The organism is Qipengyuania sp. JC766 (assembly GCF_040717445.1).
GTDB lineage: Bacteria > Pseudomonadota > Alphaproteobacteria > Sphingomonadales > Sphingomonadaceae > JC766.
On the sequence record NZ_JBFEFL010000001.1, the window covers coordinates 2465414 to 2574144 of the forward strand.

Sequence of the window (108731 nt, forward strand, 5' to 3'; positions counted from 1 at the left end):
GATCCGGTCGATCGGGCGCGCATGCTTCTGGGGATCGGCAAGAATGCGTCGCCGGCCGATATCCGCGCAGCCCACAGGCGCCGCGTGACCCAGATCCATCCCGACCGTGGCGGATCCGCCCAGGATGTGCATGAAGCCGACGCCGCGCGCGATCTCCTGCTCGCGCAAACCAAGGAACGCCTGCCATGAGCCACGATTTCGATCCCACCGTCCTTCGCGAATACGACATTCGCGGCATCATCGGAGAGACGCTCGGCCCCGACGATGCGCGCGCGATCGGACGCAGTTTCGCGACGCTGCTGCGGCGTGCCGGCGGGTCGAAAGTCGCGGTGGGATATGATGGCCGGGTCAGTTCGCCCATCCTGGAACACGCGCTGGTCGAAGGGCTGACGGCAAGCGGCTGCGATGTCCTGCGCATCGGAATGGGGCCCACGCCCCTCCTCTATTTCGCGGAAGCTTCGCGAGAGGCCGTGCATGGCGGCATCATGATTACCGGCAGCCACAACCCGGCCAACTACAACGGCTTCAAGATGGTCTTCCAGGGACGCCCGTTCTTCGGTGCGGATATCCAGGAGATCGGCAAGCTGTCGGCGGACGGGGACTGGGACGACGGAACCGGCACGGTCAGCGAGGCCGATGTCAGCGAGGAATACCTGGACGCCCTCGTCGCCCCGCTATCCGAAATCGAGGAGGCGAACCTTGCCGGCCTGCGGGTCGGCTGGGATGCCGGCAACGGTGCGGCCGGTCCGATGCTGGCCCGCCTGACGGATCGCCTGCCGGGCGAGCACCACCTGCTCTACACCGATGTCGATGGTGCCTTTCCCAATCACCATCCCGATCCCACGGTCGAGGCAAATCTCGAGGACCTGCGCACCCTCGTGGCGGAGAAGAGGCTCGATTTCGGCATAGCCTTCGACGGCGATGGCGACCGGATCGGCGCTATCGACGGGGAAGGGCGGATCATCTGGGGCGACCAGCTCCTGATGATCTATGCCGAGGACCTGTTGAAGACTCGCCCGGGCGCGACCATCATCGCGGACGTGAAGGCCAGCCGCGCCCTGTTCGATCACGTGGCTGACCACGGCGGGAAGCCGGTCATGTGGAAGACCGGCCATTCCCTGATCAAGGCGAAGATGAAGGAAACCGGATCGCCGCTGGCGGGCGAAATGAGCGGCCACGTGTTCTTCGCAGACACCTATTACGGTTTCGACGATGCCCTTTACGCCGGTATCCGCCTGATGGCTGCGAGCGCCCGCCTGGGCCGCTCAGTCACCGAATTGCGCGGCGGGATGAAGGACATGGTCAACACGCCCGAAATGCGCTTCCGAGTGGACGAGAGCCGGAAGTTCGCCGCTATCGCGGAAGTCAGCGACCGACTGGCCGGTACCGACGCGGACGTCGATGCGACCGACGGTGTGCGGGTCACGAACGACGACGGCTGGTGGCTGTTGCGCGCTTCCAACACGCAGGACGTCCTCGTTGCCCGCGCGGAAAGCGATACCGAAGCCGGTCTCCAACGCCTGATGTCGCAGATCGACGAGCAACTGGCACTTTCCGGACTGGAGCGCGGGCCACAAGCAGGGCATTAAGCGGCATTCGACACGGGGATTGGGTCATGATTCGTTTGCTTCTCACCACGGGTGCCGCTGCATCGCTGTTCGCCTTCGTGCCGGCATCGGCGCAGGAGGAGGGGCAACCCCTTCCCGAGCTTCGGATCCCAGCTCCTGTCCCGATGCAGGTCCAGAACGAGGCGCCAGAAGCGGACTCCGAGGCCGCTGACGATTTCGAACCCTATGACGACGAATTCGACATGTCGGAAATGGACGACGAGCTCGTCGGCGAAATGGCAGGCCTCGCCATGCTCGGTGCGCTGTTCGATGCGCCCGAACTGACGGCCGAGCAGGAAGCGCGCCTGCCGGCGGCCATGCAGGCGGTCCAAACCGCGTTTCCGGACGGCGTGTACAAGCAACTGCTCGACACCATGATGGGTAGCGAAGGCATGTTCGGCGGCTTGCTGGGCGAGGTGGTTGGCAGCGCAATGTCCCCCGGCGATCTGGCCGATGCGCTTGGCCGGGACGAACTTGCTATGGAGAGCCTGTCGCAGGAGGAGCGCATCCGGCTAACCGAACTGCTCGACCCTGATTACGAGGAGCGGACGCAGAAGACGATGGACTCCGTCTTCGATACGATCGGCGATGCGATGTCGTCGATGGAGCCGGCCCTGCGCGAAGGGTATGCCAAGGCCTACGCGACACGGTTCACGCAGGAGCAGCTGACCGAGATCAACGCCTTTCTCGCGACCGATACCGGTGCCTATTTCGCGTCGCAGTCGATCCTGATGTCTGCCGATCCGCACGTGATGCAGGCCACGATGCAGGCCCTTCCGACGATGATGGGCGCCTTGCCGGAGTTGATGATCGGTTTGGAAGGCGCCGTGGCGGACTTGCCGGAGCAGAAAACCTACGACGCGCTTACGGTAACGGAACGCGCGGAAATCGCCGAAATGCTCGGGATCGAGCTTTCGCAACTCGAAGCGGACATGCGGCGCGCCGAGAACCCGCCTGCTATAAGCACCATGTCTCTCGACGAAGACGAGGAAGAGCTCGTAGACGAGGACGATATCTGAGCATCCCGATTTCGTTCCTGTTCCGTCGCCACGAACCGGTCAGGCAGGCGCTCCTGCCATGACCGGGACCATACGGGTCCCGCACGAGATCGAGGCCTGGTTCGCAGGCCGCGACTGGCGTATCCGTTCGCACCAGCATGACATGTTCGCGGCCGCCCGATCCGGCCGGCATGCACTTCTCGTGGCGGATACGGGGGCCGGGAAAACGCTGGCGGGTTTCCTGCCTACGCTGGCCGACTTCTGCCCCTCCGTGACGGGAGAGGTCGGACCGCCGGAAGGCCTGCACACGCTCTATGTCTCCCCATTGAAGGCGCTCGCGCACGATGTGCAGCGCAACCTTGTCGCACCTGTCGAGGAGATGGGCCTCCCGATCCGAATCGAGACACGCAGTGGCGATACGCCTTCCGACCGGAAGCGGCGACAGCGGGAAAAGCCGCCGCATATCCTCCTGACGACGCCTGAGTCGCTGTCGCTGCTCCTGTCCTATCCGGAAAGCTTCGACCTGTTCGCGTCGCTCAAGCGCATCGTGATCGACGAGGTGCATGCCTTCGCCACCGGCAAGCGGGGCGACCTTCTGGCGCTGGCTCTGTCACGGCTTCAGGCGCTTGCGCCCGCCATGCAGCGCGCGGCGCTGTCCGCCACCGTGGCCGATCCGGATGGCTACCGGGACTGGCTTGCACCCGACGGAGATGTCGACCGGGTGACGCTGGTGATCGGGGAGAAGGGCGCCGACCCGCAGGTCGATATCCTGTTACCGGACGAGGAACGCGTGCCGTGGGGCGGCCATGCGGCGACGTGGGCGATTCCGCAATTGATCGACCTAATCCGCGCGAACCGAACCACGCTGGTCTTCACCAACACCCGTTTCCTGGCGGAGTACATCTTCCAGCACATCTGGGATGCCAATGAGGAGAACCTGCCGATCGGCATCCACCACGGATCGCTCAGCAAGGAAGCGCGCCGCAAGGTGGAAGGTGCGATGGCGCGTGGCGAGCTGAGGGCGCTCGTCGCGACCGCCAGCCTCGACCTCGGCGTCGACTGGGGCGATGTCGATTGCGTGGTCCAGATGGGAGCTCCCAAGGGATCGAGCCGCCTGCTCCAGCGGATCGGCCGGGCGAACCACCGGCTGGACCTGCCCAGCAGGGCTGTGCTGGTCCCCGGCAACAGGTTCGAGTTTCTGGAGGCCACTGCGGCGCGGGACGCCGTGGAAGAGGGCCAGCGGGATGGCGAGGACTTCCGGGCAGGTGGGCTGGACGTGCTCGCCCAGCACGTGATGGCGTGCGCATGTGCGGCGCCGTTCGACGAGGAAGCCCTGCTGAGGGAAATCCGGTCCTGCACCAGCTATGCCTGGGTCGACGAGGCCGTTTGGGACCGTGTGCTGAACTTCGTCGCCACCGGGGGCTACGCGCTGCGCGCCTACGACAAGTTCCGGCGCATCGTACGGGACCGCCTGGGCGTATGGCGCCTGGCCCATCCCGAACATGCCGCGAGGCACCGGCTGAATGCCGGCATCATCATGGACGGCGAAATGCTGACCGTGCGGTTCCGCAACGGTCGGCAGCTTGGCAGGGTCGAGGAACGCTTCGCTGCGCAGCTTTCGCCCGCCGATACCTTCGCCTTTGCCGGGACGAGCCTCGAGGTCGAGCAGGTCAAGGACATGGAAGTAATCGTGCGCGCATCGACGAAGAGCGCGATGATCCCGTCCTATGGCGGCGCGCGACTGCCATTGACGACCCATCTGGCGGACCGGGTCCGCGCCATGCTGCAGGATCGGCCCGGATGGGCGCGCTTTCCCGACGACGTTCGCGAATGGCTGGAAATGCAGGACTGGCGCAGTCGGCTGCCCGGACCGGACGAGCTGCTGGTGGAAAGTTTCCCCCACGGCGGGCGGGAATACACGGTGTACTACACTTTCGAAGGATGGAACGCGAACCAGAGTCTGGGCATGCTCATCACCCGCCGCATGGAGGACAGGGGGCTGCTTCCGGGCGGCTTCGTGGCGAACGATTACTCGCTGGCCGTATGGGGGCTGCGGCCGGTGACCGATCCGGCACCGCTCCTGTCACCCGATATCCTGACGGAGGAATTCGTGGACTGGGTACAGGACTCCCAATTGCTGCGCCGCGCATTTCGCGAAGTGGCCGTGATCGGCGGGCTGGTGGAGCGCCAGCATCCAGGGAAGCGCAAGACCGGCAAGCAGGTGACCTTTTCGACCGACCTGATCTACGACGTGCTGCGAAAGCACGAGCCGGACCACCTGCTGCTGGAAGCGGCCTGGGCGGATGCACGGGCGCGCATGACGGATGTCGGCCGGCTCGGGGACCTCTTGGACAGGTCCGCGGACCAACTGATCCACGTGGAGCTAGACCGGGTCAGTCCGCTCGCCGTGCCGGTCATGGTCATGATCGGGCGGGAAAGCGTGCCGCAGGGCGCGGTCGACGACGAGTTGCTGCTGGAAGCGGAAAGCCTCGCCGATGCCGCGATGCGATCGGAAACGCTGGACTAGATCGGACGGCCGAACTCCCGGTACTTCTCGTTGCCCACGAAGCCGAACTTCGTGACCCCACTCGCCCTGATGGTCTTCATCGTACGGACTGAGATGTCATAGCTGGCGAGTGCCATCGGTTCGAACTGGAGCTCGGGTTCCACATCGAGTTGCGTGCTCGCTCTCAGAAGCGTGCTCAGCTGCGTGCCACCGACCGGCGTGCCGTTCCACAGGATGCGATCGCTCTCGTCGATCACGATCTTGTTTTTCAGAGGATCGAGTGTGGGACGCGGGCAATCGGCACAATCCTGCGGCAGCTCTACGTCGACCGAGTGAGTGGCGACCGGAATGGTGATGATGAACATTATGAGGAGAACCAGCAGGACGTCGATGAGGGGCGTCGTGTTCATTTCGCCCATGGGAGTGTCGAACTTGGCCATGATATCCTCCTGCAGTTTATGTCATGGTACTACATAACACGATCATTACGGCTTTTTGGAGGCGGGAGATGACCGCCTGACTGATGGCGCTGCAGGACATATGATCGGTTCCCGAGATGAGCATACGAAAAGGGCGGGAATTTCTTCCCGCCCTTCGAGTGTTCCTGATTGGAAGCCGCGTCCTATTCGGACTTGCCGAAGGTCCGGTACTTCTCGTTGCCGACGAACCCGAACTTGGTCACGCCCGACGCCTTGATGATGTTGAGCGTACGGATCGAGAGATCGTAACTCGCGAGTGCTTCAGGCTCGTACTGAAGCTCGGGCTCCGGATCCATCTGCGTCGTGATCTGCAGGTTGCGGACCAGTTCGCCTTCCGAGATCGGGTTGCCGTTCCAGAGGATTTCGCCCGACTGCAACAGGATGATCTTGTTGCGATCCGGTTCGATCTGGTCCGGCGGCGGAGGGGTGTTGTCCGGTTGCGGCAGGTCGATGTTCACCGCGTGCGTAGCCACCGGGATGGTGATGATGAACATGATGAGGAGCACGAGCAGCACGTCGATAAGCGGCGTGGTGTTCATTTCCATCATCGGTTCGCCGTCGTCGCTACCGCCTGACATTGCCATGGGTTGGTCTCCTGAAAGTTCTCGTGTTCCGCCCGATCAGCCTGGATCGACCGGATTGGAAATGAAGCCGACGGTGGGATAACCGGCGCGCTGGATGGTGTAGATCGTGCCGGCGATACACCGCCACGGAGCGTTGACGTCGCCGCGGATGTGAACCTGCGGGATCATTTCTGGGTTCTGAAGCAGCGCTTCGGCGCCGCCCGCCCTCTGCACGAGACCGTCGAGACGATCGAACGAGCTCTGGTACAGTTCCTCGGACGTCACCGGAGTGGTGTTGTTGTAATAGATCCGGCATTCGCCATCGCGAGAGGCGCCCTGGTAGCCCTCCTGACCCGCGCTGAGCCCCTGGCTGTCGCTCGTCGAAACGGTCAGCAGGAGATTCTCGACCTTGTCTTCCGACTCGATGGTTTCGAGGATCGGGATCTCGAGCTTGTCGATCGTCTGGATTGCGACGGGAACGGCGATGAGGAAGATGATCAGGAGCACCAGCATGACGTCCACGAGGGGCGTCGTGTTGATGTCTGACATCGGGGCTCCTTCTTCCCCTCCGAGTGCAACTGCCATGTCTTACTTTCCTAACCTGATTGGCGCCTGAAGTTTATCCGCCTTTGAAGGCCGGGAGGTGCGCATCCTGTCGCACCTCCCGGTATCTCAGCCGGATGTTCAGGGCTTCTTCGGGGTGGTCGTGGTCGTGGTCGTCGCCGTGGGGCTCTTGACGGTACCCGCAGCAGTCGTGCCGGCCGGCTTAGCCGTGGCGGGGGCGGTCTTGGCAGCCTTCGAAGCCTGTTGGGTCGACGCACCGGTCATGAGGGCCGGCTTCACTTCACCGTTCGAGCTCATATAGGCGAGCAGGTCGGTCGAGAAACCGCTCAGACGCGCCGCGATCTTGCGGTTGCGGCTCTGCAGCCAGTTGTAGGCCATGACGGCCGGAACCGCGACGAGCAGACCGATGGCGGTCATGATCAGGGCTTCACCGACCGGGCCGGCGACCTTGTCGATCGAGGCCGAACCGGCGAGGCCGATGTTGATCAGGGCGCGGTAGATACCGATCACCGTACCGAGCAGACCGATGAACGGCGCGGTCGCACCGGTGGTCGCGAGGAACGGCAGGCCGCCGGCGAGCTTCGTGTTGATCGAGGCTTCCGAGCGGGCAAGCGAACCGTGAAGGTAATCGTGCGATTCGGTCTTGTCGGTCATCTTGCGGTGCTCGGCGTCGGCCTTGAGGCCATCGTCGACGAGCTGGCGCCATGCGCTGTTCTGGTCGAGCTTCTTCGCGCCTTCCGGGAGCGAATTGGCGCGCCAGAAGCTGGTCTGCACATCCTTGTACTGGTTCAGGATCTTGTTCTGTTCGAGCAGCTTCGTGATCAGGATGTAGAACGAACCGACGGACATGATGACGAGCACGGCCAGAATCGACCACGCGATCGGGCCGCCCTGTTCCATGGCTTCCCAGAATCCGAATTCATTCACCACCTCGGTGTCCGCTCCTGCGGCAGTAAGCATTTCGATAATCATTGCGAGTTTCCTCTCAGGATAAAGGTCGGTTCAAGAGTTCAATCAAACAAACGTCTGACGGATGGTTACTGCGGGATTTGCCACTGAACGGTACCAGAAAAGGTTCCGTCGGTCCTGTTCCCGCTGCTGTCGGTAGCGGCATTGAACCGGGCACGGCTCTGCACCAAAGAGCAAGTCGCGTCTTTGAGGGTAGACGGAGCGCTACCGCCGGTGACCGAACATGAGGTCACACGTCCATTCGATCCCACATTGACGCGGAAGCTCACGGTCCCCTCATAATCGCGATTGATCCAGCTCGAGCGATAATCGCTGTCGCGCACCCAGCCGCCATTGCTGGGGGTCGGAGGCTTCGGCGGCGCGGCCGGCGGCGGCGGCGGCGGGCAGGTCGCACTGACCGGCACCGTCTGGCCGTTCGGGCACGTCTTGGTAGCCGGCGGCGGCGGCGGACAGGCCTGTCCGATCGGGACGACACGACCGTTCAAGCAAGTCTTGGACGTCGGCTCGTCACGCGGATTCGGATCGAAATTCGAGAAATCCGGCGGATCGGGCGTGAAATCACGCGGCGGCGGTGCTTCCGACAGGCGGTTCGGCTGCGGCGGGATGACCACCGGCTGCTCGACACTCTGCGGCTCGTCCGGCGGAGGCGGGGGAGGGGTTTCCTCCGGTTCCGGCTCTTCCGGTTCTTCTTCGATATCGACCGTGGTCACGGTCTCCTGCACCTTTTCGAATGCGCTCTGTGCCAGGCCGGTAACCAGCAAGAAGCCGATACCCACGTGGATCAATCCGACGATGATCAACGCGATAATCCTGTTGGAGCTCATCTCCTGGTCAGCATAGGCCATTCGGTTGCATCACTCCGTTATCAGCGTCGCGTTCACTGCGACGTAGCTACCCAAATGCAAGGTGCGAAACCCTGCGAAGTTCCCATCCCCTCCATCACGAACATTGCGCAAACGGAAGGGAGAACGCAACGTTCAAAGTTGCGCCCGGGCCATCGTCCCCACGACAGGCCCGGATTCCGCGGATCATTAGCCACCCGATTTCTATCCCGCAATCGCTTTTCCGGTTAACGTCGGATTCACGGCCGGGCAGGTGAACTGCGCCGGAGGCGATTCGCCATAATTTTTCACCGAGCTGGGAAAACCCATGAATTTCAGACGGATGTTCTTTGTCCCTGCCTGTCTTGCCATTGTCGTCGGCTGTTCGACATTGCCGCTCGGTGAGGCGTCGGGACAGGAAATCCCCATGATGCCCCAGCCGACCTATGCCGATCTGGCAGGTCTGGTGGACGAGACCGAACTGGTGGTCCGGGCTGAGATTCGCGACCAGATCCGCCTCGCTCCGGAACGCGCGCCGGACGTGGCTCCGGGGATGGCGCGCCTATATATAGAAGCGCGCACGGGAGCCCTCCTCTCCGGATCGGTGCCGGTTGGCGAAACCCTGCGCTACCTTGTCGATGTACCGCTGAGGTCCGATGGCAAGGTGCCCAAGCTGAAGAAGCAGCAGGTCCTCCTCTTCGCCCGCCCCGTGCCCGGTCGCACGGACGAGCTGCAACTCGTAGAGCGTGACGCGCAGCTGGCATGGACGCCCGAACTGGAAAGCCGGCTCCGTCCGATCCTGGCCGACTTCATCGCGCCCGATGCCCCGCCGGTCATCACCGGCGTGAGCGAGGGGATGTCGATCGAAGGCAATCTTGCCGGAGAGACCGAAACGCAATTCTTCCTTTCGACAGAGCGAGGCGAACCGGTATCCCTTACCATCCTTCGGCGTCCCTCCGCACAGCCGCAATGGGGCGTTTCCTGGTCCGAACTCGTGGTCCAGTCCGACAGCGCGCCAGCACCGCGGACGGTGGGCTGGTATCGTCTGGCCTGCTCGCTTCCGCGAACCTTGCCGCAGGGGATCATGCTGACGGACGATGCCGCCGCCCGGCTGAGGGCGGAACGCGATTACGCTTTCGTGCTGGAACAGCTGGGATCCTGCGAGCGCAACCGGACCTAGGGGCCGTAGAAGACTTTCTGGTTCCCATCGGTCGGTGTTCGGCGCTACCGGCGCCGGCATGTCGACCGAGAAAACGCCACTGCGCATCGCCATAGCCGGGCTGGGAACCGTCGGGACCGGCGTCATCCGGCTGATCGATTCGAACAGCGACCTGCTTGCCGAACGGGCGGGCCGGGCGATCGAGATCGTCGCCGTCAGTGCGCGAGAGCGCCATCGGGAACGCGGCGTCGCCATCGACCGGTTCGCCTGGGAAGACGACATGACCGCGATGGCACGGCGCGACGACGTCGATGTCGTGGTCGAACTGGTCGGCGGTTCGGACGGGCCGGCACTCACGCTGGCGCGCGATACACTTTCGGCCGGCAAGGGGCTGGTGACGGCCAACAAGGCGATGATCGCCCATCACGGGCTCGAACTCTCGCGCCTTGCGGAAAGCAAGGGCGCCCCGCTCGCTTTCGAAGCGGCTGTCGCGGGCGGCATCCCGATCCTCAAGGGCCTTCGCGAAGGCGCCGTGGCCAACCGGCTGACGCGTCTTTACGGCGTCCTGAACGGGACTGCCAATTTCATCCTGTCGAGCATGGAAGAAAAGGGTGCCGACTTCGCCGTAGCTTTGGAGGAGGCCCAGCGCCTCGGCTACGCCGAAGCGGATCCGGGCTTCGACATCGACGGCACCGATGCCGCGCACAAGCTGTCCATTCTCGCCGCGCTCGCCTTCGGGTCGGAGCTCGACTACGCGTCCGTCGCCACGCACGGAATAGATAGGGTGCGTGCGGCCGATATCGTGCAGGCGGACGCGCTCGGCTATGTCATCCGGCTCGTCGCAATGGCCGATATGGACGGTTCACGTGGCGACGGTGCTTCGCTCATGCAGGAAGTCCGCCCCTGCCTCGTCCCACGCGGGCATCCGCTCTCCCATGTGACGGGCGCGACCAACGCCGTGGTGGCCGAGGGCAATTTCGTCGGGCGGCTGCTGTTCCAGGGTGCGGGTGCCGGAGACGGCCCGACGGCCAGTGCGGTCGTCGCCGACCTCGTGGATATTGCGAGGGGGACCGCCGGGCACGCCTTCTCGATTACGGCGGACGCCCTGTCCCCGTCGCCTGCCGCCGATCGCGGCGCGCGCACGGGTCGCAATTACATCCGGTTCGCGGTCAAGGACCGGACCGGCGTGCTTGCGGAAATCACGGCCGCAATGCGCGATTCCGGCGTGTCGATAGAGAGCCTGATCCAGAAGGGCCGCTCCGACAATGGCGGAGAAGTGCTGGTCGCCATGGTAACGCATGATGGCGAATGGCGCTGCGTCGAGCAAGCGGTCGAAATCCTCAACAGGTCCGAGGATCACACCGCCGAACCCCTCGTCATGCCGATCCTGGGAGCCTAACCCTCCGGCTCCGGATCGCGCGCCACAGGATTATCGACCGGCTCGGATTGCGGGGTGGGCGCATTCGGATCGTCCAGCGGTACGAGTCCGTGTCCTACGCGGTCCGCGTCCGATCCCGGCGGTGTATCGGGCAGTGACGCGAAATCGATGATGTAGGCAGGCGGCTTCGGACAGGGCGGGATGAAGCAGCCGCGCGCAACGACCGGACCGGGATATTTCGGCTCCAGATCGGGCGCGCGCGGCAGGCCGTCATCGGTGTTGATACCCAGTTCGGTATCGGACGCGATGCGATACTTTTCCGGATCGTCCGGCCTCCTCGCGCACACGACGATCGTACCGTCCTCGCCGGGATCGCATCGTGGCGCGGGCTTGGGGGGAGGAGGGCCGTAGGCCTCGCGCGCCGCGTCCAGAACCTCCTGCGTATTAGAATCGGGCTCTGCGGGCTCGGATTGCGCAAAGGCCGGGCTGCCCGCGCACAGCGAGGCCAGCATTGCCGCCACGGCCATTCTCGACATTGCCATGAGGCCCCCCTAAGCGACTTGCGCGAAGCCCCGAGACAACCGGTAAAGGATTGAACGCCCCATGAATGCCCATGACGCAGCGACCGAAAGCCAGCTCGATAGGGTCCTCGTCCTCGAACTCGTGCGAGTCACGGAGGCTGCGGCCGTCGCGGCGGCCGACTGGATCGGACGCGGCGACGAAAAGGCGGCCGATGCCGCCGCGGTCGAGGCCATGCGGCGCGCGTTCGACAAGCTGTACATGGACGGCACGGTGGTGATCGGCGAGGGCGAGCGGGACGAAGCGCCCATGCTCTATATCGGCGAGAAGGTCGGCGGTGCTCCCGGCAAGGGCCCGCGCATCGACATCGCGCTCGATCCGCTGGAAGGTACCACTATCACCGCCAAGGCCGGGCCCAACGCTCTCGCCGTCCTCGCCGCCGCGGAAGAAGGCTGCCTTCTCAACGCGCCCGATACCTACATGGACAAGCTGGCCATCGGTCCCGGTTATCCGGAAGGCATCATCAGCCTCGAGAAGAGCGCGACCGAGAACGTGACGGCCCTGGCCGAGGCCAAGGGCGTGGCTCCGAACCTCATCAATGTGTGCGTCCTGGACCGGCCGCGGCACTCGGACATCATCGCGGAACTGCGATCGCTGGGATGCGGGGTCACCTTGATCGGGGACGGAGACGTGGCAGGCGTCATCGCGACGACCGATCCTGACACCACGATCGACATGTATATGGGCCAGGGCGGCGCACCGGAAGGCGTGCTGGCTGCGGCGGCGCTGCGATGCGTGGGCGGACAGTTCAACGGCCGGCTGGTCTTCCGGAACGAGGATGAAAAGGCGCGGGCGCGCAAATGGGGTATCGAGGATCTCGACAGGATCTACCTGCTCGAAGATCTCGCGAAGGGGGATTGCATCTTCGCGGCGACCGGCGTCACGTCCGGGTCTCTGCTGGACGGCGTGAAGATGCTGCCGGGCGGGGTCATGACCACCGACAGCGTCGTGATGCGCGCCAGCAGCGGCACGGTCCGCTGGATCCGGGGCGAGCACCGGATCGGGTGAAATAGCGGGACGCGTCACTGTTGCATTCGCATGACAAAGGCTAAGCCCCGCGCGAACCGATTCGTGCTTCAGCCGGGGAAAACGATCTTCATGAAACTGATGGCCGCCAACTCCAATCTCCCGCTGGCCCGGGCGATTGCAGCCTATCTCGAAATGCCGCTGTGCGATGTCAGCGTGCGCCGGTTCGCGGACGAGGAAATCTTCGTAGAAATCCACGAGAACGTGCGGGGCGAGGATGCTTTCGTCCTCCAGTCCACCAGCTTCCCGGCGAACGACAACCTCATGGAGCTGCTGATCTGCGTCGATGCGCTCAAGCGCGCCTCGGCCCGGCGGATCACCGCCGTGGTGCCGTATTTCGGCTATGCCCGGCAGGACCGGAAACCCGGGCCGCGGACGCCGATCAGTGCCAAGCTGGTCGCCAATCTGATCACCGAAGCCGGTGCCGATCGCGTGCTGGCCGTCGATCTGCACGCCGGGCAGATCCAGGGATTCTTCGATATCCCGACGGACAATCTTTACGCGGCGCCCGTCATGGCGGCCGATATCCAGGCCCGCTACGGCGATCAGCAACTGATGGTCGTCAGCCCCGACGTGGGCGGCGTGGTGCGCGCGCGGGCGCTGGCCAAGCGGCTCGACAATGCCCCGCTCGCCATCGTCGACAAGCGGCGCGATCGTCCGGGCGAATCCGAAGTGATGAACATCATTGGCGAGGTGAAGGGTCGCCACTGCATTCTGATCGACGATATCGTCGACTCGGGCGGTACGCTCTGCAATGCGGCTTCGGCCCTGCTGGAAGCCGGTGCGAGCTCTGTCGCCGCGTATATCACGCACGGTGTCCTGTCGGGCGGCGCGGTCGCAAGGGTCGACGGCTCCGAACTGACCGAACTCGTCATCACCGACACGATCCGGCCGCTCGACGCAGTGCTGGACAGCGAGAAAATCCGCATTCTCACGATCGCACCGCTGATCGGCGAGGCGGTTCGCCGCATCGCGGACGAAAGCAGCGTGAGCTCGCTGTTCGACTAGGTCCGCCTATGGCTGGCGCAGCTGAGCGCCGGTCTTCCGGCGACCCCAGGGCGGGGCATCGTCCGGCCCCAAACGCTCCAGCTCTTCCAGCCGCCGCGATTGCCGATGTTCCAGGTTCATCGTCATGATCGGCGGCTTCGCCGCGGCGAAACGCTTCGGCGTCTGGCGGAAAAAGGCGGTGAATTCCCTGATGAGGTGGGACTGGTCGGAATAGCGGGCGATGACCTCTTCCGCTTCCTGCTCGTCCGCCACCCCGCATAGCTGCGCCCCCAGATCGAGCGCGCGGGCCCTGCGCAAAACCTGCTTCGGGGTAAGCCCGAAGTCACGCTTGATGCGCCGCTCAAGTTGCCGCACCCCGATGCCGTGGCTTTCCGCAAAGCCGGAAATAGACATGTTCGGATCGGTAAAGGCGCCAAGGTCGAAAGCCGTCGTGACAGCGTCGGGATGCCGCGGTTGCCTTCGTTCGATGAGATCGGTGAGAATGCCTTCGATGATCTCGAACGCGCGGTCCGGTCTCATCTCGGCATCTTTCAGTTCGTGGAACTCTTCCAGTTCAAGGCCCATCGCCCTGACCGATTCGATCCGGTCGACGATCGTGTCCGCGTGAAGCCCCGTCAGGCAATGCAGGGCACCGGCTCGCACGCTCACGCCGAGGACGAGTATCGGACCCGTCGATTTGCATGGCATGGCCTGGGACTGGGGCCCGACAAGGTAAATCCTGTTGGCAAACTGGACTTCGCCGTCTTTCGTGGCGAGGCTCCACTGCGCGCCCGTGAACAGGCGCAGCGTGGCCGTGTCGTTGCAGAAGCTGCAATCGAGCGCGCTCTTGCCGTGCCATGCCACGTTGGTCGCATGAATCCTGCTGAACCAGGGGCGCAGTTCCGGTTTGAGCTGCCTGTGATAGGAAAGCGGGATCCCGTCGGGCGTCGAACCGGTGTTGAGTTGCGCTTCGCCTGTTGCCGTGCTTTCGAACCGCACGTCGTCTTCCCCTATGCAGCTGGTCATTTCTCGGATGGCCATCGAACTGCAGTCGATCTTTGTTAGGAATACCTTTGAGCAGAAAGAAGTTTCCCGCAAGTCCCGTTGGAAAGGGCGGCGTCGACCGTGACATCGAGCTGGCCGAGCGCCTTGCCGATGCGGCCGGTGCGATCATCAGGCCGGCCTTTCGTGCCGACTGGAAAGACGAGCGCAAGATTGACGCGTCGCCCGTAACGGACATCGACCGTGCCGCGGAAGCGGCCATGCGCGCGATCATCGAAACGGACCGTCCCGATGACGGCATCATCGGGGAGGAATACGGGACGCTGAACGAGAATGCCGGGCGGCAATGGGTGCTTGACCCGATCGACGGGACGATCAGTTTCATGGCCGGCCGCCCGATCTTCGGGACGCTTGTCGCGCTGATGCAGGACGGCTGGCCGGTGCTGGGCATCATCGACCAGCCGATCGCGGGCGAGCGCTGGGTCGGGGCAATCGGGCGTCCGACGACCTTCAACGGGCAGCCTGCAAAGGCGCGCAGTTGCGCGGCGCTGGACTCCGCCGTTCTCGCGACCAGCAGCCCGCATTATTTCGGCGCGTCCGAGGCGGAAGGCTACATGGCTCTCGCATCGGCGGTCGGCGGCAATGCCAAGCAGGCGATGATCATCTATGGCGGGGATTGCTACAATTACGGCCTGCTCGCCTCGGGTCATCTCGACATCGTGTGCGAGGCGGGTCTGTCGCTCTATGACTACGCGGCGCTCGTACCGGTTGTGGAAGGGGCCGGCGGGACGATGAGCGACTGGCAGGGCAATCCGCTCGACGCGCAAAGCGACGGCACGGTCATCGCTCTCGGAGATCCCGCCAGGCTGGAAGACGTGCTGGAGGCGATGGGTTAGGTCATGCCGAAAGAAGCAACGATACGCACGATTGTCATCACGGGTGGAGGCGCCGGCATCGGGCGTGCCAGCGCGCATTACTTCCTGGAGAGGAACTGGCGCGTCTGCGTGCTCGACAAGGACGAGGATGCGCTTGCCGAGATGAGGCAAGCCCATGCGCGCTCCGAATTGCTATGCCTTGGCTGCGATGTCGGTCGGGAGGATGACGTCGGGGAAGCCTTTGCCCAGATCGCCGACTGGCTCGGCGACGGCCCGCTCGACTGCCTCGTCAACAATGCCGGAATTGCCGATCCCTATTGCGGACCGCTGGAGGACCTCCATCTCGGCGACTGGCAGCGGTGGATCGATGCAAGCCTGACGGCCGCATTCCTGTGCAGTCGTTCCGCCATCCCATTGCTGCGGCGGGCAGACCGGACGAGCATTGTGAATATCTCCTCCACCCGCGCGATCATGAGCGAGGAGAACACCTTCGCCTATTCCGCCGCCAAGGGTGGGCTCGACGGCTTGACGCATGCGATGGCCGTCTCGCTCGGGCCGCAGATCCGGGTAAACGCCGTGCTCCCCGGCTGGATAGAGACCGGCCCCTGGCAGAAGGAAGCAGACCGCACCGACGGAGCGCACCGACCGGTGGACCGGGACCAGCATCCGGCAGGGCGGGTCGGCCGCCCCGAGGATATCGCGCAGACGATCGAGTTCTGCATCGAGTCCGGCTTCGTGACGGGTCAGCAGATCGTCGTCGACGGCGGGATGACGCGAAAGATGATTTATGCCGGCTGAGCAGCGCCTTTCCGGCAGGATCGCGCTGGTTACCGGCGCCTCGCGCGGCCTCGGGTTCGAGATCGCGAAGCGGCTGGTGACGGAAGGTGCCCAGGTCTGGATGAATGGCCGCGACGCAGACGGACTGCGGCGGGCGGCGGACGATATCGGGGCGGGCGCCCTGCCGATCGCCTTCGACATCTGCGATGATAAGGCCACGGCGGGGGCGTTCGACACAATCGCCAGCGAGACCGGTCTCGACATTCTCGTCAACAATGTCGGCAACAGGGATCGCCGGAATATCGCAGAGCTGCGCCGGCCGGACTTCGAGGCCCTGCTGCGCAGCAATCTGGTCGCCCCGTTCGATCTTGCGCGCAGGGCGGCGCCCTTGATGGAAGCGCGCAAGTACGGGCGCGTGATCAACATCACTTCGATCGCCGCGGAAATCGCCCGCGGGGACGTGCTATACACGGCGGGCAAGGGCGGACTTGCCGCGATGACCCGCGCTTTGGCGGCGGAGCTTGGCCCGCGCGGGATCACGGTCAACGCCGTCGCGCCGGGCTATTTCGCGACCGAAGCCAATTCGGAAATGGTCGAGGACGAGACCGTCACCGCGCATCTGGAGCGCCGCACCTCGCTCGGGCGCTGGGGCAGGCCGGACGAGATCGCGGGCGCGGTGGCCTTTCTCGCCTCGCCTGATGCCTCCTATGTGACGGGCCAGTCGATCGCCGTCGATGGCGGCTATCTGAGCCACTTCTGAGCGCGCAACGCGCTTGCATTCTAGCGCCAAACCGCTATGTGGCGCGGCTTCACCGACACATGAATCGGAGACCGGCCTGGCGACAAGGGCTGCCAGGGCTGGTCCTATGTGTCTCTGACCAAGGAGATGAAAATGCCCAAGCTGAAGACCAAGAGCGGTGTGAAGAAACGCTTCAAGATCACCGCCAATGGCAAGGTCAAGCACGGTGTTGCCGGCAAGCGCCACCGCCTGATCAGCCACAATGCGAAGTATATCCGCCAGAACCGCGGTACCGACGTGCTGGCCGAAGCCGACACGAAGGTCATCAAGAAGAAATGGGCCCCGTACGGGCTCGACTGATTCACCGCGCTAAAGGAGATATACCATGCCACGCATCAAGCGCGGGACGACCACCCGCACCAAGCACAAGCGGCTTCTGGAACAGGCGAAGGGCTATCGCGGCCGTCGCAAGAACACCATTCGCATCGCGCGTCAGGCCGTCGAAAAGGCGGGCCAGTACGCCTATCGCGACCGCAAGATCAAGAAGCGCAATTTCCGCGCTCTCTGGATCCAGCGCATTAACGCGGCCGTGCGCGCCGAAGGCCTGACCTATTCGCAGTTCATGCACGGCGTTAAGCTCGCCGGCATCGAACTCGACCGCAAGGTCATGGCCGACCTCGCCATGAACGAGGAAGCCGCGTTCAAGTCGATCATCTCGCAGGCCAAGGACGCGCTTCCGGCCTGATCCCGAGACCGTTTCGAAAAGAGGAAGCGCCATCCCGCCCGGGTTGGCGCTTTTTCTTTGCCCGCCATTCGTCTAGCGAGCCTCCCGATATGAGCACCGAACAGGAAACCAAAGTCACCGACACGCTGGAGCGGCTGCACCGCGCCGATAGCGTCGAGGATGTCGAAGCCATCCGGGTAGAGGCGCTGGGCAAGCAGGGCTGGCTCAACCAGCTGATGAAGACGCTCGGCAAGATGAGCCCGGACGAGCGCCAGACCGAGGGGCCGCGCCTGCAGGGGATGCGGGGGCGGGTGGCCGAGGCGATCGAGGATCGCAAGGCGGTGCTGGAAGCGGCGGCGCTGGAAGCGCAGCTGGCGCGCGAGACGGTGGACCTGACGCTGCCCGCGCCCGAGACGCCGCGCGGCACGGTCCACCCGGTCAGCCAGGTCATGGACGAACTGTCTGAAATCTTTGCGGATCTCGGCTTCTCCGTCGCCACGGGGCCGGAGATCGAGGACGACTGGCATAACTTCACTGCGCTCAACATGGCCGAGACCCACCCGGCCCGCGCGATGCACGATACCTTCTATTTCCCCGACACGCGCCCCATGGCGAGTGTACACGCGGATGCGGAAGAAGCGCTCGATGGTACGCCGGACGCAGGCCTGAACGCCGGTGCGGCGCGTATGCTGCTGCGTACCCACACCTCCCCGGTCCAGATCCGCGGGATGAAGGAGCAGGGCGCGCCCATCCGGATCATCGCGCCGGGCCGCGTGTATCGCAGCGACAGCGACGCAACGCACACGCCGATGTTCCACCAGATCGAAGGGCTGGTGATCGACGAGGGGATCCATCTCGGCCATCTCAAGTGGACGCTGGAAACCTTCCTCAAGGCGTTCTTCGAGACCGACGACATCGTCCTGCGCCTGCGCCCCAGCTACTTCCCCTTCACCGAGCCGAGCGTGGAAGTCGATGTCGGCTATTCGCGCGACGGTGCGCGCCGGGTCGTGGGCGGCAATGGCGATGCGCCTGGCCATGAATGGATGGAGTTGCTGGGCAGCGGGATGGTCAATCGCCGCGTGCTCGAATTCGCCGGCGTCGATCCGGACCGCTATTCGGGCTTCGCGTGGGGCCTGGGTGTCGACCGTCTCGCCATGCTCAAATACGGGATGGACGATCTGCGCGCCTTCTTCGACGGCGACTATCGCTGGGCGGGCCATTACGGCTTTTCCCCCTTCGACCAGCCGACCCTTTCCGCCGGTGTGGGAGCGCGCGCATGAAGTTCTCGCTCGAATGGCTGACCTATTTCCTCGAGACCGACGCCTCGGTCGAGGAGATCGCCGACGCGCTGAACCGCATCGGCCACGAGGTCGAGGGGATCGACGATCCGGCGGACAGGCTGGAAGGCTTCCGCGTGGCCGAAGTGCTGACCGCGAAGCCGCATCCCGATGCGGACAAGCTGCAGGTGCTGACGGTCGATACGGGGGAAGGCGATCCGCTGACCGTGGTGTGCGGCGCGCCCAATGCGCGCGCCGGCATGAAGGGCGTGCTGGGTCTGCCTGGCGCGGTCGTGCCCGCCAACGGCATGGAGCTTCGCAAGAGCGCCATCCGTGGCGTCGAATCGAACGGCATGATGTGCTCCGTGCGCGAGCTGGAGCTTGGCGACGAGCATGACGGCATCATCGAATTGCCGGACGATGCGCCGGTCGGGCAGAGCTTTGCGCAATATCACGATGCCTCGCCCGTGTTCGACGTGGCGATCACGCCCAACCGGCCGGACTGCATGGGCGTGGCCGGCATCGCGCGCGATCTCGCGGCGGCGGGTCTCGGCACGTTCAAGCCGGTCGAGGTGGAAGCGATCGCGGGCGATTTTGCCTGTCCGGTCGAGATCCGCACGGACGATCCGGAAGGATGCCCCGCCTTCTACGGCCGCGTCATGCGCGGCGTGGACAATACCGGGCCTACGCCCGACTGGATGAAACGCCGGCTGGTCGCCGCAGGCCAGCGGCCGATCTCCCCCGTGGTAGACATCACCAACTACCTGATGCTCGCCTTCGGGCGCCCGGCCCACGCCTACGACCTTGCAAAGCTGAGCGGCCCGGTGGTCGCCCGCCGTGCAAAGGACGGCGAAAAGGTAGAGGCGCTGAACGAGAAGACCTACACGCTCGACCCTACCATGACAGTCATCGCGGACGACAACGGCGTGCACGACATTGCCGGGATCATGGGCGGCGAACATTCGTCCGTCACCGAGGGCACGACCGACCTCCTCCTTGAGATCGCCTATTTCGATCCCGAGCGGATCGGCGTGACCGGCCGGAAGCTGGGCCTCGCCTCCGATGCGCGTACGCGGTTCGAACGCGGTGTCGATCCGGCTTTCCTCGACGATGGCCTCGCCATCCTGACCTCGCTCATCCAGCGCATCTGCGGCGGTGAGGCGAGCGAAGTGGTGCGCGCCGGATCGCCGCCGGCGGAGCCGATGGTGCTGTCCTTCGACCCGGCCCTCACTGCGCGGCTGGGCGGCGTGGAGATTGCCGAGGACCGCCAGCGTGCGATCCTGCAATCGCTCGACTTCGAGGTTGCGGACGACTGGACCGTCACGGTCCCGCTGCGGCGCCACGACGTCGAAGGCCCGGCCGACCTGGTCGAGGAAGTCGTTCGCATCCACGGGCTGGACAAGGTGGAAAGCGTTGCCCTGCCGCGTGTGGAAGGGGTGGCGCGTCCCACCGCCACGCCGTTGCAGATGATGGAGCGCAAGGTCCGCCGCGCTGCTGCGGCACGCGGGCTCAACGAAGCGGTGACCTGGTCCTTCCTGCCGGTGGCCGATGCCGAACATTTCGCCGACGGCGCGCAGCTATGGGTGCTCGACAACCCGATCAGCGAGGACATGAAGGCGATGCGGCCATCGCTGCTGCCGGGCCTGATCGGCGCGGCGAAGCGCAATGCCGACCGCGGCGCCCCGGGGGCGCGGCTGTTCGAAGTGGGGCGGCGCTATTTCCGCGGGGCCGACGGAGCCAGCGACGAGAAGCCGACGCTCGGCGTGGTCCTCTCGGGCGAGAAGACGCCGCGCGGCTGGCAGGCGGGCAAGGCGGCGGCCTTCGATGCCTTCGACGCCAAGGCAGAAGCGATGGCCCTGCTGGATGCGGCCGGTGCGCCGGTCGCGAACCTGATGGTATTCGGGGAGGCGGGCGACCAGTTCCATCCCGGCCAGTCCGCGACGCTGCGGCTGGGCCCGAAGAACGTGCTCGCCCGGTTCGGGGCACTGCATCCCGCGACGCTGAAGGCCTTCGACATGGACGGGCCGGTGGTTGCGGCGGAAATCTATCTCGACGCGATCCCGATGAAGAAGGGCGCTTCGGGCTTCGCCCGCGCCGCATACGCGCCGCCGGCCCTCCAGGCCGTCAAGCGCGATTTCGCCTTCCTCGTCCCCGAAGGACTGGCCGCGGGCGAGCTGCTGAAGGCCGTGCGCGGTGCGGACAAGAAGGCGATCGTGGACGTGCGCGTGTTCGACGTCTTCGCCGGGCAGGGCGTTCCGGAGGGCCGCAAGTCGGTGGCACTGGAAGTCACGCTCCAGCCGGGCGAGAAGAGCTTCACCGACGAGGAAATCAAGGCCGTGAGCGAGCGCATCGTCGCGGCCGCGGGCAAGCTGGATGCGGAGTTGCGCGGATGAAGACGGCTTTTGTGACGGGCGCCACCGCCGGGATCGGCGAGGCCACGGTCCGCACACTGGTGCAGGCCGGTTGGCGCTGCGTCGCCACCGGGCGTCGCAAGGAACGGTTGGACGCGCTGGTCGATGAGCTCGGGACGGACAAGGTCCATCCCGCGCAATTCGACGTGCGCGACGAAGCGGCAATGGATGCCGCGATCGACGCTTTGCCCGATGAGTTCGCGCAGGTGGACCTGCTGGTCAACAATGCCGGGCTGGCGCAGGGGCTGAACCCCGCGCAGGAAGCGGATCTTGCCGACTGGCAGACGATGATCGACACCAATGTGACCGCGATGGTGAAGATCACCCGCAAGCTGCTGCCGAAGCTGATCGAGCGCAAGGGCGCGATCATCGCCATCGGATCGGTCGCGGGCAGCTACGTCTATCCGGGCGGCAACGTCTATGCCGGGTCCAAGGCGTTCGCCAATCACTTCACGCTGGCCCTGCGCGCGGACCTGCACGGCACCGGCGTGCGCGTGACCAGCATCGAGCCGGGCATGGTGGAAACCGAATTCACGCTGGTGCGCACGGGCAGCCAGGAAAAGTCCGATGAGCTCTATCGCGGGTCCGACCCGATGACCGGGCAGGACATCGCCGACACGATCCGCTGGATCGCCGAACTGCCGCCGCATCTCAACGTCAACCGGCTGGAATTGATGCCCGTCAGCCAGGACTTCGCCGGCTTCCGCGTGGCGCGCGCGGCCGACTGATTTTCTCCGTCGCGCGGCCCGGAAGGCCCGCATGACGGAAAGCCAACAGAGAACCGATGACTTCCAACCGCCGCACATTCGCGATCATTTCGCACCCCGACGCGGGCAAGACCACGCTGACCGAAAAGCTGCTGCTGACCGGCGGCGCGATCCATCTTGCGGGCGAGGTGAAGGCGCGCGGGCAGGCGCGGCGGGCGCGCAGCGACTGGATGAAGATCGAGCAGCAGCGCGGCATCTCGGTCACGTCCAGCGTGATGACCTTCGAGCGGGACGGTATCACCTTCAACCTGCTCGACACGCCGGGGCACGAGGATTTCTCCGAGGATACCTATCGCACGCTGACCGCGGTCGACAGCGCGGTGATGGTGATCGACGCGGCCAAGGGGATCGAGCCGCAGACCCGCAAGCTGTTCGAGGTGTGCCGCCTGCGCAGCGTGCCGATCATCACCTTCGTCAACAAGGTGGACCGCGAAGGGCGCCCGGTCTTCGAACTGCTGGACGAGATTGCGGACATGCTGGCGCTGGACGTCAGCCCGCAGATGTTCCCGGTGGGCATGGGCGGCCAGTTCGAAGGTGTGCTTGATTTCGCCAGCGGCGCGGTGGCGCGTCCGGAAGGGCCGAGCAAGGAATTCCAGGGCCGGCGCGATGCCGATCCGGAACTGCCGCAGGAAGTGGCCGACAATGCCGAGCTGGCGCAGATCGGCTATCCCGAATTCGACCTCGACGCTTTCCGTAACGGCGACCTGACGCCGGTCTATTTCGGCAGCGCGCTCAAGAATTTCGGCGTGACCGAACTGATCGAGGCGATCGCCCGGCACGCCCCGCCGCCGCGCGCGCAACCCGCCGACGCGGGCGAGGTCAGCCCGGAACGGGACGAGGTGACCGGCTTCATCTTCAAGGTGCAGGCCAACATGGACCCCAACCACCGCGACCGCATCGCCTTCATGCGGCAGGTGTCGGGCACCTTCAAACGGGGGATGAAGCTGACGCCGAGCGGGCTGGGCAAGCCGATCGCGGTGCATTCGCCGATCCTGTTCTTCGCGCAGGACCGGGAGATCGCCGATACGGCGGTGGCGGGCGACATCATCGGCATCCCCAACCACGGCACGCTGCGGGTGGGCGACACGCTGAGCGAGAAGAACGAGATCCGCTTCACCGGCCTGCCCAATTTCGCGCCGGAAATCCTGCGCCGGGTCCAGCTGAAGGATCCGACCAAGACCAAGCAGCTGCGCAAGGCGCTGGACGACCTGAGCGAGGAAGGCGTGATCCAGGTCTTCTATCCTGAGATCGGCGCGCAGTGGATCGTGGGCGTGGTCGGCCAGCTGCAGCTCGAAGTGCTGATCGCGCGGCTGTCGGCCGAATACAAGGTGGAAGCGGCGCTGGAAGCCGCGCCATTCGCGACCGCGCGCTGGGTCACCGGCGAGCAGGCGGCGCTGGATGAATTCGAAAGCTTCAACCGCGCGAACCTCGCCAAGGACCGCGACGGCGATCTCGTGTTCATGGCGAAGAGCCCGTGGGACGTGGGTTACCAGGAGGAAAAGAACCCGAAGCTCAAATTCTCCGCCACCAAAGAACGGTAAGCGGCCCCTCCCGGCTGCCTAAATTTTAGGCACTGCTTGCCCGCTGGGCAGGCGCACATTGCGCAAAAACGCTCGCAGACTTTCCAAAGCTTTCAAAAACGGCGCCTTTCACGAACTGGCACGCAAATTGCTGCGTCTGCGAATGCCGCGGCGGGCGCGGCGAGCAATTCGTGGGGGACCGATGAAGTTCATCATCGCCATTATCAAGCCGTTCAAGCTCGACGAGGTGCGCGAAGCGCTCGGCGGGATCGGGGTTTCGGGGCTGACGGCCTCGGAAGTGAAAGGCTTCGGCAGGCAGAAGGGCCAGACCGAGATTTATCGCGGGGCCGAATATTCGACCAACATGCTGCCCAAGGTGAAGCTGGAGATCGCGGTGGCCGACGGCCTCGCGGAGCAGGTCGTCGAGACCATCAAGGCGACGGCCAGCACCGAAAGCATCGGCGACGGAAAGATCTTCGTCCTCGACCTGGTCGAATCCGTTCGCATCCGCACCGGCGAGACCGGGGAGACCGCGCTGTGATCCGCGCGCTCTACAGGAGGGAATCCATGACATTTCGCACTATCGCGGGCGCGGCGGCTATCGCCTGCGGCTCGCTTTTCGCCACCGCGGCCATGGCCGCCGCCCCGGCAGCGCCTGCCGTACCCAATCCCGGGAACAATGCCTGGATGATGACGGCCACCGTCCTCGTCATGCTAATGATCCTGCCGGGCCTCGCGCTGTTCTACGGCGGCCTGACCCGCTCCAAGAACATGCTTTCCACCATGACCCAGATCGGCGCGACCGCCGCTCTGGCGATGATCATCTGGGTGATGTGGGGCTTCAGCCTCGCCTTCGGGGACACCGCCTACGAAGGGCCGCTCGGCCTGTTCATCAGCGGCGGCAGCCTGTTCCTCGCAGGGACCGACGCGTCCAGCACGGCCGCGACCTTCACCGACGAGGTCATCAGCAAGTACGTCTTCATCAGCTTCCAGATGACCTTCGCCGCGATCACCGCCGCGCTGATCCTGGGTGCGACGGCGGAGCGCCTGAAATTCGGCGCCCTTATGCTGTTCGTGCCGATCTGGCTGACGATCGTCTACTTTCCCATTGCGCACATGGTCTGGGCTACGGGCGGCCTGCTGTTCGAAGACGGTGCGCTCGACTTTGCGGGCGGCACGGTGGTCCATATCAACGCCGGCGTGTCCGGCCTGGTGCTCGCCTACCTCCTCGGCAAGCGCCGTGGCTGGCCGGCCGAACCGATGATGCCGCACAGCCTGACGCTGACCATGGTCGGCACGGGCCTGCTGTGGGTGGGCTGGTTCGGCTTCAACGCCGGCTCCGCGCTCGAAGCCGACGGATCGGCGGGCCTCGCCATGATCAACACCTTCGTCGCGACGGCTGCCGGTGCGCTGACCTGGATGGTGATCGAGCGGATGGCAGGCCACAAGGGATCGGCGCTCGGCTTCTGCTCGGGCGTGATCGCAGGCCTCGTCGCCGTAACGCCCGCTGCGGGCAACAGCGGCCCGTTCGGCGCAATCCTGCTCGGCATCGTGTCGGCCGCGGTCTGCTACGTCTTCGTCGCCAAGGTGAAGATGAAGTTCGGCTACGACGATTCGCTCGATGCCTTCGGTATCCACGGCATCGGCGGCATCGTCGGCGCGATCGGGACGGCAGTGGTCTACCAGCCCTTCCTGGGTGGCCCGGGCGACGGGTCGACCGCGCTGGGCGCGCAGCTCTGGGTGCAGATATTCAGCGTGCTGGTCACGATTGCATGGGCCGGAATCGGGACGCTCATCGCCGGGTTCATCGTCAAGGCGACGGTCGGCCTGCGGGTGGACGAGGAAACCGAGGTCGAAGGCCTCGACATCCGCGAACACGGAGAGCGCGCCTACAACTGATCGAAGAGGTTCGGTGGGGCCGGGGCATCCTCTCCCGTCCCGGCTCCGCCGCACGACCGACGTTCCTCCTGCGAACGCTGCCTTTCCCGGCCGGGGCGCCCTGCGCTCCGGCCGCTTTTTTTGTGTCAGCCAAGAGGGCGTTTCTGTCTCCAGATGGCTCCGATCACCAGCGCGGCACCGACAATGTAGGCGAAGTTCTCGATCGGCGTTTGGCCCGAGTTAAACAGCTGGGCGCAAACGGATCCAACGACGACGCATAACGCGCCGAAAACGGCCTGCCCTTCCTGCAATTGCCGGAACAAGACATGTCGAAAAATTGCGAATGTCAGAATAGCAGAAAGGGCGCCGGTGGTGACGAGAATGAAGATTGGAATTGGCGATATGTCATTCATGATCGCTCCGCCGCCAAAACAAAATCGGCGCAGCGCTCGCCGATCATGATGCTCGGCGCATTAGTGTTGCCGCTGACGAGACGCGGCATGACCGAAGCGTCGGCGATCCACAGCCTTTCGACCCCGCGAGCCTTCAGCGTCGGATCGACGACCGAGTCCGCGTCCGAGCCCATGCGGCACGTACCGACCGGGTGATAGACGGTGTCCGCGCGGTTGCGGATCAGCTCGTCCAGCGCCGCGTCGTCATCGAGTTCGATGGGATAGCGATCCTGCGGTTCGTAATCGGACAGGGGCGGCGCGGACGCGATCCGGTGGCTGAGGCGAACCCCGGCACGCAGGACGGCCAGGTCGCGCTCATCGCTCAGGAAGGCGGGATCGATTCGCGGCGGATCCGCCGCGTCCGGAGAGTCGAGGCCCACGCTGCCGCGGCTTTCCGGGCGCAGGACGCAGACATGGAGGGAAAAGCCGTGGCCCTTCACCTTCTGCCGCCCGTGATCCTCCAGCATGGCGGGCACAAAATGCCACTGCACGTCGGGTGCCGGCGCATCGGGCATGACGGTCCAGAACCCGCCCGCCTCGGCATAGGGCGTGGTCATGATGCCGGTGCGCTTGCGACGATGTTCGACCATCGCGCGCAGCATCCGCGCGGTACCTTCCAGGCTGTCACCGATCGGAACGGTCGATTCGGTCTGCCAGCTGGAAACGTAATCGACATGGTCCTGCAGGTTCTGGCCGACTGAAGGACTGTCGACCTGAACCCTGATTCCGTGCTCCCGAAGCTGCGCCGCCGGTCCGATGCCGGACAGCATCAGGATCTGGGGGGAGTTGAAGGCACCCGCGGACAGGATCACGCCGCGCCGCGCGGTCAGCGTCTCGCGCCGTCGACCCTTGCGCACGACCACGCCGGTGACGCGGCCGTTTTCGACCAGCAGCCGGTCGACCAGCGTCCTGGTGCGGATGTCGACGTTGAACTGGTCGCGTACCGGCTCGACATAGGCGCGCGAGGCTGACCAGCGCTCGCCATTGCGCTGGGTCACCTGGTAGATGCCGAATCCCGCCTGCGTGTCGTCGTTGAAATCGTGGTTGCGCGGCAATTGCAGCGCGGCGGCGCTTTCGACGAAGGCGTCGCTGGTCGGATTGGTGTAGCGCTGGTCGGACACGAACAGCGGCCCGCCTGCACCGTGATAGTCCGACGCGCCGCGCTCGTTCGCTTCTGCCTTACGGAACCAGGGCAGCACGTCCTCGTAGGACCAGCCCTCGCAACCGAGCGCGGCCCAGTTGTCGTAGTCCCATGCATTGCCGCGGATATAGATCATCGCGTTGATGGCGGACGAACCGCCCAGACCCCGTCCGCGCGGCTGGTACCCGCGCCGGCCGTTGAGGCCTTCCTGCGGCACGGTTTTATACCGATAGTTCTGGCTGCCGCGCAGGAACGGCATGAAGCCGGGGGTGCGCACGCGCATGTCGTTGTTGCGCCCGCCCGCCTCGATCAGGCAGACCTTGCGCGATCCGTCCACCGCCAGCCGGCCGAAGACCGCGCTGCCGCCACTGCCACCGCCGATCACGATATAATCGTATTGCGTCATCGAATATTCTCTCCCTTGAGGGGAGAGGGTTACGCAGCCTCCCGCGTGCCCGCAATCGGGTTTTCTTCTGCAATCGGTCTGCCGGACGGTTCGGGCGCCGGCTCAGGGGCCGTTTCCGAAGCGCGACGGGCCAGCCAGCGCTCGCGGATCATGTCGGACGTTTCGCGGCTGCCGTCATGGGTCCAGCCGGGCTCGCGCAACAGGTAGGACAGCTTGTGTTTCCACGGCGCGCGCCAGATGTCCTGCAGCATCCCGGCCCATTCGTGGAACACGCTCCAGACCAGATTGAAAGTGCCGAGCTGTTTGACGATGCCATAACGGATGGGCTCGTCGCGCCCTTCCGGCTCGAACGTGCCGAACAGCCGGTCCCATACGATGAAGACGCCGGCATAGTTGCGGTCCAGGTAGCGGGGATTGGTCGCATGGTGGACGCGGTGGTGGCTGGGCGTGTTCATCATCGCTTCGAACCAACGCGGCATCCGGTCGATCGCCTCGGTGTGGATCCAGAACTGGTAGATCAGGTTGAACCCGCCGCAGATGGCGATCATCACCGGATGGAACCCCAGCAGCACCAGCGGCAGGGTAAAGACGAAACCCAGTGTCAGGAACCCGGTCCAGCTTTGCCGAAGCGCGGTGCTGAGATTGTAATGCTGGCTCGAATGATGGTTCACGTGGCTGGCCCAGAACCAGCGGACGCGGTGGCCGAAGCGATGCGACCAGTAATAGGCGAGATCGTCCAGCACAAAGCAGAGCGGCCAGGCCCACCAGACCGTCCACCACTGTTCGCCGAAGTCGAACACCCTGAACTGGTAGAGCCACAGGAACAGGCCGAAACCGAGCAGGCCGACCAGCGCCCCGACGACCGTGCTGCCGAGACCGATACCGAGCGAGGTCAGCGTGTCGCGCGGCTCGTAAGCCTCCGGACGGCGCATGCGCGACCAGAGCATTTCCGCCAGCACCAGCAGTACGAATGCCGGAATGGCGTAGGTCACGGGATCGAAATCGGGCATTGCCGGCTCAATCTACGCCATTGGGCGCAATCAGCCAAGCGGGCGCCGCTTCTGCCAGTTGCAGCCGGACCGCGCCGTATCGGCGGTCTCCGCTGTCGACCGACAAGGTGCCGTCCGCGGACACGCGGATCTGGTCGTGACGGATCGTGCGCGCGGCATACCGGGCGCCGTGGACCTTGATGACGGCCAGCCGCCCGTCGCGTGCGCGGACGAGTGCGGAAAGCCCGTCGCGCGCGAGCACGCCCTCTGCCGGGTCGAACCCGTCATCGGCCTCGCGAGCCAGAACCTTTGCTTCCTCGACCCCGCCGATCCGCGTCTCCCCGCCCAGCCGCAGCCACCAGGCGATGCCGAACAGGGCGAAGATCGCCAGGAGCGAGAGGCCGAGTTGCCACGCCATTGCCATGGCACCGGGGTGCCACTGACGGCGAGGCTCGTCCAGCGGCAAGCGCTGCGCAGGGCGGGCAAGGCCGCGGTGGCCCGGCATCGTCCGCGAAGCATACGAAAATGTCATAATTTTGCGCCATCGAGTCACCTGAGGTTAAATTATTCGCGCAACCCGGTTTTGTGCGCTATGGTTTGATCCAGATGGGGGGCGTGCATTTACGCGTGTCTCGCTGTTTTCCCGGCCTGCCGCCTTCCGCCCGCGGCATCCGGGATCGCGAATCGGGCGGAGAATACGAAGGCAATTTTTCAGGTATGGGTTACGATAGAGGCCGGAAGGGCCGCGGACGGGACAAGCGCGACAATATCGGCGGTGACGATTACGATCCGTTCGGTGGTCCGGGCAATTTCGGAAACGAAGGCGGCGGCTACGGCGGTGGCGGTGGCTACGGCGGCGGCGGCGATCGCTGGGGCGGCGGAAACGACCGGGGCGGCTTCGGCGGCGGCGATCGTGGCGGCTTCGGTGGCGGCGGTCCACGTGGCGGCGGTGGCGGTGGCGGGGGTTTCAACCGCATGCCCGCACAGGTCGTCGGCACCGGCAAGGGCGCCGTGAAATTCTTCAACGGCCAGAAGGGCTTCGGCTTCATCCAGCAGGAAGGCGGAGGCGAAGACGTGTTCGTCCATATCAGCGCCGTCGAACGCGCCGGGCTCGAGGGCCTGGCCGAAGGACAGGAGCTCGAATTCAACCTGGTGGATCGCGGCGGCAAGGTGTCCGCGCAGGACCTGCAGATCGTGGGTGACGTCATCCCGGTCGAATCGCGTGGCGGTGGCGATCGGGGCGGTGACCGCGGTGGCGATCGCGGCGGCCCGCCGCAGCGCGAACTGACGGGCGAAAAGGCCGTCGGCACAGTCAAGTTCTTCAACGCGATGAAGGGCTTCGGCTTCCTCGTGCGCGACGACGGACAGCCCGATGCGTTCGTGCACATCAGCGCGGTCGAACGGTCCGGTCTTTCGGCGATTAACGAAGGCGAACGCTACGAGTTCGACCTCGAGGTGGACCGGCGGGGCAAGTATTCCGCGGTGAACCTCGTTCCCTCGTCGGAATAGACATTCCCCGGGCGCATACCCCGTTTGACCGGGGCGGCGCACAGGCATAGATGAAACGGCACATGGCGGCTCCGATGGAGTCGCCATTTGTCTTTCGTTTGGTGAAGATCTGGAGCGTTCATGGCCATCACCCCCCTCATGCCGACCTATCCGCGGTGCGGCGTCCGTCCCGTTCGCGGGGACCACTGTCACCTGATCGACGAGGACGGGACCCGTTATCTCGACTTTGCCAGCGGTATCGCGGTGAACCTGCTGGGCCATAGTCATGAAGGGTTGATCGGTGCGATCCAGCGGCAGGCCGGCACGCTGATGCACGTCTCCAACCTCTATGGCAGCCCGCAAGGCGAATCGCTGGCGCAACGCCTCGTGGACCTGACCTTCGCGGACACGGTCTTCTTCACCAATTCCGGTGCCGAGGCGGTGGAATGCGCGATCAAGACCGCACGTGCCTATCACCAGCACGAAGACGGTGATGCGAACCGGACGGAGCTGATTACCTTCACCAACGCCTTCCACGGACGGACGATGGCGACCATCAGCGCCTCCAACCAGCAGAAGATGCACAAGGGCTTCATGCCGCTGCTGGGCGGTTTCCAGTATTGCGAATTCGACGATCTGGAAGCGGCGCGCAAGCTCGTCGGTCCCAGGACGGCGGGCTTCCTGGTCGAGCCGATCCAGGGCGAAGGCGGTATCCGCCCGGCCAGCCAGGCGTTCATGACCGGCCTTCGCCAGCTGGCGGACGAACACGACCTGATGTTGGTCCTGGACGAGGTCCAGTGCGGCGTCGCGCGCACCGGCACGCTCTACGCCTACGAACAGTACGGGATCGAGCCTGACGTCTTGGCCAGCGCGAAGGGCATCGGCGGCGGTTTCCCGCTCGGCGCCTGCCTCGCCACCGAAAAGGCGGCGCGTGGCATGGGACTGGGCACTCACGGCTCCACCTATGGCGGCAACCCGCTGGCCATGGCGGCTGGCGAAGCGGTCCTGGATGCGGTGGCGAACGAGGAATTCCTCGCCGAAGTCCGCTCCAAGGGCGAACGCATCCGCACGCGGCTGGAACAATTCATCGGCAACTATCCCGACCTGTTCGATTTCGTCCGTGGCAGTGGGCTGATGATCGGCATCCGGATGAAGGTGGAGAGCCGGCCGTTCTTCGTGCACCTGCGCGACAACCACCAGCTGCTGACCGTGGCTGCGGGCGACCAGACGTTGCGCGTCCTGCCGCCGCTGGTCATCGGGGATGCGGAGATCGACGAGTTTTTCGACAAGCTGTCCGCCGGCGCCGCGAGCTTCAAGGTGCCGGAACCGGCCTGATGCCGCACTTCCTCGACCTGTCCGATGCGGGGGGCGACGCGATCGCGGCCATGATTTCGGACGCGCAGGACCGCAAGGCCGCGCGTGCCGGATGGCCGAAGGGGAAACCGGATGCGGATGCGCCGCTAACAGGTCACGTTCTGGGGATGGTGTTCGAGAAGAGCTCCACCCGCACCAGGGTCAGCTTCGACATGGCCATGCGGCAACTTGGCGGTAGCGCGCTCGTGCTCGATGCAGGCACGACCCAGCTCGGCCGGGGCGAAAGCATTGCCGACACGGCTCGCGTCCTCAGCCGCATGGTCGATGCGATCATGATCCGGACGGACGACCACGCGAAGATCGAGGAAATGGCGCACCACGCCAGCGTGCCGGTGATCAACGGTCTGACCGACCGGTCGCACCCGTGCCAGATCGTCGCCGATCTCCTGACGATGATCGAACGGGGCAAGGCGCTGCCGGGGCTTGAACTCGCATGGTTCGGAGACGGCAACAATGTCCTCCATTCGCTGCTGGAAGCGGCCGCCCTGATGAAATTCAACGTGCGCGTCGCCACGCCGGCAGGGTTCGAACCCGATAGCGAATTCGTGGATATGGCACGCGCGGCGGGCTCCAATGTCCTCCTGACGCAGGATGCCGTGGAAGCGGCCGAAGGCGCGGACATCGTCGTTACCGATACGTGGGTCTCGATGGGGCAGGCGAATGTCGAGAACAAGCTCGGCGCGATGCAGCCCTACCGGGTGGACGACGCACTGATGGCAAAGGCCGGACAGGACGCCGTCTTTCTCCATTGCCTGCCTGCCCATATCGGGGATGAAGTGACCGAGAGCGTTTTTGAAAGCGCGAATTCCGCCGTTTTCGACGAAGCCGAGAACCGACTTCATGCGCAGAAGTCCATCCTGCTCTGGTGCTTCGGCAAGCTGGCAGCCCGAACCGGGGCGTGACCGACGGGTAGCGCGCCGCAAGGCTGCACCCCATATCGGGTGCATGACCGAAACACAGCCGACGCCCCCTGCCGTCGAAACCTATTCCGACCGGACGCTTACTTTCACCATTCCCGCGCGCCACGCCCGGGGACGGGCCGTGCGTCTCGACACCGTGCTGAGCGACATTCTCGGACCGCACGACTACCCGCCTGCCATCGCGCACCTGCTGGCAGAGGCCGTCGTGCTGGCCGCGCTGATGGGCAGCCTGGTCAAGGAAGACGGCGCTCAGATGACCATGCAGGCGCAGACGAAAGACGGCATCGTGAAATTGCTGGTCTGCGATTTCCGTGCGGGGGAACTGCGCGGATATGCCGATTTCGATGCCGAGCGACTGGGTGGCCTCGGATCGAACCCCAGCCTGTCGGCGCTGTTCGGCGAAGGATTCTTGGCGATCACGTTCGACCGTCCGGAAGGCAAGGGCCGGTACCAAGGGATCGTGCCGCTGGAAGGCGCGTCCCTGGCAGATGCCTGTGCGGCCTATTTTTTCCAAAGCGAGCAGGTCCCGACCCTGATCCGCACCGCGGTCCGCAGCGATGGCGGCCGTGTGTCGGCGGCCGGCCTGTTGCTGCAGCACCTGCCCGAGGGCGAAGAGGGCAGGGAACGGCTGCACGTGCGGCTCGACCATCCCGAGTGGGAGCATGTCAGTATCCTCGCGGGGACTCTGCGGCATGACGAATTGCTCGACCCTGCGCTGTCGATGGAAGCGATCGTCTGGCGCCTGTTCCATGAAGAGGAAGAGGTCCGGATCGAACGCGACGCGTTGCTCAGGAGGGGATGCCGCTGCTCGGTAGAACATTACCGGACCGTGCTGGCGGGCTTCCCAGAGGCCGATCTTGCCGAAATGCGCAACGAGGAGGGCGTTATCGAGGTCGATTGCGCTTTCTGTTCGCGCATCTTCCCGATTGCCGCCTGATACGCGGTACCGGAACCCGTCGCATTCGCGGGTGTTTTACCAACGAACCCCTTGGAAATTGAATTTGGACGAGAACCGATCATGATCGATGGTCTGACCCGATCGATGGCGTTGCGCGGCGGGTTTGTCGCGCTGGGATTGTTTGCCGCGACCATGCCAGCCACGGCCCAGTCGCCCGAACTCGCCATGCTGGACACGCTGGAAAGCGGGCAGTGGGAACTGCGCTATCGCGGCGATACCCCTTCGACGCGCATGTGCGTACGATCGGGTCGCGACTTCATCCAGATGCGGCATCGCGGACAGCGCTGCAATCGCTACGTCGTAGAGGACGGGCAGAGCAAGGTGACCGTCCAGTACTCGTGCAGCGGCACTAGCTGGGGTCGGACCAGCATCCGCAAGGAAAGCGGACGCCTCGTCCAGATCGAAGGGCAGGGGCGCGCGAACGACCGTAACTTCCAGTTCACGGCGGAAGCTCGCCGCGTTGGTGCCTGCCGCTGAGGACTGCCTGCTGAAGGTCCGATAACGTTTGCCCGGGGCCGCATCTGCGGTTAGCCGGACAGACATGGGTTCGGATCGGAGCGTTTCGGAAAAGTCGGCCGTCGTCCTGCTGTCTGGGGGGCTGGACAGCATGGTTTGCGCCGGGATAGCGCGCGAACAGGGCTATCGCTTGCTCGCTCTGACGGTCGATTACGGTCAGCGGCACATTCGTGAACTGCAGTCGGCCCGCGCGATCGCCGGGAAGCTGGAAGCGGCCAGGCATAGCGAGATCTCGCTGGACCTTCGCAGTTTCGGCGGGTCCGCCCTGACGGACGATATCGATGTCCCGAAGTCCGGGGTCGGTGATGATATCCCGGTCACTTATGTACCGGCGCGAAATCTCGTATTTCTCTCGCTGACGACCGCTTTCGCGGAAGCCAACGGTGCCGCGGATATTTTCATCGGGGTCAATGCGCTCGATTATTCCGGATACCCCGATTGTCGGCCCGAATTCATTTCCAGCTTTACCGAGACCGCCCGGCTTGGCACCAAGAGTGGAACCGAGGGTACGCCCTTCACGATCCATGCGCCGCTGCAGTACATGACCAAGGCGGACATAGCGCGCGAAGCGGACAGGCTGGGGCTTGATCCTGCGTGGAGCTGGTCCTGCTACGATCCGCTTGCGGATGGTCGGGCCTGCGGGGAATGCGACAGTTGCCGTTTGCGCAAGAAGGGGTTTGCGGAAGCGGGACTGGTGGACGGAACGGAATATGGCGACACGAAGATCGCCGACGGGAGAAAATGATGAGCCAGACGGGCGATATTGCCGATGCGGTTGTACCCGAGCCTGCGAAGAAGGTACCCGCATACAGCTGGTACGCGCTGGGCGTCCTCGTGCTGGTGTACGTCCTCAACTTCATCGACCGGCAGATCCTCTCGATCCTGGCAAACGACATCAAGGCCGATCTCGGCCTGACCGACGCCGATCTGGGATTTCTCTACGGAACCGCGTTCGGGGTGTTCTACGCGCTGTTCGGTATTCCGCTTGGACGCCTTGCCGACAGCTGGCATCGTATCCGGCTCATGACCGCGGGTCTCGCGCTCTGGTCGCTCATGACGGCCCTTTCCGGCTTTGCGAAAAACGGATTGCAACTGAGCGCAGCGCGGATCGGTGTCGGGGTCGGTGAGGCGAGCGCTAGCCCCGCCGCCTATTCTTTGATCTCGGACTGGTTTCCCAAGAAGATGCGCGGGACTGCGCTCGCGATTTATTCCGCCGGTTTGTACATCGGCGGTGGCATCTCGCTTCTGATAGGCGGATTGATTGTCGAAGGCTGGAACGCGGCTTATCCCGGTGGCGGACCCTTCGGACTTGTCGGATGGCAGGCCGCATTCATGGCGGTCGGCCTTCCCGGGCTCCTTCTGGCACTTTGGGTTTTCACATTGCGTGAGCCGGTTCGCGGCGCGATCGAAGGCTTGCCCGAAACCAAGGTGGACAAGCCCTTCAGGGGTTTCTTCCAGGAACTTTTCGCCGTCATTCCCCCGCTTACATTCATTGCCGCGTCGCGGCGCGGACCGCGTGCCTTGGCGGGCAACGTGGCAGCGGCGGTAATCATCGCGGCGATTTCCTGGGTGATGGGGTCCCTCACGCAGAACTTCCAGCAATGGGGCGCGATCGGGCTGGGGTATTACGCGGTGGTCTCATGGGCCGCGTCCCTGCGCCACCGCGATCCGCCGACGTTCAAGCTTATCTGGGGCAATCCCGCCTTCCTTTACACCATCCTTGGATACGGAATGGTCGCCTTCGCGTCCTATTCGGTATCCTTCTGGGCAGCCCCCTATGCCGAGCGAGTGCTCGGTGCATCCAAGGCGGTGCTTGGTTTCTGGATAGGCGGTGGCGGCGCGCTCGGCGGCTTCCTGGGCGTGATCATAGGTGGGCGGATGTCCGACTGGCTACGGGAGCGTAATCCAGGCGGCCGTATATTCGTGATCGCCTTCGGCGTTCTAGCGCCCGTTATACCGTTGATCCTCGCCTTTACGACCGAGGATCTGGCGCTGTTCTACTTCCTTAACTTCCTCCTGTCGCTGCTAGGGAGCTCTGCCCTCGGCGCCGCTGCGGCCACCACGCAGGATCTCGTCCTGCCGCGAATGCGGGGAACCGCGACAGCGACCTTCTTCCTGTCGACGACACTCGTGGGTCTTGCCCTTGGCCCGTACATGGCCGGGCAGGTCTCGACGATGACGGGCAGCCTGTCGATCGGCGTACTTTCCGTGCTGGTCGCAGCGCCGATCGGCACGGTCCTCCTGATTCTGGCTTACCGCACGGTGCCCGAAGCGGAGCGGACGCTCTTCGAACGGGCCCGTGCGGCAGGAGAGCCGGCTTAGCTCGCGCGCTGGATGACCCCGCACGCAATGCGCGAACCAGCATCGCCGGAAGGCTGGCTGGTGTAGTCGTCCGCCTGCGCGTGGATCACCACGGCAGAACCGTCTGCGTCGAAAATAGCGTCGGTGATGCGCGACTTACCCGTTCCTAGATCGACGGTGGTGCTGGCGCTACCGCTGGAGCCGACCGTCAGGTTGGGTAGATCGCCCAAGTGAGTGCGCGCGGCGTTGGGGCCGGCATGCGGATTGTTCTGCGGATTGAGATGACCGCCGGCGGATGTGAAGTCCGGCCGGGTACAGGTGCCGGTTTCGTGGACGTGGAAACCGCGTTCGCCTGCCGAGAGTCCGGTCACGGCCAGCGTCATCCGCACTTCGTCTCCGACGGCGAAGATCTGCGCGGTTCCTACTGGCGTGCCGTTCGCAAGCACGATCCGAGCGGACCCGATACGGTCGTCGGGCAGGTCTTCCAGGGTGGTGCAACCGGCCAGCGTGGCGACGGCCGCGGATGCGGCAAGGATTGTACGGATCGTCATTGTCAGTCTCCCCATTCAAAGATGCAGGATACCAACGAAAAAGGGGCCGGATTGCTCCGGCCCCTTTCTAATTTCACCAGATGGTGTGGAATTACATGCCGGCGTTCGGGCCGTAAGTGATTTCCACACGACGGTTGCCGAGTTCGCGGACGCCGTCGCCGGTGGCGATACGCGGACGCGTTTCACCGAAGCCTTCGGAAGAGATCCGGGCGTCGGGGATGCCACGCTGGTTGAGGTAGGCGCGAACCGACGCGTTGCGACGTTCAGCCAGACCTTCGTTATAGCGCGCCGAACCCGAGGTATCGGTGTGACCGGCCAGCATGACCGAAGCCGTGCCGCAGTTGGCGTAGGACGAAACGGCGTTGTTCAGCGTTTCGATGGCCGTGGCGTTGAGGTTCGACTGATCCCAGTCGAAGAACACGAGGTACGGACCACGGGCACAAGCCGGCGGCGGCGGCGGCGGAACCGGGCAAGCCTGGTTCACCGGAATGACCGAGCCGTTCGGGCAGGTCTTGGTCTGCGGCGGCGGCGGCGGAGCCACGACCGGGCAGGTTTCCGTCACGAGGACTTCGGTGCCATTCGGGCAGGTCTTGTACTCCGGCTCCGGAGTGCCGCCGAAGTTGAAGGTCAGCGTGCCAAGAAGCGAGTGCGAACGGAAATCGGCTTCCGCGTCACGGCCCAGCGCATCAACCAGATCAACGTTCTGGTGATTGAAGAACCGATAGCGCAGGCCAACGTCGACCGAGTCGCTCAGCGGTGCGCGAACGCCCGCCAGAAGCTGCCACGCAAATCCTGTGTCCGAATCATCGAAGGCTGAACCAGCGCTTTGGTCGATCGTGAACTGGTACTCCGTGCGAGCGACGCCAGCACCACCGCCAACGAAGCCTTGGATCCCATCATCATCGCCGAAGTCGAGAAGTCCGTTGACCATGAAGCTCAGCGAATTCACGTCGCCGGCAGCGTCATAGAGACCGGCATTGGACGGGCCGAGGCCCGACGAATTGTCACCAGCGAGGCCGACGGGACCGACCGCCAGCTCATCAACGTCGGCTTCGCGCCAAGAGGCTTCAGCTTCGAGTCGAATGCCACCGAAATCGTAGCCCACGATGCCGCCGAAGTCGTAGCCGTAATCGTTGTCGATCGTGGCGAACGTCGAGCTGTCATCGGTATCAACACCACCACCGGCGTCGATGGCAATGTCGGAATCTTCGACGATCATCGGACCGCCACCAAGTTCCACATACCACTGTCCGTCGCGCGCGAGCGCCGGCGAAGCAAGGGCCGTCGAAGCCATCGCCAGTCCTATGACGAGATTGCGCATTATAGAATTCCCCTTTTTACGCGGATTAATTGCCATCGAATGGCGGTTTTCTAACTTTACGAGCGAGGCGAGGCAAGCATTCTGTCAGCGATTCTGTTGCAAGATTGTCGCTCTTTTCCCGGGCTGGTGAAAAAACGAATGCATACCTCCCGTCTCGATCCGGCTAACCAGCGTTGCCTAAAAATGTTCCCCTTAAATATCAGATAATATCCCTGCGGTCCGCAAACTTGCGAGCAGTTGCATAAATGCCGCACGCATTTCCGCGTCGATATTTGTCCCGCCGGACGGGAGCGTCGGAGCATCGGGAGCACGCCATTCATCGCGGTAATGGAGGAATAGCCCCTGCGACAGGTCGAAGGCGCGCAGACCGGGAACGGGCGCGGCGAAATGCCACGAGCCGGCATGCCAACCCGCAATGGTGCCTTCGCGTCCGGCGAAACTTCCGGCAGCCGGATTCGCCACGATCCAGCACTCGCCCGCTTCGGGTGAGGCAGGTGGATCGGGGCGAATGCCCTTCACAACGGGATGCAGCAGCATGTCCGTCCGAACGAAAGCCTCGTTCACGAAGGCTTCCTTCTGCGCCTGTCCGGTGAAAAGCAGCGGGAGGCCGTGGCGGTGGGTGCGGTCGGCGAATGCGATGGGATCGGTCATAGTCTCTGGCTTTCGTCTGGTTGGAGGAATCGGCGGTCACAGGATGGTCAGCAGCAAGGGGTCCGATTGGGCGGCCGTGCCGACCTGCCGGACCCAGAGCGGCTTTCCGGCGTGCGCGGCGTTGATGTCCGTGGACAGTGTAAAGGCGGACAGGCTCACGCGAAATTCCAGGTCGGGCCGCGAGACGTCACCGATCCCGACGCGATAGGTTTCGCTTTCCTCGCCGAGAGGGACTTCGATCTCGCTGTGCCAGACCAGCGCTCCGCGGGCCCGGCGCGTCCAGGATGCTTGCAACAAGCCGTCGGTCCGGCGCTCGATTCGCGCATGGACCGGGACGAGGGGCGTGATCGAGTTTCCGGGATTGGTCAGCTCGGCCATCACCGGCGAATCGTCGGCGGACCCGATGGCGGCGAGGACCGGCGGATCGCCTGCCAGCACCGCGTTGGCCTCCAGCGGGATAAGGCTGTCGTCGAGCAGGACGATGAACGTCCCCGTGGCGTGGCCGGCCATGGCAGCGGGTTCGGTTCCGGCGCGGCCGCGCAGCAGGCCGGCAAGACGCCACTGCGCCGCTCCGGTATGGTCCGCGCGGAGGAACTGCACCACCTCGCCGCCGATCATCAGGCGATTCGCGCCGCGCGCGAGTCCCTCCATGTCCGTCGTCTCGAGAATATGGTCCGGATTGACGAGGCCGACATCGAGCTGCGCGTTCCGCTCGAGCAGCAGGGCCGGCGACGGCGCGAGCGGTTCTGCGAGATGGCCGATGACGGCCTGCCGGCGCCCGGTCGCACCGATCGGCACGAAGCTGTCGCCGCGGCGCGAGAGAATCTGCGCCCCGGACCAGTTCGGCCCCGTGGACGCCGCTGCGGCGTAGATGCGCCGGCCCGCCTGATTCTCCTCGTGCGCCGGTGCCTCGAAGGCAAGGAAGATCGTGGGCGAAGGCAGGCGGTCGCGCGCCAGCGCAGGCTCCCCGGTGGCACCTCCATCGGATGAGGCCCGATGCTCCCCGGCGCGTTCGAGCACGAGTTCAGTGCCATCTTCCAGCCACTCCGCCGTCGTGACGCGCCACACACCGGGATGACCGGGCACCCGCACCGACCTGCCCGGGCGCAGCGACGGGTCGATCGCTGCCATGCGGTACCGCATCCGGTCGGTACGCCTTCGCGCCCGCGCGCTGGCAGTGTTCGCCAGGCGGAAGGCGTCCTGCGCGGAAAGTACCGCGGGTATCTCGACCGGGCGGGCCGTCCTGCCGGTTCCCATTGCCGACGGCCATTGCAGGCCGGGCTGGTATTCCCGTCCGCTGTCGTAATAGCGGATGGCGACGGCGATCGCTTCCGAAGGCTCGCGCTCGCTTGCCATGCCGGACTGCGCACCGAAATCGGCGTCCCGTTCCACAGTCGCTTCGGGCAGGTCGACCGGATCGGTCACATAGGCGTCTTCCAGCGTTACGCGCACCGTCGCGCCGGTTTCGTCCAATGTCAGCGGATAGAGCGCGTCGATCGTCTCCAGAACTGCCGCCTGGTCGGGCGCGTCCAGCGTCAGGCCGGCAAGGCCTTGCAGGATATCGGGTCCCGCCAACCAGCCGGATCCCTCAGCCAAGGCGGCGAATGTGACCGGCCCTTCGTCGGCGAACACTTCGAAGCTCAGCGCCGGGATGCGGTTGCCGAAGCCGGTCAGGTCGAGATCCTCGAACACGACATAGGCGCAATCGCGAAAAGCGGGGCAGGCCGCGCCTTGCGCCGATGCGATCAGCGGGTCCGCCTGCTGGTCGCCCAGCCCGCGATGCACGCGCATCGTTCCGGTGGCCTTCAGATCCCCCGCTGCCCCGCGCAGCAAGTTGCCGTCCGCCCAGATCCGGCCGACATCTCGGATCGGCCTGCTGGATAGGGCCACGGCCAGCGAGACGGTATAGCTGTATTGCGTCACGTCCGGCCGGCCCTTGCCGCCGCTCGGCTCCGTGCTCTCCTGAAGGTCGGTCGCCCAGATCACGGTGCCCGGCACGCGGACCCGGCCGAACTGGCGGGGGATCGGGACGCCGTAGCTGGACGTGCTGACGGCGAGCTCGGTCAGGCGTGGGCCGTTGCGCTTATCCCCGCCGAATAGGGCACCGTCCAGCGAGCGTCCCGCCAGCGCGCCCAATGCGCCGCCCACCGGGCCGGCAATGGCGGTGCCCACGGCACCCAGCAACAATGTGGCCATCAGTCGGTCTCCTCGGGAAGGCGCCAGCGCGCGATTACCGGCCAGGGAGGCGGGCCGGGGCATGCGACCACGCGGCGAAGGCCCGCATGGGCATGGACGAAGCGGTCGCGCGCCGTCGCGACCAGCAGGTGCCGCCTCGTTGTGGCCGGGCGGGCGATCAGGATATCGCCGGGCTGCACTGCGCCGGCTGCCTCTCGCAAGCCGCAGCATGCGGCGAAATCAGCGATGAAGCCGGTGGCGGCGAGGCGCAGGGCGTAGGGCGGTATGTCGGGCACCGGATGTCCGGCGGCGCGCAGGGCAAGGGCGACGAGCCCGACGCAGTCCACCCCCGTCTCGGGCGACCTGCCATGCAGCCGGAAGGGCGTGCCGCAAAGCCGCATGGCCGCATCGGCGATCGCCGCTCCGCGCACGCTCATGCCGACACCGGATAGCGGGCGAGCAGGTCGTTGCCCGGCAGGAACGGTTCGCCCCGGAAATTGCGCGCATTGCCGAAGCGCGTCGCGCAGGTCTGCAAGGTGTGGTCGCAGCCTTCGCGCAACAGGGCGCGCGTGCCCGGTTCGGGCAGGGCGTCGAGCGGAACGTCCAGAACGACGCCGCTGCCCGCGTCGCCAACGATGTCCATGGTCAGGCCCGCATGTGGTCCGCCAAGCCAGCGCAGGTGCCCGTGGACGAACAGCGCGGCATCGATTCCCTCGAAGACGACTGCGTTCGCATCTGCGTCGCTGCCCGAAACGATCCCCTCGTGCGTGAAGCGCTCGCCCGAAAGTGCACAGTCCTTGCCGCAGAAGGCGGCGCGGCAGGTGGGGCTGGTCAGCGGCGTCACGGTCCTGTCCAGCCGCGCCCGTGCGGAGAGCAGTTCCGCGTTGAAGCGCACCCCGTCGCGGCTCACCCGGCCGATTGTCCCGGCGAAGAGTTCCGCCCGCTCCAGCGTCTCCCAGTCGATCATGCCGATCCGGACCTGCGCGCCGTCGTAGCGGCCCGCAGCCAAGTCCGCTTCGTGGATCGCGGCATGCGACAGCAGCCCTTCGACATCGGCCCGGTCCTCGCGGAAGCCGGACCCGAGGCGGATCGCGCCGGGTACCATGCCCGGACCGGCGCGATGCAGCAGGCCGTCGAACCACAAATCCCGGTCGTGCGTCACGAAGCCGAGGGCCAGCCCGTCGCGACGAAAGACTTGCCAGTAGGTCGCCAGCGGCTCCAGCGCCGTCGCGCGGAACACCCGGCTCACGCGTCTTCCTCCCGAAGTTCGACGAGTGGGACGGTGGGTGCCTCCCCGGCGGCGAAGGACAGGCCGGACATGTCCAGCCGGTCCTGCTCGAAGCGGACCGGAACGTCGAACTCGAAGCCTGCGCGGATTTCCGCTCCGGCAGGCGGAGCGACCGCGAAGACGATCCGTCCGCCGTGGGCGAGCGTCCAGCCGGACACCGCCACGCCGTCTATGCTGACGCTGACGGTGCCGGGACGGGGCCGGGTGATGAAGCGCACCTGCTTCTCGTCCAGATTATCCTCGCCGTAGCGTTTCGCGAGCCGGAAGGTCGCGGTCTGGCCGTCGCCGGTGCCTATGTGCTGGTCGGCCGCGCCGGGCGCTCCAGCCATGCCTGCGGAACTGAAATCGAACGGATCCCGAAGCCGGAAGCCGCGTGCCGCGCCCCGCCGCGCGCGGAAAAAGGCGAGCAGCTGGCCGAGCTCCTCCTCCGACCGGATACCCGGTCCAACGTCGAAGCGCAGGCGCGCGTCGGACCAGTGAGAGGCGCGCCGTTCGTGGCCGGACACGGTTGTCGCGACGGAAGTGGAGAATTCCGGGCCGACCGACACGTCGCGGCCGAGTGCAAGGGGGTAGGGCACGTCGTCGAAAGCCTGCATGGCGTCCTCCCTGGGTGTGGGCAATCGTGTGAAACCGTCGCGCGTGACCTGCGGCAGCGCCCAGACATAGCTGCGGGCGACGCCGCGCCCGGCGGCCTCTTCCAGCCCTGCGTCGATGGCGCGCCAGTAGGCATCGGCGTCCTCTGCGCGCAGGACGAAGCCGGCGAGGTATTCCTGCCGGTCAGCCGGATAGCCGAGCCGCTGCTGCACGAAGGCGTATCCCGCGTGCCGCCGTGCTTCGTGTCCCGCGGTCAGCCAGTCGTAATCTTCCAGCTGGAGCATGTCGAAGCGCGGCCAGGCCCAGGTGACGGGCATGTTCGCGCGGTGCAGTTCCGGCATCTCCGGGTCGAGCACGGTTGGGGTGAAGATCAGCAGCCGGACATGCGCCCCGTCGCCGCCGATCTGCCGGACCTTGCCGGCGATGGACGCGGTGGAAACGAACAGCCGGTATCCCGCCTGGTCCAGCAGCGCTGTCTGCGCGGCGTCCATCGGCTGGCGCATGTCGGCGATGACCGGCGGATTGCCGCCGAAGGCGGTGCGCGCAGCATCGTCGTAGAGGCAGATCTTTCCGTCCGGCGTCACCCACCACCATGGCTCGCCGATCTGGAACAGCGACGCGCCGCCCGCTTCCGTCAGGAGCTGGACGAAACGCCCGGCGGTGTTGCGCAGGAATGCGAGCGCGGTCGCATTGACCGGCGACAGCAGGGTGGAGGGTGGATCCCAGCCGGTCAGCGCAGGGGTGCCGTCATGGGCGCGCTGCTTCCAGCTTTCGGGGCAGTCCCGGTTTAGCAGTTCGTAGGACAGCGACGGGATCGGCGCGAAGCCCTGCGTCACGGCCTCGCGGAAGAAATTGCGATGCCATGCTTCGGCCGGCGCGGCGAGGTCGGCGGCCGAACTTGCTTCCAGCCGCCCGGCCACGCGCTGCAGCCGGTAGTAATGGCTCATGCCGACATAGTGGACGAAGGTATCGCGATAGCCGAGCCCGCGCATAATCCGCAGCAGGCGGGCGGGCGCCTGGTTGTAACTGTCGTCGTAGGCGGTGCAGATGCCGGTCCCGTGCGGCGGCAGCAGCACATCGCCGATTTCCAGCATCGCGCGTTCCCCGTCGCAGGCGATCGCGCTCATTTCCGCCCAGCCATTCGCGCGGGCGGGCAACAGGGCATGGCTGTCCGGATCGTAGCCCGGAGGCGCGAGCGAGACGAACATCCGGTCGATGTCGGCCGGGAACACCGGGTCCCCGCCTTGCGAGATGTCCCAGCCGCCGGCGAGCGCGGAAAACGGCAGTTCGATCACCGCGTCCTGCGGCGTGCCTTCGGCATAGTTCCACAGCCGCACGAACCAGCTTCGCGGCTGGCCCTGCGCGTCGCGCCCCTCGATCGTCAGGGTCGGGCCGTGCGGCTGGTCGAGTGGGACGAGGCCGGAGGACCGCCAGCGGAAGCGCAGCGTCGTGCGGGTGTAATCGCGGTCCGTCTCGTAGGCGAGCAGAGGATGGTCGAGCGTGTCCTCGCTCCACCAGATCAGCCCGGCCAGCGCGTCGCGGTGGTGGAACTCGCATTCCACCCGCAATGCATCGGGCGCGGTCGTGACAGTGCTCGCCATCATGGGGCGCGGGAAATCGACCGTCCAGAACCGCGGATCGAACCGCTGGATATGACCGGTGTCCTGCCCGCGACGTTCGCGGGCCAGCCAGAAGGACATTGCTTTTCTCCAAGCTTTTGCGGGGCCTTCGGCCCCTCGGCTTTCCTCACTCACGCGCCCTACGGGCGCGTCGCTGCGGGCGGGCGGTCGCCCTTGCGGGCCTTCGGCCCGGGGGCGAGACTCGCTACTTCTCCAGTGCGCGGCGGATGGCGCTGGCAATCTGGCGGGACGAGCGTTGCAGGGCGCGCGGGGCGTTGGTGCCGCGTTCGGGGGCGAGGTTGATCGCGACAGTGACGGCGCGCGAGGCTCTCTGGCCCGCATCTGGTTCCACGCGCCCGGCGCTGGTGGGGACGAACACTTCGGGGCCCCGCTCCCCGACGAGGTATCCGCGCCCGGGCGCCACCGGACCGCCGGTCGCGCGGCCGGGAAGGCCGAGCAGCGCGCCGACCGATCCGCCGATGATTCCCGCCAGCCCGTCCGATCCGCCGAAGATGCGGTCCAGCCCCATCTGCAAGGCGTGGGCGGCAATTTGGTCGAGCGTGCCGGTGGCGATGCGCTTCAGTTCCTCGAACCCCAGGCCGCCCTGCCGCACGGCGCGCAGCAGGCCGGCCTCCAGCGCCTGTCCGGCACGATCGAGCCCGCTCACGAGGTCCGCGTCCAGCGTCCCGCGCAGGCGGCGGATGTCCGCTTCGAAGCCCTGCGTGCTGGCACGCACCTCGACCAGCATCGTGTCCAGTTCATCGTCCATCGGTTTCGCTTTCGATCAGCCGTGCCAGAGCGGCGCGGTCCATGGCGGGGGGATCGCAGGGCGGGGCGAGCGCGGTGGCGAGCTCGGCAGGCGTTGCCGCCCAGAACTCCCCCGGTCGCCAGCCCAGCGCGCGGGCGGACAGTGTGGCCAAAAGCTGCGCCGAGCGGGCGAAGGCGCTGTCTGGCGGCGAGCCGCTCATGTGCGGCCCTGCAGGATCTGGCCGAGCAGGATGCGCAAAGGCGGAGCACAGGCGACGAGGCCCGCCGCGGCCACCGCTTCGGCAAACGCTTCGCGGTCCATCGCGACGGTGGGATCGCGGCAGTGCCAGAACAGGGCCACCAGTTCGGCCAGCGCCAGCCGCCCGTCGCCCGCACGCTCGACCAGCGCGAAGAGCGGGCCGATTTCCTCCTCAGCCGCGACCAGCGCGGTGAAGTCCGGCCGGAGCCGCACGGTCTGGCCGGCGAGGGCGAGCGAGGCTTCGCCGCGCAGCGCATTTGCGCGGCTCATGCGGCGGCTCCGTGCTCGGCCACGGGGCCGCTGCTTTCCAACTGCACCGCGTAGTTGCGCTCCCCGTTGAAATCGCCCGCGTAATCCAGCCGCTGGACGAGGAAGCGCCCGCGCATCCGCGCGCCGTCCTCGAAGCTCAACTCGTACTGGGCGACCGTCCCGGCGAGCGCGTGGGCGCGTAGCGCGCTTTCGGCCGCGCTGCCGAGGAAGATGCCGCTGGCCGATACGGACACCGAGCGCGTCCCCGCACCCGAGAGCAGTTCGCGCCAGCCGCCGCTGCCCTTGTGCGTGACGACGACCGTATCGCCATTGACCGACATCTGGGTGGTGCGAAGGCCGGCGACCACGTCGTAACCGGGCGGCTGCGCGCCATCGGCGATCTTGAGCAGGAAGGCGGCACCTGTCTGGGGCGTCATCGGAAATCTCCTGAATCTGTGAGGTTAGGGCGGGGTCCGTCCGCGAGGGCACGGATGCGGTATTCCAGCAGGGTGGTGCGCAGGCCGCGCTCGCCCTGACGGGTCCGGGCGCGCAGGAATGTGATCGACGCAATCGCGACGCCTGTCTGGCGGCGCGGCAGCGCGGACACGCGCGCGTCGATCGCGGCGTGGAGCACCGCGTCCTCCAGCGGATCGGCGCGAGTGACGAGTTCCAGTGCCAGCCGCACTTCGCGGCCGGCCTGCGTCTTGGTACTCCAGTCGGCGGAAGCGCTGGCGGCGATGGCGAGGCAGGGCGCGCTGGCCGCATCCGGGCTTTCCTCCGTAACGCCGTTCAGCCGGTCCAGCGGGGCGGGGCCGGCGCGCAGCCAGTCGAGCATCGCTGTGCGAAGCAACTGTTCCATCAATCGTCTCCGTCGAAAATGTCGGGCCAGAGCGCGCGGGGATTGCGCCAGTCGTCCGGTCGGCGCGCGCGCTTCGCCCGGCGGGCAGAGGCGACGGCGATGCGCCGTGCACGCTCCGCCAGCCGCGCCGCGAAAGGCGGCAGGGCGGCGCGGATCATGCGATCCGCATCCTGCGCCAGGGGCGCCATAGCGCCGTGATCGCGGCGGGCGGCGGCAGGTCCTGCCCGCTGTCCCGCTCGCGGTAGAGGTGCCCTGCGAGCCGGACGATCCCGTGCCGCAGCGCGTCGGGCAACGCCTCCCATTCCGGCGCGAGGCCCGCCGCGAACGCCACCGCGATCCGCGGCGGACCGGACGGGCGCAGCAGGCGGACCCGGCCCGTCCCGTGCGCATCGATGTCGATCTCGTAATCGGCAGGCGACAGGGCAAAGCGGGCGCTTTGCGCGGGCACGGCCGATACCGCCGTGATCGCATTGACGGGCGCGGTCGGCAGCGCCTGCCAGCCGGGTTGCGCGGGCAGGATCGCCTCGCAAGCCTGCGCCAGCGGCATGACGCCGGTAAACGCCTCGCAGGTATCGGCGGCGGCGCGCAGCAGGCTTTCCAGCAACGCGTCCTGCGCATCGGTATGGATGGCGAGCCATTGCCGCAGCGACAGGAGAGCCGCTCCGCCGTAATCGGCAGGGGTCAGAATGGTTCGTCGCATTGATTTTCCCTTTGTTTGAGCGCGACGCCCTCCGGGCGCGCATCCTCGGCGGTGCGAGCGTGAAAGAGGCCCCGGTCGGCGACCGGCCGACCGCAAGGCCGACCGGCCGCCGGCGCAACTGCGCCGCCCCCTCGGAAGGCGTGCGCGCAGCGCACTGGCCGCGAGAGAAAAAACTCCCTCCCCCTATTCCTCGATCTTCAGCAGCTTGATTGCGTTGCTGTCGAGCACCTGCCCGCCCACGCGCCGGGTCGCGTAGAAGTGGACGAAGGGCTTGTTGGTGAAGGGATCGCGCAGGATCTGCGTCGCGGTGTGTTCCGCGATCAGGTAGCCGTGCCGGAAGTTGCCGAACGCGATAGGCGTGGCGCCTGCGGCGACGTCCGGCATGTCCTCCGCCTCGACCACCGGATAGCCGAGCAGGCGGTCGGGCTGCCCTTCGACCAGGCCCGGCTGCCACAGGAAGGCGCCATCCGCGGTCTTGAGCTTGCGGATGTCCGCCAGCGTGCGGGCGTTCATCACGAAGCTCGCGCCCTGCCGGTGGCCGGCCTTCAGCGCATGGACCAGGTCGAGCAGCGCCAGTTCCGCCGCACTGCCGAGGCCCGCCGCATCGCCGGTGCCCAGATATTGCAGCGTCCCGAAAGCGCGCGCGCCGTCATCCGCCGTGCTGTCCGGCGCCGTAAGGAACCCCGCCGGCTGGTCGATGCCGCTCCCGTTGACGAAGGCCGCTCCTTCGGCGCGTGCGAATTCGACCGCGATCTCGCTCGCCAGCCAGCTTTCGAGGTCGAAGCCGGCATCATCCAGCATCGCCTGGCTGGCCGCGGGGTTGGCGTAGAGCTCGCCCGTGGGCGGCGCGATCTCCGCGAAATCGGGCGTCGCGGTTTCCGGCCGCGCGGCAGTCTCGCTGACCCAGCCGCTCGCCGTGCCGCCGGTCGTGACGAGCTTGCGGTAGCCCGCGCTGCCCGTCTGCACGACCTGCGCAAGGCTGCGGATCGGGCTGATTTCGACCAGCTGGCGGGCGATCAGCGCGTCGATCTGGTGCGGGACGGCATAGCCGCCGTCGGAGGGGCTGGCGCCGCTGACGGACTTGATTTCCGCCACGCTGCCGCGCCGCAGGTATCCCTCGACGAAGCCCTTCACTTCGGGCGCGGAGGCCTCGGCGGACAGGGCCGGCCGTTGCGCCGCGCGCCCGATCCGGTCGACACGCGCCTTCACGTCGTCGACCTCGGTCCGCAAGGCCGCGACATCGGCCTCGGTCCGGTCCTGCCGAGCGACGATGTCGAAGCTCGCCTCCAGCGGGTCGGCGGCAGGCACGGGGGTGGCGATGGTATCCATGGGTAGGTCCTTTCGGTGGTGGAATGATGAGGTGTTTCGCGGCGCGAATGGCTTGGTCGCGGAGCACGGGCCAAAGGCCCGCAAGCGCGACCGCGCGCCCGCAGCGACGCGGCCGTCAGGCCGTGTGAGCGAGGACTTCGCAGCCCGGAGGGGGTGCGGGTAAAACAAGATGCACCCGAGCGCCGTGCTGCAACGGGTGCGTGACGAGGCTGACCTCGAACAGGTCGATTTCCTCCAGCGTGCGGCCTTGCGGGTGGTGGCTGGCGCGGCGGGCGCGGTAGCCGAAGCTTAGGCCGCTGATCGCGCGGGCGGCCAGCATCCGCGCGGGCCGCCCGTCCGGGTTGTCGAGCGTGGCCACGATCCGCAGGCCCCGCGCATCCTCCGCCGCCTGTTCCACCCAGCCGATCCGCCGGTCCGACCGGTGCTGCCAGAACAGCGGCAGCGGTCCGGTGCGCCCCGCAAGGCTGAGCGCGAAGGCACCGGCGCGGATCGTGTCGCGCGCGCCGTCGGGCCGGCCGAACAGAGCGGCATATCCCGCCAGCTTCATCGCAGCAGGTCCGTCATGCCGATCCGAACCGCGATGCCGACCAGCAGCAGCGCGAAGCCCGCGCGCACCAGCCATTCGACCGCCGCCTTCCACGCGCCGGCCTTCGCCTCGCGCCAGCCGCCCAGCAATTCGCGCAGCTCGGCCATGTCGCCGCGCGCGTCGTCGTCCTCCAGCCCGAGCCGGACCAGCGCGCGGGTCGCACCGATAGCGCTCGATTCCTCGACGATGGCGCGCAGCGTCATCAGCTCGGTGCCCTCGGCCCGCGCCTGCGCGATCAGCCGGGCGAGCATGTCGTCCTCGCTCATGCCGTCTCTCCGGTATCCAGCCCCAGCAGAGCGCGTTTTTCCTGTGCGGAGAGGAAATTCGCCGCGCCGATTTGCGCCCACAACCGCTCGCGGTCCTCGGCCAGCGCGGGGATCCGGTCCTGGTCCACCGCCAGCGCCGGCTGCCCGGCGTCGCCGCCGAACCAGGGCGCCAAGCCATGCGCGATCCCGCCCAGCATCTTGTTCGCCAGCGGCAGCAGGGTGAGGCGCCACAGCGCGCGGTTCGCTTCCCGGTAATTGGCGTAGGTGTTGTCGCCCGGCAGGCCGAGCAGCATGGGCGGCACGCCGAAGGCGAGCGCGATGTCGCGCGCCGCCGCCGCCTTCAGGGTGGCGAAGTCCATGTCCGCCGGGCTCAGCGCCATCGACTGCCAGCTCATCCCGCCGTCGAGCAGCATCGGCCGCCCGGCATTGCCCGCCCCTTCGAACGCGCGCGTCAGTTCGGTGCGCAGCCGCTCGTATTGCTCGGCGGTCATCTCTCCCCCGTCGCCCGGCGCATGGACCAGCGCGCCTGACGGCCGCGCCGCATTGTCCAGCAGCGCGCGGTTCCAGCGGCTGGCTGCGTTGTGGATGGCGATGGCCGGGGCCGCCGCCGCCAGCGCGCCCGCGCCGTAATGATCGTCGCCCGGATGGAAGGCCTTGAGGTGGAGGATTTCCGGCCAGCCGTCCGCGTCCTCCAGCGGCAGGTCGATCGCCCGCGCCCCCAGCCGGTAACGATAGCCGCGCGGCCAGCCGTCCTCGCCCGGCACCACGCTCACCCGGTCGGGCCGCAATGCGAACAGTTCCACCGGCGTGCCCGCGCCGTCCTTCAGCACTTGGACGTAGGCGTTGCCGTGCAGCAGCAGGTGCGCGGCGAGCGTTTCGACCAGCGATTGCCCGGCCGAGGGCGCAGCGACCAGCGCGGCGAGCTTCGGATCGCGGGCGAGGAGCGGCGCGCTGCCCACCCCCTCGGCCACGATCCGCACCGATCGCTGGGCGACCGGATTGCCTTCGTACCCGTCGCGCAGGGCCTCCGCATAATCGAACGGCGCGGCCCCGGGCCGCGCCTCGAACGCGGTCGCCCAGGGGGAAACGAACCCGCGCGCAACAGGCACGGCCGGGCGGCCCCCGCCCTTGAAGGCGGAAGCGATAGTGGTGAGCAGGGACATGCGATGTTCTCCGGTCGGGAGGGATGGTCGGTTCTGTTCGGGGCGCTGGCCACGCCCGGGTGGTCACCCCGGCCACGTGCCGGGGCGGAGCTTTTCGTGTTGCGGTTCGTCACAGGCAACTCGCTTGCCGCCAGTCCACCGTGGGCCTAGCCTCCGCCCATGCGGTGCAAGCTCGCTCTCACGGCCGTCCTGTTGCTGAATGCCTGCGCGCTGGAGAGCGACGGTCCGCCGCGCGACTGTGCGGTGGCGAAGGCGGAATTCTGGGACTGTTTCGATGAGTTTCAATCGGCGGGCTTCGAAGCCATGTGGTATGGCTGCGTTCCCCATTCTGAGCCAAAGATCTTCGAAGGCTCTTTCGGGACGGATTTCGAATGGAGCCAGTTCTTCGAGAACCGCCAGCCGTCCCCCGAAGAAGCGTTCCCGGAAGACTATTCCCCGCCGAACCTGGCTTTCAAACAAGGCGTCGTTCCTCCCGCTTCGTCGCGAGGAAACGCTCGCCTCTGGGCAATCAGGTTTGTCGGCCGGGAAGAGACGTGCCGACTTTTCCCGGAAATCCCGCCAACGTTCTTCGTCGAGAAGATATTGGACAAGGAACTGATCTGGGAAGTCAAAGGCTACCCCACCTACAGCTTCGAGTAATACCTCACAGCACCACGATCCGCGGCTCGCTGCGCTTGGTCAGCATCAGTTCGGTCAGGGCCCAGACCAGTGCATCGGCGCGGTCGGGGCTGCGGCCGGGGCCTTCGTAGGCGCCTCCTGGGACGAGGCCGCACAACTCGTCCTCCAGCGCGGCGAAGTGGCCGGCGTGGCGCACCCGGCCCGCTTCGTAGAGGGCGGCGACGGGTTCGGCCCGCGCGGTCTTGCCGCGGCTGGCATGGACCCGGCGCACGGGCAGGGCGCGGTCCGCGGCGCGCAGCACGCTTTCCACCATCGCGCCGCCCTGGTTGGCTTCGGCCACCACCCGGTCCGCGTTCCAGGCGCGCGCCGTGTCCGCCACCGCGCGAGCCCAGCGTTCGGGGCTGGCGCGGTCCACGCTGCAATCGGCCAGCACGTGGGCGATGCCGCGCGCGTCCAGCCCGGCGACCACGATGCCGCAGGCATCGCCGTTCGTGCCCGCAGGCGGATCGACGCCGACGACCACGCGGCCCATCGCCGCATCGCAAGGCACGCCCTCTGCCGCGCGGCAGCGTTCCAGCAGCGCGCGGCTCCACAGCGCGCCTTCGACCGTGTCCACCATTTCCCCGTCCAGTTCCTGCCGCCCGAAGGCGCTCTGTTCGAACTGCTCGACCATCCAGGTGAGGTAGTCGGTCGGCAGCACGGTGTTGTCCGTCGTGCGCCCGGTGGCGAGGACCACGCGGCCGGCCTGCGTTTCCGCCATCAGGCGCCGCATCAGCACAGTCGCGCGCGGGGTGGTGGTGGCGAGCACGCGGGGGGCCTCGCCCAGCCGCATGGTCAGTTGCAGATTGTTCCAGGCCTGCATGGCACGCTCGCCCGAGTTTACCCATTTGGCAATTTCGTCGCACCAGGCATGGCTGTGCTGCGGACCGCGCAGGCTTTCCGGTTCGGCCGCGGAATAGAGGGTCGCGATCGCGCCGTTCTCCCAAGTCAGGCGCCGCAATGACGGTTCGAACACCGGTGCGAGCGCGCCGGGCGCCGCAGCCAGCACGCCGCTCTCCCCCTCCACCATGATGGCGCGCGCTTCGTTGAGGCTCGCGCCTACCAGCGCGATGCGTGCGGCGGGGTCGTTGCGGGCCACGTCGCGCACCCATTCGGCCCCGGCGCGGGTCTTGCCGAAGCCGCGCCCGGCGCAGATCAGCCATGTGCGCCATGCCTCGGCCGGGGGCAGCTGCGCGTCGCGAGCCCAGCCTTCCCAGTAGAAACTGCCGAGCGCGGCCAGCTCATGCGGCTCCAGCGTCCGGGCCAGCGCCTCGCGGTCGGCATCGGCCGCGGCCCCGCTGCGGCGCAGCCATGTGCCGCGTGAGGTGCGGGCGGGTGCGCGGCTCACGGGCGGGCCCGCCGACGGGCGATCGCGCGCCGCGTCTTCGCCAGTTCCTTGGCGGCATCGGCGCCGTTTTCGCGCAGCCGGTCGATCTTCTCGTTGATCGCCTGGATCGTCGCCGCTTCCTGCGCCAGCGTGCGGCGGCCCTTCTCGCGCGCCACGTTGTCGCGATGCGCGGTGAGGCATCGCAGCGCCGTGGCGGTATCGAACCCGCGTCCGGCACCGGCCCCGGACTGGGCCGACTTTCCGGCGCGCAAATGGGCCAGCAGCTCCATTTCCAGATTGTCGTACCCTTCGGCCAGCGCCGCGTACCACGCCTGTGCAAAGTGCGGATCGGTGCGGCGCAGGGCATAGACCCGGCTGGTGGTCAGGCCCGCCACGGCGGCCGCAGCCGCGACATTGGACGTGGTGGCCAGTTCCGCCAGGAACCAGCGGATGCGCTGCGCCTGGCGGCGCGGTGCGGGACCCGGGCGCCGACGGCGCCCGTCGACGGGCGCTGCCGCATCCCACTCCTCCCGGAAGCCGGGATGCGTCGCCCGGCGCTGATAGGGCGTGGAACTGACCACCCCCGCGATGCGCGCCGCGGCCCGCACGCCCTCGCCGTTGCGCAAGGCGGCCAGGAACGGGGCGACCCACACAGGCTCGGGATCGGCAGGGGCAGGGGAGGGAGTACAGGAGGCGGCAGGCGCACGATCGGGCGCATGGTCGTTCGCCGCGTCGGGCACGGCGACGGGCACGGGCGGGCGACCGCCGGTGGCGGGCAGTTCGGGTTCGGTCATGACGGCAAGCCTTTGCGGGCGGGGGTGAGGGGGAACGCGCCAGCGGCACAAACGCAAACAGGCGGCACCGTCCCCGGCCCGCCCGCTTTCGAATCACACTATCGCGATGTTCCTGTTATGTACCAAAAGAGCGTGACGATGTCAAGCGGAAAAACCATATGGGTTATAACTTGGTTCGGCGCTAGCTGCGGAGACTTCCCGCGGTTAGCCAAAGAAAATGGCCGGTTTTGATCCGCCAGAAGATAAGGTCGAAGGTCTGAAAGTGGGGTGGAAAGCCTACATTTATAAATCGTCGATAGTACGCTGCTCAAATTGCGAAAGGTCGCATCCGATGCCTGCTACTGAAGAAAACCAATGGGAGTTCACTGTCGAAAGGCAATTGCCCCTAAAGCGTTGGCACGCTTATCGAGTTGCTGTTGATCGTATGGAAGAGTGGTGGTGGCATCCGTCCTCACGGCCTGTGACAGAGATCCGAATAGGGATGGCTGCAGGGAGCCCTTTCAAGGCCTTCACAGACAATTCCTCGGACGTGCAGGAAGGCATCGTCCTAAGCGTTCGCCCAGGCTGGTTCTTTCACATCACCGACGCGCTTCATGGAGGAATGCGTCCCGCTACACCAAGCATGGTAGGCTCTTGGACTTTCGGTTCCGCAACGGGTGGTTTTGCGAGACATGTGGCACGCATTCGCCACTTCTCCGAGGCTGACTATTCAAGGAACCTCGACCGCGGTCTGGAGCGCCGATGGAACGAGGCGGCTGATAAACTAGTGGCGCTGTGCGAAGAAGGCATTGGCGCAATTAAAAGGCATCGCGTGTAAAGGGTGACAATATGTCCGCCTTTGGGTCGTTAGCGGATGGCCCGCTAATGGGTTGGAAAGCGCGAAAGCTGCCTGTCGGCTTTTCGCAGGCGATCGACCCACGGCGAATGTCCGGTTTTGGGGTAGTTAGCGCAATCAATGAGCAATGATTGCCTGCTCCGCGGCTGAGAGCCATCTCGCGAACCATGACATGTTGCTTCTGTGTAGTCGGTCTTGCTGAGACCTTGAGCCAGTGATGCGCCGGCAATGGCTGGTTACGATAAATTCTCGGGGCGGTCCGAATTTTTTCTCATATTGTTCTAGCAATACCTGAAAGCGCGCTCCGAACCTTCTCTCAAACTCCGCATTATACTTTTCTCGAATTTGCGGGTCGCAAAGTTTTGACCCTCTAGCTCGTGCACTAGCGTAGGCGAACTCTTGTCCCCAACTTTCCGAATTAATTTCTGGCATCATTTCTAACTCGGAAGCGCTATGGCTCGCGCAGCCGAATAGAAAAAAAGGTAAAACATAACGCGAGTATGGCTTGTGCACGTAGTGCCAATAACATTTTAGCCTTCTGTCTGCAAAGGGGTCGCTTTCAGCCTGACCGCTTCCAGCTAATTCGGCGTCGAACCTGCCGTTCCGCTATCGAAGCCCAGCGCCATAGCCGGCTTGGGAGTATCTCCTTCTCGCACCCCGACGAGCCTCGCCCTAGGTGCCAAGGTGCGGTTCAGCGCTGTCGGTCCCTGCGCCACCGGACCGCGCTCAGGCCGCCGAACAGGACGCCCAGGATGATCCACACGACCCAGTCGTCGCCCTGGACGAGCTTGAAGATGCCCAGCGCGAGAAACATCACCCCGACAAACGGAAAACCCTTCTTCGCGACGTCATTCATGGCCCAAACTCCTCGCCCTTGTCGTGCCGGCGCCATGCCATCGTCCCCGGTTGGAGCGGCGTCCTCGGCTGTGCACCGATGCGAGTATAGTCTATCACAGGCTCTCGGTACTGCTGACAATTTCCGCAATCAGCTACCGCGTCAGTAAGAGGCGTTGCATTCGACGCGCACGAATTTCTGGCGGTCCGGCGAGTACAGTATGTTCACGTGCGAGCAGCCGCCGCCGTCCTTGCTGGGCATCTCGGCAGGATTGTCGATCCAGGCACTTTCGCCCGGATCGACCAGCATCAGTTCGCCTCCGCTCAAAGGGCAGGGGAACGGCGCTTCGTCGATCGTTCGACAATGCTCCTGCACGAACTGCCGATGATCGGCAGAATGGACGGTATAGACTGCTAGAACACCGGAATCGGAGTTTGCGTAATATCGCTCGTACCGGTGTAGCGGTAACGCATCTTCGGGCAATTTGACCGCCGCTTCGATCATCTCGCTCACCTTCCGCCTTTCGTCTTCGAGTTCCTCTTCGGTGATGGAGCAGCCAGCCGACAACAACAGCGGGAGAGACAGGAACGCGGGAAAGTTCGAATTCATCACTCCAACGTGCACGAGAACGTGCAGGGCAACAACCGGTTCGTTGGGTGATGGATTGCCAGTCCCTCGTACCGAGTGCGAAAGCTCTTTTGCCAATTCCTCGCCGCCGAATTCGGACTGCAATTCCAACCTGCTTTCGCTTCCTGCCACATTGATCGCCCGGCAATACGCTAGTAACCTGTAACGCCCCCACTTAACCCTTTCGAAACCATCTTTTCCGCAAAACGGCCTCATGGCCCGGGAGCGGAAAATCGAGTTGGCGGACACGCGGTTCGTCGTTCTGTTCACGCTCCTCTACGCCGGGATTGCGATGCTCTCGCTGGAGCTGGCCCAGCGGTCGGACGGCATCGCGTTCGTGTGGCCCGCCAGCGGTGTCGCGATCGCGTCCATGCTGATGCTGTCGCGCCGGCGCCATCCGGCGATGCTGCTGGGCGTGGGGATGGCGGGCTGGGCGGCGAATGCCGCATACGGCACCGATTTCCTGCTCGCGGCCGCGTTCGCCGCGGCCAATGTCGCGGAGTGCTTCATCGCGGAGCGCCTCGCCCGGCGAGCGGATCGCAACTACCTCAATTTCACCAGCCCGCGCTGGGCCTTCGTCTTCGGCGGGGGGGTCTGTGTCGCCGGCCTTTGCAGCGCGTCGATCGCCACGCTCGCAATCCTGCCCGATGGCGGCTGGCCCGCCTTCTTCGTCTCCTGGCTGACCACGGTCGTGCTCGGCGCGCTGATCGTCACGCCGCTGATGGTCGAACTGACCCGCTCCGTATTCGGCGGCAGGCGGGCGCTGACTGCGACGCCGCGCACGAAGGTCGCGGTCATGGCCTTCGTGCTGGCGATCAGCGGCGGCAGCTTCTTCCAGGACACCGCGCCCCTGCTGTTCCTCCCGCTGGGGTCGGTCATCATCGCGACTTACGTCCTGGGGGTGCGCGGCGCCGTGGGCTCCGTCTTTATCGTGGCGCTGACCGGTTCGGTCGCCACGGCGCTGGGATACGGGTCGGTCAATTTCGGCCAGTCCGATACGCAGGCGGTCATCGTGTTCTTCCAGTTCTACCTCTTGGCGACGCTGCTGTGCGCATTGCCGATGGCGGCGCTCCTGGAACGGCTTTCGCAGGCCCACGCCCAGCTGAAGCAGAGCAAGGAATTCCTCGAGACCGCCGAAGCCACCGCCAATGTCGGGCACTGGTATTTTGCGCCCGGAGAGAGCCACGTTTTCTGGTCGGACGAGGTCTACCGCATACACGGCAGGCCCGTGGGAAGCGGGACCATGCCGGTGGCGGACGCGGTGGGGGCCTACCACCCGGCGGACATGCCGCGGGTCAGGATATCGCTGGACCTCGCCATCCGTACCGGCGAGCCGTTCCTGTTCGAAGCGCGGATCGTGCGCCCCGACGGGACCGTGCGCCATGTCCAGAGCCGGGGGCAGACCGAGGTCGAGAACGGCGAGACCGTCGCCCTGTTCGGCGTCATCATCGACATCACCGACAAGACCGAGGCGCTGGAGGAGGCGAAGTCGCAGGCCGCGCATTCGCGGCGTCTGGCCGAGACCGACCAGCTGACCGGGATCGCCAACCGGAGAAAGCTGATGGAGGTCCTGTCCGGCGAGATCGAGACCTGCAAATCGGGCGCCTGTGCGCTGACCTTCGTCCTGTTCGACATCGACAACTTCAAGGCCATCAACGACACGCACGGCCACGGCGTGGGCGACGAGGTGCTGAAGCGCGTCGCCGCGATCGCCACCGATGCCGTTCGCGGCAGCGACCTCGTCGGGCGCCTCGGCGGGGAGGAATTCGGGATCGTGCTGCCCGGCTCCGGCATGGAGGTGGCGCAGGCCGTGGCCGAACGGGTCCGCCGCAATCTGAACGCGGTCCCGCTGGAAATGCTGGGCGGCCGGCGCATCTCCGCCAGCCTGGGCATCGTGGCATGGCACGCCGGCGCGGACGAGACCGCGCTGCTGCAGGCCGCCGACGCGGCCCTTTACGAAGCCAAGCGCGCCGGGAAGAACTGCATCCGGCTCGCCGCCTGAGACGGCCCGAGACGGATTGCCCGCGGCGCAACCATCGCCTAGGGCCGCCGCCATGCTTCGCGGCCTCTACAACTGGACCATGGAAAAGGCCGCCCACCCCGCTGCGGTGAGGTGGCTGGCGTTCTTCTGCTTCATCGAGGCGAGCTTCTTCCCGATCCCGCCGCATCCGCTGCTGGGCCTGATGTGCCTCGCCGAACCGCAAAAGGCGCTGCGCTTCGGGGTGATCGCCACGCTGTCCTCCGTCGCGGGCGGATTGTTCGGATACCTTATCGGCTGGGGTCTCTACGACCTGATCGGGCAGACCCTGCTCGGCGCGATCGGCCTGACGGACAGCTTCCCGGTGGCCGCCTGTTACCTGCGCGAATACGACTGGGAAGCGATCGTGGTCGCGGGCGCCACGCCGGTGCCGTTCAAGTTGCTGACGATCACGGCCGGATTCGTCGGCATGAACCTCGTCACCTTCGTCCTCGCCAGCATCGTGGGGCGCGGCATGATCTTCTTCACGGTCGGCGTGCTGTTCCGGATCTTCGGCGCGCCGATCAAGCGATTCATCGACAAGTATCTGGGCATGGTCACCGCCGCCTTCGTGGCGCTGGTGGTGGGCGGCGTGCTGGTCCTGACGCAGTTCGGCCCCGCCGACGAGGGCGAGGCCGATCCGTGCGAAGCCGCAAGCGAAGTGCGCTGAAGGTCAGCCTTCGAAGACCGTCCGCAGCGAAATCTCGCAATTCAGCAGCTTGCTGATCGGGCAGTTCGCCTTGGCGTGCTCGGCCAGCTGCTCGAACTTCGCCTGTTCCATGCCGGGCACCTTGCCCTTGGTCGACAGCTCCGACTTGGTGACGGTGAAGCCGTTGTCGTCCTTCTCCAGCGTGACGGTGGAGCTGGTCGTCAGCGTCCCGTCCTCGAAGCCCGCATCGGCCAGCTGGAAGGACAGCGCCATGGTGAAACAGGCCGCGTGCGCCGCGGCGATCAGTTCTTCCGGATTGGTGCCCGTGTCCTTCTCGAACCGGGAGCCGAAGCCGTAGGGAAGCGCGGACAGCGCGGCGGAGCCGGTCGAGATGTGCCCTTTGCCGGCCTTGCCGAGGCCCTGATACGTTGCGCTTCCGGTATTCGTGGTTGCCATAACTTTTGTCTCCTTTGCCTAAGAGACGAGGGGCGCGGCCCGATGTTCCAAAAGATGCAACAGGACGGGTCGCCCGCGGCCCGCGTGTCGTAACGCCTTGCCGCTTCCCTCCCGTGTAAAAACCGCTAATCGCAAGGGCTTGGGGAAGGGCTCGGGAGAGCCGGGGGGCAGATTTTTCGTGGCACTATCGATCGATGACGTCCTGGACGCGGCGCTAGACGAGACGAAGCTGCGCGACCTGCTGCGCGGCTATGCCGGGCTGCTGGACGCCAAGGGGTATGCCGCGGGCTGGACCACCGGCCGCGCGATCGAGGACATGTTCCTGTGGGAGAACGACTGGACCGAGGAGATGGTCGCCCGGTACCACGCCGAATTCGCCCAGCGGGACCTGTGGACCATCGCCTCGCTGTCCGACCCGCGGTTCGACACTTTCGTGCGCATGACCGAACTGGTCCCGCCGGATGTCTATGCCGCCTCGCCGCTGTGGACCGAACTGCTGGAGCCGGGCGGGGACGACACGTTCTACGCGCTCGGCATCAAGACGCAGCTGGGCGATAGCATCGGCGGGGTCACCTTCTACCGCCGCATCACGCAATCCGATTTTACCGACGCGCACCTCGCCGCCATGCGCGAGGACGAGCGCGTGCTCGGCCGCCTCATCGGGGTTCGCGCCCGTGTCGCGCTGGGGGCCGCCGCGGCGCGTACCTGGCGCGCGGTCGTCGACAGCTATGCGGGCGAAGTCTACGTCGTCACGCCCGATCGCCATCTGCTGGACTGCAACGCGGCGGCGAAGGAACGGCTCGACGCGAAGAACGGCCTGCGGATGGTCTCGGGCAAGCTGCGCGCCGTCGTCGCCGGTGCCGATGCGCAGCTGGAGGAACAGCTGCGCCTGGCGCTGACGCCCACCGGCATCGGGTCCTGCGCGATCCGGCGGCCGGACGGCACCATGCTCCGCTACCAGTTGCTGCGGACGGAACGGCTGAGCGGCCAGCCGCAGATCATCATCCTGGGCGAGCTGCCGCAGACCATCCCCGCGACCACCCAGGCGTATCTGAAGCAGATGTTCGGCCTCTCGCCCGCGGAAGCGGACGTGATCGTCGCACTGGCCGAAGGGAAGACCACCGCCGAAGTGGTCGAAAAACGCGGATCGTCCTACGAAACCGTGCGCTCGCAATACCGCGCCGCGCTCAAAAAGATGGACTGCCCGCGCCTGGTAGACGCAGTCGCCCTCCTGCGCCGCACCCTCCCGCTGAAAGACAACGGCCGCACGATCACCGCGAAGAAATGAGGGGAGGGGCGGGGTTGCGCAAACCGGGGTGAGTGGAAGGACTGGCGCCGTCGGGCCCTGTCAGCCCGAGCCGAAGACTGCCGCTGCCGAAAGGGCGGCGACTGCGCTCAGGAACCAGTAGAATTTCCTGGGTTTTCGCCACCTTGGCGGATCCGGCAACACCATCTCGTTTCCTTTCCTCTTCGCTTTCCGGGTTGTCCGCCCTGCCGTGTGGCGGGGGCGATCCTTGGAAAAGCGTCAGTTCCCGTTTCCGACCGGCAATCTACTCGATCGAGCTGGCATCGTTAAGCAGTTCGAGATCCTCGGGTTCGCCCAGGACCGAGACGATGTCGGTTTCCCGCAATTGGAGGTCCGGCCGCGCGATGATCAGTTTCCCGTCCCTCTCGATCGTCATGGCGAGGCAGGTTCCCGGCCAATTGATGTCTTCCAGCCGCGCCCCTTTCTGCGCGGCCAGAACGGGTATCCTCGAGACCGCGCTCCGGAACACGTGGTCGTCGCGCGCCAGCACCCGGTTGACCTCTTCCCTCCCGGTGGCCGCCAGCCAGCGTTTCTCGAAACTGTCGCTTCGCGCCACTTCGGCAAGGTGTCCCACGATGCGAAGATCGAGCCCGACCGGTTCTTCCGGCAACAGGAGGTACATCAGCGTGTGGACGTCGCGCGCGCCCATCACGTCCACCGAGGCATCGCCCCTGAACCTGAAAATGGCGAGCTGGGATTCGTCGATGTCGGGGATGATCTTGTAGGCGAGGTACATATTGGGCCGGATGGCGCGCACGTCCATCCGGTCGCCGTCGAAGATCGATTGCGCGACTTTCTCGTCCAGTCCGAACTGCGTGCGTGCGATCTCGGACAGCTTCCTGCTCAATCTCGCGGTGTCGTACCGGCCTTCGTCGTAGTCGACGAGCGCGGCCCGCCCCACGAGGCTCTCGTATCGCAGGTTCTCCGGCTCCGTCTTTTCGTGGACGATGGACGTCAGTTCGTGTTCGATCCCCTCGTAGGTGTGATGCCCCAGCTGGCGATGCATGTGGTAGATCGCCCCCCGGCGCTTCACCCGCTTCGAGGCATAGACCTGGAAATAGACCCCACAGGCAATTGCGAGGGCCGCCGTGAAAAGGATCGGCACCGCACCCATTTCCAGGATCAGCCAGAACGACAGCAGGAAGCCCGCAATCGGAGTCCACGGATAGAGCGGGACCCTGTAGCCCGGACGGTAACTGTCGATCCGGCTCTCCCGCATCACGATGACGGCCAGACACAGGAGGCCGAACAGGAGCAACTGGAAGGCGCTGGCCAGTTTCGCGACCGATTCCACGTCGAACACGACGAGGACCAGCACCATGGTCAGGACCGTCGCGCCGATGGCGACGACGGGCGTACCGCTCCGGCCCAGTTCCCCCAGCCTCGCGTGAACCAGCTTGTCCTTCGCCATGGCGAACGGATAGCGCGAGGCGGAAAGGATGCCGGCATTGCCGGTGGACGCGAACGCGGCGACCGCCGCCACGACCAGCAGCGTCACGCCCAGGTCGTAGGGTATCCAGCCCAAGAACACCGCGCCCGCATCCGCGACCGGCGTCAGGCTGTCGAACAGTTGCTGCGGCGGCAGGGCCGTGACGATCAGCAAGGCGCCGAGCGTGTAGATCGCCGTCGCCGTCACCAGCGAGAGGATCATGCCGAGCGGTATGTTCCGGTCGGGGTTCTCGATCTCCTCGGACACGCTGGCGACCTTGGTCAGGCCGGCATAGGACACGAACACGAGGCCGATCGTGGTGATGAACCCGCCGAACCCTTCCCGGAAGAACTCACCGTAGGCGGGTTTGGGCGAGAACACCGCCGCAACCCCCGTGCGCGACAGGCCCACGATGATGAACGCCACGAGGATCGTCACCAGCGTCGCGACGAGGATCCGCTGCAGGAGCGTGGTTTCCTTGGCCCCGAGAACGTTGAGCAGGCCGAACGCGATCGTCAGCACGACGGCAGTGACGGTGATCGGCAGGTCGACATAGAGCGCGAGATAGGCCCCCATGCCCACCAGGGCGAAGGCGCTCTTGAATACGGTCGCGATCCACGACCCCACGCCGCCGATCATGCCCATCATCGGCCCCATGCTGCGATCGAGGAAGAAATAGGCGCCGCCCGAGCGGGGCATCGCGGTCGAAAGTTCCGCCATGCAGAACATGGCCGGCAGGATCAGCAGTCCGGCGACCATGTAGGCGAGGTAGACGGAATTGCCGGTCTGGGCCGCCGCGATCCCGGGCAGCAGGAACAGGCCGGACGAGAACATGGCCCCGGTCGCGACGGCATAGACGTCGAACAGCTTGAGGCTTTTCGCGAGCTTCTGGTCGCTCCCGGTATCACTTGCAGAGGCTATGTCGGTACCTTCCGTGCCGGAAAAAGACGTCGCGCGACCCCTTCGACAACCAGCCGGGTCGCGGATGTATCCCCGGTCGTGCGGGCCGACGCGTCGAATGCCCGCGAACCCCTCACGATGATGACAGGGCGATTGCCGCTATGTCCTTTTCGGGATCGATGGCCTGGCCCGCTTCCCTGCGCTCGGAATAGCGGTCCACCAGCTGTTCGGCATGCGGGCGCAGCAGGACGGTGAAGCGCACCAGTTCCTCCATGACGTCCACGATGCGGTCGTAGAGCGGTGAAGGCTTCATGCGGCCGGCATCGTCGAATTCCTCGTATGCCTTTGGCACGCTGGACTGGTTGGGGATGGTGAACATCCGCATCCAGCGACCGAGCAGGCGCAAAGTATTGACCGTGTTGAAGGACTGCGACCCGGCCGACACCTGCATGACTGCCAGCGTCCGCCCCTGGGTCGGACGCATGCCACCGATGCTGAGCGGCAGGTGATCGATCTGGGTCTTCATGATGCCGGTGATCTGGCCGTGCCGCTCCGGGCTGCACCAGACCATGCCTTCGGACCAGAACGCATGCTCGCGCAGTTCGTGGACGGCGGGATGGTCATCGCCACCGACCTGATCGGGCAGCGGCAGGTCCGACGGATCGAAGATGCGCGTCTCCGCCCCGAACAACTGGAGCAATCGCGCGGCTTCCTCGACCGCGAACCGCGAATAGGAGCGCTCTCGCAGGGAGCCGTAGAGTAGCAGGATGCGCGGCGGCGGCTGATCGTCGCCAAGGCCGACGGCTGGCCGAACATCAACGAAATCGCGATCCAGCGCCGGCAAGCTGTCGGGATCGGGGAGCGGGCGCAGACGGGACATGATTGAACTCCGTGGATCAGGCCAGCGTGAGGCGAAGGGCGAGCGCTGCCAGGGTCACCAGCAGGATCGGCGTGGTCAGCGTGATGCCGACGCGGAAGTAATAGCCCCAGCCGATTTTCACGCCCTTCTGACCCAGCACATGCAGCCACAGCAGCGTCGCGAGCGAACCGATCGGGGTGATCTTCGGCCCGAGATCGCAGCCGATGACGTTGGCGTAGATCATCGCGTCGCGCACGGGGCCCGTAGCGCCGGTTGCGTCGATCGACAATGCGCCGACGAGGACGGTGGGCATGTTGTTCATGCCCGAGGAAAGCACGGCCGACAGGATGCCCGTGCCGAAGGTCGCGCCCCACACACTGCCTTCTGCGGAGCGTTCGAGCAAGCCTGCTATGGCTGCGGCAAGCCCGGCGTTGCTCATCCCGTAGACGACCAGGTACATGCCGAGCGAGAAGACCACGACCTGCCAAGGTGCCTCGCGGATCACCCGGCCGGTGGGAATGGCGTGCCCGCGCGCAGCGATGGCAATGAGCGCAAGCGCGCCGAGCGCCGCGACGGCGCTGATCGGCACGCCTATCGGATCGAGGACGAAGAAACCGACCAGCAGCAATGCCAGCACCACCCACCCGGCGCGAAAGGTCGCGCGGTCGTGGATCGCTTCTGCCGGCGCGCGGAGCTGGGTGACGTCGTAACTGGCGGGAATGTCCTTGCGGAAGAACACCATCAGCGCGGCCAGCGTGGCTGCGATGGCGGCAAGATCGACCGGCACCATGACCAGCGCATATTCGCCGAACCCGATATCGAAGAAATCGGCCGAGACGATATTGACGAGGTTCGAGACGACCAGTGGCAGGCTGGCGGTATCGGCGATGAACCCCGCCGCCATTACGAAAGCCAGCGTCGCCCTGGCGTTGTAGCCCAGGGCCCTGAGCATCGCGATCACGATCGGGGTAAGGATCAGCGCGGCGCCATCATTGGCGAAGATCGCCGCGACCCCTGCACCGAGCAGCACCACGAGCACGAACAGCATACGCCCGTTCCCGCGGCCCCAGCGTGCGACATGGAGCGCAGCCCACTCGAAGAACCCCGCCCGGTCGAGGATGAGGCTGATGAGGATGATCGCGACGAAGGCGCCGGTCGCGTTCCAGATGATGTCCCAGACCACCGGGATGTCGGCGAGCGAGATCACTCCGGTGGCAAGCGCCACCAAGGCGCCGCCGATCGCGCTCCAGCCGATGCCGAGCCCGCGCGGCTGCCAGATCACCAAGGTGATGGTGGCGACGAAAATCCCGATCGCGAGCAGCATCAGGGGATACGCGCGCCCGCCGCATCCACGACCTGCTCACCGTCCTCCTTGGCGAATGCGCCCCGCTGGGGACTGGGCAGGATGTCGAGAACCGCCTCTGACGGGCGACACAGGCGAACGCCGAGCGGCGAGACGACAATCGGGCGATTGATGAGAATCGGGTGCTCCATCATCGCATCGACCAGCGCCGCATCGCTCAGGCTCTCGTCGCCAAGACCCAGCTCGGCGTACGGCGTGCCCTTTTCGCGAAGCAACTCCCGGGGATTCAGCCCGGCGCGGTCGATCAGGCTTTCGACCATGCCGCGCGACGGGGGCGTTTTTAGGTATTCCACGACGTGCGGCTCGATACCTGCATTGCGGATCATCGCCAGCGTGTTGCGCGATGTCCCGCATTCGGGATTGTGGTAGATGACGATGTCGGCGGGCACGGTGATTTCCTTCACTAGAGGAGCGCCGGGCGCGTGTGGCTTAGCAGCATTCGGCAAGTTCTGCGGCAAGCGGTTCGCACAGGTCCGCGCGTCCGCCGCAGCAATCCTTTGCCAGGAACAACATCAGATCGCGCAGGGTCGTGATGTTCGCGCGCTGGATCATCCGCCGCCCGCGCTTTTCCGGAACGACGAGGCCGGCAGCAACGAGGATGGCGAGATGGCTGGAAAACGTGCTCTGGCCAAGGCCCGATGTCTCTACCAGCTGCCCCGTCGAAAGGCCTTCCGGCTGATGACGCACCAGAAGCCGGAAGGCATCCAGGCGGGTCGGATGAGACAGGGCCGCAAGGCAGTCGAGGGCAATGGCCGGTTGCATTCATCGATATTTATCGATGGGATAGGGCGGCGTCAAATCCTATCGACAATTTCCGATGCATGCGGTGCGGGCAGTCGCGCCCGGAATTACTCTTCCAAAGCAGACCCGCATCGGCGCGCTGAGCGGAAATGGCACGAAGTGTCCTTTGCCCGCCTTCGCGAGGGCTGGCGGGCTCAAAGTCCAGCTCCCGCTATCCCGCGATCCGATCGCTCAGATAATCCCGGTCGCCTTGCCGGCGCGTTCGAACATGCCGAGGATGGTGCTCACTTCCTCTTCGGAATGTTCCGCGCACAGCGAGCAGCGCAGCAGCGTCATGTTGGCCGGCGTGGCCGGCGGGCGGGCGAGGTTGACGTAGAGGCCTTCGGTCAGCAGCGCTTCCCACATCGCCGCGCCCTTTTCGAGGTCGGGCATTATCACCGCGATGATCGCGCTCTGCGCCTCGTCGGTGCCGAGCTGGAAGCCCAGATCCTTCAGGCCCTTGTGCAGGGTGCGCGAATTCTCCCACAGATGGGCGCGCTTGTTGCCGCCGTGCATCAGCTTGCGGATGCTGGTGGCCGCGGTCGCCACAACGCTGGGCGGCAGGCTGGCGGTGAAGACATAGGGGCGGCAGACCAGCCGCATGATCTCGAACTTGGGATGGTTGGAGACGCAGAAACCGCCCACCGTGCCCACGCTCTTGCTGAAAGTGCCGATGATGAAGTCGACATCGTCCATGATGCCCTGGTCTTCGGCCACGCCGCGCCCGTTCTCGCCGATGAAGCCCATGGAATGGGCCTCGTCCACCAGCACCATCGCGCCGTTCTCCTTGGCGATGCGGACCATTTCCTTCAGCGGGGCGATGTCGCCCAGCATCGAATAGACGCCTTCCAGCACGACCAGCTTGCCCGCGCCTTCCGGGATGCGCTTCAGGCGCTTTTCCATCGCCTCTATGTCGTTGTGCTTGAACGGCACGATTTCCGCATCACCCAGCTTGCACCCGTCGTAGATGCTGGCGTGGCTGTCGATGTCGAGGACGATGTAGTCGCCCTTGCCCGCGATGGTGGAAATGATGCCCAGGTTCGCCTGGTAGCCGGTGGAAAAGACCATCGCGTGGTCCATCCCGTAGAACTCGCGCAGCGCGTCCTCGCACTCCTTGTGGCCCTGGTAGGTGCCGTTGAGCACGCGGCTGCCGGTGGTGCCGGTGCCGAAATCGGCCAGCGCCTGCTGCCCCGCCTCGACCACGTCCGGGTCGAAGGTCATGCCCATGTAGTTGTAGGTGCCGAGCAGGATCGTCTCGCGCCCGTTGCAGACCGCGCGGGTGGGGGAGAGGACCTTTTCCATCACCAGGTTGAACGGATCTTCCTGACCGCTGGCCAGCAGGCCCTCGCGCATCTGGATCAGGCCGTCGAACTTGCTGAACAGGTCCTTTTCACCGCCCTCGATTTCCTGCGGGCGGTCGGGCTGCGACAGGCCTTCGCTCACGCGCCCGATACCATCTTAGTGACCGCATCGACCAGCTGGCCGTAGGTTTCGATCTCGGCCTGCTGGTTCATGCTGATGATGATGTCGAACTCGTCCTCGATCGCGGCGACGAAATCCATCACGGTCAGGCTGTCGAATTCCAGGTCGTGCTGGAACGTGGTGGCATCGGTGATCGTCTCGTCCTTCTTGTTGAAGGGCTCGATCAGTTCGCGAATTTTCGTGTCGACTTCGCTGCGGTCCATGGGGCGTGTGCTCCGGATTGAATTTATTGCGCGGCAAAGCGGGGCGCGGGGGCGATTGTCAAGCCTTGCGCCGCGGGCCGGGCCGTTCGGGGGACGTCCGGGACCGCATGCAGCGCTTCATCCGCACCCGTCTGTTCCCCGTCGGAAAAGCTGCTGACAGCCGGGCGGGAGCGGCGTAGGGCCGACACCGCGATGCAGCCCTTGCGCCGGACTTTCGGCAATCATGCCCCCTTGTGGATCGCGGTCCTGCTGCTGGCGGTGCTGGTGCGCGCTGCCGTCCCGTCGGGCTTCATGGTCGCGCCGACGCCGGACCGGCTGATAGAGGTCAAGGTCTGCAACGGGCACACCGGACCCCTCGCGAAAACCTACATCACCGTACCGGGCAAGCCCGCCCCCGCACCCGAGAACGATGCGGCGAAGGACGCGAAATGCGCCTTTTCCGGCCTCTCCATGTCGGCGCTGGGCGGAACCCCGCCGGTGTTCGTGGGAATCGCGCTGGCGGCGATGGTGCTGCTCGGCCTCGCACCGCTGGTCTCCCCTTCCTTCTCCCTCGGCCGTTACCTGCGCCCGCCGCTGCGCGCGCCCCCGGCCGCGATCTGACACCGTAAAAACCCTTCAAGTCAGATCATTGCGCGCTGCGCCGACCGGCCGGTCGGCCGCCGCGCATGCGGAGAATACCCCATGAAGATTTCCACCCTTGCCCTCGGCACGGCGCTGTTCGCCTGTGCCGCACCCGCCTTAGCTGAGGAGGCCGAGAGCGCCGCCGCAGATGCCGCGGCAGATCCCGAAGACCGGACGATTATCGTGACCGGCAGCCGCTCCTCCGACGAGGCGGAGGAGCGCGCCGACGCCACGCCGGGCGGCACCGACGTCGTCACTTACGTGGACTATGCCGACAAGTCGCTCGTCTCCCTGCGCGATGCGCTGGCCTATTCGCCCGGCGTCTACCTGCAGCCGCGTTACGGCCAGGAGGTGCGCATATCGATCCGCGGATCGGGCCTGTCGCGCGGCTTCCACATGCGCGGCCTGACCCTCTTGCAGGACGGCGTGCCGATCAACCTGGCGGACGACAATGGCGATTTCCAGGAGCTGGAGCCGATCTTCTTCGACTATCTTGAGGTCTATCGCGGCGCCAATGCGCTGCGTTTCGGATCGGGCACGCTGGGCGGGGCGGTCAATGGCGTCACGCCGACAGGGGAAACCGCACCGGGCCTATACCTGCGCGGTGATGCGGGCAGCTTCGACACCTATCGCGGGCTCGTGTCCTATGGCGCGCAGGGCGGCCCGGGCGACGCGTGGGCAGCGGTCAGCTACGACAGTTCCGACGGCGACCGGCAGCATGCGAAGCGCGAAAGCCTGCGCTTTCACGGCAATGTCGGCATCCAAATCGCGGACAATATCGAGAACCGCAGCTATGCCAGCGTGAACCGGATCGACCAGGAAATCCCCGGGTCGCTGGACCTCGCCACCGTCCTGACCGCGCCCGAAACCGGCAATTTTGCGGGCGATCAGGCGCGCGACATCGATTCGATCCGCCTGCAGAACCGCACGCGCTTCAGTTTCGACGGCGGGCAGCTGGATGCGGGCGTCTTCGTCAATGCGAAGTCGCTCTACCATCCGATCTTCCAGGTGGTGGACCAGGAATCGATCGACCGCGGCGTCTATGCCCGCTTCGATTACGCCAGCGGCCCGTTCGAACTGACGCTGGGCGGGGAGGCGCGCTTCGGTGACGTGAACTCCAAGCGGTTCGTCAATATCGACGGGGAACGCGGCGCGAAGACCTTCGATGCCGAGCAGGAGGCGCGCACGGCCAACCTCTATGCCGAGGCGCGCTTGCGCCCCGTGGAGCAGCTGCAACTGATCGCAGGCGGCATCTACGCCGACGGGATGCGGCGGCAGCGGCAGACCTTCAACAGCTTTGCCGGCGGCGCGACGGACGTTACGGGTGAAGCGGGTTTCGACGCCTTCTCGCCCAAGCTGGGCGTCCTGTTCGAACCGGGACCCGATGTGCAGTTCTTCGCCAATTACAGCCGATCCGTCGAATTTCCCGGCTTCGTGGAGCTGGCGCAGGTCGCCAGTTTCGTGAACCTCGATCTCCAGATCGCCTGGACGGCGGAAGTGGGCGCACGCGGCCGGATCGGTATCGCGGAATGGGACTTCGCCGCCTACCGGGCCGAGATCGAGGGTGAACTGCTGCAGTTCAATGTCGGACCGGACATCCCCGCATCGACCTTCAACGCGGACGAGACGCTGCACCAGGGGATCGAGGCGGCGCTGACGCTGGACCTGACGGACTGGCTGCGCGTGCGGCAGGTCTATCAGTACAGCGATTTCCGTTTCCGGGACGACGCGCAATATGGCGACAACCGCCTGCCGGTGGTGCCGGAACACGTCTATCGCGGCGAGGTGCGGCTGGGGACCGATGCGCTGCATGTCGCGCCCAATGTCGAATGGGTGCCGGACGGCGCCTGGGCGGATTACAGCAATACGCTGAAGACGGATGGCTATGCGCTGGTCGGCGTCACCGTAGGAGCGGGCGTCGCGCCGGGGATCGACCTGTTCCTCGATGCGCGTAACCTGCTGGACGAAAAGGCGGTGGGCGATATCAGTGCCGCCATCACCGCGTCTCCCGCGTCGGTGATCTTCTACCCCGTGGAACGTCGCGCCGTGTTCGGCGGCGTGCGCGCCCGGTTCTAGGAGCAGCAGGATGGCCGATACCGCGACTTACCGCACGATCTGGCGCTGGCATTTCTATGCCGGCCTGTTCGTGCTGCCCTTCGTGCTGATCCTCTCGATCACGGGATCGATCTACCTCTTCAAGCCGCAGATAGACCGGTGGGAGGAGCGCGATTATCGGGGCCTCTCGCTCGACGGCGCGGTGTCGGCCGATCGCCAGCTGGAGGCGGTCAGGGCCGCCTATCCCGACGCGGTCTTCAACCATTACCGCCTGCCCGAGCATCCGGGCGATGCTGCGGTGGTGCAGGTGGGGCTGCCGCAGGGCGGCCTGGCGGACGTGTTCGTGTCCCCGCAGGGGGAAGTGCTGGGTGCGATCGACCCGGCGGAGCGGATTTCCACCGTGGTGGCCGATTTCCACGGGTCGCTGATGTTGGGCGACTGGGGAGACCGGCTGGTGGAGCTGGTCGCCAGCTGGACCATCGTGATGATCCTGACCGGGCTTTACCTGTGGTGGCCGCGGCCCTTCCGCGCGGGCGGTACGCTCTATCCGCGGCTGTCGCTCAAGGGGCGGCCCTTGCTGAAGGACCTGCACCGGGTCACGGGCTTCTGGATCGCCGGGCTGGTTCTGGCGATGCTGGCCAGCGGCCTGCCCTGGGCCGGGACCTGGGGCAGCGCTTTCAAGTGGGCGCGGACGGAGCTTGGACTGGTCGACGGGCCGCAGGACTGGAAGATCGGATCGGGCGCCGACGCGCCAAAGGTAACCGAGGCGGACACGGGCTGGATCATCTCCGCCGCCCGTGCGCACGAAGGGCACGATCACGGGGACATGCCGATGGAAGGGGGAACGGATGCCGCCACGTCCGGCGATCCGCTGCCGCTGTCGCATTACGTTGCTGCGGCGCAAGCAGAAGCCATGGCGTTTCCGGTGCTGGTCCTGCCGCCCAATGCGCCCCAGCGTTTCGGTCCGCCCACGGGCGATGTCTGGACGGTCAAGTCGGAAGCGCAGAACCGTCCGCTGATGCGCACCGTCACCTACGATCCCGTCAGCGGCGACGAGCTGTCGCGCACCGGCTTTGCGGACAAGCACCCGATCGACCGGGCGATCAATTACGGGATCGCCTGGCACGAGGGGCAGCTGTTCGGCATCGTCAACCAGATCGTGGGCCTGCTGACGGCGCTGGCGCTGATCGGCCTTTCGGTCGTCGGTACGCTGATGTGGCTGAAGCGCCGCCCCGCGGGGCGGCTGGGTGCCCCGGCGCCCGGACGATCGCGCGCCGGGCCGGCCCTGCTGGCGATCATGCTGGTCATGGCAGTCCTGCTGCCGCTGTTCGGCGCCTCTCTGGTTGTGCTGTGGGTCTGCGACCGGCTTTACCGGCTCGTCCGGCGGGGCGGGGAGCCCGTTTCGCCGATTAAAGGTTAGGGTCCGGGGGGTGCCTGTGATAGGCCCCCCTCGCTGACGTCGAAATTTGCGACGGACTTCGGCTTTTGACGAACGCCGCGACCTTTCCGCCCATGGCGGCAGGAGCGGGGCGCAACTTGGACGACGACTTCCTTTCATCGGACGATTTGACGCACGACCGGCCCGCATGTCGCGGGGCGGCAACCTCTCGCGTTCTTGAAAGGAACCACCATGAGCAAGACCGGAACGGTAAAATTCTTCAACGCCGACAAGGGCTACGGCTTCATCCAGCCCGACGACGGTTCGGACGACAGCTTCGTTCACATCACCGCCGTGCAGGCGGCCGGGATGCAGACGCTCGATAAGGACCAGCGCCTGAACTACGAAGTCGAAACGGGCCGCAACGGCAAGGCGAGCGCCGTCAACCTTTCGGCAGCCGACTGATTGGTTCGAAAACGACTCCGTCCCCCGCGCGCCGGTCGATGGCCGCGCGTGGGGGCGGGGCACCCGAGTTTCCCCGCTGCGTCCCACGAAAGGCCGACCGATGAGCCAGACATTCGAATTCTACGATGCGCGTGCGCGCGAAGCGGCAGATGCCGCCGGGGAGGCCTCGCTCCAGAACGTGCGGGACAAGAACCTGCGGGCCGAAAAGACCTGGCGCGCCCTCGCCGACCAGGCGCAGCAGGTCGCCGAAGAACGCGCCCGCACCGCGCGGGTGAAGGAATCGGTCCGCGAGGCCGAGGCAGGCGATCCGGCCGCGACCTGAATTTAAGCTGCCCCTGCGGCAGCCTATCCTTCGGCCTTTTCCACCTGCCACCACAAGCCACGTCGCATGAACGCCGTGCGCTCCCGCGTGGCCGCCTCGAGACAGGCCAGCTGCACCACGCCGCGCGCCGAACCGCCGCGATAGGGCAGGGCTTCCGCCTCGCACGCCCGGTCGCGATAGGTGATCCAGGCCCGCTGCGCCGCGCGCAAGGCCGCTTTTTCCTCGTCGTCCAGCGCGGACATCAGCGTCTTGTAGGTCGCGTTCAATTCGGCGTCGGCATCTTCCAGCGCGGCTGAGAAGCAGTTCGCCATTTCCACTGTCGAGGTCGCATCGGGACAGGGGCCGTCCGCGTTCATGTGCTGCGCGCCAGCGGACCCTGCAAAGCACAGGGCGCCACAGGCGAAGGAAACCGCAACAAACGTCCGGACCATCTGAAATTCTCCATCTCGGTCGTGCGCCGGACTCAAGATCCGGCGGCTAGCAATCCTAGCGTGCGCATCCTTAACGGTTGCCGCTGCAAAAGGAGCTCGCAGCCTAGTCCACCAAGGCGCGCACCGCGGCCATGAAGGGGCCGATGCTGACCGGCTTGCTCAGGTAGTTCGCCGCGCCCGCTTCGCGGATGCGTTCTTCGTCGCCGCGTCCGGCATAAGCGGTGACCGCCAGGATCGGCACGTCCGACAGGCTGGCATCCTTGCGGAAGGCGGCGATCAGGTCGAGGCCGGAGATGTTGGGCAGCTGGATGTCCATAATGGCGAGGTCAGGGGCGAAGGCGCGGGCCGCATTCAGCGCCAGTTCCCCGTCGGCCACCGGTTCGGTCTCGAAACCGTTCGCCTTCAGCACCTCGCAGAACAGTTTGCGGTTGAGATCGTTGTCCTCGACAACGAGTATGCGCTTTGCCACTGGCACCCTTCCATTCCGGCTCTCGGCCCATACCTAGAGCCCGACAAGGAACGAGACAATTCTCACAGACCGCCAATCCCAATCGAAACCTGCCCAGGTGACTGCCGACACGGCCGAGGCCCTGGCGCTGGGCGCGCTCGGCTGGATCCTGTCGGACGACGACAGGGCGGAACGGCTGCTGTCGCTGACCGGCATGACGCCCGACGGCTTGCGCGCCGCGATCGGAGAGCGCGGGACATTGGCGGCGGTGCTCGAATTCCTCGTCAATCACGAACCCGACCTTCTGGGCGCGGCGGAGCACCTCGGCACCGATCCCGCCACGCTGGTCGATGCGCAAAGGATATTGTCCCGATGACCGAACCCGCCGCTTCCGCGCCCCGACCGCTGGTGATCTGCGACTGCGACGAGGTCCTGCTGCGCATGGTCCCGCATTTCCGGGACTGGCTGGCGGAAACGCAGGGCGTGACCTTCATCCTGGGCAAGCCCGATTTCAGCGAGGCGATGCACTGGACCCAAACTGGCGAGCCCGTCGCGCAGAAGGACATGTGGCGCCTCCTGAACCTCTTCTTCGATACCGAGATGGACCGGCAGGACCCGATTGAGGGCGCGGTGGACGCGATCGCCGAGATTGCCAACCATGCGGAAGTCGTGATCCTGACCAACCTTCTCGATAACCGGCGTGACCGGCGCGCGCAGCAGCTGCGCGCCCACGGGATCGACGTGGAAGTCTACACCAACCAGGGGCCCAAGGGCCCGGCGATCGCGAAGATCATCGAGGATCACGCGCCGACCAAGGCGATCTTCATCGACGATCTTGCCCAGCACCACGGTTCGGCTGCACAGGAAGTGCCCCAGGTCATCCGCCTGCACATGTGCGGGGAACCGGAAATCGCGCCGCACATACAATGCGGCAAGGAAGCGGGCCACGCCCACGCGCGGATCGACCGCTGGGACGAGGCGTTGCCCTGGATACTCGACCAACTCGCAGACGAAAAGGAAGCCGCATGAGCATCGACGCCCGCCTGACCGAACTCGGAATTGTCCTGCCGGAAGCCGCCGCGCCCGTCGCCAGCTACAAGCCCGTGACGGTGCATGACGGGCTGGTCCACCTGTCGGGCCAGTTGCCCTTCGTGGACGGTCAGCTGGTAACCGGACGGCTGGGCGACGACGTTTCGCTGGAGCGTGGGCAGGAAGCCGCGCGTGCCTGCGGCCTGATGATCCTGGCGCAGTTGCGCGAGGCGCGCATCCCGCTCGACAAGGTGCGACGCGTGGTCAAGCTGGGCGTCTTCGTCAATTCGACCCCCGATTTCACCGACCAGGCGAAGGTCGCCAACGGCGCGTCCGAACTGATGTTCGACGTGTTCGGCGAACTCGGCCGCCATTCGCGCAGCGCCGTCGGCGTCGCGGTGCTGCCGCTGGGTGCGGCGGTGGAAGTGGACGCGATCATCGCCATCGACGGTGACTGACGGACCTGCAGAACCCCAATTCACGGCGAAGCTCGCCGGATCGGTCGGTGCGGTCCCGAAAGCGGACTGGGACGCGCTGGCCGGGATCGGCGGTGGGGGCGCGGGCAATCCGTTCGTCTCCCACGATTTCCTGACCGCGCTCGAGGATTCGGGCAGCGTCGGGCCGCGCTCGGGCTGGCAGGCCGCACCGATCCTGCTGGAAGAGGACGGGACGCTGGTCGGCGCACTCCCCAGCTATCTCAAGGGGCACAGCCAGGGCGAATACGTCTTCGACCATGCCTGGGCCGACGCGTATGAGCGGGCAGGGGGCGAATACTATCCCAAGCTGCTGATCGCTGCGCCATTTACCCCGGCTACCGGCCCGCGGGTGCTGGTGCGCGAGGAACGCTACGCCGCCCCGCTGCTGCAGGCCGCGATGAAGGTCTGCGCCCAGAACGGCTTTTCCGGCGCGCACGCCAATTTCATCGAGCCTGCGCAATTGCCGCTGTTCGAGCAGGCGGGCTGGCTGCCGCGGTCGGATATCCAGTTCCACTGGACCAATCGCGGCTACGACGATTTCGAAGGTTTCCTGGCCGATCTCGCGTCGCGCAAGCGCAAAGCGGTGCGCAAGGAACGCGCCGCCGCGCAGGAACAGGTGCGGATAGAGCGTCTGACCGGCGCCGATCTGCGTCCCGAACACTGGGACGCGTTCTGGGAATTCTACCAGGACACCGGCGCGCGCAAATGGGGTACGCCCTATCTGACGCGGGAGGCGTTCGACCTGCTGGGCGAACGCATGGGTGACCGCATCGTGCTGGTCCTCGCCAGCCAGGACGGGGAGCCGGTTGCGGGCGCGCTCAACTTCGTGGGCGAGGATGCGCTGTACGGCCGGTACTGGGGCTGCACGCGCGACGTGCGCTTCCTGCATTTTGAACTGTGTTACTACCAGGCGATCGACATCGCCATCGAACGCGGCCTGTCGCGCGTGGAAGCGGGCGCACAGGGTGGACACAAGCTCGCCCGTGGGTACGAACCGGTCCAGACTTGGTCCGCGCACTGGATCGCGGATTCCGGCTTTCGCGAAGCGATCGCCGATTTTCTCGAGCGCGAACGCGCCGGGGTGGCGATGGACCGGAACTTCCTGGCCGAACGCACCCCTTTCAGGAAGGGCTAGGCGGCGCGCATCGCGTCCTGTGCCAGCCATTCGCGCGCGCGGCGCTGCGCTTCGGCGATTTCGCGGGCGGTCATCTCGTCCGAAATGTCGGCGCGGCACCAGGTCGCTTCCTCGTGCCCCTGCGCGGCGGCAAGGTTGAACCACTTGTGCGCTTCGATCATGTCGCACGGCGCACCGTGGCTGCCGGTCGAATAGGCGACGCCGAGATCGTAGTAGGCGCTGCTGTCGCCCTGGAGCGCCGCGGCAAGGCAACTGGCGATCAGCAGGCTGGACTGGTCCTTGGGCAACTGGACGGCCTGGCCGCCCGTGACAGGTGTGAGTTGCATCGTATTTCCCCCGTTCGAACGGCCCCCTGCCGTCCATGGCCCGATGCTTCCGCTTTCATGGTCAATAAAAGGTTAACATCGGGGAGGAAAAAAGCCCGGGCGACGCAAATGCGCGGGTTCGGACCACCGTGTCCGGATTGCCGCTTGTGCCGGGTGGGCGCCCTTTCTATAGGCGCGCCCGGAACCTCGGTCGCGCTTTTGCGCAAACGGGTAGAGAGGGTTTGAGGGCGCAATGGCGAGCACGGCGCACGATCAGGAAAGGCTTGAAAAGGCCCGCGCTTCGCTGGAGGAATCCTACGTTCCTTCGGACGACGAAGAGTACATGAACGCCACGCAGCAGGACTACTTCCGGATGCTGCTGCTGGAATGGAAGCGGTCGATCCACAATGCCGCCAGCCAGACGCTCCAGTCGCTGCAGGATGGCCCGATCCGCGAACCCGACCTCAATGACCGCGCATCGAGCGAGACGGACTGGGGCATCGAACTGCGCACCCGCGACCGCCAGCGCAAGCTGATCACCAAGATCGACGCGGCCCTGCGCCGGATCGACGCGGGCGAATACGGCTACTGCGAAGTGACCGGCGATCCCATCGGCCTGCGCCGCCTGATCGCACGGCCCGTCGCCACCATGACGGTGGAGGCCCAGTCCGCCCACGAGCGGCGCGAGAAGATTTCGCGCGACGACTGACCGGACGGCGGCTTTTTGCCGGTTCTGCTTAAAGCTTCGTTAGGCAGGAAGGCGGTAGGAAGATCGCTGTATCAAGGTCGCGATACGACACGAAAACAAGGGACGATCTTTCCATAATGGCCGGCGTCGAAACCCGTCACATTCCCAGAGACAGCCTGTTCCTGATGGCCGAGGTCCGCCTGCGCGACGCGGCGGAAGGGGCCAAGGTGCGCGTGCGCAACCTGTCCGCCGGCGGGATGATGGCGGAAGGCGATCTGCGCGTGCAGCGCGGTGCCCAGCTGGCCGTGAACCTGCGCAATGTCGGCTGGGTCGAAGGGAGCGTCGCCTGGGTCCAGGATGACCGTTTCGGCATCGCCTTCGCCAACGAGATCGACCACAAGGCGCCGCGCGCCGCAGACCGGGGCGAGCAGTTCGAGCCGCCCCGCTGGACGCGCAACATCAAGGCGTTCGACAAGGTCGGCGAACGCAGTACGGGCAACATCCGCAAAATCTGACCTGCGGCGCAAACTTGCCCGCTGACCTCGCCCGCGCATCCTGCTAGCCCGGTCGCGTGGTCCGGCTGTTCGCATCCTTCCTGCTCCTGTGCCTCGCCGCCTGTTCGGGCGGCGACAGCGACATCGCGGACGTCGCGATCATCGGGGAAGGCGATATTCGCGCCGAAGGGCTGCGCCTGTCCGTCCCCCAGCAATATCTGCGCGCCGCGACGGCGGACGGGCTGGTCCGGTACGAAACGCAGGGCGATATCGTGCCTGCTCTCGCCGAACGCTGGATCGTCACCGACGGCGGGATGAGCTACATCTTCCGCCTGCGCGACGTGGACCTGACGGGCGGGGAAGCGCTGTCGGCAGAAGACGTGCGGGACGAGATGAATGCCGCCATCGCCGCGCTGGACGGGACTTCGCTCGGTCACGATCTCGACGTCATCGACGAGATCCGCGCCATGACCGGGCGCGTGATCGAAATCCGGCTGAAGCATCCCATGCCCGCCTTCCTGCAATTGCTGGCCCAGCCGGAACTCGCGCTGCGCCAGAACGGGAAGCTGCCCGGTCCGATGGAAGCGCAGGCGGATGGCGATGAAGCCATTCTGCAACCGGTCCCGCCGGAACTGCGCGGATTTCCGGCGATAGAGGACTGGGCGGAAACGGTGCGCCCGGTCAGTGCCCGTCTGCTGGGTGCCGAAGCCGCGATCGCCGCTTTCCAGGAAGGGGAGTTCGACCTGGTACTGGACGGGCAGATCACCAGCCTGCCGCTGGCCGATCTCGGCCCGCTGTCGACCGGCACCATCCGGCTGGAGCCGGTCACCGGCCTGTTCGGCCTGCGCGTGCTCAACGACGAAGGGCTGCTGAAAGGGCCGCTGGAGCGCGAGGCGCTGGCAATGGCGATAAACCGGTCCACGCTGATGGAAGGCTTCAACCTCGACGGCTGGCAATCCTCCACCCGGCTGGTGCCCGGCGACAACCCGGTCGGCCCGGACGGCGCGCCGCTGGCGGAGCGATGGGCGGGCCTGACCATGGAGCAGCGCATCAGCGAGGCGCGCAGCCGCATCGCCGCCTGGCGCGACGGGGACGGCAACGGGGAAGCGAACCTGCGCATCCTGCTGCCCGACGGTCCGGGTGCGGAAAGCATCTTCTCCAGTCTGGCGCGCGACATGGCGGCGATCGGCGTGGCGCTGGTGCCGGTGGACGCGCGCGAGGATGCGGACTTGGTCCTGATCGACCGCGTCGCGCGCTATCCCGACCGGCGCTGGTTCCTGAACCAGTTCAACTGCACCACCCGCTCCGGCATCTGTTCGCCCGAAGCGGACACGCTGGTGGAAGAGGCGCTGGAGACGCGCGACAATGCCGCGCGGGAAGCCGTCATGCGCGATGCCGAGGAAACGCTGCTGGCGGAAAACATCTACATCCCGCTCGGCGCGCCGGTCCGCTGGTCGCTGGTGCGCGGCGGGTTCACCGCCTTCGTCGCCAATGCGACCGGCCGGCACGACTTGTTCGCGATGTCCCAGCGACCCATGTAGGCGGGGAGGAGACACGATGACCGATCCCGTCCGCCCGGAACCGCTGACCGGCAGCAAGCGCCCCGAAAAGATGGGTCTCGATTTCCCAGTCGGGTCCGATCCCGCTTCCGTGCGCCGCCGGATCGAGGCGATGGAGCACCTGCTGGAACGCAGTTTCCGTATTCCGGGCGTCAATGCGCCGGTCGGGCTCGATTCCATCGTCGGGCTGGTGCCGGTGGTGGGCGACCTGATCACGGCGGCCATGGGCGCGTACATCGTGTGGGAAGCGAAGAACCTCGGCATGGGCAAATGGCACCTGATGCGCATGGCCGGCAATGTCGGGTTCGACACGCTGATCGGCGCGATCCCCGTGGTGGGCGATGCGGCGGACTTCTTCTTCCGGTCCAACACGCGCAATTTGCGGATCGTGCGCAAGCACCTCGACAAGCACCACCCGGCGCAGCGCACCATAGACCAGTAGTTTCGCCGCCCGCTATTCCGCGCTAGGGCCACGTCCATGGCGAAGGACGTCACCTACTCATCCTATCTCGATCTCGACCGCATCCTGTCGGCGCAGCACCCGGTTTCGGACGCGCATGACGAGATGCTGTTCATCATCGTCCACCAGGCGAGCGAGCTGTGGCTGAAGCTCTGCCTGCACGAATTGCAGGCCGCGCGGCAGGACATCGCGGCAGACACGCTGCGCCCGGCGTTCAAGCACCTCGCCCGCGTGGCGCGTGCACAGGGGCAGCTGATCCAGAGCTGGGACGTGCTGAGCACGATGACACCGCACGACTATTCCACCGTGCGCCCGCATTTGGGCAATTCCAGCGGCTTCCAGAGCGCGCAGTACCGCCTGATGGAATTCCTGTTGGGCGGACGTAATCCGGACATGGTCACCATGCACGAGGCGACGCCCGAAGTGGCCGAGGCCCTGCGCGCCGAACTGGACCGGCCGAGCCTGTACGACGAGACCATGCGCCTGCTCGACCGGCGCGGCTTTGCCATTCCCGACGAGGTCCTCACCCGCGACAAGCAGGCCGAATGGACCGAGAACGACGCGGTGCAGGACGCCTGGGCGGACATCTACCGCAACCCGCAGGAACACTGGGACCTCTACGAGCTGGCGGAAAAGCTGGTCGACCTCGAATACCATTTCCAGCGCTGGCGCTTCGGCCACCTCAAGACGGTGGAACGCATCATCGGCTTCAAGAAAGGCACCGGCGGGACGGCCGGCGTGCCCTATCTGGAGGGCGTGCTGAAGCAGGTGTTCTTCCCCGAGCTGCTGAGCGTGAGGACCGCGATATGACCGACTGGCGATCCAAGCGGCGCATCCGGGACATTTCGCAGGTGCTGCGTCCGGACCTGCCCGTCTGGCCGGGCGATACCGAATTCGCCTTCGAGCGGACCTGGCGCATGGACGAGGGATCGCCGGTCAATGTCGGCCGGATGACCATGTCGACCCATTCGGGCACGCATGCGGACGCGCCGCTGCATTATGCCGAGGACGGCGCCGATGCCGCGACGATGGCAATCGACCCCTATATCGGCGAATGCCTGGTGGTGGACGCGCGCGGCGTGACCGGGGAAATCGACGTGGCGGACCTGCCGCACCTAGACAGCGTTGACCGCGTCCTGTTCCGCCAGTGGGACACATTCCCGCACGACGGCTGGCGAAGCGACTGGTTGCCGATCGCGGCCGAGACGATCGAATGGCTCGCTTTGCAGGGCGTGAAGCTGGTCGGGACGGACGCGCCCTCAGTCGATCCGCAGGACAGCAAGACCATGGCCGCGCATCTCGCCGTGCTGGAGCACGACATGCGCATCCTCGAAGGGCTGGTCCTCGATGACGTGCCGGAAGGGCGCTACGAACTGATCGCTCTGCCGCTCAAGGTGGCGGGCGGCGATGCGGGACTGTGCCGCGCCATCCTGCGGGACCTGCCGTGACGGACATGCTGGAACGCGCGCGCGAGCGCGATGTGGCGGACCCGCTCGCCCACTATCGCGACCGGTTCGACCTGCCCGAGGGGGTGATCTACCTCGACGGCAATTCGCTCGGCGCGCTGCCCAAGGCGACGCCGGCCCGGCTGGAGCAGGTGGTGCGGGAGGAATGGGGGCGCGACCTCATCCGGAGCTGGAATACCGCCGACTGGATCGGGCTGCCGCAGCGAGTCGGCGGCAAGATCGCGCCGCTGGTGGGCGCGCAGCCGCACGAGGTGATCGTGGCCGACAGCGTGTCGGTGAACCTGTTCAAGCTGATCTCCGCCGCGCTCGCCATGCAGAAGAACGCCGGGCGCAAGGTGATCCTGAGCGAGCCGGGCAATTTCCCGACCGACCTCTACATGATCCAAGGGCTGGAGAAGCAGGGCCTCGCCACGCAGCGTCTGGCGGACCGCGAGGCCATCGCCGGCGCGCTGGACGAGGATGTCGCGCTGCTGCTGCTGACCCACGTCCACTACAAGACCGGCGCCCGGTACGACATGTCGGCCCTGACGAAGGCCGCGCACGATGCGGGCGCACTGGTGCTGTGGGACCTGTCGCATACCGGCGGCGCGATGCCGGTCGCGCTGAACGAATGCGGCGCGGATTTCGCGGTCGGTTGCGGCTACAAGTACCTGAACGGCGGGCCCGGAGCGCCGGCCTATGCTTTCGTGGCGCAGCGCCACCATGCGGACCTGCAGCAACCGCTTTCGGGCTGGATGGGCCACGCAAGGCCCTTCGAGTTCCAGGACGATTACGCACCGGCGCCCGGTGTCGACCGCCTGCTGTGCGGCACGGCCCCGATCCTGAGCGTGGCCGCGCTGGAAGTGGGCGTGGATCTCGCCGCGGAGATCGGCGTGGAGCGGCTGTGGGCCAAGTCGCAGGCGCTGGGCGAATTCCTGCGCGAGTGCCTGGCCGAAACGGACGTGGACCTCGACCTCGTGAGCCCCGACGATCCCGACCGGCGCGGCAGCCAGCTCAGCTTCCGCCACCCGGACGCATACGCCCTGTGCCAGGCGCTGATCGCCCGCGGCGTTATCGGAGACTTCCGCGCGCCCGACATCCTGCGCCTCGGCTTCGCACCCGCCTACCTGCGCTTCGCGGACATGGCCGAAACCGCGCGCCACCTCGCCGAAGTGCTGGCAAGCGGTGAATGGAAGGAGCCGCGGTTTCAGGAACGGGCGGCGGTGACGTAGCGACCGCTATTAGGTGGGTTGCGGACATTAGCCGCGATTGTCGACAAACGACCTAAACCATCTTCCGGCGTAATAACCCGCGATTGCCCCCAAACTCGGCCAGAGCGCCCCGAAAAAGAAGTCGAGCCCGCTCGTTGACCGCAGGTTTTCCGGATTTTCGCCTTGCCACCAGCTAATGAAGCAAATCATTGCCACCGGCACGGCCAGTAAGATGAGGCACCCTAGCTTGGGCTTACGAATGAGCAAGCCGACAAGCAGGCCAGCCGCCAGACCGATAGCGAACGGGCCTTCGATAGTCAGAAGCAGTTTCTCAATGTCCATCGAACATAACTTTGAACCAACGCAGTATTGTCCGCAACGGGGTCGTAAGCGGACCCCCTACACAAAGCCCCAACACCGCATCCCTCACCCTCACCCGAACTGCTGGCGCTCCATCTCGCGCACCGCCTCCACGCCATGTTCGGCATGCAGCTTCAGCTTTGCCACGGCATTGTCGTGGGCCATGGAGAGCATCGTGAATTCTTGCTCGTAGATGCGCGTCGGCAGGCCCGGGCGCAAATGCGCGGTCAGGAGCAGGGTGAGGGTGCAGGCATCCTCTCCGCGCGGTTCGATGCGATAGTCCTCGTGCGAGGTCAGCAGGCGGCCCTGCAGCGGGTCGATCACGCAGTCGAAGGCGTAACGCCGGTGCGGCTCCGCATGGGTGACCACCAGGTCGAAGCGCAGGTCGGGCATCTGGTGGATGACCGCCACGAAATGGTCGGGGTCCAGCGGGTCCGCCTCGACCAGATTGCCGAGGGCGCGTTTCGCGTTGCGCGGATCGGCCCAGTCGAGAAGCGCGTAAAGCTCCTCCGCCGGACACCCGATCGTGGCAGCCCGTTCGATCGCCACCGGCCCTTCCGGCGCGACGCCGCGCTTGAACCACTCGAACATCTTTGCCCCCAAGTAAAACCGGGGCCAATTTAGGCGGTATTCGTCAACAAATCCGCAATGACGTACTACGCGCCGCTACTCTTCCAGTTCGATGTCCCAGTACAGCCAGTCGCGCCAGGTTTCGTGGAGGTAGTTGGGTGGGAACATCTTGCCGTGCTGCTGCAACTGCCAGTGCGTCGGCCGGATCGGCTCGTTGTAGAGGCGCATCCCGGCCTGTTTGGGCGTGCGGCCGCCCTTCTTCATGTTGCACGGCGCACAGGCGGTGGCGATGTTCTCCCACGTGGTCTTGCCGCCCATCCGGCGCGGGATCACGTGGTCGAAGGTCAGATTGTTCATGTCGCCGCAGAACTGGCAGCTGAACCGGTCGCGCAGGAACAGGTTGAAGCGCGTGAAGGCGGGAAATTCGCTCGGCCGGACATATTGCTTGAGCGCGATGACGCTCGGGATCTTCATGTCGAGCGAGGGGGAATGGACCTCCCGCTCGTAGGTGGCGATCACGTCCACCCGGTCGAGGAAGATCGCCTTGATCGCGGTCTGCCAGGGCCAGACGCTGAGCGGATAATAGGACAGCGGCGTGAAGTCCGCATTGAGCACGAGCGAAGGGCACGACTGCAAGTTGCGCGTCGGATCTTCGTCGGCACTGCGGAACCGCGCAGCCCGTTCGAGCAGGTCGGCCCTAAACATGGAGACTCGACACGTGTGTCCCTCCTGATCGACTTGAAAATGCACTTGCAACAAAAAGCGTCAAGCCTGTTACAGACAGGCTTTCCACAGGCTTGTCCCGGATCGCGGGCGCATTATCAGGGCTGGCTGCGACCATGACCGTCACCCGCTTCGCCCCCAGCCCCAACGGCCCGCTCCACCTGGGGCACGCCTTTTCGGCGATCCGGGCGCACGACCTGGCGCGCGAGGCGGGCGGCAGGTTCCTGCTGCGGATCGAGGATATCGACGGCACGCGCAGCCGCCCGGAACTGGCCGATGCCTTCCGCCGCGACCTGAAATGGCTGGGGCTGGAATGGGACGAGGTGCCCGCGCAATCGACGCGTCTGGACAGCTACCGCGAGGCCGCGAACGACCTGCTGCGCCGCGGATACCTCTATCCGTGTACCTGCACGCGGGCCGAGATCGAGGCGCTGGAGCCGCGGCTGGGATCGCAGGGGATGGTCTATCCCGGCACCTGCAAGGGGCAGGCTCTCGATCCGGCGAAGCCCGCCGCGCTGCGGCTCGATATCGACCGGGCGATGGCGGATACGGGGCCGCTCGAATGGCACGACGTGCTGGCCGGCGTGCAAGCGGGCGATCCGCGCGAGGCGGGCGACGTGGTGATCGTGCGCAAGGACGAGCCAGCGAGCTACCATCTCGCCGCCACGCTGGACGATGCGGCGGACGGGGTGACGCTGGTGACGCGCGGGCGCGACCTGTTCGCCGCCACCCACATACACCGCGTGCTGCAGGCGCTGCTGGACCTGCCCGTGCCGCGCTGGTACCACCATCCGGTGCTGCTGGATGCGGAGGGACGCAAGCTCGCCAAGCGGCGCGGCTCGCCATCGCTGGCGGACCGGCGCGAGGGCGGGGAGGATGGACGCTTGCTTGCGGCACAACTGCGCTTGCACCGTTTTCCGGATGGAATTGCGCTGGAGAATGCCTAGGTAGGACGCATCATGAACTATATCCTCATCCCCATTCTCGTCATCCTGTCCATAATGGTCGTGGTTTCGCTGGTGCGCGGGATCATCGCGTTCCTGAAGACCACGCGGATCGACCTGGAGACGGGGGAAGGCGATACCGCAACCGACATGCAGCTGATGCAGAACAAGGCCATGTTCGCGCGCATCAAGTACCAGGCGCTGGCCGTGGTGGTCGTGGCGGTCATCCTGATGTTCGCCGGCGGCAACTGATCCGGCTGGCATTCCGGAGCAAGCGTCGGGGGACCGCATGGTAAAGCTCAACAAGATATACACCCGCACCGGGGACGACGGCACGACGGGCCTCGTCGACGGATCGCGCACGGGCAAGAACTCCGCCCGGATCGAGGCGATCGGCGCGGTGGACGAGGCGAACAGCGCGCTCGGCATGGCGGCGGTGTCGCTGTTCGGGGAAAAATACGAGGACGCGGTGCGCCGGGTGCAGAACGACCTGTTCGATCTCGGCGCGGACCTGGCGACGCCGGGCAAGGGCGACGGGACCGATTTCGAACCCGACGAAATGACGCTGCGCATGGTCGACAGCCAGACGCAGGCGCTGGAAACCGCGATCGACACGATGAACGAGAAGCTGGAGCCGCTGACCAGCTTCGTGCTGCCCGGCGGGCGCGAGGCGGCGGCGCGGCTGCACGTGGCGCGCGCATCCGTCCGGCGCGCGGAGCGCAGCATCATCGCGCTGGCGCAGGAAGTGCCGGTGAACCCGGCGGCGCTGCGATACATCAATCGCCTCTCGGACTTCCTCTTCGTGCTCGCCCGCATCCTCAACGATGCCGGCAAGTCGGACGTGAACTGGGTGCCGGGCGCCAATCGCTAGGAAGGCTCTGGCCACGCACCGTCCTACAGGCTAACCGGCCTGCTTTGCTGCAAGTGCGAAGGAATACGGGATGGATACGGTAGCGGTAATCGGTGCGGGCCAGATGGGTTCGGGCATCGCGCAGACGGTTGCGGCGCACGGAATGCGCGTGCTGCTGGCCGATGTGGACCTCGCCACGGCGAAGGCTGCGCACGCGAAGATCGACAGCGCGCTGGGCCGCCTGGTCGGCAAGGGCAAGATCGAGATCGCCGATGCGGAGGCGACGCTCGCCCGTATCGAGCCGGTGGCCGATTACGCGCCAATGGACGCGGCGGACCTCATCATCGAGGCGGCGACCGAGAAGGAAGCCGTCAAGCAGGCGATCTTCGAAAAGGCGGGCAAGGTGCTGGGCGCGAATGCCGTCATGGCGTCCAACACCAGCTCCATCCCGATCACCCGCATGGCCAATTACGCGCCCGATGCCGCGCGCTTCATCGGGCTGCATTTCTTCAACCCGGTGCCGGTCATGAAGCTGATCGAGGTCATTCCCGGCCTCGCCACCGCGCAGGACACCACCGACCGCACGATCGCCTTTGCCCAGCGGCTGGGCAAGGAAGTGGTGCTGAGCCAGGACGAGCCCGGCTTCGTGGTCAACCGCATCCTGCTGCCGATGATCAACGAGGCGGTGTTCGTGCTGGGCCAGTCCACCGCCAGCATCGAGGATATCGACAAGGGCTGCCGCCTTGGCCTCAACCACCCGATGGGGCCGCTGCAGCTGGCCGATTTCGTGGGGCTCGATACCTGCCTCGACATCATCCGCGTGCTGCACGACACGACCGGCGACACGAAGTACCGGCCCGCGCCGCTGCTGGTGAAATATGTCGAAGCCGGCTGGCTGGGCCGCAAGACGGGCAAGGGCTTCTACGATTATTCGGGCGAGGAACCTGTTCCCACGCGGTGAGGGCCGCGCGGTCGGGGAACGCAGGTCCGGTGCGGTCCGTTGGTGGGGCAAAGGAGATACCCCGATGACGACCAAGCCGGAAAACCAGGAAGCCCGCCAGGCGAAGCTGGCCCCCGAAACCCACAATGACGAGCAGGACGATCACCGCAACCAGGCGCAGGAAGTCACTAAGGAAGCGCGCTCCACGACCGTGGCGACCGGTAGTCCGACCGAAAGCGAGAAGGGCCCCAACAAGAGCGGCCTGATGAACGATTCGACGCAGGACGTGGTCGATCACATGCGCGACATGGAAAGTTCCGGCCGGGTGGACATGGACGCCTACAAGGGCGAGCCGAACCACGACGACAATGTCGACAAGTACGGCAAGGAACACAAGCCGGACGGCCTGCGCGGCGACGGCACCTGACATTGCGTGACCCGCGGTTCGCGCCGGTCAGCCCAATTCTGCGACCCTGAAGCTCAGTCCCCGGGCAGGCGGAAAGTGTCGGGCCCGGCGGGCGCGACCAGACCGTCCGGTCCGGGATCGCTGCGGCGCGGCTGCACGCTGACGATCTCGCCCTCGTCGGGGCCCTGGATCGCCGGGGCTTCCTGCATCGGCGTGGGATCGTAGCCTTCGGTGGAGACCTCGCTGTCGTCGATCACGCTGGGCACTTCCTGCACCGCGTCACCGCTTTCGCCGCCGGCCTCGTCCCCTTCGCCGAACCAGCTGTCCGGGATGTCGCCAGACGGCGTTCCGGACTGGCTGTTGGACGTCGCCACGCGCGGCGGGGCGACTTCCTCGATCGCGACATCGTCGCCATTCGCGTCCGAACCGCCGTCGAAGGCAATCGCGACTCCGACGACCACCAGTACCGCGACGCCGAGCGCGCCCCATTTCATGGAAGAAAGATCGTTAGCCATGCCGCCTTTTTACGCGGTCAGGGTTAAGATGCGGTTTTCGACGCGAGCGCCTTCAGGCGGTAGAGTTCGTCCAGCGCCTCGCGCGGGCTGAATGCGTCGATATCGAGCGCTTCAATCGCATCGCGCAGCGCATCCTGCTCCGCCTCCTCGGCCTGCAGCGCGGCGGAAAACAGCGGCAGGTCGCCAAGCCCCGCGGCCAGCCCGCCCGTCTCCGCGCGCCCCTTTTCCAGCTTGTCGAGCACCTGCCGCGCCCGCTTCACGACCTGCGGAGACACCCCGGCAAGCCGCGCCACGGCCAGCCCGTAACTACGATCCGCCGGCCCCCGCGCCAGCTCGTGCAGCAGCACCAGGTCGCCCTTCCACTCCCGCGCCCGGACGTGGTGGAGCGACAGCGCATCGCAGCTGTCCGCAAGGCGGGAGAGCTCGTGGTAGTGGCTCGCGAACAGACAGCGACAGCGATTGGTCTCGTGCACCGCTTCCACCACCGCCCAGGCGAGGGCGAGGCCGTCATAGGTGCTCGTCCCGCGCCCGACCTCGTCCAGGATGACGAAGCTGCGCTCCCCCGCCTGCGCCAGGATCGCCGCGGTCTCGACCATTTCGACCATGAAGGTGGAGCGCCCGCGGGCGAGATTGTCCGACGCGCCGACCCGGCTGAACAGGCGGTCCACCAACCCGATCCGCGCGCGTTTCGCCGGCACGAAGCAGCCGGCCTGCGCCAGCAGCACGATCAGCGCGTTCTGGCGCAGGAAGGTGGACTTGCCGCCCATGTTCGGCCCGCCGATCAGCCACAGCCGGTCCTGCGGGCCGAGAGTGCAATCGTTCGCCACGAACCGTTCCCCGGCCCGCGTCAGCGCGGCTTCCACCACCGGATGGCGTCCGGCCTCGATCTCGAGGCAGGCCTCGTCCACGATATCGGGCAGGCACCAGTCGCCCTCGACCGCGCGCTCCGCTTGTCCGGCGGCGACATCGATCCGGGCCAGCGCGTCCGCCGTCGCGGCAATCGCCTCGCGCCGTGCGGAAATTTCCCCGACCAGCATTTCGAAATGCGTATCCTCGGCATGGATGGCGCGCCCCCCGGCCTCCCCGATGCGGCTCGCTTCCTCGTGCAATTGCAACGAGTTGAAGCGCACCGCGCCCTTCATCGTCTGGCGATGGGTGAAGCCGCTTTCGGGCGCCATCAGCGCGTCGCCGTGCCGGCTCGGCACCTCGATGAAATAGCCCAGCACGCCGTTATGCTTGATCTTGAGCGAGGCGATCCCCGTATCGTCGCGATAGCGGCTTTCCAATGCGGCAATGGCGCGGCGCGCATTGCCCGACACCATGCGCAGCTCGTCCAGCGCCGCGTCGAAACCTTCCGCGATGAAGCCGCCGTTCTGCCGTTCGGTCGGCGGGGAAGGGACCAGCGCGCGTTCCAGCAGGTCTACCAGCGCGCCATGGCCCGACAGGCGCGGCAGCAGCGCATCGAGCATGGCCGGCCGGTCCTCCTGCCGTTCCAGCATCTCGCCGATCCGGCGCGCTTCGCCCAGCCCGTCGCGCACCTGCCCGCAGTCGCGCGGACTGCCGCGTCCCGCCACGATCCGGCCGAGCGCGCGGCCGATATCGGGCAGCTTGCGCATGATTTCGCGCAAGTCGGCACGCAACAGCGGGTCGCCCTGGAACCGGCGCACCAGCGACAGCCTCTCGCGGATCCGGCCGGCATCGAACAGCGGGGCGGCAAGGTCCTGCGCCAGCATGCGCGCGCCCGGTCCCGTGACGCAGCGATCGACCGCGTCCAGCAGGCTGCCCGCCCGGCCGCCGCCCTGCGCCGTCAGGATTTCCAGGCTGGTGCGTGTCGCCTCGTCCATCGCCATCAGGCCGGACCCGTCGCGCGCGACAGGTGGCAGCAGCAATGGCATCGTCCCGCGGCCGGCATGCTCCAGATAGGCGATCAGGCCCCCGGCGGCGGCCAGCATGGCCCGGTCGAACTGGCCGAACCCGTCGAGCGTCGCGACGCCGTGGATCGCCTTCAGCTGGCGTTCGCCCTCCTCGCTGGAAAAGGACTGGCGCGGCCGCCCGATCGCGTCGGGCGGCGCCAAGTCCCAGTCTTCCGGCGCGACCAGTTCGCTGGCGCCCAATCGTGCGAGCGCGGCCGCCATCTGGCCCGGTTCGGCGCTTTCCAGCTCCATGCGCCCTGTCGATATGTCGCAGGCGGCGATCCCGATGGTGCCGCGCACCTCGCATACCGCCGCCAGCATGTTCGCGCGGCGCGGTTCGAGAAGCGCGTCTTCCGTCAGCGTGCCCGCCGTGACGAACCGGACGATATCCCGCTTTACCAGCGCCTTGGAAACGGGCGAGCCTTCCGCCTTGGCGCGGACCTTCGCCTCGTCCGGCGTTTCGACCTGCTCGGCGATCGCGACCCGGCAGCCCGCACGGATGAGGCGCGCGAGGTAGCTTTCCGCCGCGTGCACCGGCACGCCGCACATCGGCACCGGTTCCCCGCCATGCTCGCCACGGGTGGTGAGCGCGATATCGAGGACGCTCGCCGCGATCCTCGCATCCTCGAAGAACAGTTCGAAGAAATCGCCCATGCGATAGAACAGCAGGCAATCCTGCGCCTCCGCCTTCAGCGCCTGGTACTGGCGCATCATCGGGGTCGCAGCGGTCGGATCGGTGCCGGGCATCCGGCCTGCCTAAGCGCCCCCCGGCCGATTCGGGAAGGGAAGGCCCCGGCTTTTCCCTAGTGCTGCCGCTACGGCTTCGCTAAGCGCTGGGCCGGACGCGATCAGGCAGACGCGAAACAAAGGAAATGACCGGCATGGCCGACGAACCCCAACGCGGTTTCACCACGCGCGAGGCGCTCTATTACCACGAGGCGATCCGGCCCGGTAAGATCGAGATCGTGGCCAGCAAGCCGATGGCGACCCAGCGCGACCTCAGCCTCGCCTATTCGCCCGGCGTCGCCGCGCCGGTGGAAGCGATCGCGGAAGATCCCGCCAATGCCGCGCGCTATACCGGACGCTCCAACCTGGTGGCGGTGATTTCCAACGGGACCGCGATCCTGGGGCTCGGCAATCTGGGTGCGCTCGCGTCCAAGCCGGTGATGGAAGGCAAGGCGGTGCTGTTCAAGCGGTTCGCCGACGTGGACTCGATCGATCTCGAACTCGATACGGAAGATCCGGAAGCCTTTATCAACGCCGTCGCGCTGATGGAGCCGAGCTTCGGCGGCATCAACCTAGAAGACATCGCAGCACCCGAATGTTTCATCATCGAGCAGGCCCTGCGCGACCGGATGAACATCCCTGTCATGCATGACGACCAGCACGGAACCGCGATCATTTCCGCTGCCGGCCTGATCAATGCCTGCAAGCTGACCGGGCGCGAGCTCAAGGATTGCAAGATGGTGGTGAACGGCGCGGGCGCGTCCGCGCTGGCCTGTACCGCCCTCATCAAGTCGGTCGGCGTGCCGCACGAGAACGTCATCGTGTGCGACCGTTCCGGCCCGATCTATCCCGGGCGCGAGGACGTGGACCAGTGGAAGAGCGCGCATGCGGTGGAAACCGACGCGCGCACGCTGGAAGAGGCGCTGGACGGCGCCGACATCTTCCTCGGCCTGTCCGCGGCCGGCGCGCTGAAGCCCGAATGGGTCGCCAAGATGAAGCCGCAGCCGATCATCTTCGCCATGGCCAACCCGACTCCGGAAATCTGGCCGGACGATGCCAAGGCCGTGCGCCCCGACGCGATCATCGCCACCGGGCGCAGCGACTATCCCAACCAGGTCAACAACGTGCTGGGCTTCCCCTTCATCTTCCGCGGCGCGCTCGACGTCCAGGCGACGAGCATCAACGAGGAAATGAAGGTCGCGGCGGCCCACGCGATCGCGGAACTCGCGCGCGAACGCGTGCCCGAGGAAGTGGCCGTCGCCTACGGCAAGCGGCACAAGTTCGGCCGCGACTACATCATCCCCGCGCCGTTCGATCCGCGCCTGATCGAGGTGGTTTCTTCCGCCGTGGCGAAGGCGGCGATGGATTCGGGCGTCGCCAAGGCCCCGATCGAGGATTTCGACCAGTACCGCCTGTCGCTGAAGGCGCGCCTCAACCCGACCACTTCGGTGCTGACCGGCGTGTACGAACAGGCCAAGGCCAACCCCAAGCGCATGGTATTCGCCGAGGCGGAAGAGGACGTGGTCCTGCGCGCGGCGATCCAGTATCGCGATTTCGGGTACGGCAAGCCGATCCTGGTCGGCCGTACCAAGGCCGTTGCGGACAAGCTGCACCAGCTCGGCGTGTCGGATCCGGGCAGCTTCGAGATCCAGAATTCCAACGATTCCGATCTCGTTCCACAGATGAACGAGTTCCTCTACAAGCGGCTGCAACGCAAGGGATACACCGAGCGTGACGTGTCGCGCATGGTGAATCAGGAACGCAACGTCTTCGCCGCCCTGCTGGTGGCGCTTGGCCATGGCGATGCGATGATCACGGGCCTGACGCGCCCCTTCGCGCAGACCGCGCGCGAGGTGAACCGGGTGCTCGAGCCGAAGCCCGATGCGGTGCCCTTCGGCATCCACATGATGATCGGCAAGAACCACACCACGTTCCTTGCCGACACGACGATCAACGAGCGGCCGACTTCTGCCGAACTCGCTCATATCGCGCGCGAAACCGCCGCCGTGGCGCGGCGCATGGGCCACGAACCGCGCGTGGCGTTCCTGTCCTATTCGACCTTCGGCAATCCGTCGGGCAAGTGGCTGGAAAACATCCGCGACGCGGTCGCCATCCTGGACGAGCAGGAGACCAATTTCGAATACGAGGGCGAGATGGCGCCCGATGCCGCGCTCAACACCAAGGTGATGGAGTTGTATCCCTTCAGCCGCCTGTCGGGGCCTGCCAATGTCCTGATCATGCCGGGCCTGCAATCGGCCAACCTGTCGGCCAAGCTGCTGCGCGAACTGGGCGGGGACGCCACGATCGGTCCGATGCTGATCGGCATGGAAAAGCCGGTGCAGATCGCCCCGATGACGGCCAATGCGCCCGATGTGCTGACCCTCGCGGTGCTCGCGAGCGCGGGGATGGTCGGCTAGGTCGCCCGACCGGTTTTCCCCGCGCTTCGTCGCACCCGGCACTGCCGGTTCATCGCCATGCAATCGGACGGGCCGCATCGCGCGCATCGTGGGGCAGGGATCGGGCCGGATACGGATCGGACGACAGGTCCGGGCCCGGACAGAAAAAGGACATGACATGAAAAAACTGACGATCGCAGCCGCCGTGGGAGGCGCGGCATTTGCCACCCCGGCCATGGCCCAGTCCGCGCCGGGCGGCCTCCATGTGGGCGTCATTGGCGGGTACGAGGGCATCGACGTGGAAGCGAGCGACGGATCGGAAACGGCCGATGCCGATTCCGCGGTTTACGGCATCACGGCCGGCTACGACCTGTCGCTCGGCGGCGGGTTCGTCGGCGTGGAAGGCGAGTATTCCGCCAGTTCCGGCTCGACCGAGTTCCCGTCCAGCTTCGCAGGCGCCCGCGAAGGGCTCGAGACGGACGGCCAGTACTATATCGGTGCGCGCGTTGGCTTCGCGGTGACGCCCGGAATCGCGATCTACGGCAAGGCCGGATACACCGCGCTCGACACCAGCGCCTTTACCGAAGCCGGCTCGCTCGACGATCTGGAAGAGAATACCGACGGCTTCCGCTTCGGCGGCGGGCTCCAGGTCGCGCTTCCGGGCCCGCTCGAAGGGCGGCTGGAATATCGGCGCTCGGAATATAACGATCTTGGCATCGACGGTTTCGGCGATGCGAAGACGGACCAGGTGGTCGCCGGCGTCGGCCTGCGCTTCTGAGCAATCGTTCCGAAAGCGAACTATCGAGGGCCGGGCGCAAGTCCGGCCCTTTTCGTATGGGCCGTCAGAAGAACGCCTGGATCGCCAGGCACACCGCTACGCCGACGGCGAGGTTCATAGGCAGGCCGATCTTCACGAAGTCCATGAAGCGGTAGTTTGCCGCGCCGTACACGAGCGTGTTCGTCTGGTAGCCGATCGGGGTGGCGAAGCTGGCGCTCGCGCCGAACATCACCGCGACCACCAGCGCGCGCGGATCGATCCCGGCGGAGCCTGCGAGGCCGATGGCGATGGGCGTCATGATCACCGCCACCGCGTTGTTGGTGACCGTTTCCGTCAGGATGCTGCAGACCGCGTAGACGAGGACTATCAGCAGCAGCGGCGAACTGGCGTCCATCAGCGGCTCCAGCCAGCGCACGATCAGGTCGATCGTGCCGGCATTGTCCAGCCCGCGACCCACGGCCAGCATCCCGAAGATCAGGACCAGCGTGTTCCCGTCGAGACTCGACCAGGCTTCGTCCGGCTCCACGCAGCGCGTCAGCAGGACCAGCGCGACGCCCCCGATGGCCAGTGCCTCGATCGGCGCGCCGAGCAGGGCCGCGCCCAGGACCACGGCGGCGAGCGTGGCGATGGCGATCGGCGCGCGGTGGCGGCGGAAGGACTTCACATGCGATTCGGTGACGTCGGCCAGCTGCATGTTCGCCTGCAGCGCCAGCGCCGCATCGGTCCCCGCCGCCACGAGCAGGCGGTCCCCGGCGCGCACCCGCACTTCGGCAAGACTGGGCCCGGCAAGATGGCGCGGACGCGACAGGCCGAGGACGCGCACCTGATAGCGCGAGAGCATCGGGATATCGGCCAGCCGCCGCCCGATGATCGGGTGCGAGCTGCTGACCACGGCTTCCACGATGCGCAGGTCGCGCGGACGCTCGCCCGCCGCGGTCGCCACGCCGCCGCCGATCCCGGTCAGCCCGGTCATGAAATCGCGCGCCTCGGCGAGCGAGGCGAGCTCTTCCGGGCTGGCCGCGACGACCAGCTCGTCCCCCGGCTCAAGCCGCATGGTCGCAAGGTCGCGGCGCAGCAGCCGCGCCCCGCGTTCCAGTGCCACCACGCGCAGGCCCGGCCGGCGCATCAGGGCGATCTCGCTCAGCTTCTGCCCGACCAGCCTGCTGTCTGCCTTCAGCACCAGGTGCGAGAGATAGAGGTCGCTCTCGCGCCCTTCGTCCAGCGCCCGCGCCCCGCGGTTCGGCAAAAGGAGTGGGCCGAGCAGCACCAGCGTGACGAGGCCCGCGCCCGCCGCCACGATGCCGACGCCGGTAATCTCGAAGATGCCGAAGGCCTCCAGCCCTTGTTCCTGCGCCACGCCGTCGACCAGCAGGTTGGTGGACGTGCCGATCAGGGTCAGCGTCCCGCCAAGGATCGAAAGATAGGACAGCGGGATCAGCAACCGGGTGGACGCCGTGCCCAGCACTTGCGCCAGCCGTTTCACGATCGGGATCATCACGATCACAACCGGCGTATTGTTCATAAAGGCGGAGGCCGCCAGCGTGCCGCCCGCCAGTTCCGCCGTCGCCAGCTTCGGGTTCTGCGACGTGCGGCGGATGACCCAGCCCGAAATCTCCTCCAGAGCGCCGGTGCGCAGCAAAGCGCCCGACAGGATGAACATCGCCGCGATGGTGATCGGCGCGGAGTTGGAGAAGACCCCCATGAGATCGTCCGGGCTGAGATAGCCCAGCGCCAGCATCGCCACCCCGCCGGCAATGGCGATCACCACCGGCGGCCTGCGCTCCAGCGCGAAGAGGATGAAGATCGCGGCCAGAAGGCCAAGGCCGATCAAGGCGGAGTGGTCAGTCAGGAATGCTTGCAAGGCCGGCTCCGCAAGGGGGCGCGATGCCCCCGGAGCCGCCAGTTAATCGCGCGTTTCAGATTCGGCGATAGCGAAAATACCAGACCTCGTGCCCGAACTTGGTGCGGGCCTTGTGTTCGTAGCGCGTCTCGCACCAGCCGGAGGGGCGGTCTTCCCAGCTGCGGCGGCTTTCCACCTGCCATTCGAACACGTCGCTGAAGCGCCGCATCACCATCAGCGCATGGCGCAGATAGACCGGATGGTCGGTCCCGAAGCGGAACTCGCCGCCCGGCTTCAGCTTGCGGGCGAACATTTCGACCGGCCCGTCATTCATCATGCGCCGCTTGGCATGCTTGTTCTTGGGCCAGGGATCGGGATGCAGCAGGTACAGCATCGTCAGCGCGCCGTCCGGCACCCGGTCCAGCACGCCCAGCGCGTCGCCGTGCTGGATGCGGATATTGGCGAGGCGTTCCTCCTCGATCTGGGTCAGCGCCTGCGCCACGCCGTTCAGATAGGGTTCCGCGCCGATGAAGCCGTGATCGGGCAGCAGGTCCGCGCGGTACGCCATGTGCTCCCCGCCGCCGAAGCCGATCTCGAAATGGAGCGGGCGGTCATGTCCGAACAGGCGCTCGGCGGTCACCGGGCCGTCTTCCGGCACGGCGATCTGCGGCAGCAGATTGTCCACCAGCCCCTGCTGCTGTGCGCGCAGCGGCTTGCCCACGCTGCGCCCGTACAGCCGGTTGAGGGTCGTCGGGTCGCCTTCCTTGAATGCCGTCATGGCGCGCGCGCTAGGGCCGATACGGCTCGCTTGTCCAGTCCGCGTCGCGCGCCGGTCAGGCGGCCTCGGCATCCTCGCGCTTGGCGACCTTGTGCGCGGCTTCGTCCAGCCCGGCCTTCCAGTAGCTCGAGATGTAGAGCGTATCGGGCGCAAGTCCCCGCTCCGTGCGCAGGTACTGGCGCAAAAGCCGCATGGCGGAAAACTCACATGCGACCCAGCCGTAGACGCGGCCGTCGGGCCAGCGCACTTCGCGAACGGCGTTTTCGAGCCGCTCGGGATCGCGCCCCGGGTGCGGGTTCACGATCCAGCGCAGTTCCATGCCGGCAGGTGCGATCAGCGGCTGGATATCGGTCTCGTCCTGCACTTCGAGGATGGCGATGCCCTTGGCCGAGGCGTCCAGTCGTTCCAGATTGGCGGAAATCGCCGGCAGGGCCGCCATGTCGCCCGCGACGAGGTAGAAATCGAACCCAGTGGGGAGCGGCTTGGCCGCGCCGGGACCGCCCACCGGTACCTCGTCCCCTGCGCGCGCTTCCAGCGCCCAGCGCGTGGCGGGGCCAGCATCGGGCGTCCCGTTGTCGTGGAGCGCGAAGTCGATGTCGATCTCGCCTTTGCGCTGGCGACGCACGGTATAGGTTCGCACAACGTCGCCATTGCCAGAAGGCACCTTCAGCTTGACGTATCCGCCGTCCTGTTCCGGCGGGAAATCCGCCAGCCCGGACCCGCCGAGCGTGACGCGGTACATGTTCGGGGTCACCGGACCGGTCGAGATTACCGTGCCGATGCGCGGGGCGGGGCGGGAGTATGCCTGCTGGGCCATGTCGTCTTTCTGTTGCGAATTGTTCGCAATAGAGGTGGGCGGGCGATACGGGCTTTCAAGGGCTGACTAGGCAAAAGGTCGCCCGATACGAAAAAAGCCCGGCGGTTTGCGCCGGGCTTTCTCGGAGAATTTCGTGTCGATGACCTTGGATCAGGCGGCTTCCGCCTGGCTGTCCGGATCGCGCAGGACGTAACCACGGCCCCACACGGTTTCGATGTAGTTTTCGCCGCCGCAAGCGTGGCTGAGCTTCTTGCGCAGCTTGCAGATGAAGACGTCGATGATCTTGAGTTCGGGCTCGTCCATGCCGCCATAGAGGTGGTTGAGGAACATTTCCTTGGTCAGCGTGGTGCCCTTGCGCAGGCTGAGCAGCTCCAGCATCGCGTATTCCTTGCCCGTCAGGTGGACACGCGCGCCGTCGACTTCGACGGTCTTTGCATCGAGGTTTACGGCCAGCTTGCCGGTGCGGATGACCGACTGGCTGTGGCCCTTGGACCGGCGGACGACGGCATGGATGCGGGCGACCAGCTCTTCCCGGTGGAACGGCTTGGTCACGTAATCGTCGGCGCCGAAGCCGAAGGACCGGATCTTGGAATCCATTTCCGAAATGCCGGACAGTATCAGGACCGGCGTCTGCACCTTGGCGACGCGCAGTTTCTTCAGGACGTCGTACCCGTGCATGTCGGGCAGGTTCAGGTCCAGCAGGATGATGTCGTAATCGTACAGCTTGCCCAGATCGAGGCCTTCCTCGCCCAGGTCGGTGCTGTAGACGTTGAACCCTTCCGTTGTGAGCATGAGCTCGATGGCTTTCGCCGTTGTCGGCTCGTCTTCGATCAACAGTACGCGCATGGGAAGAGTCCCCCTGTTCCCGTTTTTGCCCCGCGGTAACACCCCGCTAAGGTGTGTTGTCCCGCATTAACCACACAATGTCTGAACGGAAAAGGTTAATAACCCGTAAAGCTAGGAATCCCGGCGAGTCGTGTGACTTGAAAGACTCACTGACGGGGCTTGGCACCGGCGAATGCCGGACCCGTCGGGGCGTCAGCGGATGCCCGCCAGCTTCTTCGCGCGGCGTCGTTCCACGCTGCTGCCGATGCCTTGCGCCTCGCGATATTTGGCGACCGTCCGGCGCGCAATGTCGAAGCCCTCGTCCTTCAGGATCGCGACCAGCTTGTCGTCCGACAGGATCTTCTTCGGGTCTTCCGCATCGGTCAGCGCCTTGATCCGCGCCTTGACCGCATGGGACGACGCACCTTCGCCGTCCGCCTTGGCGACGCCGCTGGTGAAGAAATACTTGAGCTCGAACGTGCCGCGCTCGCAATGCAGGTACTTGTTGCTGGTGACGCGGCTCACCGTGCTCTCGTGCATCTCGATCGCCTCGGCCACTTCGCGCAAGGTGAGGGGGCGCAGATCCGCCACGCCGCGGCGGAAGAAGCCGTCCTGGCGCTTCACGATCTCGCTCGCGGTTTTGAGGATCGTCTTCTGCCGCTGGTCCAGTGCGCGCAGCAGCCAGTTGGCATCGGCCAGCTTTTCGTTCAGCCAGCCCTGCGAGGCCTTGTCGCTGCACCCCGCCTCCAGTTCCACGAGGTAGTCGCGGTTGACGACGATGCGCGGCAGCGTCGCCTCGTTCAGCGCGATGCGCCATTCGCCCTGCGTGCCCGAGGTGATCAGGATGTCGGGCACCACGGTCGGTTCGGACGCGCCACCGTAACGCAGGCCCGGCTTCGGATCGTATCCGCGCAGCTCCGCCAGCATGTCGGCGAAATCCTCGTCGTCGACATCGCACATGCGTTTCAGCCGGGCGAAATCGCCGCGCGCCAGCAGGTCGAGATTGTCGATCATGCGCGCCATGCAGGGATCGTACCGGTCCGCCTCGCGGGCCTGCAGGGCGAGGCATTCGGAAAGGTCGCGCGCACCGACGCCCGTCGGCTCCAGCGACTGCACCAGGGTCAGCGCGCGTTCCGCCTCGGCCTGCGGGATCTGCAGGTCGCCCGCGACATGCCGGATGTCCGCCGTGAGGTATCCGGCCTCGTCCAGCAGGCCGATCAGGTAGCGCGCGACGAAGGCTTCGCGATCGTCGCGCGCCACCGTGCCCAGCTGGCTTTCCAGATGCTCGACCAGCGTCGGGCCGTCCGTGCCGCGTTCCTCGATGCCGGGCAGGTCGGCATCGGACATGGTGCCGAGCGCGCTGCCCCATTCGCCGGTGTCCGGCTCCGGATCGAGCGCTTCTTTCGCAATGTCGAGTGCAGCCTCGCCGTCCGCGCCGCCCGCTTCCGGTTCCGCGGACGGCAGGTCGATATCGCCCGGATCGCCGGCCTCGCGGCTGACCTCGCCCGCCTCGAGCAGGGGATTGTTCTCCAGCGCCTCACCGACAAAGGCCTCGATTTCGAGATTCGACAGCGTCAGCAGCTGGATCGCCTGCTGCATCTGCGGCGTCATCACCAGCGACTGGGACTGCCTGAGGTCTAGTCTCGGGCCCAGAGCCATGGCGGACTACCGGTTTGCGCGCCGCGTCACAGGGTGAAACCCTCGCCGAGATAGAGCCGCTTCACGTTCTCGTCCGCCACCAGTTCCTGCGGCGTTCCGGCGAACAGCACCTGTCCGCCGTAGATGATGCAGGCCCGGTCCACGATTTCCAGCGTCTCGCGCACGTTGTGGTCGGTGATGAGCACGCCGATACCGCGCGTCTTGAGGTCGGCCACCAGGTCGCGGATGTCGCTGATCGAAAGCGGATCGATCCCGGCGAAAGGCTCGTCCAGCAGCATGATCGACGGCTTGGCCGCCAGCGCGCGGGCGATCTCGCAGCGCCGCCGTTCGCCGCCCGAAAGCGCCATGGCGGGCGAATTGCGCAGCCGCGTAAGGCCGAATTCGTCGAGCAGCCGCTCGAGCTCGGCCTCGCGGGTCTTGCGGTCCGGCTCGACCAGCTCCAGCACGGTGCGGATGTTCTTTTCGACCGTCAGGCCGCGGAAAATGCTGGTTTCCTGCGGCAGGTAACCGAGGCCCAGAATCGCGCGGCGATACATGGGCAGCTTGGTCACGTCCTCGCCATCCATCAGGATCCGGCCGCTGTCCGGCTTCACCAGCCCCATGATCGAATAAAAGCAGGTCGTCTTGCCGGCCCCGTTCGGCCCGAGCAGGCCCAGCACTTCACCCTTGGCGACGCTGAGCGAGATATCGGTCAGGACCGCGCGCTTGTCGTAGCTCTTGGCGATCGAGACGACCTGCAGGCCGCCATCGACCAGGTCGGGGCTGGCATTCGCGACAGGGTGTGCATCCTGAAGGTCATCGAGCGTGCTCATGGGTGGCGAGGTGTCCTATCCGGCGCGCGGTTGCAAGGGTGCAATCGACCAACTGGCAGGATTCCTGCATAGGCCGCAGATCGCCCGGTCCGGGCCGGCTCGTGCGCCCTACTTGATTGTCGTTCATCGAAGTGAAATACTCCGACTCGGGTGAGAGGAATGGAGAGGCACATGGCAAACCAGGGGACAAAGTTCCGGAGCCGCGCCGCATATCACGACAGGTCGGCGCATGCCGGTCGCGACTGGCGCAAGTCCATGAGCGACAATGTGGCGTATGCCCTGCTCGTCTATACCGGCATCACGATTTTCGTCACCGTCGGCGCGATGAAGGCATTCCATCTGTCGCTGCTGCCGTACTTCGCTCTCGCCGTCCTTGTCGCAGCGATCATCCCGGCGTGCCGCGCATTCGAGAAGCGGTGGGCTTCGTTGAGCGACAACGAGGCCTCGGATCCGGCCTTCGCCGGTGCATATCGCAGGGACCAGTTCGGCCTGTGGCTGCTCGCCATCGGCCTACCGCTCGCGCTTGCGGCCCTGATCAAGTTGCTGGCTTCGATCGTCTGAGCCGGAACCCGGCGCGGGTCCAAGCGCTGGACGTGCATGTCCGCCAGCGCATCAGCATCGTGAAGTCCGTTTTCTCTTTCCTGCTGTTGCTCTCCGTATGGCTGGCGACCGCGACGGGTGGTCAGGCACTGGGGATTCCGCTGCCCGACACTGCCGAACCGACCGAGGCCGCGTCGCAGCCCGCGCCGTCGATCGAAGCGGAGCGCGATCCCTCGCAGGACGAGCGGATCGCGCAGCGCATCCGGGGTTTCTTCGGGGCGATCGGCAAGTTCTCGGCCGTGACTGTCGATGTGACGGAAGGCGTGGTGACGCTGTCCGGCACCGTGCCGGAACAGGCGGATATAGAAGAGGCGGCCCGGCTGGCGGGCAATGTCCAGGGCGTCGTCACGGTTGAAAACACGCTGGAGCGCGACGTGTCGCTCGGCGGCGGGCTGGGTGCGATCGGAAGCGTGGAGGATCGCTTCGCCGACTTCGTGCAGATGCTGCCGCTTCTGGGCGCGGCGTTGCTGGTCGCCCTTGCCATCGGCACGGCCGGGTATCTGCTGGCAGGCTTCGGCTCGCTCTGGCGGCGCGTCACGCCGAACCCGTTCCTCGCTGAACTGGTCGCGAGCGCGATCCGCTTCGGTTTCATCATCCTCGGTCTGGTGATCGCGCTGGACATGATCGGCGCGGGCGCGCTGCTTGGGGCCGTTCTCGGCGGGGCGGGGGTCATCGGCATCGCGCTCGGCTTCGCGATGCGCGACACGATCGAGAACTATGTCGCATCGCTCATGCTGAGCCTGCGACAGCCGTTCCGGGCCAACGACCATGTCCTGATCGACGATCTGGAAGGCCGGGTCATCCGCCTGACCAGCAGGGCGACCATCCTCATGACGCTCGACGGCAACCATTTGCGCATCCCGAACGGCCAGGTCTTCAAGGCCGTCATCCTGAACTACACGCGCAATCCGCAGCGGCGTTTCGAATTCGAAATGGGCATCGATGCCGACGACAATCCCGATGCCGCGCGCCGCCTCGGGCGCGAGACGATGGCGGGCCTGCCGTTCGTCCTGGCCGACCCCGGCCCGGAGGCGCGGACCGTGGCGGTCGGCGATTCGAATATCGTGATCAAGTTCCTCGGCTGGATCGACCAGACAGAGGCGGACTTCTTCAAGGCACGCAGCCGTGCGCTTGCCGCGGTGAAGACGGCCTTGGAAGGTGCCGGCTTCGGGCTTCCCGAGCCGATCTACCGGCTGCGCTTCGATCCGCGGACCAATCCGCTCCCCTTCGAAAATATCGGGGAACGTGCCACCAAAGAGGCGCCGCCCACGCCATCCGAACCGCGCCTGGCACCCGCCCCGGGCGACCATGCGCACGAGGACGTTCGGCCGAGCGACGAGATCGCGCAGATGGTGGAGGCGGAACGGGCGACCGGTGGCGAGGAGAAGGACCTGCTCGATCGAGGCAGGCCGGTCGAATGAGCCTCAGCGTTTTGCGAGTTCGATAGCTTCCAGCACGACCTGGCGCGCATCGGCAGCATCGCCCCACTTGCCGATCCGGACCCACTTTTCCTTTTCCAGATCCTTGTAGTGCGTGAAGAAGTGCTCGATCTGCTGGAAGATGATGCTGGGCAGGTCCTTGGTTTCCGCGACATCCGAATAGTAGGGGAATGTCGTGTCGACCGGCACGCAGATCAGCTTTTCGTCGCCGCCATGCTCGTCTTCCAGGTTCAGGACCCCGATCGGGCGCGCCCGCACGACGCAGCCCGGAATGAACGGGCTTCGGGCGATGACCAGCGCATCCAGCGGATCGCCGTCCGGGCTGAGCGTATGGGGCACGAAGCCGTAATTGGCCGGGTACCGCATGGGCGTGTGGAGGATGCGGTCCACGAACAGGGCGCCGCTCTGCTTGTCGAATTCGTACTTCACCGGCTCGCCGCCGGTCGGAACCTCGATGATGACATTGAGGCTTTCGGGCGGATTGTCGCCCACGGGGATCATGTCGATACGCATTTGATGGGGTCCCTGTTATGTCGTGTGCGGCCCCTCTCCCAAGGATCGGCGGCGGCTTAGCGGCTGCGGGCGCATTGCGGAAGGGGGCGCTTGGCCTTACTTGCGCGGCCATGTCGAAAACACCGCAGGCCATCAGGGGCACCCAGGACATATTCGGACCGGAGGCGGAAAGCTTCGCCTTCGTGGTCGAGACTTTCGAGCGCGTTCGCAAGCTCTATCGCTTTCGCCGGGCCGAGATGCCGGTGTTCGAGAAAACCGAGGTTTTCGCGCGGTCCATCGGCGAGACGACCGACATCGTGTCGAAGGAAATGTATTCTTTCGAGGACCGCGGCGGGGAATCCCTCACGCTGCGCCCGGAATTCACGGCGGGCATTTCGCGCGCGTTCCTGTCCAACGGATGGCAGCAATTTGCGCCTTTGAAGCTGGCGACCCATGGTCCGCTGTTCCGGTACGAGCGGCCGCAGAAGGGGCGCTATCGGCAGTTCCACCAGATCGATGCGGAGATCATCGACGCAGGCGAACCGCTGGCGGATGTGGAGTTGCTCACCATGGCGGACCAACTCCTGAAAGAGTTAGGAATCCAGGACGTTACGCTGCACCTCAACACGCTTGGCGATGCCGAGAGCCGCGAAAACTGGCGGGCGGCGCTGGTCGATCACTTCCGCGCCGTGAAGGACGAACTGAGCGAGGAATCGCAGGACAGGCTCGAGAAGAACCCGCTCCGCATCCTCGACAGCAAGGATCCGCGCGACCGGCGGCATGTCGAAGAAGCGCTCGATATCGACGATTTCCTTTCGGAAGCGGCGCTCGACTTCTTCGCGAAGGTGACCGCCGGCCTCGATGCCGCGGAGGTCAAGTGGACCCGCGCGCCAAACCTCGTGCGCGGGCTGGACTATTACCGTCACACGGCGTTCGAGTTCATCCCGGACGAAGGCAGCGAGGCCGCCGCGCGGCTGGGCAGCCAGAGCACCATTCTGGGCGGCGGCCGCTACGACGGGTTGATCGAGAGCCTCGGCGGCGCGCCGACGCCGGCGGTCGGCTGGGCGGCGGGGATCGAGCGGCTGGCGATGCTGGTGGGCGAGCGGGACATGCCGTCCGCCGACCTCGCCATCGTGATCGAAGGCGATTCGGACCAGCTCCATGCGTCCGCGGCGCGGCTCGCCATGATGGCGCGGGGCCACGGCATCTCGGCCGAAAGCTTCGCGACCGGATCGCCGCGCAAGCGGTTCGACAAGGCGGTGAAAAGCGGCGCCAGGGTCGTGATGGCGTTTTCCGAGGACGATGACGGCCGGATGCAGCCCCCTCGCCTGAAGGGGTCGGACGAGGACATCGCGGCGGTCGGCTCCGCCTTCCTCGAATTTGCCAAGAATATCGGGCAGGACTGACATGCGGATTCCCGCAGAGCGCCTCGACCAGATCGCCAACCGCTTCGCCGAGATCGAGGCGCGCATGGCGTCAGGCACACTGGAGGGCGAGGAGTTCGTGGCGGCGAGCCGCGATTATGCCGAGCTGGAGCCGGTGGCGAAGATCGCGGGCGAAGTGCGCGCGGCGCGGGCGGAAATCGCCGAACTGGAGGAGATGCTCGCCGATCCGGAAATGAAGGCGATGGCGGAAGAGGAACTCGCCGCCATCCGCGAACGGCTGCCCGAGGCGGAGCGCGAACTGGCGCTCGCCATGCTGCCGCGCGACAGCGCGGATGCGAAACCCGCCATGCTCGAAATCCGGGCCGGCACCGGTGGCGACGAGGCAGCGCTGTTCGCAGGCGACCTCTACCGCATGTACGAGCGCTTCGCGGCGGAGCAGGGCTGGCGAGTCGAGCCTGTGAGCATGAGCGCCAGCGAGGTCGGCGGCTTCAAGGAAATCGTCGCCAATGTCAGCGGGCAGGGCGTGTTCGCCAAGCTGAAGTTCGAAAGCGGCGTACACCGCGTCCAGCGTGTGCCGGAAACCGAGAGCGGCGGGCGCATCCACACCTCCGCCGCGACCGTCGCCGTGCTGCCCGAACCGGACGAGGTGGACGTGCAGGTGGATGCAACCGACCTGAAGATCGACACCTACCGCGCCAGCGGGGCAGGCGGGCAGCACGTCAACACGACCGATTCCGCGATCCGCATCACGCACTTGCCCACCGGGCTGGTCGTAACCTGCCAGGACGGGCGCAGCCAGCACAAGAACCGCGAAAAGGCGATGCAGGTGCTGCGCGCGCGTCTCTACGAGCAGCAGCGCGAAGCGACGCAGGGCGCCGAGGCGGAGGCACGCAAGGCCATGGTCGGTTCGGGCGACCGGTCCGAACGCATCCGCACCTACAACTACCCGCAAGGGCGCGTGACCGACCATCGCATCGGCCTGACCCTGCAGAAGCTGCCGCAGATCATCGCCGGGCCCGGCTTGAGCGAACTGGTCGACGCGCTGATCGCCGAGGACGAGGCCAAGCGCCTCGCGGCCATGGATGGCTGACGCGCCCGGCGGGCAAGACGGGACTACGAAGGCAGGGGAGGCGCTACGCGCTGCCACGGACCGGCTGGCGGCCACCAGCGACACGCCCCGGCTCGATGCCGAACTGCTGATGGCGCACGCGCTGGACGTGTCGCGCTCGGACCTGCTTCTCCGGCATCTCGGCGCCGCGGTGCCGGACGGTTTCGCCGCGCTGGTCGAACGGCGGGCGGCGCGCGAGCCGGTCGCCTACATCATCGGGCGCCAGGAATTCTACGGGCTGGACCTGCGCGTCTCGCCTGACGTGCTGATTCCGCGCGGGGACAGCGAGACGCTGATCGAGGCGGCACGGGCCCGGTTCGAAACCGGCCCGCCGGCGCGGATCCTGGACCTCGGTACGGGTTCGGGCGCCCTGCTGCTGGCGGCGATGGATCTGTTTCCTGACGCCGAAGGCGTGGGGCTCGACGCATCCTTCGGCGCGGTTCGCATGGCGCAGTGCAATGCGCGCCGGCTCGGCATGGCGGACCGCGCGCGCTTCCTGCGGCGCAACTGGCGAAAGGCCGGCTGGGCGCGGGACCTCGGCCGGTTCGACCTGGTGCTGTGCAATCCCCCCTATGTCGAGACGACTGCCGAACTGGAACCCGAAGTGGCGGCGTTCGAGCCTGCGTCCGCGCTTTTTTCCGGGCTCGAAGGCCTCGACGACTACACCATCCTGCTGCCGCAGGTGGGCGATCATCTGTCCCCGCACGGGCTGGCCATATTCGAGATCGGCCACGAACAAGGCGATTCGGTCGCCGCGATTGGCACCGCCGCAGGGTTGCAATCGCGGCTCCACCGCGACCTCGCGGGGCGGGCGCGCGCCCTTTCGTTCACAGTATTGGGCCATTAAGGCTTGTGTAAAGCGGTCCGAGTAGTTACCTCGAATTCCAAGGCCAGCGGATTGCGGCGAGCCGGATGTTTCTTCCGAACAGCGCCGCGCCCCGTTCGCCTTAGCTCCGAAACTCGCGAATACGTACTGGCGGACAGCGTCGGTGCGAGAAGGCGAAAGGGGCATGCGCGCCGCAAGGGGCGGCCCGCAAGAGGGGTTACATGACTTGGGCAATCGAATGGTTCGGTGCAGCCCGGTCCCTGTGAGGGAAGAGTTTTCCTTTGAACAACAATCGTAACAACAACCGCCGTCGCGGTCGCGGAAATCGCAACCAGGGTGGCGGTGGTGGTGGCAACCAGGCCAACCGGATCGACAGCCGCGCCCGGGGCAATGCCCCGCAGCTTCTGGACAAGTACAAGAAGCTGGCACAGGACGCGCAGCACAATGGCGACCGGGTGCAGGCCGAATACTACCTGCAGTTCGCCGATCACTATTTCCGCGTCATCGCCGACAACAAGGCCCGCCAGGACGAAGCCCGCGCCAAGCGCGATTCCGACCGCGGCCAGTCCGACGACGATGGCGACGACGACGATCAGGACGGCAACGACAACCGTCGCCAGCGGCGCAACACGCGCGGCCGCCGGAACGATCGCGACGACCGTCAGGATTACGACGATTCGCAGGCCGACAATTCGTCCGACGACGATGACGGTTCGGACGACGATCGCGACAGCGACGACAACCCCTTCGCCCGCCCCCGGCGCGGCAGCGAAGGTGCCCCGGCCAAGCGTGCCCGCAAGCCGCGCGCGCCCAAGAATACGAGCGGCGAAGGCATCGACGCGGCGGTCCTGCCTCCTTCGATCAGCGAAGGATCGGAAGACGACGCGCCCGTGAAGAAGCCGGTCCGCCGTCGCCGCAAGGCCGACACGGACAGCGAGAATGCCGAGGCCGTCAGCTAGGCTGACTTCGCCGCGATTGCTGTCGGGCGAAGCTGCATGAGCGATCCGCAACCTTCCGGGACGACGGCGCTTTCGCGTCGGCTTTCCGCCCATCCGCGCCTCGCGGCGCTGGTTCTGGGCGCACTGGCCGCCTGCGGCTTTCCGCCCCTTGGTCTCTGGCCCCTCACGCTGCTCGGCGTCGCCGGGCTCGTCTGGCTGGTGGCGCGGACCGATCGTCTGCGCAGCGCATTCTTCATCGGCTGGCTGTGGGGCTTTGCGCACCTGACGCTGGCCAACAACTGGATCGCCACGGCCTTTACCCACCAGGCCAAGATGCCGGCCTTTCTCGGCTGGTTCGCGGTCCCCGCGCTCTGCCTCTACCTCGCGCTCTATCCCGGTTTCGCGGCGCTGGCCGCCCGCTGGCTGGCGCGCCGTTTCCTCACGGGCGATCGTCGCGATACGGCGACGCTGGGCATCGCGCTTGCGGGCAGCTGGATCGTCTTCGAATGGCTGCGCGGCTGGGTGTTCACCGGCTATCCTTGGCCCCCGCTTGGCCTCGCCTTCCTGGGCGATTTCGGGACGCCTGGCCTCGCCGTCGTGCTGCCCTGGATGGGGACATATGCGCTGTCCGGCCTGCTGGTGCTTCTGGCGACCGGACTGCTGGTCGCCTTCCTCGCCCGTCGCTGGCTGGTCGGCGGCGCAGCGCTGGCCGTGATTGCCGCGCTGATGCTGGTTCCGGCTGGCAAGGGCGCGGACGGTACGCTGCCCTATACGCTGGTGCAGCCGAACCTGACGCAGGCCCAGCTCAACGATTCGAGCCAGTACGAACAGCAGTTCCTCGACTACGCCGCGCTCAGCCGGCCGCGCCGTGAGGGGCTCGAGCGGCGGCTGGTCCTGTGGCCCGAAGGCGCCATTCCCGATTACCTGCGCGAAGGGTATCCGCAGCGCTTCTACACCGCGATGACGGCCGGTGGCGATCCCGCCTATGCCCGTCGCCGCATCGGCGAGGCGATCGGCCCGGACAGCGTGCTGCTGACAGGGGCGCAGGACCTCGAACTGGAAGGCGATACGCTGGTCGGTGCGCGCAATTCGGTGACGGCGATCGACGGCAACGGCACGATCCTCGGCGGATACGACAAGGCGCATCTGGTGCCTTACGGCGAATACCTCGCCCTGCGCTGGCTGCTGGAGCCGCTCGGCGCGCAGCGCCTAGTGGCGGGCAGCATCGACTTCCTGCCCGGACCCGGACCGCGCACGCTGGACCTGGGCGCCCATGGCCGCGCCGGCATCCAGATCTGTTACGAGATCGTCTTTTCGGGCCAGGTGGTCGATCGCGACGCCCGGCCCGACTACATCGTCGCCCCGTCAGTCGATGGCTGGTTCGGCAGCTGGGGTCCTCCGCAGCACCTGGCGCAGGCGCGCATGCGGGCGATCGAGGAAGGGCTGCCGGTCCTGCGCTCCACGACGTCCGGCATCAGCGCGATCATCGATGCGCGCGGCGTGGTGCGCCAGCATATCGGCATGTGGGAACAGGGCAGGCTGGACGGGATCGTTCCGCCAGCCTTCGAAGAGACGGCCTTTGCACGGTTCGGAAACGCACTTGCACTGGCCTGGGCCGCGCTGCTGATCGGCCTATCGCTGGTTGCGTCGCGGCGGAGGGACGGCTAGGTGCGCGGCAACACATAAAGCTTTCTTTATATGAGGCCCCGATGCGTAGCGACTACATCTTCACTTCCGAGAGCGTTTCCGAAGGTCATCCGGACAAGGTTTCCGACCAGATCTCCGACGCGATCGTCGACCTCATGCTGTCCAAGGACGCGGAATCGCGAGTCGCCTGCGAAACCATGACGACCACGCAGCGGGTCGTGCTGTCCGGCGAAATCCGCTGCCGCCCTATGTACGACAAGACGCGCGAGGAATGGCGCTTCAACAATTACTGGGCGCCCGGTGCGCGCGACGAGATCGAGCGCGTCGTCCGTGAAACGGTGAAGGACATCGGTTACGAACAGTCCGGCTTCCATTGGGAGACGCTGACCTTCGAGAACCATCTGCACGGCCAGTCCGCGGAAATCGCGCAGGGCGTGGATGCGGGGCACGAAGGCTCCAACAAGGACGAAGGCGCGGGCGACCAGGGCATCATGTTCGGTTTCGCCTGCGACGAGACGCCGGACCTGATGCCGGCGACGCTCGATTACAGCCACAAGATCCTCCACCGCATGGCGCAGGACCGCAAGGACGGCACCGCACCGTTCCTGGAGCCCGATGCCAAGAGCCAGGTCACGCTGCGCTACGAGAACGGCAAGCCGGTGGAATGCACCGCGGTGGTGGTCTCCACCCAGCACGCCAAGGGTTACGACAAGGGCGAGAAGGAAGCCGAGCTCAAAGCCTATGTGAAGGGCGTGGTGGGCGACGTGCTGCCGGAGGGGTTCCTGTCGGACAGCACGGTGTGGCACATCAATCCGACCGGCGCCTTCGAGATCGGCGGACCGGACGGCGATGCGGGCCTGACCGGCCGCAAGATCATCGTCGACACCTATGGCGG

118 protein-coding genes (2 of these 118 running past the window's edge) are annotated in these 108731 nt (G+C 66.1%); 62 read left to right on the plus strand and 56 right to left on the minus strand.

Annotated elements, in window-relative coordinates; translation table 11 throughout:
• The 4 genes in view from AB1K63_RS11820 to AB1K63_RS11835 are tightly spaced (at most 58 nt apart) and all read left to right on the plus strand, a layout consistent with a single transcriptional unit that may run on beyond the window.
• Positions 1 to 189 carry the 3' portion of a molecular chaperone DnaJ gene (locus tag AB1K63_RS11820; protein ID WP_366960360.1) on the plus strand. The gene continues 102 nt to the left of window position 1, outside the view, so 189 of the gene's 291 nt are visible here — the last part of the coding sequence; its start codon lies beyond the left edge, outside the window; its stop codon occupies positions 187 to 189.
• The gene (gene pgmG / locus AB1K63_RS11825) at positions 186 to 1589 is read left to right on the plus strand and encodes a phosphoglucomutase/phosphomannomutase PgmG (protein ID WP_366960361.1); all 1404 of its coding nucleotides are present in this window, start codon (positions 186 to 188) and stop codon (positions 1587 to 1589) included. The genes AB1K63_RS11820 and pgmG overlap by 4 nt, the downstream gene beginning before the upstream one ends.
• A 26-nt stretch (positions 1590 to 1615) precedes the next feature.
• Positions 1616 to 2626, plus strand: a complete 1011-nt coding sequence (locus tag AB1K63_RS11830) for a hypothetical protein (protein WP_366960362.1) — start codon at positions 1616 to 1618, stop codon at positions 2624 to 2626.
• A gap of 58 nt (positions 2627 to 2684) precedes the next feature.
• Entirely contained in the window at positions 2685 to 5132 is a 2448-nt protein-coding gene (locus AB1K63_RS11835) for a ligase-associated DNA damage response DEXH box helicase (protein WP_366960363.1), read from the plus strand.
• Here AB1K63_RS11835 and AB1K63_RS11840 read toward each other — a convergent pair.
• The 5 genes from AB1K63_RS11840 to AB1K63_RS11860 form a co-directional block, all read right to left on the minus strand.
• Positions 5129 to 5551, minus strand: coding sequence for a biopolymer transporter ExbD (locus AB1K63_RS11840; protein ID WP_366960364.1), 423 nt, complete (start codon positions 5549 to 5551; stop codon positions 5129 to 5131). The genes AB1K63_RS11835 and AB1K63_RS11840 overlap by 4 nt on opposite strands.
• A gap of 182 nt (positions 5552 to 5733) precedes the next feature.
• The gene (locus AB1K63_RS11845) at positions 5734 to 6174 is read right to left on the minus strand and encodes a biopolymer transporter ExbD (protein ID WP_366960365.1); all 441 of its coding nucleotides are present in this window, start codon (positions 6172 to 6174) and stop codon (positions 5734 to 5736) included.
• Between the two features lie 36 nt (positions 6175 to 6210).
• Positions 6211 to 6738 (minus strand): biopolymer transporter ExbD, encoded by a 528-nt coding sequence (locus AB1K63_RS11850; RefSeq protein ID WP_366960366.1) that lies wholly within the window; start codon positions 6736 to 6738, stop codon positions 6211 to 6213.
• Positions 6739 to 6837: 99 nt separating this feature from the next.
• Positions 6838 to 7689, minus strand: a complete 852-nt coding sequence (locus AB1K63_RS11855; RefSeq protein ID WP_366960367.1) for a MotA/TolQ/ExbB proton channel family protein — start codon at positions 7687 to 7689, stop codon at positions 6838 to 6840.
• 65 nt (positions 7690 to 7754) lie between these two features.
• Positions 7755 to 8486, minus strand: coding sequence for an energy transducer TonB (locus AB1K63_RS11860; protein WP_366960368.1), 732 nt, complete (start codon positions 8484 to 8486; stop codon positions 7755 to 7757).
• A 448-nt stretch (positions 8487 to 8934) separates the two neighbouring features.
• Here AB1K63_RS11860 and AB1K63_RS11865 point away from each other — a divergent pair, with 448 nt between their 5' ends.
• Both AB1K63_RS11865 and AB1K63_RS11870 read left to right on the plus strand, forming a co-directional pair.
• Positions 8935 to 9687 (plus strand): hypothetical protein, encoded by a 753-nt coding sequence (locus tag AB1K63_RS11865; RefSeq protein ID WP_366960369.1) that lies wholly within the window; start codon positions 8935 to 8937, stop codon positions 9685 to 9687.
• A 58-nt stretch (positions 9688 to 9745) separates the two neighbouring features.
• Positions 9746 to 11065: a homoserine dehydrogenase gene (locus tag AB1K63_RS11870; protein ID WP_366960370.1), complete on the plus strand. Its 1320-nt coding sequence runs from the start codon at positions 9746 to 9748 to the stop codon at positions 11063 to 11065.
• Here AB1K63_RS11870 and AB1K63_RS11875 read toward each other — a convergent pair.
• Positions 11062 to 11586, minus strand: coding sequence for a hypothetical protein (locus AB1K63_RS11875; protein ID WP_366960371.1), 525 nt, complete (start codon positions 11584 to 11586; stop codon positions 11062 to 11064). The two genes, AB1K63_RS11870 and AB1K63_RS11875, sit on opposite strands and share 4 nt — an antisense overlap.
• Before the next feature lie 61 nt (positions 11587 to 11647).
• On the opposite strand from AB1K63_RS11875, the gene glpX reads away from it, so the two are divergent.
• Both glpX and AB1K63_RS11885 read left to right on the plus strand, forming a co-directional pair.
• The gene (gene glpX / locus AB1K63_RS11880) at positions 11648 to 12631 is read left to right on the plus strand and encodes a class II fructose-bisphosphatase (protein ID WP_366960372.1); all 984 of its coding nucleotides are present in this window, start codon (positions 11648 to 11650) and stop codon (positions 12629 to 12631) included.
• A 90-nt stretch (positions 12632 to 12721) separates the two neighbouring features.
• Positions 12722 to 13657: a ribose-phosphate pyrophosphokinase gene (locus AB1K63_RS11885; RefSeq protein ID WP_366960373.1), complete on the plus strand. Its 936-nt coding sequence runs from the start codon at positions 12722 to 12724 to the stop codon at positions 13655 to 13657.
• A gap of 6 nt (positions 13658 to 13663) precedes the next feature.
• Here the strand turns inward: AB1K63_RS11885 and AB1K63_RS11890 are convergent, their stop codons facing one another.
• Positions 13664 to 14662, minus strand: a complete 999-nt coding sequence (locus AB1K63_RS11890; protein ID WP_366960374.1) for a helix-turn-helix domain-containing protein — start codon at positions 14660 to 14662, stop codon at positions 13664 to 13666.
• A gap of 47 nt (positions 14663 to 14709) precedes the next feature.
• Here AB1K63_RS11890 and AB1K63_RS11895 point away from each other — a divergent pair, with 47 nt between their 5' ends.
• From AB1K63_RS11895 to AB1K63_RS11945, 11 genes are all read left to right on the plus strand, one after another.
• Positions 14710 to 15534, plus strand: coding sequence for an inositol monophosphatase family protein (locus AB1K63_RS11895; RefSeq protein WP_366960376.1), 825 nt, complete (start codon positions 14710 to 14712; stop codon positions 15532 to 15534).
• 3 nt (positions 15535 to 15537) lie between these two features.
• The gene (locus tag AB1K63_RS11900) at positions 15538 to 16311 is read left to right on the plus strand and encodes an SDR family oxidoreductase (protein WP_366960377.1); all 774 of its coding nucleotides are present in this window, start codon (positions 15538 to 15540) and stop codon (positions 16309 to 16311) included.
• A complete protein-coding gene (locus AB1K63_RS11905; protein WP_366960378.1) occupies positions 16301 to 17050 on the plus strand; it encodes an SDR family oxidoreductase in 750 nt (249 codons plus the stop codon). The genes AB1K63_RS11900 and AB1K63_RS11905 overlap by 11 nt, the downstream gene beginning before the upstream one ends.
• A gap of 132 nt (positions 17051 to 17182) precedes the next feature.
• A complete protein-coding gene (gene rpmI, locus AB1K63_RS11910) occupies positions 17183 to 17389 on the plus strand; it encodes a 50S ribosomal protein L35 (RefSeq protein ID WP_366960379.1) in 207 nt (68 codons plus the stop codon).
• A 25-nt stretch (positions 17390 to 17414) separates the two neighbouring features.
• Complete coding sequence (rplT, locus tag AB1K63_RS11915) at positions 17415 to 17774, plus strand: 50S ribosomal protein L20 (protein ID WP_366960380.1); 360 nt, start codon at positions 17415 to 17417, stop codon at positions 17772 to 17774.
• 89 nt (positions 17775 to 17863) lie between these two features.
• Complete coding sequence (gene pheS, locus AB1K63_RS11920) at positions 17864 to 19033, plus strand: phenylalanine--tRNA ligase subunit alpha (protein WP_366960381.1); 1170 nt, start codon at positions 17864 to 17866, stop codon at positions 19031 to 19033.
• Positions 19030 to 21423: a phenylalanine--tRNA ligase subunit beta gene (gene pheT, locus AB1K63_RS11925; RefSeq protein ID WP_366960382.1), complete on the plus strand. Its 2394-nt coding sequence runs from the start codon at positions 19030 to 19032 to the stop codon at positions 21421 to 21423. The genes pheS and pheT overlap by 4 nt, the downstream gene beginning before the upstream one ends.
• Positions 21420 to 22169 carry an SDR family NAD(P)-dependent oxidoreductase gene (locus AB1K63_RS11930; protein ID WP_366960383.1) on the plus strand — a complete coding sequence of 250 codons (750 nt, stop codon included), beginning with the start codon at positions 21420 to 21422 and terminating at the stop codon, positions 22167 to 22169. Before pheT ends, AB1K63_RS11930 begins: the two co-directional genes overlap by 4 nt.
• 56 nt (positions 22170 to 22225) lie before the next feature.
• Entirely contained in the window at positions 22226 to 23749 is a 1524-nt protein-coding gene (locus tag AB1K63_RS11935) for a peptide chain release factor 3 (protein ID WP_366960384.1), read from the plus strand.
• A gap of 181 nt (positions 23750 to 23930) precedes the next feature.
• A complete protein-coding gene (locus AB1K63_RS11940) occupies positions 23931 to 24269 on the plus strand; it encodes a P-II family nitrogen regulator (protein WP_366960385.1) in 339 nt (112 codons plus the stop codon).
• A gap of 26 nt (positions 24270 to 24295) precedes the next feature.
• Entirely contained in the window at positions 24296 to 25627 is a 1332-nt protein-coding gene (locus AB1K63_RS11945) for an ammonium transporter (protein WP_366960386.1), read from the plus strand.
• A 125-nt stretch (positions 25628 to 25752) separates the two neighbouring features.
• Here the strand turns inward: AB1K63_RS11945 and AB1K63_RS11950 are convergent, their stop codons facing one another.
• Genes AB1K63_RS11950 through AB1K63_RS11965 form a run of 4 tightly spaced genes read right to left on the minus strand, consistent with a single transcriptional unit; the run spans position 25753 to position 29099 of the window.
• Positions 25753 to 26019: a hypothetical protein gene (locus tag AB1K63_RS11950; protein WP_366960387.1), complete on the minus strand. Its 267-nt coding sequence runs from the start codon at positions 26017 to 26019 to the stop codon at positions 25753 to 25755.
• Positions 26016 to 27605 carry a GMC family oxidoreductase N-terminal domain-containing protein gene (locus AB1K63_RS11955; RefSeq protein ID WP_366960388.1) on the minus strand — a complete coding sequence of 530 codons (1590 nt, stop codon included), beginning with the start codon at positions 27603 to 27605 and terminating at the stop codon, positions 26016 to 26018. The genes AB1K63_RS11950 and AB1K63_RS11955 overlap by 4 nt, the downstream gene beginning before the upstream one ends.
• A gap of 29 nt (positions 27606 to 27634) precedes the next feature.
• Entirely contained in the window at positions 27635 to 28615 is a 981-nt protein-coding gene (locus tag AB1K63_RS11960) for a sterol desaturase family protein (RefSeq protein ID WP_366960390.1), read from the minus strand.
• A 7-nt stretch (positions 28616 to 28622) separates the two neighbouring features.
• Positions 28623 to 29099, minus strand: a complete 477-nt coding sequence (locus AB1K63_RS11965; RefSeq protein WP_366960391.1) for a hypothetical protein — start codon at positions 29097 to 29099, stop codon at positions 28623 to 28625.
• A 212-nt stretch (positions 29100 to 29311) separates the two neighbouring features.
• Here AB1K63_RS11965 and AB1K63_RS11970 point away from each other — a divergent pair, with 212 nt between their 5' ends.
• The 7 genes from AB1K63_RS11970 to AB1K63_RS12000 all read left to right on the plus strand — a co-directional run bounded on the left by AB1K63_RS11970 (position 29312) and on the right by AB1K63_RS12000 (position 36172).
• Positions 29312 to 30103: a cold-shock protein gene (locus tag AB1K63_RS11970; RefSeq protein WP_366960392.1), complete on the plus strand. Its 792-nt coding sequence runs from the start codon at positions 29312 to 29314 to the stop codon at positions 30101 to 30103.
• 120 nt (positions 30104 to 30223) lie between these two features.
• The gene (locus AB1K63_RS11975; RefSeq protein WP_366960393.1) at positions 30224 to 31417 is read left to right on the plus strand and encodes an aspartate aminotransferase family protein; all 1194 of its coding nucleotides are present in this window, start codon (positions 30224 to 30226) and stop codon (positions 31415 to 31417) included.
• Positions 31417 to 32358: an ornithine carbamoyltransferase gene (gene argF / locus AB1K63_RS11980; RefSeq protein ID WP_366960394.1), complete on the plus strand. Its 942-nt coding sequence runs from the start codon at positions 31417 to 31419 to the stop codon at positions 32356 to 32358. Before AB1K63_RS11975 ends, argF begins: the two co-directional genes overlap by 1 nt.
• Before the next feature lie 43 nt (positions 32359 to 32401).
• On the plus strand, positions 32402 to 33313 hold the full coding sequence (locus AB1K63_RS11985; protein WP_366960395.1) for an Hsp33 family molecular chaperone HslO: 912 nt from the start codon (positions 32402 to 32404) through the stop codon (positions 33311 to 33313).
• Between the two features lie 81 nt (positions 33314 to 33394).
• Entirely contained in the window at positions 33395 to 33811 is a 417-nt protein-coding gene (locus AB1K63_RS11990) for a DUF3617 family protein (RefSeq protein WP_366960397.1), read from the plus strand.
• Between the two features lie 64 nt (positions 33812 to 33875).
• Positions 33876 to 34595 carry a 7-cyano-7-deazaguanine synthase QueC gene (gene queC / locus AB1K63_RS11995; protein WP_366960398.1) on the plus strand — a complete coding sequence of 240 codons (720 nt, stop codon included), beginning with the start codon at positions 33876 to 33878 and terminating at the stop codon, positions 34593 to 34595.
• Positions 34595 to 36172, plus strand: coding sequence for an MFS transporter (locus AB1K63_RS12000; RefSeq protein ID WP_366960716.1), 1578 nt, complete (start codon positions 34595 to 34597; stop codon positions 36170 to 36172). Before queC ends, AB1K63_RS12000 begins: the two co-directional genes overlap by 1 nt.
• Here AB1K63_RS12000 and AB1K63_RS12005 read toward each other — a convergent pair.
• From AB1K63_RS12005 to AB1K63_RS12090, 18 genes are all read right to left on the minus strand, one after another.
• Positions 36169 to 36702, minus strand: coding sequence for a superoxide dismutase family protein (locus tag AB1K63_RS12005; protein WP_366960399.1), 534 nt, complete (start codon positions 36700 to 36702; stop codon positions 36169 to 36171). The two genes, AB1K63_RS12000 and AB1K63_RS12005, sit on opposite strands and share 4 nt — an antisense overlap.
• Positions 36703 to 36793: 91 nt before the next feature.
• A complete protein-coding gene (locus tag AB1K63_RS12010; protein ID WP_366960400.1) occupies positions 36794 to 38023 on the minus strand; it encodes an OmpA family protein in 1230 nt (409 codons plus the stop codon).
• A 192-nt stretch (positions 38024 to 38215) separates the two neighbouring features.
• On the minus strand, positions 38216 to 38674 hold the full coding sequence (locus AB1K63_RS12015; RefSeq protein WP_366960401.1) for a DUF2793 domain-containing protein: 459 nt from the start codon (positions 38672 to 38674) through the stop codon (positions 38216 to 38218).
• A 36-nt stretch (positions 38675 to 38710) separates the two neighbouring features.
• Positions 38711 to 40870: a phage tail protein gene (locus AB1K63_RS12020; RefSeq protein ID WP_366960402.1), complete on the minus strand. Its 2160-nt coding sequence runs from the start codon at positions 40868 to 40870 to the stop codon at positions 38711 to 38713.
• Positions 40870 to 41286 carry an NlpC/P60 family protein gene (locus tag AB1K63_RS12025; RefSeq protein WP_366960403.1) on the minus strand — a complete coding sequence of 139 codons (417 nt, stop codon included), beginning with the start codon at positions 41284 to 41286 and terminating at the stop codon, positions 40870 to 40872. Before AB1K63_RS12025 ends, AB1K63_RS12020 begins: the two co-directional genes overlap by 1 nt.
• Positions 41283 to 42098, minus strand: a complete 816-nt coding sequence (locus AB1K63_RS12030; protein WP_366960405.1) for a DUF2163 domain-containing protein — start codon at positions 42096 to 42098, stop codon at positions 41283 to 41285. The genes AB1K63_RS12025 and AB1K63_RS12030 overlap by 4 nt, the downstream gene beginning before the upstream one ends.
• A complete protein-coding gene (locus AB1K63_RS12035) occupies positions 42095 to 44431 on the minus strand; it encodes a DUF2460 domain-containing protein (RefSeq protein WP_366960406.1) in 2337 nt (778 codons plus the stop codon). The genes AB1K63_RS12030 and AB1K63_RS12035 overlap by 4 nt, the downstream gene beginning before the upstream one ends.
• Positions 44432 to 44555: 124 nt before the next feature.
• On the minus strand, positions 44556 to 45119 hold the full coding sequence (locus tag AB1K63_RS12040) for a tail tape measure protein (protein ID WP_366960407.1): 564 nt from the start codon (positions 45117 to 45119) through the stop codon (positions 44556 to 44558).
• Positions 45109 to 45318: a phage tail assembly chaperone gene (locus AB1K63_RS12045; RefSeq protein ID WP_366960409.1), complete on the minus strand. Its 210-nt coding sequence runs from the start codon at positions 45316 to 45318 to the stop codon at positions 45109 to 45111. Before AB1K63_RS12045 ends, AB1K63_RS12040 begins: the two co-directional genes overlap by 11 nt.
• The gene (locus tag AB1K63_RS12050; RefSeq protein ID WP_366960410.1) at positions 45315 to 45626 is read right to left on the minus strand and encodes a GTA-gp10 family protein; all 312 of its coding nucleotides are present in this window, start codon (positions 45624 to 45626) and stop codon (positions 45315 to 45317) included. Before AB1K63_RS12050 ends, AB1K63_RS12045 begins: the two co-directional genes overlap by 4 nt.
• A complete protein-coding gene (locus AB1K63_RS12055) occupies positions 45623 to 46042 on the minus strand; it encodes a phage tail protein (protein ID WP_366960411.1) in 420 nt (139 codons plus the stop codon). The genes AB1K63_RS12050 and AB1K63_RS12055 overlap by 4 nt, the downstream gene beginning before the upstream one ends.
• Positions 46039 to 46464, minus strand: coding sequence for a DUF3168 domain-containing protein (locus tag AB1K63_RS12060; protein WP_366960412.1), 426 nt, complete (start codon positions 46462 to 46464; stop codon positions 46039 to 46041). Before AB1K63_RS12060 ends, AB1K63_RS12055 begins: the two co-directional genes overlap by 4 nt.
• Positions 46464 to 46622, minus strand: a complete 159-nt coding sequence (locus tag AB1K63_RS12065) for a hypothetical protein (protein ID WP_366960413.1) — start codon at positions 46620 to 46622, stop codon at positions 46464 to 46466. The genes AB1K63_RS12060 and AB1K63_RS12065 overlap by 1 nt, the downstream gene beginning before the upstream one ends.
• Positions 46619 to 47164: a phage head-tail connector protein gene (locus AB1K63_RS12070; protein ID WP_366960414.1), complete on the minus strand. Its 546-nt coding sequence runs from the start codon at positions 47162 to 47164 to the stop codon at positions 46619 to 46621. The genes AB1K63_RS12065 and AB1K63_RS12070 overlap by 4 nt, the downstream gene beginning before the upstream one ends.
• Positions 47165 to 47347: 183 nt before the next feature.
• A complete protein-coding gene (locus AB1K63_RS12075; protein WP_366960415.1) occupies positions 47348 to 48493 on the minus strand; it encodes a phage major capsid protein in 1146 nt (381 codons plus the stop codon).
• A gap of 115 nt (positions 48494 to 48608) precedes the next feature.
• Complete coding sequence (locus AB1K63_RS12080) at positions 48609 to 49040, minus strand: HK97 family phage prohead protease (RefSeq protein WP_366960416.1); 432 nt, start codon at positions 49038 to 49040, stop codon at positions 48609 to 48611.
• Positions 49037 to 49345, minus strand: a complete 309-nt coding sequence (locus AB1K63_RS12085; protein WP_366960418.1) for a DUF6127 family protein — start codon at positions 49343 to 49345, stop codon at positions 49037 to 49039. Before AB1K63_RS12085 ends, AB1K63_RS12080 begins: the two co-directional genes overlap by 4 nt.
• Positions 49342 to 50508: a phage portal protein gene (locus AB1K63_RS12090; protein ID WP_366960419.1), complete on the minus strand. Its 1167-nt coding sequence runs from the start codon at positions 50506 to 50508 to the stop codon at positions 49342 to 49344. Before AB1K63_RS12090 ends, AB1K63_RS12085 begins: the two co-directional genes overlap by 4 nt.
• Before the next feature lie 159 nt (positions 50509 to 50667).
• On the opposite strand from AB1K63_RS12090, the gene AB1K63_RS12095 reads away from it, so the two are divergent.
• A complete protein-coding gene (locus AB1K63_RS12095; protein ID WP_366960420.1) occupies positions 50668 to 51147 on the plus strand; it encodes a hypothetical protein in 480 nt (159 codons plus the stop codon).
• A 4-nt stretch (positions 51148 to 51151) separates the two neighbouring features.
• Here the strand turns inward: AB1K63_RS12095 and AB1K63_RS12100 are convergent, their stop codons facing one another.
• Complete coding sequence (locus tag AB1K63_RS12100; protein WP_366960717.1) at positions 51152 to 52432, minus strand: terminase family protein; 1281 nt, start codon at positions 52430 to 52432, stop codon at positions 51152 to 51154.
• A gap of 77 nt (positions 52433 to 52509) precedes the next feature.
• On the minus strand, positions 52510 to 53286 hold the full coding sequence (locus tag AB1K63_RS12105) for a hypothetical protein (protein WP_366960421.1): 777 nt from the start codon (positions 53284 to 53286) through the stop codon (positions 52510 to 52512).
• A gap of 217 nt (positions 53287 to 53503) precedes the next feature.
• Here AB1K63_RS12105 and AB1K63_RS12110 point away from each other — a divergent pair, with 217 nt between their 5' ends.
• Positions 53504 to 54103: a hypothetical protein gene (locus AB1K63_RS12110; RefSeq protein WP_366960422.1), complete on the plus strand. Its 600-nt coding sequence runs from the start codon at positions 53504 to 53506 to the stop codon at positions 54101 to 54103.
• Between the two features lie 709 nt (positions 54104 to 54812).
• Here the strand turns inward: AB1K63_RS12110 and AB1K63_RS12115 are convergent.
• Both AB1K63_RS12115 and AB1K63_RS12120 read right to left on the minus strand, forming a co-directional pair.
• On the minus strand, positions 54813 to 54977 hold the full coding sequence (locus AB1K63_RS12115; RefSeq protein WP_366960423.1) for a hypothetical protein: 165 nt from the start codon (positions 54975 to 54977) through the stop codon (positions 54813 to 54815).
• Positions 54978 to 55118: 141 nt separating this feature from the next.
• Positions 55119 to 55694 carry a hypothetical protein gene (locus AB1K63_RS12120; RefSeq protein WP_366960424.1) on the minus strand — a complete coding sequence of 192 codons (576 nt, stop codon included), beginning with the start codon at positions 55692 to 55694 and terminating at the stop codon, positions 55119 to 55121.
• A 103-nt stretch (positions 55695 to 55797) separates the two neighbouring features.
• Here AB1K63_RS12120 and AB1K63_RS12125 point away from each other — a divergent pair, with 103 nt between their 5' ends.
• Both AB1K63_RS12125 and AB1K63_RS12130 read left to right on the plus strand, forming a co-directional pair.
• Positions 55798 to 57585 (plus strand): diguanylate cyclase, encoded by a 1788-nt coding sequence (locus AB1K63_RS12125; protein WP_366960426.1) that lies wholly within the window; start codon positions 55798 to 55800, stop codon positions 57583 to 57585.
• Positions 57586 to 57637: 52 nt separating this feature from the next.
• Positions 57638 to 58270, plus strand: coding sequence for a YqaA family protein (locus AB1K63_RS12130; protein WP_366960427.1), 633 nt, complete (start codon positions 57638 to 57640; stop codon positions 58268 to 58270).
• A 3-nt stretch (positions 58271 to 58273) separates the two neighbouring features.
• On the opposite strand, the gene AB1K63_RS12135 is transcribed toward AB1K63_RS12130, so the two are convergent.
• Positions 58274 to 58705, minus strand: coding sequence for an OsmC family peroxiredoxin (locus tag AB1K63_RS12135; RefSeq protein ID WP_366960429.1), 432 nt, complete (start codon positions 58703 to 58705; stop codon positions 58274 to 58276).
• A 178-nt stretch (positions 58706 to 58883) separates the two neighbouring features.
• Between AB1K63_RS12135 and AB1K63_RS12140 the strand changes: the two genes are divergently transcribed.
• On the plus strand, positions 58884 to 59993 hold the full coding sequence (locus tag AB1K63_RS12140; RefSeq protein ID WP_366960431.1) for a LuxR C-terminal-related transcriptional regulator: 1110 nt from the start codon (positions 58884 to 58886) through the stop codon (positions 59991 to 59993).
• A 262-nt stretch (positions 59994 to 60255) separates the two neighbouring features.
• Here AB1K63_RS12140 and AB1K63_RS12145 read toward each other — a convergent pair whose 3' ends face one another.
• From AB1K63_RS12145 to AB1K63_RS12175, 7 genes are all read right to left on the minus strand, one after another.
• A complete protein-coding gene (locus AB1K63_RS12145; RefSeq protein WP_366960718.1) occupies positions 60256 to 62460 on the minus strand; it encodes an amino acid permease in 2205 nt (734 codons plus the stop codon).
• Positions 62461 to 62473: 13 nt separating this feature from the next.
• Positions 62474 to 63220: an arsenical resistance protein ArsH gene (gene arsH, locus AB1K63_RS12150; protein ID WP_366960432.1), complete on the minus strand. Its 747-nt coding sequence runs from the start codon at positions 63218 to 63220 to the stop codon at positions 62474 to 62476.
• 16 nt (positions 63221 to 63236) lie between these two features.
• Entirely contained in the window at positions 63237 to 64523 is a 1287-nt protein-coding gene (locus AB1K63_RS12155) for an arsenic transporter (protein WP_366960433.1), read from the minus strand.
• Positions 64523 to 64951 carry an arsenate reductase (glutaredoxin) gene (gene arsC, locus AB1K63_RS12160; protein WP_366960434.1) on the minus strand — a complete coding sequence of 143 codons (429 nt, stop codon included), beginning with the start codon at positions 64949 to 64951 and terminating at the stop codon, positions 64523 to 64525. The genes AB1K63_RS12155 and arsC overlap by 1 nt, the downstream gene beginning before the upstream one ends.
• Before the next feature lie 40 nt (positions 64952 to 64991).
• Positions 64992 to 65324 carry a metalloregulator ArsR/SmtB family transcription factor gene (locus tag AB1K63_RS12165; protein ID WP_366960435.1) on the minus strand — a complete coding sequence of 111 codons (333 nt, stop codon included), beginning with the start codon at positions 65322 to 65324 and terminating at the stop codon, positions 64992 to 64994.
• A gap of 210 nt (positions 65325 to 65534) precedes the next feature.
• Positions 65535 to 66785 (minus strand): aminotransferase class I/II-fold pyridoxal phosphate-dependent enzyme, encoded by a 1251-nt coding sequence (locus AB1K63_RS12170; protein WP_366960436.1) that lies wholly within the window; start codon positions 66783 to 66785, stop codon positions 65535 to 65537.
• Positions 66782 to 67027, minus strand: coding sequence for an acyl carrier protein (locus AB1K63_RS12175; RefSeq protein WP_366960438.1), 246 nt, complete (start codon positions 67025 to 67027; stop codon positions 66782 to 66784). The genes AB1K63_RS12170 and AB1K63_RS12175 overlap by 4 nt, the downstream gene beginning before the upstream one ends.
• A 192-nt stretch (positions 67028 to 67219) precedes the next feature.
• Between AB1K63_RS12175 and AB1K63_RS12180 the strand changes: the two genes are divergently transcribed.
• The 5 genes from AB1K63_RS12180 (at position 67220) to AB1K63_RS12200 (ending at position 71868) form a co-directional block, all read left to right on the plus strand.
• Positions 67220 to 67627 carry a DUF2946 family protein gene (locus AB1K63_RS12180; RefSeq protein WP_366960439.1) on the plus strand — a complete coding sequence of 136 codons (408 nt, stop codon included), beginning with the start codon at positions 67220 to 67222 and terminating at the stop codon, positions 67625 to 67627.
• An 81-nt stretch (positions 67628 to 67708) separates the two neighbouring features.
• Positions 67709 to 69724, plus strand: coding sequence for a TonB-dependent receptor (locus tag AB1K63_RS12185; protein WP_366960440.1), 2016 nt, complete (start codon positions 67709 to 67711; stop codon positions 69722 to 69724).
• 10 nt (positions 69725 to 69734) lie between these two features.
• Positions 69735 to 71123: a PepSY domain-containing protein gene (locus tag AB1K63_RS12190; RefSeq protein ID WP_366960441.1), complete on the plus strand. Its 1389-nt coding sequence runs from the start codon at positions 69735 to 69737 to the stop codon at positions 71121 to 71123.
• Positions 71124 to 71333: 210 nt separating this feature from the next.
• Positions 71334 to 71546 carry a cold-shock protein gene (locus AB1K63_RS12195; RefSeq protein ID WP_278327859.1) on the plus strand — a complete coding sequence of 71 codons (213 nt, stop codon included), beginning with the start codon at positions 71334 to 71336 and terminating at the stop codon, positions 71544 to 71546.
• A 100-nt stretch (positions 71547 to 71646) separates the two neighbouring features.
• Positions 71647 to 71868: a hypothetical protein gene (locus tag AB1K63_RS12200; RefSeq protein ID WP_366960442.1), complete on the plus strand. Its 222-nt coding sequence runs from the start codon at positions 71647 to 71649 to the stop codon at positions 71866 to 71868.
• A gap of 23 nt (positions 71869 to 71891) precedes the next feature.
• Here the strand turns inward: AB1K63_RS12200 and AB1K63_RS12205 are convergent, their stop codons facing one another.
• Positions 71892 to 72299: a lysozyme inhibitor LprI family protein gene (locus tag AB1K63_RS12205; protein ID WP_366960443.1), complete on the minus strand. Its 408-nt coding sequence runs from the start codon at positions 72297 to 72299 to the stop codon at positions 71892 to 71894.
• A gap of 103 nt (positions 72300 to 72402) precedes the next feature.
• Complete coding sequence (locus tag AB1K63_RS12210; protein WP_366960444.1) at positions 72403 to 72768, minus strand: response regulator; 366 nt, start codon at positions 72766 to 72768, stop codon at positions 72403 to 72405.
• Between the two features lie 97 nt (positions 72769 to 72865).
• On the opposite strand from AB1K63_RS12210, the gene AB1K63_RS12215 reads away from it, so the two are divergent.
• The 4 genes from AB1K63_RS12215 to AB1K63_RS12230 are packed head-to-tail and all read left to right on the plus strand — an operon-like array spanning position 72866 to position 75387.
• On the plus strand, positions 72866 to 73123 hold the full coding sequence (locus AB1K63_RS12215; protein WP_366960445.1) for a DUF3572 domain-containing protein: 258 nt from the start codon (positions 72866 to 72868) through the stop codon (positions 73121 to 73123).
• Entirely contained in the window at positions 73120 to 73776 is a 657-nt protein-coding gene (locus tag AB1K63_RS12220) for an HAD family hydrolase (RefSeq protein ID WP_366960446.1), read from the plus strand. Before AB1K63_RS12215 ends, AB1K63_RS12220 begins: the two co-directional genes overlap by 4 nt.
• Complete coding sequence (locus tag AB1K63_RS12225) at positions 73773 to 74234, plus strand: RidA family protein (RefSeq protein WP_366960447.1); 462 nt, start codon at positions 73773 to 73775, stop codon at positions 74232 to 74234. Before AB1K63_RS12220 ends, AB1K63_RS12225 begins: the two co-directional genes overlap by 4 nt.
• Positions 74227 to 75387, plus strand: a complete 1161-nt coding sequence (locus AB1K63_RS12230) for a GNAT family N-acetyltransferase (RefSeq protein ID WP_366960449.1) — start codon at positions 74227 to 74229, stop codon at positions 75385 to 75387. The genes AB1K63_RS12225 and AB1K63_RS12230 overlap by 8 nt, the downstream gene beginning before the upstream one ends.
• On the opposite strand, the gene AB1K63_RS12235 is transcribed toward AB1K63_RS12230, so the two are convergent.
• Positions 75384 to 75713, minus strand: coding sequence for a hypothetical protein (locus tag AB1K63_RS12235; RefSeq protein WP_366960450.1), 330 nt, complete (start codon positions 75711 to 75713; stop codon positions 75384 to 75386). The genes AB1K63_RS12230 and AB1K63_RS12235 overlap by 4 nt on opposite strands.
• Before the next feature lie 232 nt (positions 75714 to 75945).
• On the opposite strand from AB1K63_RS12235, the gene dksA reads away from it, so the two are divergent.
• From dksA to kynU, 7 genes are all read left to right on the plus strand, one after another.
• Positions 75946 to 76401, plus strand: coding sequence for an RNA polymerase-binding protein DksA (dksA, locus tag AB1K63_RS12240; RefSeq protein ID WP_366960451.1), 456 nt, complete (start codon positions 75946 to 75948; stop codon positions 76399 to 76401).
• A gap of 116 nt (positions 76402 to 76517) precedes the next feature.
• A complete protein-coding gene (locus AB1K63_RS12245; RefSeq protein WP_366960452.1) occupies positions 76518 to 76895 on the plus strand; it encodes a PilZ domain-containing protein in 378 nt (125 codons plus the stop codon).
• Between the two features lie 56 nt (positions 76896 to 76951).
• Entirely contained in the window at positions 76952 to 78415 is a 1464-nt protein-coding gene (locus AB1K63_RS12250) for an ABC transporter substrate-binding protein (RefSeq protein WP_366960453.1), read from the plus strand.
• A gap of 70 nt (positions 78416 to 78485) precedes the next feature.
• Positions 78486 to 78875, plus strand: a complete 390-nt coding sequence (locus tag AB1K63_RS12255; RefSeq protein WP_366960719.1) for a DUF4112 domain-containing protein — start codon at positions 78486 to 78488, stop codon at positions 78873 to 78875.
• Positions 78876 to 78911: 36 nt separating this feature from the next.
• Positions 78912 to 79703: a tryptophan 2,3-dioxygenase family protein gene (locus tag AB1K63_RS12260; RefSeq protein ID WP_366960455.1), complete on the plus strand. Its 792-nt coding sequence runs from the start codon at positions 78912 to 78914 to the stop codon at positions 79701 to 79703.
• Entirely contained in the window at positions 79700 to 80341 is a 642-nt protein-coding gene (kynB, locus tag AB1K63_RS12265; protein WP_366960456.1) for an arylformamidase, read from the plus strand. The genes AB1K63_RS12260 and kynB overlap by 4 nt, the downstream gene beginning before the upstream one ends.
• 5 nt (positions 80342 to 80346) lie before the next feature.
• Complete coding sequence (gene kynU, locus AB1K63_RS12270; RefSeq protein WP_366960720.1) at positions 80347 to 81570, plus strand: kynureninase; 1224 nt, start codon at positions 80347 to 80349, stop codon at positions 81568 to 81570.
• 27 nt (positions 81571 to 81597) lie between these two features.
• Here the strand turns inward: kynU and AB1K63_RS12275 are convergent, their stop codons facing one another.
• From AB1K63_RS12275 to AB1K63_RS12285, 3 genes are all read right to left on the minus strand, one after another.
• A complete protein-coding gene (locus AB1K63_RS12275; protein ID WP_366960458.1) occupies positions 81598 to 81891 on the minus strand; it encodes a hypothetical protein in 294 nt (97 codons plus the stop codon).
• Between the two features lie 90 nt (positions 81892 to 81981).
• Positions 81982 to 82500, minus strand: coding sequence for a hypothetical protein (locus tag AB1K63_RS12280; protein ID WP_366960460.1), 519 nt, complete (start codon positions 82498 to 82500; stop codon positions 81982 to 81984).
• Between the two features lie 75 nt (positions 82501 to 82575).
• Positions 82576 to 83184 carry an HNH endonuclease gene (locus AB1K63_RS12285; RefSeq protein ID WP_366960461.1) on the minus strand — a complete coding sequence of 203 codons (609 nt, stop codon included), beginning with the start codon at positions 83182 to 83184 and terminating at the stop codon, positions 82576 to 82578.
• 134 nt (positions 83185 to 83318) lie between these two features.
• Here AB1K63_RS12285 and gluQRS point away from each other — a divergent pair, with 134 nt between their 5' ends.
• From gluQRS to AB1K63_RS12310, 5 genes are all read left to right on the plus strand, one after another.
• Positions 83319 to 84149 (plus strand): tRNA glutamyl-Q(34) synthetase GluQRS, encoded by an 831-nt coding sequence (gene gluQRS / locus AB1K63_RS12290; protein WP_366960462.1) that lies wholly within the window; start codon positions 83319 to 83321, stop codon positions 84147 to 84149.
• A gap of 12 nt (positions 84150 to 84161) precedes the next feature.
• Positions 84162 to 84398: a hypothetical protein gene (locus AB1K63_RS12295; RefSeq protein WP_366960463.1), complete on the plus strand. Its 237-nt coding sequence runs from the start codon at positions 84162 to 84164 to the stop codon at positions 84396 to 84398.
• Between the two features lie 37 nt (positions 84399 to 84435).
• Positions 84436 to 85017, plus strand: a complete 582-nt coding sequence (locus AB1K63_RS12300) for a cob(I)yrinic acid a,c-diamide adenosyltransferase (RefSeq protein WP_366960464.1) — start codon at positions 84436 to 84438, stop codon at positions 85015 to 85017.
• A gap of 70 nt (positions 85018 to 85087) precedes the next feature.
• Positions 85088 to 85957, plus strand: coding sequence for a 3-hydroxyacyl-CoA dehydrogenase NAD-binding domain-containing protein (locus AB1K63_RS12305; RefSeq protein WP_366960465.1), 870 nt, complete (start codon positions 85088 to 85090; stop codon positions 85955 to 85957).
• 64 nt (positions 85958 to 86021) lie between these two features.
• Positions 86022 to 86363 (plus strand): hypothetical protein, encoded by a 342-nt coding sequence (locus AB1K63_RS12310; RefSeq protein WP_366960466.1) that lies wholly within the window; start codon positions 86022 to 86024, stop codon positions 86361 to 86363.
• Positions 86364 to 86416: 53 nt separating this feature from the next.
• Here the strand turns inward: AB1K63_RS12310 and AB1K63_RS12315 are convergent, their stop codons facing one another.
• On the minus strand, positions 86417 to 86857 hold the full coding sequence (locus AB1K63_RS12315) for a hypothetical protein (protein ID WP_366960467.1): 441 nt from the start codon (positions 86855 to 86857) through the stop codon (positions 86417 to 86419).
• Positions 86858 to 86880: 23 nt separating this feature from the next.
• Complete coding sequence (mutS, locus tag AB1K63_RS12320) at positions 86881 to 89484, minus strand: DNA mismatch repair protein MutS (protein ID WP_366960722.1); 2604 nt, start codon at positions 89482 to 89484, stop codon at positions 86881 to 86883.
• A gap of 167 nt (positions 89485 to 89651) precedes the next feature.
• Here mutS and AB1K63_RS12325 point away from each other — a divergent pair, with 167 nt between their 5' ends.
• Positions 89652 to 91913, plus strand: coding sequence for an NADP-dependent malic enzyme (locus AB1K63_RS12325; RefSeq protein ID WP_366960468.1), 2262 nt, complete (start codon positions 89652 to 89654; stop codon positions 91911 to 91913).
• Between the two features lie 157 nt (positions 91914 to 92070).
• Entirely contained in the window at positions 92071 to 92670 is a 600-nt protein-coding gene (locus AB1K63_RS12330; protein ID WP_366960469.1) for an outer membrane beta-barrel protein, read from the plus strand.
• A 64-nt stretch (positions 92671 to 92734) separates the two neighbouring features.
• Here the strand turns inward: AB1K63_RS12330 and AB1K63_RS12335 are convergent, their stop codons facing one another.
• The 6 genes from AB1K63_RS12335 to lptB form a co-directional block, all read right to left on the minus strand.
• Positions 92735 to 94531 (minus strand): SLC13 family permease, encoded by a 1797-nt coding sequence (locus AB1K63_RS12335; protein WP_366960470.1) that lies wholly within the window; start codon positions 94529 to 94531, stop codon positions 92735 to 92737.
• Positions 94532 to 94586: 55 nt separating this feature from the next.
• Positions 94587 to 95288, minus strand: coding sequence for a tRNA (guanine(46)-N(7))-methyltransferase TrmB (locus AB1K63_RS12340; protein ID WP_366960471.1), 702 nt, complete (start codon positions 95286 to 95288; stop codon positions 94587 to 94589).
• Between the two features lie 55 nt (positions 95289 to 95343).
• Positions 95344 to 96105 carry a siderophore-interacting protein gene (locus AB1K63_RS12345; protein ID WP_366960473.1) on the minus strand — a complete coding sequence of 254 codons (762 nt, stop codon included), beginning with the start codon at positions 96103 to 96105 and terminating at the stop codon, positions 95344 to 95346.
• A 150-nt stretch (positions 96106 to 96255) separates the two neighbouring features.
• A complete protein-coding gene (ctrA, locus tag AB1K63_RS12350) occupies positions 96256 to 96951 on the minus strand; it encodes a response regulator transcription factor CtrA (protein ID WP_366960474.1) in 696 nt (231 codons plus the stop codon).
• A gap of 192 nt (positions 96952 to 97143) precedes the next feature.
• Complete coding sequence (rpoN, locus tag AB1K63_RS12355) at positions 97144 to 98589, minus strand: RNA polymerase factor sigma-54 (RefSeq protein WP_366960475.1); 1446 nt, start codon at positions 98587 to 98589, stop codon at positions 97144 to 97146.
• Positions 98590 to 98615: 26 nt separating this feature from the next.
• Positions 98616 to 99401: an LPS export ABC transporter ATP-binding protein gene (gene lptB / locus AB1K63_RS12360; protein WP_366960476.1), complete on the minus strand. Its 786-nt coding sequence runs from the start codon at positions 99399 to 99401 to the stop codon at positions 98616 to 98618.
• 171 nt (positions 99402 to 99572) lie between these two features.
• On the opposite strand from lptB, the gene AB1K63_RS12365 reads away from it, so the two are divergent.
• Both AB1K63_RS12365 and AB1K63_RS12370 read left to right on the plus strand, forming a co-directional pair.
• Positions 99573 to 99962 carry a hypothetical protein gene (locus AB1K63_RS12365; RefSeq protein WP_366960477.1) on the plus strand — a complete coding sequence of 130 codons (390 nt, stop codon included), beginning with the start codon at positions 99573 to 99575 and terminating at the stop codon, positions 99960 to 99962.
• Positions 99963 to 99994: 32 nt separating this feature from the next.
• Positions 99995 to 101422, plus strand: a complete 1428-nt coding sequence (locus AB1K63_RS12370) for a mechanosensitive ion channel family protein (protein WP_366960478.1) — start codon at positions 99995 to 99997, stop codon at positions 101420 to 101422.
• Positions 101423 to 101425: 3 nt separating this feature from the next.
• Here the strand turns inward: AB1K63_RS12370 and ppa are convergent, their stop codons facing one another.
• Positions 101426 to 101953: an inorganic diphosphatase gene (ppa, locus tag AB1K63_RS12375; RefSeq protein ID WP_366960479.1), complete on the minus strand. Its 528-nt coding sequence runs from the start codon at positions 101951 to 101953 to the stop codon at positions 101426 to 101428.
• A gap of 110 nt (positions 101954 to 102063) precedes the next feature.
• Here ppa and hisS point away from each other — a divergent pair, with 110 nt between their 5' ends.
• From hisS to metK, 6 genes are all read left to right on the plus strand, one after another.
• Positions 102064 to 103338: a histidine--tRNA ligase gene (hisS, locus tag AB1K63_RS12380; protein ID WP_366960480.1), complete on the plus strand. Its 1275-nt coding sequence runs from the start codon at positions 102064 to 102066 to the stop codon at positions 103336 to 103338.
• A 1-nt stretch (position 103339) separates the two neighbouring features.
• Positions 103340 to 104407: a peptide chain release factor 1 gene (gene prfA, locus AB1K63_RS12385; RefSeq protein WP_366960481.1), complete on the plus strand. Its 1068-nt coding sequence runs from the start codon at positions 103340 to 103342 to the stop codon at positions 104405 to 104407.
• A complete protein-coding gene (gene prmC / locus AB1K63_RS12390) occupies positions 104400 to 105272 on the plus strand; it encodes a peptide chain release factor N(5)-glutamine methyltransferase (RefSeq protein ID WP_366960482.1) in 873 nt (290 codons plus the stop codon). Before prfA ends, prmC begins: the two co-directional genes overlap by 8 nt.
• A gap of 260 nt (positions 105273 to 105532) precedes the next feature.
• Positions 105533 to 106210 (plus strand): DUF4167 domain-containing protein, encoded by a 678-nt coding sequence (locus AB1K63_RS12395; RefSeq protein ID WP_366960483.1) that lies wholly within the window; start codon positions 105533 to 105535, stop codon positions 106208 to 106210.
• Positions 106211 to 106246: 36 nt separating this feature from the next.
• Positions 106247 to 107857: an apolipoprotein N-acyltransferase gene (gene lnt / locus AB1K63_RS12400; protein WP_366960484.1), complete on the plus strand. Its 1611-nt coding sequence runs from the start codon at positions 106247 to 106249 to the stop codon at positions 107855 to 107857.
• Positions 107858 to 107898: 41 nt separating this feature from the next.
• Positions 107899 to 108731: the 5' portion of a methionine adenosyltransferase gene (gene metK / locus AB1K63_RS12405; protein WP_366960485.1), read on the plus strand. The gene runs 418 nt beyond the window's last position; 833 of the gene's 1251 nt are visible here — the first part of the coding sequence; its start codon is at positions 107899 to 107901; the stop codon falls past the right edge of the window.

What these genes read in the sequence shown, in the direction of transcription:
- pgmG (WP_366960361.1), top strand. Translation starts at nt 186, where the DNA reads ATGAGCCACGATTTCGATCCCACCGTCCTTCGCGAATACGACATTCGC.
- AB1K63_RS11830 (WP_366960362.1), top strand. Translation starts at nt 1,616, where the DNA reads ATGATTCGTTTGCTTCTCACCACGGGTGCCGCTGCATCGCTGTTCGCC.
- AB1K63_RS11835 (WP_366960363.1), top strand. Translation starts at nt 2,685, where the DNA reads ATGACCGGGACCATACGGGTCCCGCACGAGATCGAGGCCTGGTTCGCA.
- AB1K63_RS11840 (WP_366960364.1), bottom strand. Translation starts at nt 5,551, where the DNA reads ATGGCCAAGTTCGACACTCCCATGGGCGAAATGAACACGACGCCCCTC.
- AB1K63_RS11845 (WP_366960365.1), bottom strand. Translation starts at nt 6,174, where the DNA reads ATGGCAATGTCAGGCGGTAGCGACGACGGCGAACCGATGATGGAAATG.
- AB1K63_RS11850 (WP_366960366.1), bottom strand. Translation starts at nt 6,738, where the DNA reads ATGGCAGTTGCACTCGGAGGGGAAGAAGGAGCCCCGATGTCAGACATC.
- AB1K63_RS11855 (WP_366960367.1), bottom strand. Translation starts at nt 7,689, where the DNA reads ATGATTATCGAAATGCTTACTGCCGCAGGAGCGGACACCGAGGTGGTG.
- AB1K63_RS11865 (WP_366960369.1), top strand. Translation starts at nt 8,935, where the DNA reads ATGATGCCCCAGCCGACCTATGCCGATCTGGCAGGTCTGGTGGACGAG.
- AB1K63_RS11870 (WP_366960370.1), top strand. Translation starts at nt 9,746, where the DNA reads ATGTCGACCGAGAAAACGCCACTGCGCATCGCCATAGCCGGGCTGGGA.
- AB1K63_RS11875 (WP_366960371.1), bottom strand. Translation starts at nt 11,586, where the DNA reads ATGGCAATGTCGAGAATGGCCGTGGCGGCAATGCTGGCCTCGCTGTGC.
- glpX (WP_366960372.1), top strand. Translation starts at nt 11,648, where the DNA reads ATGAATGCCCATGACGCAGCGACCGAAAGCCAGCTCGATAGGGTCCTC.
- AB1K63_RS11885 (WP_366960373.1), top strand. Translation starts at nt 12,722, where the DNA reads ATGAAACTGATGGCCGCCAACTCCAATCTCCCGCTGGCCCGGGCGATT.
- AB1K63_RS11890 (WP_366960374.1), bottom strand. Translation starts at nt 14,662, where the DNA reads ATGACCAGCTGCATAGGGGAAGACGACGTGCGGTTCGAAAGCACGGCA.
- AB1K63_RS11900 (WP_366960377.1), top strand. Translation starts at nt 15,538, where the DNA reads ATGCCGAAAGAAGCAACGATACGCACGATTGTCATCACGGGTGGAGGC.
- AB1K63_RS11905 (WP_366960378.1), top strand. Translation starts at nt 16,301, where the DNA reads ATGCCGGCTGAGCAGCGCCTTTCCGGCAGGATCGCGCTGGTTACCGGC.
- rpmI (WP_366960379.1), top strand. Translation starts at nt 17,183, where the DNA reads ATGCCCAAGCTGAAGACCAAGAGCGGTGTGAAGAAACGCTTCAAGATC.
- rplT (WP_366960380.1), top strand. Translation starts at nt 17,415, where the DNA reads ATGCCACGCATCAAGCGCGGGACGACCACCCGCACCAAGCACAAGCGG.
- pheS (WP_366960381.1), top strand. Translation starts at nt 17,864, where the DNA reads ATGAGCACCGAACAGGAAACCAAAGTCACCGACACGCTGGAGCGGCTG.
- pheT (WP_366960382.1), top strand. Translation starts at nt 19,030, where the DNA reads ATGAAGTTCTCGCTCGAATGGCTGACCTATTTCCTCGAGACCGACGCC.
- AB1K63_RS11930 (WP_366960383.1), top strand. Translation starts at nt 21,420, where the DNA reads ATGAAGACGGCTTTTGTGACGGGCGCCACCGCCGGGATCGGCGAGGCC.
- AB1K63_RS11935 (WP_366960384.1), top strand. Translation starts at nt 22,226, where the DNA reads ATGACTTCCAACCGCCGCACATTCGCGATCATTTCGCACCCCGACGCG.
- AB1K63_RS11940 (WP_366960385.1), top strand. Translation starts at nt 23,931, where the DNA reads ATGAAGTTCATCATCGCCATTATCAAGCCGTTCAAGCTCGACGAGGTG.
- AB1K63_RS11945 (WP_366960386.1), top strand. Translation starts at nt 24,296, where the DNA reads ATGACATTTCGCACTATCGCGGGCGCGGCGGCTATCGCCTGCGGCTCG.
- AB1K63_RS11950 (WP_366960387.1), bottom strand. Translation starts at nt 26,019, where the DNA reads ATGAATGACATATCGCCAATTCCAATCTTCATTCTCGTCACCACCGGC.
- AB1K63_RS11955 (WP_366960388.1), bottom strand. Translation starts at nt 27,605, where the DNA reads ATGACGCAATACGATTATATCGTGATCGGCGGTGGCAGTGGCGGCAGC.
- AB1K63_RS11960 (WP_366960390.1), bottom strand. Translation starts at nt 28,615, where the DNA reads ATGCCCGATTTCGATCCCGTGACCTACGCCATTCCGGCATTCGTACTG.
- AB1K63_RS11965 (WP_366960391.1), bottom strand. Translation starts at nt 29,099, where the DNA reads ATGCCGGGCCACCGCGGCCTTGCCCGCCCTGCGCAGCGCTTGCCGCTG.
- AB1K63_RS11970 (WP_366960392.1), top strand. Translation starts at nt 29,312, where the DNA reads ATGGGTTACGATAGAGGCCGGAAGGGCCGCGGACGGGACAAGCGCGAC.
- AB1K63_RS11975 (WP_366960393.1), top strand. Translation starts at nt 30,224, where the DNA reads ATGGCCATCACCCCCCTCATGCCGACCTATCCGCGGTGCGGCGTCCGT.
- argF (WP_366960394.1), top strand. Translation starts at nt 31,417, where the DNA reads ATGCCGCACTTCCTCGACCTGTCCGATGCGGGGGGCGACGCGATCGCG.
- AB1K63_RS11985 (WP_366960395.1), top strand. Translation starts at nt 32,402, where the DNA reads ATGACCGAAACACAGCCGACGCCCCCTGCCGTCGAAACCTATTCCGAC.
- AB1K63_RS11990 (WP_366960397.1), top strand. Translation starts at nt 33,395, where the DNA reads ATGATCGATGGTCTGACCCGATCGATGGCGTTGCGCGGCGGGTTTGTC.
- queC (WP_366960398.1), top strand. Translation starts at nt 33,876, where the DNA reads ATGGGTTCGGATCGGAGCGTTTCGGAAAAGTCGGCCGTCGTCCTGCTG.
- AB1K63_RS12000 (WP_366960716.1), top strand. Translation starts at nt 34,595, where the DNA reads ATGAGCCAGACGGGCGATATTGCCGATGCGGTTGTACCCGAGCCTGCG.
- AB1K63_RS12005 (WP_366960399.1), bottom strand. Translation starts at nt 36,702, where the DNA reads ATGACGATCCGTACAATCCTTGCCGCATCCGCGGCCGTCGCCACGCTG.
- AB1K63_RS12010 (WP_366960400.1), bottom strand. Translation starts at nt 38,023, where the DNA reads ATGCGCAATCTCGTCATAGGACTGGCGATGGCTTCGACGGCCCTTGCT.
- AB1K63_RS12015 (WP_366960401.1), bottom strand. Translation starts at nt 38,674, where the DNA reads ATGACCGATCCCATCGCATTCGCCGACCGCACCCACCGCCACGGCCTC.
- AB1K63_RS12020 (WP_366960402.1), bottom strand. Translation starts at nt 40,870, where the DNA reads ATGGCCACATTGTTGCTGGGTGCCGTGGGCACCGCCATTGCCGGCCCG.
- AB1K63_RS12025 (WP_366960403.1), bottom strand. Translation starts at nt 41,286, where the DNA reads ATGAGCGTGCGCGGAGCGGCGATCGCCGATGCGGCCATGCGGCTTTGC.
- AB1K63_RS12035 (WP_366960406.1), bottom strand. Translation starts at nt 44,431, where the DNA reads ATGTCCTTCTGGCTGGCCCGCGAACGTCGCGGGCAGGACACCGGTCAT.
- AB1K63_RS12040 (WP_366960407.1), bottom strand. Translation starts at nt 45,119, where the DNA reads ATGGACGATGAACTGGACACGATGCTGGTCGAGGTGCGTGCCAGCACG.
- AB1K63_RS12045 (WP_366960409.1), bottom strand. Translation starts at nt 45,318, where the DNA reads ATGAGCGGCTCGCCGCCAGACAGCGCCTTCGCCCGCTCGGCGCAGCTT.
- AB1K63_RS12050 (WP_366960410.1), bottom strand. Translation starts at nt 45,626, where the DNA reads ATGAGCCGCGCAAATGCGCTGCGCGGCGAAGCCTCGCTCGCCCTCGCC.
- AB1K63_RS12055 (WP_366960411.1), bottom strand. Translation starts at nt 46,042, where the DNA reads ATGACGCCCCAGACAGGTGCCGCCTTCCTGCTCAAGATCGCCGATGGC.
- AB1K63_RS12060 (WP_366960412.1), bottom strand. Translation starts at nt 46,464, where the DNA reads ATGGAACAGTTGCTTCGCACAGCGATGCTCGACTGGCTGCGCGCCGGC.
- AB1K63_RS12065 (WP_366960413.1), bottom strand. Translation starts at nt 46,622, where the DNA reads ATGATCCGCGCCGCCCTGCCGCCTTTCGCGGCGCGGCTGGCGGAGCGT.
- AB1K63_RS12070 (WP_366960414.1), bottom strand. Translation starts at nt 47,164, where the DNA reads ATGCGACGAACCATTCTGACCCCTGCCGATTACGGCGGAGCGGCTCTC.
- AB1K63_RS12075 (WP_366960415.1), bottom strand. Translation starts at nt 48,493, where the DNA reads ATGGATACCATCGCCACCCCCGTGCCTGCCGCCGACCCGCTGGAGGCG.
- AB1K63_RS12080 (WP_366960416.1), bottom strand. Translation starts at nt 49,040, where the DNA reads ATGAAGCTGGCGGGATATGCCGCTCTGTTCGGCCGGCCCGACGGCGCG.
- AB1K63_RS12085 (WP_366960418.1), bottom strand. Translation starts at nt 49,345, where the DNA reads ATGAGCGAGGACGACATGCTCGCCCGGCTGATCGCGCAGGCGCGGGCC.
- AB1K63_RS12090 (WP_366960419.1), bottom strand. Translation starts at nt 50,508, where the DNA reads ATGTCCCTGCTCACCACTATCGCTTCCGCCTTCAAGGGCGGGGGCCGC.
- AB1K63_RS12095 (WP_366960420.1), top strand. Translation starts at nt 50,668, where the DNA reads ATGCGGTGCAAGCTCGCTCTCACGGCCGTCCTGTTGCTGAATGCCTGC.
- AB1K63_RS12105 (WP_366960421.1), bottom strand. Translation starts at nt 53,286, where the DNA reads ATGACCGAACCCGAACTGCCCGCCACCGGCGGTCGCCCGCCCGTGCCC.
- AB1K63_RS12110 (WP_366960422.1), top strand. Translation starts at nt 53,504, where the DNA reads ATGGCCGGTTTTGATCCGCCAGAAGATAAGGTCGAAGGTCTGAAAGTG.
- AB1K63_RS12115 (WP_366960423.1), bottom strand. Translation starts at nt 54,977, where the DNA reads ATGAATGACGTCGCGAAGAAGGGTTTTCCGTTTGTCGGGGTGATGTTT.
- AB1K63_RS12125 (WP_366960426.1), top strand. Translation starts at nt 55,798, where the DNA reads ATGGCCCGGGAGCGGAAAATCGAGTTGGCGGACACGCGGTTCGTCGTT.
- AB1K63_RS12130 (WP_366960427.1), top strand. Translation starts at nt 57,638, where the DNA reads ATGCTTCGCGGCCTCTACAACTGGACCATGGAAAAGGCCGCCCACCCC.
- AB1K63_RS12135 (WP_366960429.1), bottom strand. Translation starts at nt 58,705, where the DNA reads ATGGCAACCACGAATACCGGAAGCGCAACGTATCAGGGCCTCGGCAAG.
- arsH (WP_366960432.1), bottom strand. Translation starts at nt 63,220, where the DNA reads ATGTCCCGTCTGCGCCCGCTCCCCGATCCCGACAGCTTGCCGGCGCTG.
- AB1K63_RS12155 (WP_366960433.1), bottom strand. Translation starts at nt 64,523, where the DNA reads ATGCTGCTCGCGATCGGGATTTTCGTCGCCACCATCACCTTGGTGATC.
- AB1K63_RS12165 (WP_366960435.1), bottom strand. Translation starts at nt 65,324, where the DNA reads ATGCAACCGGCCATTGCCCTCGACTGCCTTGCGGCCCTGTCTCATCCG.
- AB1K63_RS12175 (WP_366960438.1), bottom strand. Translation starts at nt 67,027, where the DNA reads ATGGACCGCAGCGAAGTCGACACGAAAATTCGCGAACTGATCGAGCCC.
- AB1K63_RS12180 (WP_366960439.1), top strand. Translation starts at nt 67,220, where the DNA reads ATGCAGCCCTTGCGCCGGACTTTCGGCAATCATGCCCCCTTGTGGATC.
- AB1K63_RS12185 (WP_366960440.1), top strand. Translation starts at nt 67,709, where the DNA reads ATGAAGATTTCCACCCTTGCCCTCGGCACGGCGCTGTTCGCCTGTGCC.
- AB1K63_RS12190 (WP_366960441.1), top strand. Translation starts at nt 69,735, where the DNA reads ATGGCCGATACCGCGACTTACCGCACGATCTGGCGCTGGCATTTCTAT.
- AB1K63_RS12195 (WP_278327859.1), top strand. Translation starts at nt 71,334, where the DNA reads ATGAGCAAGACCGGAACGGTAAAATTCTTCAACGCCGACAAGGGCTAC.
- AB1K63_RS12200 (WP_366960442.1), top strand. Translation starts at nt 71,647, where the DNA reads ATGAGCCAGACATTCGAATTCTACGATGCGCGTGCGCGCGAAGCGGCA.
- AB1K63_RS12205 (WP_366960443.1), bottom strand. Translation starts at nt 72,299, where the DNA reads ATGGTCCGGACGTTTGTTGCGGTTTCCTTCGCCTGTGGCGCCCTGTGC.
- AB1K63_RS12220 (WP_366960446.1), top strand. Translation starts at nt 73,120, where the DNA reads ATGACCGAACCCGCCGCTTCCGCGCCCCGACCGCTGGTGATCTGCGAC.
- AB1K63_RS12225 (WP_366960447.1), top strand. Translation starts at nt 73,773, where the DNA reads ATGAGCATCGACGCCCGCCTGACCGAACTCGGAATTGTCCTGCCGGAA.
- AB1K63_RS12235 (WP_366960450.1), bottom strand. Translation starts at nt 75,713, where the DNA reads ATGCAACTCACACCTGTCACGGGCGGCCAGGCCGTCCAGTTGCCCAAG.
- dksA (WP_366960451.1), top strand. Translation starts at nt 75,946, where the DNA reads ATGGCGAGCACGGCGCACGATCAGGAAAGGCTTGAAAAGGCCCGCGCT.
- AB1K63_RS12245 (WP_366960452.1), top strand. Translation starts at nt 76,518, where the DNA reads ATGGCCGGCGTCGAAACCCGTCACATTCCCAGAGACAGCCTGTTCCTG.
- AB1K63_RS12255 (WP_366960719.1), top strand. Translation starts at nt 78,486, where the DNA reads ATGGGTCTCGATTTCCCAGTCGGGTCCGATCCCGCTTCCGTGCGCCGC.
- AB1K63_RS12260 (WP_366960455.1), top strand. Translation starts at nt 78,912, where the DNA reads ATGGCGAAGGACGTCACCTACTCATCCTATCTCGATCTCGACCGCATC.
- kynB (WP_366960456.1), top strand. Translation starts at nt 79,700, where the DNA reads ATGACCGACTGGCGATCCAAGCGGCGCATCCGGGACATTTCGCAGGTG.
- kynU (WP_366960720.1), top strand. Translation starts at nt 80,347, where the DNA reads ATGCTGGAACGCGCGCGCGAGCGCGATGTGGCGGACCCGCTCGCCCAC.
- AB1K63_RS12275 (WP_366960458.1), bottom strand. Translation starts at nt 81,891, where the DNA reads ATGGACATTGAGAAACTGCTTCTGACTATCGAAGGCCCGTTCGCTATC.
- AB1K63_RS12280 (WP_366960460.1), bottom strand. Translation starts at nt 82,500, where the DNA reads ATGTTCGAGTGGTTCAAGCGCGGCGTCGCGCCGGAAGGGCCGGTGGCG.
- AB1K63_RS12285 (WP_366960461.1), bottom strand. Translation starts at nt 83,184, where the DNA reads ATGTTTAGGGCCGACCTGCTCGAACGGGCTGCGCGGTTCCGCAGTGCC.
- gluQRS (WP_366960462.1), top strand. Translation starts at nt 83,319, where the DNA reads ATGACCGTCACCCGCTTCGCCCCCAGCCCCAACGGCCCGCTCCACCTG.
- AB1K63_RS12295 (WP_366960463.1), top strand. Translation starts at nt 84,162, where the DNA reads ATGAACTATATCCTCATCCCCATTCTCGTCATCCTGTCCATAATGGTC.
- AB1K63_RS12300 (WP_366960464.1), top strand. Translation starts at nt 84,436, where the DNA reads ATGGTAAAGCTCAACAAGATATACACCCGCACCGGGGACGACGGCACG.
- AB1K63_RS12305 (WP_366960465.1), top strand. Translation starts at nt 85,088, where the DNA reads ATGGATACGGTAGCGGTAATCGGTGCGGGCCAGATGGGTTCGGGCATC.
- AB1K63_RS12310 (WP_366960466.1), top strand. Translation starts at nt 86,022, where the DNA reads ATGACGACCAAGCCGGAAAACCAGGAAGCCCGCCAGGCGAAGCTGGCC.
- AB1K63_RS12315 (WP_366960467.1), bottom strand. Translation starts at nt 86,857, where the DNA reads ATGGCTAACGATCTTTCTTCCATGAAATGGGGCGCGCTCGGCGTCGCG.
- mutS (WP_366960722.1), bottom strand. Translation starts at nt 89,484, where the DNA reads ATGATGCGCCAGTACCAGGCGCTGAAGGCGGAGGCGCAGGATTGCCTG.
- AB1K63_RS12325 (WP_366960468.1), top strand. Translation starts at nt 89,652, where the DNA reads ATGGCCGACGAACCCCAACGCGGTTTCACCACGCGCGAGGCGCTCTAT.
- AB1K63_RS12330 (WP_366960469.1), top strand. Translation starts at nt 92,071, where the DNA reads ATGAAAAAACTGACGATCGCAGCCGCCGTGGGAGGCGCGGCATTTGCC.
- AB1K63_RS12340 (WP_366960471.1), bottom strand. Translation starts at nt 95,288, where the DNA reads ATGACGGCATTCAAGGAAGGCGACCCGACGACCCTCAACCGGCTGTAC.
- AB1K63_RS12345 (WP_366960473.1), bottom strand. Translation starts at nt 96,105, where the DNA reads ATGGCCCAGCAGGCATACTCCCGCCCCGCCCCGCGCATCGGCACGGTA.
- ctrA (WP_366960474.1), bottom strand. Translation starts at nt 96,951, where the DNA reads ATGCGCGTACTGTTGATCGAAGACGAGCCGACAACGGCGAAAGCCATC.
- rpoN (WP_366960475.1), bottom strand. Translation starts at nt 98,589, where the DNA reads ATGGCTCTGGGCCCGAGACTAGACCTCAGGCAGTCCCAGTCGCTGGTG.
- lptB (WP_366960476.1), bottom strand. Translation starts at nt 99,401, where the DNA reads ATGAGCACGCTCGATGACCTTCAGGATGCACACCCTGTCGCGAATGCC.
- AB1K63_RS12365 (WP_366960477.1), top strand. Translation starts at nt 99,573, where the DNA reads ATGGCAAACCAGGGGACAAAGTTCCGGAGCCGCGCCGCATATCACGAC.
- ppa (WP_366960479.1), bottom strand. Translation starts at nt 101,953, where the DNA reads ATGCGTATCGACATGATCCCCGTGGGCGACAATCCGCCCGAAAGCCTC.
- hisS (WP_366960480.1), top strand. Translation starts at nt 102,064, where the DNA reads ATGTCGAAAACACCGCAGGCCATCAGGGGCACCCAGGACATATTCGGA.
- prfA (WP_366960481.1), top strand. Translation starts at nt 103,340, where the DNA reads ATGCGGATTCCCGCAGAGCGCCTCGACCAGATCGCCAACCGCTTCGCC.
- prmC (WP_366960482.1), top strand. Translation starts at nt 104,400, where the DNA reads ATGGCTGACGCGCCCGGCGGGCAAGACGGGACTACGAAGGCAGGGGAG.
- lnt (WP_366960484.1), top strand. Translation starts at nt 106,247, where the DNA reads ATGAGCGATCCGCAACCTTCCGGGACGACGGCGCTTTCGCGTCGGCTT.